Raw genomic sequence first — 115,343 nt, forward strand, 5'->3', positions numbered from 1 at the left:
GGGTTATTTGGAAGTTCTGTGATAGGTACTTCCATTTTACACTGAAAATGGTGGTTATTTTTCTTTATTTGAACCTATTTACTACACTAGGCACCCAAAAGGAGGGGGTTTTTCCCATGCGTTTTGATGAAGCGTATTCAGGGAAAGTTTTTATTATGTCTCGGCCTAGCCAGGAGGAAGCAAAGGTTGTGATTTATGGGATGCCGATGGATTGGACGGTAAGTTTTCGACCGGGTTCGAGGTTTGGGCCGAATCGGATCCGAGAAGCTTCGTTAGGATTAGAGGAATATAGTCCATATATGGATAAGCATCTGGAGGAAGTGAGTTATTTTGATGCGGGTGACATTCCGCTTCCATTCGGAAATCCGCAGCGCAGTTTGGATATGATTCAAGATTATGTTCAGGGTTTATTAAATCAAGGAAAATTTCCATTAGGGTTAGGTGGGGAACATTTAGTTTCCTGGCCAATTTTTCAAGCAATGTACGAAAAGTATAACGATATGGCAATTATTCATATTGATGCACATGCAGATCTCCGTGAAGAATACGAAGGGGAGCCGTTGTCTCATTCGACACCGATACGTAAAGCCTGTGGATTAATAGGACCAGAAAATGTGTATTCCTTTGGTATTCGTTCTGGCATGCGTGAAGAATTTCAATATGCAAAAGACAGCGGCATGCATATGTCCAAATATGAAGTTGTTCGTCCGCTGCGTGAAGTTTTACCAAAGCTAGCCGGCAGAAACGTCTATGTAACGATTGATATTGATGTGTTAGACCCAGCATTTGCTCCTGGTACGGGTACTGCTGAAGCGGGCGGTATCACATCCAAGGAGTTACTGGAAGCGATCCAGCTCATTGCGCAATCGGACATAAACGTTATCGGAGCAGATTTAGTAGAAGTAGCCCCGATTTATGATCCAACCGAACAAACAGTGATTGCCGCTAGTAAATTTATTCGTGAAATGCTATTAGGCTGGATCAAATAATAAGGGTATTTCGGGCGCAAATCAGCAAAGCGGTTCCTCTTTCCGTTAAAAGGATGAAAAGCAGTTCAAAATAGGATGAAGAGGATCCTGGTTCCGCTAATAGCACAATATCAGTAGTTTTTGAGGCTGAAAAAGGCAAATAACGGAACGAGGATCCAAAACTATGCCCAAATCAAGGATTATGTATGATATAACGGAATGAGGATCCGACAAACCAGCAAAGCTAGACTATCATAGTTGAGGGGTCTGACCCCCTATGGAAAGATTATCCACCATTCTGCTTTCTATGTTACAATTATATTCTGAGTTTATGTTTGTTTATTTCAAATTCGTGGAACAAATAGAATTACCAGTCGGTAAAAAAAAGAGAATGGTCGTGATTAAAATGGACAAGCAACAGGGCACGATGCCGCATGACAATCTAGATAATTTTTCTATCGATGGAAAAGAGCTACCACTTTATCAAGTCTTTCAAATCATCAATGCAACAACAACTAACACGCAACAAGCAATCCATCAAATAAAAGATTTTTGTTTATCGACAACGTCTGAGGAAAACTTGCGAACGTCATTAGAATTTCTATATTCATACGGCTTCTTAACGGAGTTGGATCAACAAATAGAAAGAAATTTACAAATCGAAAATCCAGTTAACCAACGATGGGCACGGCTGTATCAAATAATTCGTGATCGTAGACAGGAAAAAGCAAAACCTTATGACTATACTAGAACAGATAACTATTTAGAAAGATTGGAAGCACTCGACATTCAGGATAAGGAATCAGAGTGCCTAAGAGATTTTCTCTATGTTTACGCTTATTTTGAACGAAAGCAGTACAGTAAACTAGGAAAATATGCAGATCGAATTTTATTGACACTTCATGAGCTGAAGGATCCAATGATGAAAGAATTATTTTCGATACGCTTTGATGAAGTACAGGTCATTTATCATTGGAAAAGAAATGAAATGATTATCGCTCGCAAATTCGGCTATCGAATATTAAATACGACAAAAAGTCTTCGAAAAAAAATAGATATTCATAACATGATGGCACTTGGATTTTTATACGATAGCTATGAGTCAGCGATATACCACGTCAATGAAGCGTTGAAAATTGCCCGAAACATCGATTTTAAGCCAGCAATCGAAGGGATTAAAAATTACACCCTTCCGTTTATATCAGCCTACAATGGAGTAACGGATGGAGTATCTTCTGCTGACCAAGCAGAAAAGGCCCACCTTGCATTAGCTAAAGGGGATAAGAAAACGTGTATTCAACTGTTAAGTGAGTTAAAAACATTAACTCCATTTCAGCAATATTACCTTGGGAAAGCACGTGAGGATCAATCTTTATTGGAGGAATCCTATCAGCGGTTTATGAAGGAGCAGAGTGATTATTTCTTTGCAATGCTTCCACTTAAAGAGCTAAGGAAAGTGAGAGTCAAAAATTAGGCGCTTCCCATGTCGGGAAGCGCTTCCTGTTTCGTGGATGAAAAGGGTGTTGGGTGAATCGACAGTCACCGCCCGTCTCTAAGATTTAAGTATGCAGCTAAAAAGCTGGCGTTATCTGCATACAATAACTTGAGTTTTTTCCGATTCATTCTTATACTTAATTTCGTATCCCATTGATAAGGGGTGGAATAATGACAGTAAATCAGACTTCAGTTAACATAAAATTGACGACGGAAATAAGAGAGCTCGGACAAAAAGCAACGACAGTAGTGGAAGAAGAGGGGAAGTTTTATCAAAAAGGTCAAACCTCTGTCCTGCAGTTTGTTGAACATCAGGAAGAATCGGATGACATCCATGCGTTCATTACCATTCAACCAGAAAAAGTAAGTGTAAAGCGTTCGGGTGCAGTCGATATGTATCAAATTTTTCGTAAAAAACAAATAACGGAAAACGTTTATCGCCATGAATTTGGCTCGCTTCATATGGAGACGCACACAGACCAAATTACCTATCAGCAACCCGAAAATGGCAAACAAGGAAAACTGTTTATCAGTTATACAACAAAATTAAATGGTGAGGGAAACCGTAGGCATCGTTTAACGATAACGTTTAGGGAGGTTTTTTCATGAATATTATGCAGCAAATTCAAGACACGCTGAAGGAAGAAATTAAGCAAGCGGTATTAAAAGCAGAGCTGGCAAGTGAAGTAGAGCTACCACCTATCATTTTAGAACAGCCAAAGGACAAAGCACACGGGGATTATGCAACCAATATTGCGATGCAGCTAGCTCGAGTTGCTAAAAAAGCACCGCGAATGATTGCAGATGACATTGTCGCACAATTGGATCAGACAAAAGCATCGATAACAAAAGTAGAAATTGCTGGACCAGGCTTTATTAACTTTTTTATGGATAATCAATACTTAACAGAGCTTATCCCAACGATTTTATCAGAGGGAGAGGCATATGGAGCTTCCAACATTGGAAAAGGGCATAAAATCCAAGTTGAGTTTGTATCAGCTAATCCGACTGGGGATCTTCATTTAGGGCATGCACGTGGTGCGTCTGTTGGGGATGCGCTTTGTAACATCCTAGCGAAGGCTGGATTTGATGTGGAACGAGAATACTATATTAATGATGCTGGAAATCAAATTAACAATTTAGCTACATCCGTTGAAGCTCGGTACATGCAGGCCCTCGGGAAAGATTGGGAAATGCCGGAAGATGGTTACCACGGATCGGATATAATTGAACTTGGAAAAAAATTAGCGGATGAGCACGGGGAAAAATGGGTGCAGGAATCGGAACAAGACCGCTTAGCTTTTTTCCGTGACTATGGTCTAAAGTACGAATTGAAAAAAATAGAAAAGGATTTAGAGCAGTTTCGTGTTTCCTTTGATCATTGGTTCTCGGAAACATCACTCTATAAAGAGAACAAAATTGAGCCAGCCATCGATATGCTACGTAAAACAGGTTACATTTATGAGCAGGATGGTGCAACTTGGTTCCGCTCTACGGACTTTGGAGACGACAAGGATCGTGTGCTAATTAAACAGGATGAGAGCTATACGTACTTAACCCCAGACATTGCTTATCATAAAAATAAGCTTGACCGTGGATTTGGTACCTTGATTAATATTTGGGGCGCAGATCATCACGGATATATCCCGCGGATGCGTGCTGCCATTCAAGCACTAGGTTATACTGCAGATACGTTAGAGGTTGAAATCATTCAAATGGTGAACCTGTTCCAAAATGGGGAAAAGGTAAAAATGAGTAAACGTACCGGAAAAGCAGTTACGTTGAGAGAGTTGATGGAAGAGGTCGGCATCGATGCCATGCGATATTTCTTTGTGATGCGTTCGAGTGATTCTCATCTTGATTTTGATATGGACTTGGCTCGATCTAAATCGAATGAGAACCCAGTTTATTATGTGCAGTATGCGCATGCTCGAATTTCTACAATGCTTAAACAGGCAGAGGAAAAAGGCGTTGATTTAAACGGTGATTTTGATGCTTCTTTATTAACGGCAGAAAAAGAAGAAGAGCTCTTAAAGGTGCTAGGCGAGTTTACACAAGTTGTTGCCGATGCAGCAACGAACCGGACACCACACTGGATCACGCAGTATGTATTTGATTTAGCATCGAGGTTGCACAGCTTTTATAATGCGGAAAAGGTATTAGATTTAGAAAATCCAGAACGGACGAAAGCAAGATTAGCACTGATGAAAGCAACAAAAATAACAATCGCTAACGGACTTCGTTTAATTGGTGTTCATGCACCAGAAAGCATGTAATAGGAAGTGAAAAGGGGTCTGACCCCCATTTGGGGGTCAGACCCCTTTTTCCATAATATTACAATAGTGGTTTGATGAGTTGGGCGATGATTCCGGATAGTTTGGTGTGGAGTGGTTGTTTTTGTACCCAGCGGATGGTGAAGGGTTCGCCTTTGCTAAAGTCCTGCAAATACAGTGTGCGTAAGTTTTGGATAAATGCTTGATCACCAAGGATTAATGTGTTGATTTCTTTATTCAAAAATACACTTCGCATATCGAAGTTTGCTGTGCCGATATCACAAAATTGATCATCAATCATAATTACCTTAGGATGGTAAAACCCTTCGTCAAATAAACGAATATCTCCGCCTAACTGGTGCAGTTTTTTTAAAAACGGAAAAGCTGCTGGTTTAACTAATGGATGATCTGCTTTTTTTGGTACAATTAATCGAATATGAATCCCCCGATCTAAAGCATCGAGTATAGCCTGAAACATTCGATTACTTGGGATAAAATATGGTGTACCAATGTATATCTCATCTTGGGCGTACTCCATCCATTCGACTAGTCTATCTTCTAATTGGCCGCTTTCTGTAACGACAAATTGAATCGATTCCTCCCCTTCACTCGTAGAATCTTGGCCTATATTTTCCTTCACTTTAGGAGGTTTGTCCTGATTTTTTGTCGTTTCCTTCCAATCATATTGAAAAACAGCAGCGAGCTGTGCGACAGCTTTACCGGTTATTTTAAGGTGATAATCTCGCCAAGGTCCTAGCTTTGGATCTTTTCCTAAGTATTCCTTCCCGACGTTGAACCCGCCAACATAGCCAACCTCATCATCAATGACGGTAATCTTCCGATGGTTTCGGCGATTTAATTTATAAAAGAAATAAGGAAAGGATGGGCAGTGACTATAGGAAAATTGCACACCGCTTGCTTCCAGATCCTTGATTATCTCTTTTTTTAACGAATTGCTTCCGAGCCGATCCACTAAGAATCGAACCGTAACTCCGGATTCGGCTTTTTCCTTTAAAATCCGATACATTTGCTTAGATATATCATCGTTTCGAACAATAAAAAACATCACATCAATATGACTGGTTGCACGCTTCAGTGAATCAAAAAATGCCTCAAAAAAAGTATCTCCTATCGTGTACAAATCATATTCTCCCGATGTTGGCTTAAAGTGAAAGGCTGGAGCATTTGATTGATACTTTTTGCTTCCTAATGAAAAATCAACAATGAGCAGAACAATGAATAAAAGGACTAGAGATAATAGAAGTACCAATTAAATTCCCCTTTCAACTGATTGGTACCAATAGGTTTCCCCCTAATATAAAAAAACATGAATCTTGTTAGGAAAAAGATTGATTGAATATTCATTCACAAATAAAAGTATACATTATATAGAGCCATCTAAAAATTGAAAAATCCAGGGGGGAAGAGGATGGACGGATTATTATTTCTCAATTGGTTACTGTTTTTTGCAGTTACTGTTTATGGTGTTTACTTGTTTGTTCGTGTTGTCAAAACCCGGATTGCTTATATCAAGTTGGGAAAAAAATCAGCATTCGATGGGGAAATAAAACAGTCGGTGAAAAATATACTTGTGCATGTATTTGGTCAAAAGAAACTGTTAAAGGATAAAAAGTCAGGCATGATTCATGTCATGATGTTTTATGGTTTTCTTTTAGTACAATTCGGGGCGATTGATTTTATTTATAAAGGATTAATCCCAGGTGCTCACCTTCCGTTTGGTTTTTTGTATGGCGGCTTTACCTTTTTTCAAGAGCTTGTCACATTGATGATTCTCGTTGCGGTGGTATGGGCGTTTTACCGCCGGTATATCGAAAAGCTTTCTCGTTTAAAGAGGGGATTTAAGGCAGGAATCGTCTTACTATTCATCGCAACGTTAATGGTTTCTGTGCTTTTTGGAAATGGAATGGCGCGCATCTGGCATGGAGAAGGAACGATATGGACAGAACCAGTTGCATCGATAATTGCAAGCGTTTTCTCATTTGTTCCACCTTTAGTGGCAGCTGTGTTATTTTTTATTGCTTGGTGGGTTCATTTAATTGCACTACTAGCCTTCTTAGTTTATGTCCCGCAATCGAAGCATGCCCACTTGATTGCTGCTCCGGTCAATGTATTTTTAACTAGACAAAACCCGCCTGGCAAGCTTGAAAAAATTGATTTTGAGATCGAAGCCGATGAGGAAGAAGAAATATCGTTCGGTGTAGGAAAAATTGAAGAATTTAAGCAGCTGCAGATGATTGATTTTTATGCCTGTGTGGAATGTGGACGTTGTACAAACGTTTGTCCTGCCACGGCAACAGGGAAACTGCTGTCGCCGATGGATTTGATCGTTAAGTTGCGAGACCACTTAACGTTAACCGGTGCAGCCGTTACTGGAAAATCGCCATGGGTACCTGCTTATGTTTTTTCCGAAACAAAGGGAAATCAATTAGCGGAACAGGCGCGAGTGAACCGTAATGCAGAGAATGAGGCGGATGCCGGAACGGACGCTGGATACAGCTCTAGTTTAATTGGGGACGTCATCACCGAAGAAGAGCTTTGGGCGTGTACGACGTGTCGGAATTGTGAGGACCAATGTCCAGTCATGAATGAGCACGTGGATAAAATTATTGATCTTCGCAGATACCTAGTTTTAACAGAAGGGAAGATGGACCCAGATGCACAACGAGCCATGATGAACATAGAAAGGCAAGGGAATCCATGGGGGCTGTCCAAAAGGGAAAAGGAAAATTGGCGCGAGTTAGATGCTACCATTTCCATTCCTACGGTCAAAGAGTTGAAAAAAGAAGACAAATCGTTTGAATATTTGTTCTGGGTTAGCTCGATGGGATCGTTTGATAACCGAAGCCAAAAGATTGCATTGGCCTTTGCAAAGCTGATGAATGAGGCTGGAATTTCCTTCGCCATATTAGGAAATAAAGAAGGAAACTCTGGTGATACGGCTCGCCGAATTGGGAATGAATTTTTATTTCAAGAGCTGGCAGAGAAAAACATCAAGGAATTTCAAAAGCATGATGTTAAAAAAATTGTGACGATTGATCCACATGCATTTAATATTTTTAAAAATGAATATCCAGATTTCGGTTTTGAAGCAGAGGTATATCATCATACACAGCTGTTATATGACTGGGTTCAGAGTGGACGTTTAAAAGCCAATCATCCCATTTATCAAACATTGACCTACCATGATTCTTGTTATCTAGGAAGGTATAACGGGGTATATGATCCTCCTAGAGAAATTTTAAAACGGATTCCTGGTATCGATTTGGTAGAGATGGAACGAAATAGAGAAAACGGGCTGTGCTGTGGTGCTGGCGGCGGCTTAATGTGGATGGAAGAAAAAACAGGTGATCGAATGAATGTTGCAAGAACGGAGCAGGCAATCCAAGTCAAACCAACCATGATATCGAGTGCCTGTCCGTTTTGTTTAACGATGCTTAGTGATGGTACGAAAGCAAAAGAGGTAGATGAGGATATCGGTACAATGGATATCGCAGAAATATTAGCGTTATCCGTGTTCGGTAAGAAACAGGAGCAATCAGCATGAGAAAGCTGTCTCATAGGGGTCAGACCCCCTCGTAGTTAGGGGTCAGACCCCTTTTTTATGAAAGAAACATACCTACACATGGCTAAAATCTGAAAATAGTAAGTTAAATGGATGCGTTTCTGTCTAGAATAGGATAACATAGGATTCAGAATGATTAACGCTTCCATGTGATGGGAGCAAGTACATAAATAAAGCCGAGGTGTTTCTTTTGCAAAAATTAGTATTTTTCGTTGGAGTGGCAGGTACAGGAAAAACAACTGTAGCTAGAGAAATAGCGGTACAACGACCATGTGTGTTTATTGATCGTGATACGGTTGGCGGCCGCTTCGTTGAAAGTATTTTAGAAATGAATGATATGGACAAAAATGATCGTGATTCAGATTTTTACAAAAAGAATTTACGAGACCTGGAATATGATACTGCAAAGGACATTTGTATTGAAAATCTTTCTGTTGGGCAGGATGTCTTTATGATTTCTCCGTTTACTGCAGAGCTGAAAAGCAAAGAATGGATAAAAGAAGTTATCCAAGCAAGCGGTAAATCAGAGGAAGAAGTTGACGTGAAAGTGGTTGTGGTAACGTTGGATGATATAGACACCCAGCGAGAGCGTATTGAAGAGAGAGGAACAGTTCGTGACGCATGGAAGCTAAATAATTGGGATTCTTATGAAACGAGAGTCGATTTTGTTCCGACCATCAACTGGGAGATTCCGGAGTCAAACATCCTTAATTTTGATAACTCTGGTGACTTAACCACTGAAAAAGTAGACAAGCTCATCGCATTTATTAATCAGTAATGGAATAGATAGGGATATCCCTATCTATTTTCACTTTTGAGAGGATGTTCAAAAAGTCACTAAATGATAAGCGGTCCGGTCCAAAGAAGCTTCGTACCTGGACCTGCTTGCTTCTAAAATAGAAGAATATTGCATTTTGATTTCTATACCAATATAATGTATTGTAGGCTTTACATAACAGGCTTTACGCTTGAACAACCAATTTCTCAAAGGTAAGTATAAAATCAGATATATGTGCATGATAATGTCTTAGTATAGAAGCTTTTTCAAGTAAATAATATACATAAAAGGAGTGCTGGGTCGTGAGCGTGAAAAATTATAGCCGCGAAGAAATCGATGAGATGTCCATGATTGAACTGGCTAACTTAATACTAATAGAAAAAAATAAAGCAACAGATTTTAGAGAAGTTTTTGATCTGATTGCAGAGATGAAAGGATATACACAGAAGCAAAAGGACGATTATATCGTTCAGTTCTACACAGATTTAAATATTGATGGACGATTTTTGACAATCGGTTCAAATCTTTGGGGTTTAAAGCGTTGGTATCCTGCCGAGCAGATTGAAGAGGAAATTACTGCAGTTCCGAAGAAAAAGAAGAAAAAGAAGAAAGCTGCAGCGAAACGTAAGAAAAAAGAGATTGTATATGAAGAAGATGATGAGGATTTGGATGAAGAGGCAATTGATTTAGATATCGATGATTCAGATGATGAATTAGACGATGATTTCGATGATTTTGACGTGGACGATACAGATTTAGAAGAAGATGATGCAGACGACGATTCCGATGATTATGATGATAATTACGATGATATCGGTGATGACGTAGACGATGACAACGAAGATGATGAGCTTGACTTTTCCGATGAAGATGACGAGGAAGAAGAAAATTAAAACAGTCTTGACTTTATATAAACAAATAAGTAAAATTCTATTTGGGCTCTATCAATTATTTGCTATTAAAAGCGTTCCCCTACAGTAGGGGAGCGCTTTTTATACGTTAGGAAAGTATAAAATTTTAGCGCTGAAGCTAATCGACGTAGTAAAATTTTTAGGAACTAAGTATAAGCGCAACTTGGCGATCGCCTGCGCCTAAAGGCTTGGCGCTAGCCAAGTTTCCTTTATATGATTAGTCGGATATGTCTATTCGTTGTCATTATTTGAGTAGGAATGATGAAAAAATAAGTGGACATTCTGTATAATAAAGGGATGAAAATTCATAGGACGGTATTCGAAAATAACGACACCATATTGATTAACATAGAAAGAGGGATGAATCGTGACAAAATATATTTTTGTAACTGGTGGGGTTGTATCCTCCATTGGTAAGGGTATTACAGCTGCATCATTAGGACGTTTATTAAAAAATAGAGGGTTGAAAGTGACCATCCAAAAGTTTGACCCATACATTAATGTCGACCCAGGCACAATGAGCCCCTATCAGCACGGGGAAGTATTCGTAACAGAAGATGGCGCTGAAACAGATCTTGATTTAGGACATTACGAACGCTTTATTGACATTAATCTGAACAAATATAGCAACATTACAACAGGGAAAATCTATTCCACAGTCATTAGAAAAGAGCGTCGTGGTGACTATCTTGGCGGTACTGTCCAAGTTATCCCTCATATTACGAATGAAATCAAAGACAAAGTATTTCAAGCTGGTAAACAAACCAATGCAGACATTGTAATTACAGAAATTGGCGGTACGGTTGGTGACATCGAATCATTACCTTTCCTTGAAGCAATCCGTCAAATTAAAAGCGATATTGGACGCGATAATGTGATGTACATTCACTGTACACTTGTGCCATATATCAAAGCAGCTGGAGAAATGAAAACAAAGCCGACACAGCACAGTGTCAAAGAGCTGCGTTCGCTTGGTATTCAACCAGATGTGATTATTCTAAGAACAGAGATGGAAATTAGTGCAGAGATGAAAGAAAAAATTGCCTTATTCTGTGACATCAATAAAAATGCTGTCATTGAAGCAAGAGATGCGGATACACTTTACCATATCCCTCTTTCCTTGCAAGAGCAAAATTTAGATCAAATCACGTGTAATCACTTTAAGTTAGATTGTGAAACTGCCGATATGGAGGAATGGATTCAACTCACAGAGAGAGTGAACAATTTATCTAAAGTAATTACGATTGGTTTAGTTGGAAAGTATGTGGAGCTTCCTGATGCCTATTTATCTGTAGTGGAAGCCATGAAGCATGCCGGTTTCACCTTCGATACGGACGTTGATATTCGTTGGATTAATGCAGAAGAGGTAAATGAAGAAAATGTAGAATCTTCCTTAGCAGGAGTAGATGGTATTCTTGTTCCGGGCGGGTTTGGTGATCGAGGCATTGAAGGAAAAATAGAAGCGATTCGTTACGCAAGAGAAAGAAAAATTCCATTTTTAGGAATTTGCTTAGGAATGCAGCTTGCAACCGTAGAATTTGCTCGTAATGTAGTCGGCTTAAGTGGAGCTCATTCTGCAGAGATTGATCCAGATACCCCATATCCAATTATTGATTTATTACCAGAGCAAAAAGATGTATCAGATTTAGGAGGTACATTACGCCTTGGTGTTTACCCATGCCGTCTAAAAGAGGGTACAAAAACAAAAGAAGCGTACAGAAATGAAGATGTCATTTACGAACGACATCGACATCGTTTTGAATTTAATAATCAATTTAGAGATCAAATGGAAGAGAACGGGTTTATTTTCTCCGGGACAAGTCCAGATGGAAGACTAATTGAAACAATTGAATTATCAGACCATCCGTGGTTTGTGGCTTGTCAGTTCCACCCAGAGTTCAAATCGCGTCCAAATAGACCACAACGCCTGTTTTACGGGTTCATTGGTGCGTCTGTTGACAACCATAGCAATAAATAAAAAGTAGGAAAAAAAGGGGATGCCAAAACCATCCTCAGCTTGTAGAGAAACCCCTTGTTTTTCTACAAGCTTTTTTTATATTAGCCCCACGGGGGCGAAAACCACTCGCTTTCCGCGGACGAACGCCCAAGCCTCCTCGCGAAAACCCGCGCTGCGGGGTCTTGGCTCGCTCGTTTTTCCGCAGGAGTCTCGTGGTTTTCGCCCCCTCAGCTTGCTCTTTAACGAAAAAGATTCTCCTCCACCTAACTTCCCCGAGATAGGTGGAGGGCAATCTTCTTCATGTTCTGACACGATGCCGTCAGTAACGCTTGTTCACTAACGTTTTGTAATCCGCGCAAGCGACAAAACAAGAGTCCATGCAATTCTTTTGAATCTGCAAAAACTTTTATTTCCGTTTTGTTAACCTTCTTTGATTTTAGAAGCTTTTTTTCCATATTCTGTTCTGTACTTTTTCACTGCTTTATTCAATTCTTCTATATAGTCTGCTGTTTCCACATTTATCTCTTGTTTTGTCAGTTTTTCTTATTTGCATTTGCTTTTAAATGGGTGGAGTCTGTATATAATACACGTCTACCCACTATGCGGTGGCTCATAGCTTGAAGTGCAATTTCAACGAAAACTTCCTGAAATATATCAATGTCCTTGAATCGAGTACGTCGTTTTGCCTATCTTTTTGAGTTTGGAACATTAAATCACCGCCTAAATCAAATGTACCAATATTGTATCAAACCGCTGTCCCAGTTGAAATACACGGAGACTCCTGCGGGAAAAGCAAGCCAGGTGAGACCCCGCAGAACGGAACGATAGTGGAGTTCGAGGAGGCTCGCGGATTGCCCGCGGAAAGCGAAGTGTATTTCAACTGGGACAACTTTAGGAACACATAGTTTTTCCAATCGAAAAATAAGGCTGTCGAAATACTTTCTCGACAGCCTGGGGATGCCAAAACCATCCTCTTTTTTGCGTGTTAGGAAAGAAAAATTTTGGCAAAGAAGCATTTAAATTATCATGTTTTTACAAAATTTTGTTACAAAAGTTAAAAAATAGTTTTATACTAGAGGCAATAGGGAAAAAGTTTCATAATGAAAAGGAAATGGATTTTATTATAAAAAACAAACATGTCGGCATATTTTGTTTACGGAAGGGTTGAAAAAATTATGAATAAAACAGTCATGATCGTTGATGATCAACTTGGGATTCGTCTATTATTAGAAGAAATCATTAAAAATGAAGGGCATCAAGTAATCAGCGCAGAAAATGCAAAAGAGGCACTTGATTTATTAGAGGATTCTAATCCGGATTTATTGCTTGTTGATTATAAGCTACCAATCATGGACGGTCATGCATTGTTGAAACACCTGGAAGAGCAAGGTAAAATTATTCCAACCATTTTAATGAGTGGTTTAGCTGACGAAGCGGCAAAAAAGACGGAAGGCTGCCAATTAGTTAAAGAGGTGTTTGCTAAACCATTTAACATAGAAGACGCACGTAAACAAATTAATCAACTACTGGAAGAGTAGATCTTTTCACGTGAGGTAGGCTGCCCGGTGTTGTAATAATGAAGTGTAAAATATTGGTAGAATCCCATGCAGTGACAGTGATGAATAAGTAAAAATCCCGCTAATACATAATTTTTTGAGAAAGATAGTATGTTTCAGGAACAGTAGCAAATAAATAGGATAAATCCTAGTAAAAAAACACAAAGTAAGCGTTTTCCATCGACAAAGTTCTGTTGCACCATTACAAAGGACTTGGTATGCTATTATTGTGCAAAAAATGGTTCGTGTCGTCTATTGGCTACCCGAATAGTTCAAAGGAGGAAATAAGATGCCACTAGTATCAATGAAAGAAATGCTAGAACTAGCAAAAGAGAAGAGCTATGGAGTAGGGCAATTTAATTTAAATAACTTAGAATATGCCCAAGCTATTCTACAAGCCGCTGAAGAGGAAAAATCACCAGTAATTCTTGGAGTTTCTGAAGGTGCTGGTAGATATATGGGTGGATTTAAAGTGGTTGTTGCAATGGTTAAATCTTTAATGGAAGAGTATGGTACAACTGTGCCAGTTGCGATTCACTTGGATCACGGTTCAAGCTTTGAAGCTTGTGCAAAAGCGATTCATGCAGGGTTCACATCTGTCATGATTGATGCTTCTCACGGTCCTTTTGAAGAAAACGTAGCTATCACTTCTAAAGTTGTAGAGCTAGCTCACATCCACGGTGTTTCTGTTGAAGCTGAATTAGGAACAGTAGGTGGACAAGAAGATGATGTTGTAGCAGACGGTGTTATCTATGCTGATCCAAAAGAATGTCAAGAGCTAGTAGAACGCACTGGAATTGACTGCCTTGCACCTGCATTAGGTTCTGTTCACGGACCTTATAAAGGTGAACCAAACCTAGGATTTAAGGAAATGGAAGAAATCGGTTCTGCTGCTAGTGTTCCATTAGTATTACACGGTGGTACTGGAATTCCAACACATGACATCAAGCGTGCTATTTCTTATGGAACGTCTAAAATTAATGTAAATACAGAGAATCAAATTGCTCAAACAAAGGCAGTACGTGAAGTATTAGCTGAACAGCCAGAGCAATATGATCCACGTAAATACTTAGGACCAGGTCGTGACGCAATCAAAGCTACAGTTGTTGGTAAAATGCGTGAATTTGGTTCATCAGGACAAGCGTAAGTGAATTTATAGAATACAATTTTATGTGGTTTAAGAAAGAAAACTGCTTTAGAGAGTGGCTGCTCAAAATAGATTTGAGCAACGCTTGATAAGCAGTTTTCTTTTTGTTTTGTTGTGTTCGGTGAGATATACGTGGGAAAAGACCAGCGTGCAGTTTGCCAATTTTTTCTGAAAGGCAAAAGGACAGATAAATCCCTTGATTTTGATTGGCTCCTTCGTTAAAAAACGTTATAATAAAAACAATGTGAATCTTTACATAGTTTTTATGAATAAGGTTACTTGGTACGAATAGATGTAAATTGAAATTTTAAACAAGAAAATTTGTATTGTTTTGGAAAAATTGTACAAACTAAGGTTGTCCTAAATATATTTGGGTGAAGTAATGGACAAAACATGCTTTTGAACAACCTTTAAAGTGAGGAGTTCCATATGCAAAAAATACTCGTAGAAGGCGGCAATCCCCTTAAAGGGAAAGTGAGGGTCAGCGGAGCAAAAAATAGCGCAGTTGCGTTACTACCCGCTGCTATTTTAGCCGAATCAAAGGTAATTATTGAGGGGTTGCCTCAAATTTCAGATGTAGACATTTTGGCGCAGTTGTTAGAAGAAATCGGTGGTAGTGTGTCCATGCAAGGACGCACCGTTCATATTGACCCATCTAATATGGTGAGCATGCCTTTGCCGAATGGCAGAGTGAAAAAGCTCCGTGCTTCCTATTATTTCATGGGTGCAATGCTTGGCCGATTTAAAAAAGCGGTGATTGGTTTACCTGGTGGTTGCCATCTAGGTCCTCGTCCAATCGACCAGCACATTAAAGGGTTTGAAGCACTTGGAGCGAAGGTTACGAATGAACAAGGTGCTATTTATCTTCGAGCGGATGAATTAAGAGGTGCTAGGATTTATTTGGATGTCGTTAGTGTAGGTGCGACGATTAATATTATGCTGGCTGCTGTGAGGGCAAAAGGAAAAACAATCATTGAAAATGCAGCGAAAGAGCCAGAAATTATTGATGTGGCAACATTGTTAACGAGTATGGGAGCCAAAATAAAGGGTGCAGGTACCGATGTTATCCGAATAGAAGGGGTAGATTCGTTAACTGGTTGTATGCATACCATCATTCCTGATCGAATTGAAGCAGGCACTTATACGATTTTAGCTGCTGCTCAAGGAGAAAAAGTACTGATTGACAATGTCATTCCACAGCACTTGGAATCATTACTGGCCAAGCTTCGTGAAATGGGTGTAGTGATTGAAGAGGGAGATGAGCAATTGCTCGTCCAACCAGGAAAAGAACTAAAAAGTGTAGATATCAAAACACTTGTTTATCCTGGGTTTCCTACCGATCTTCAGCAACCATTCACATCCTTGCTAACGAAGGCGACTGGAACAGGTGTTGTCTCCGATACGATTTATCAAGCCCGGTTTAAGCATATCGATGAATTACGAAGAATGAACGCGCAAATTAAGGTTGAAGGTGGCTCTGCGATCGTATCCGGTCCTGTTCAATTGGAAGGGGCAAAAGTGAAAGCAAGTGACTTACGTGCAGGTGCTGCCCTGATTGTAGCTGGATTAATGGCTGATGGTGTGACTGAAATTACAGGTCTAGAGCATATCGATCGAGGCTACGAACAATTAACCGAAAAGTTAACAAACCTTGGTGCTAATATTTGGCGAGAAGAGATGACAGAGGAAGAAATTGAACAATTCCAAAATTCTTAAAATAGACAAGGGAGCCAACATGGGGAATGACGCGGCTTCCTTTTTCTTCCATTTTACTGATTTTTTTGAAAAGGCTATGAAAGGGCTATCATTTTCTAGTAGTTTAGAGATATCATTATGATTTTTAACATATTTTTGCCTATTTCCTTAAATTTACGCTTAAAAAAGTAATTTTAAGTGTAAAATAGTGTTGAATATTAAGTTTGAAAAAGGTACGATAGAAGAGACTTGATATTCTTAAAAGGTGCTCAGCGAATTTGGTCTATGAGAATTAAACTTCTATTCTAGCTCAATGTTTTCCTTCTACATTCTTCTTGGAGAGATTTACTGAACATAGGAGAACTGCTCCACCATTTTTTCTTCATTCAACCCAATTACAACGGTCTTTGATAGGAGCTATTCCAAAACTTCATTTTCAAGAAAATGCATGATCCCAAAATGTTTTACATTCCCTTATTTCGTGTACGTATGATTCTTTCCTGTTGGACAGGTAATGGATTGGAAAAGCCAAGATGAAATCAGTTAAAACTAGTGAATCTATTGGCTGTTTTAATTGTGTCATCTATCGTTTGATAGCTTTTTTAACAGGTTCATTTAATACAGTAAACATTTTATTATCCAAGTAGTAGAGTAACTAGGAAATCGCCAATGTCCAAAAAGGCTTGGCACTAAAAATATTATTCAGGTGTGGTGAAAGTAATGGCTGAGATAACAATTTCTCAATTAGAATCAATGACATTAAAGGATCTCTATGCAAAAGCAAGGAGTTTTAAAGTTTCCTATTATGCAAAGCTTACAAAAAGAGAACTTATATTTGCTATTTTAAAGGCGCAAGCGGAAAAAGATGGTTTCTTATTCATGGATGGAATTTTGGAAATTATCCCTTCTGAAGGATTTGGTTTTTTACGACCGATTAATTACTCGCCAAGTGCAGAGGACATTTATATTTCTGCATCACAAATCCGTCGTTTTGATTTAAGAAATGGGGATAAGGTTTCTGGAAAAGTAAGACCTCCAAAAGAAAATGAACGCTATTATGGTCTGTTGCATGTCGATGCAGTAAATGGAGAAGACCCTGAAATTGCCAAAGAGCGTGTACACTTTCCTGCATTAACACCACTTTATCCAGATCGCTTAATGCATTTAGAAACAGAACCAAAACGTTTATCTACACGAATTATTGATATGCTGACACCGGTTGGTTACGGTCAGCGTGGTCTAATTGTAGCACCTCCAAAAGCAGGGAAAACAATGCTATTAAAGCAAATCGCAAATAGTATATCGATTAACCATCCAGACACGAAGCTTATTATCTTACTAGTGGACGAGCGTCCAGAGGAAGTAACAGATATTGAGCGCTCTGTACATCCGGATGTCGATGTAGTCAGCTCCACATTTGACGAGGTGCCGGAAAATCATATTAAAGTCTCGGAACTAGTGCTAGAACGTGCGATGCGTCTTGTTGAGCATAAAAAAGATGTCGTTGTATTAATGGATAGTATTACCCGACTTGCTCGTGCATACAACCTCGTTATTCCACCAAGCGGAAGAACGTTATCTGGTGGTATCGATCCGGCTGCCTTTCACCGCCCGAAAAGGTTTTTCGGTGCAGCAAGAAACATTGAAGAGGGTGGAAGCTTTACCATTCTAGCAACAGCTTTAGTGGAAACTGGTTCACGTATGGATGAAGTGATTTATGAGGAATTTAAAGGTACCGGTAATATGGAGCTGCACTTAGATCGAAACCTTGCGCAACGACGCATTTTCCCTGCCATCGATATTTTACGTTCCAGCACAAGAAAAGAAGAGTTATTGCTTCCGAAAGCACATTTGGATAAAATGTGGGCGATTCGTAAAACGATGCAGGACTCTCCAGACTTTTTGGAACGTTTCTTAAAACGATTAAGAGCTTCGAAAAACAATGAAGAATTCTTCCAACATATGGAGGAAGAAATGAGGAGAAAAGGCACGGCGCGTAGAACGCAGACGTGATAGAGTCTTTGAGTTAGATTGAAATAAAAAAACCAGCTCTTGCAATTGAATTTTGACATTGTTATAATCTTTCTGTATGAGTTTTAATCGATGACCGATGTGTAGCTTGTACAAATGGCAAGTGAACACACAATGCAGCTAAATAACTCTGTTTCCAAAGGACTCAGGGCAAAAGGAGTGGAAAGACATGAAGGAAGGAATTCATCCGGAATACAAAAAAGTAGTATTTCTTGATACAAGCTCTGACTACAAATTCCTAAGCGGATCTACAAAGTCTTCTGACGAAACGATTGAATGGGAAGATGGCAACACATACCCATTAATCCGCGTGGAAATTAGCTCAGCTTCACATCCTTTCTACACAGGTAAGCAAAAAGCTGATAAAGCTGGTGGCCGTGTAGACCGATTCAAGAAAAAATACAATCTTGGCTAAAACGATCGAAAGCGTATTGGGCTTGCCCACGCGCAGCTAGACTGTGAAAGCCAGATAAATAAAGTTGGTTAATACCAATAAAAACAGGCAAATTGTCTATCCTTTTGCCTGTTTTTTTTACATCTTAAGGAAGAAAATTTTAGCTAAGAAGACCGTGATAGGATATAGAACGAAGGGAGAGTCCCGACCGTGTATGTAATGAAGCATAGTGGATGGGTAGAATTAATTTGTGGCAGCATGTTTTCAGGAAAATCAGAGGAATTAATTAGACGTGTTCGTCGTGCTACATATGGAAATTTAGCTGTTCGAGTTTTTAAGCCAGCAATGGACAGCAGATATGCGGAGGATGCGGTTGTTTCACATAATGGAACCTCTGTTTTAGCAAGACCGGTTGACTGTGCGGAAGATATTATTAAATACGTGGATAAAGATGTTGATGTAGTGGGTATTGATGAAGTGCAATTTTTTGACGAAAAAATTGTAGAGATCGTTGATGAACTTGCCAATCATGGTCATCGTGTCATTGTAGCAGGACTCGATACAGATTTCCGTGGCGAGCCATTTGGACCAATGCCATATTTAATGGCATTAAGTGAGTCTGTCACGAAATTAAATGCGATTTGCCCGGTTTGTGGATCACCAGCTAGTAGAACGCAACGATTAATCAATGATCAGCCTGCCTCCTATGATGACCCGATTATTTTAGTTGGCGCATCAGAATCGTATGAGCCAAGATGTCGACACCATCATGATGTTCCAAACAAACCAGAACTGAAATGGAAAGTGAATAGTTCATCTAACGCGTAATTTTAAAGCAAAGCACTTGAGAGGTGCTTTGCTTTTGTTTATTAGACCGGAAACAGCTGGTCTAATATCGAGCTCAGGTGGATTTACATATCGAAGCAATCGAGTTCTCCAATCATGATGGGGATAGAGAAAAAATATAGCATTAAATTTTCATGTTAAGAATCCTTCAAAAGATCAATCGGTCCAATTTACCTTTCCGTTTTAACAATTACTCAATTGTATTCATTTGTTTAACGGATGTTGTGTATTTCTGTAAATGTTTTTCTTTCTTTTTCTCCAAACGCTTATACGAAAAATGACTACTAGATAATATAGCCAGTGCTATTAATATAGCACTGAAAAAGAAGCTAATACCAGATATCATATTGGAGATGAAATAAACCGTTAATATCCCGAAAATGATGACTAAATTAGAAAAGGGACTATAAATAAATATTAGTAATCCGTTTTTAATGTGCTGTTTTGTCGATTGATCGTATTCAACGAAGGATGCTAATGTATGACAAGATATCAATAGTAAGGCGCTATTTAAAATATAGGATGTATAGATAAACGGCTTTGCAATTTCATCTACCAATGAACTAGATATAGCAAAATGTGTATAACACAATATACCAGCTAGAATTAGTATTAGACCTAGCTTATTACTAGTAATGAATTCCTTTTTATAGTAGTGCCAAAAAGTTTTAAAGATAGGTGGATCATTTTTGTTAATAAATTGTCTTGTTGTTGCGAGAAGTGCGACAGTTGCTGGAAAAAAACCAGCAATTACTAAACCTAGAACGGTAAAAATAAACCAAAGAATATTTAAAACTGCGAACCGAGTAAACCATACACAAAAATTGTATAAAACCCCTGAAATTCCTCCTAAATTCATTCTGATCCCCCATTTATGCCTGTCATTAATTAGTATCATAACTTAAATGTAAGCGTTTGAAAATGTCTAATGCTTGGTTAGTAAAGATATTGGTATGCATGTTAGAAATATTACCATTCTTATATGTTAATCAAAAGAGAAAAAGCTGAGATAGTGGGCTTCATATTGATTCAATAAAGAATTTTAGCCTGTTTGCAAAATGTAAGGATAATAATATCAAGTGACAAGAAAGTGTTATGTACTTGATTAATTACTGGTGTATAGTGAAAGACATAACAGAAAGCGCTTGCATATGAAAGGAGTTATAAGATGAGTAAATCGAATATTGAAGTTGCTCAGATACAACGCTCTTCAGTTAAAGAAAAAAAGTATTCTATGAATATAGCGAAAAAAGAAAAATGGGCAGGTATCTTTTTCATTGCTCCACAACTTATTGGGACGTCCATTTTAGTTATTTTGCCGATTTTTGCTACCTTTTTTATTAGCTTTACAGATTGGACGTTTATTCAAGGGCTAGGCAATATGAATTTTATCGGATTAGAAAATTATGAGAAATTACTCAAAGATGAAAGATTTATCCAATCCATTGTAAACAATATTTGGTTAATTGCATCAGTGCCGATAACAATGATTTTAGCTTTGTTTCTAGCTATCATAATCAATAAAAATGTTTATTTTAAATCATTTTTTAAAGTGGTTTACTTTATGCCATACATTTCAAGTATCGTAGCGGTGGCCATTGTATTCCAATTACTATTTCATCCATCATATGGGCCAATCAATGAATTTTTAATGATGTTGGGTATAGAAAATCCTCCTAGATGGTTAGCAGATTCTAATTGGGCACTAGTATCTGTAATAATTATCTCAGTTTGGACTTCAATAGGGTTTAGTTTAATTATATATTTAGCTGCATTACAAAATATTTCGATTGAATTATATGAAGCAGCTGAAATAGATGGTGCAACCGCATGGGATAAATTTATCCACATTACTGTACCGATGCTCGCTCCAACTAATTTCTTCTTATTAATTACAGGAGTAATTGGCAGCTTTAAAGCATTTGAACTAATTGTTGTTTTAACGGACGGTGGTCCAGGTTATTCTACATCCGTTATTGTTTACTACCTATATGAACAAGCATTTGAAAATTTACGTTCTGGATATGCTTCAGCTATATCGATTCTCTTGTTAATTTTATTACTAGCTATTACGTTAATACAATGGTTTGGTCAGAAGAAATGGGTTAATTACTAAGATGGGAGGAGTAGACTTGAAACTTAATATAAGAAAACTATTAACTACTATTCTTATGTTGGCTGTAGGTGTGGCCTTTATCCTGCCTTTTATATGGATGATCTCAGCATCATTAAAGCCTGAGTCAGAGGTCTTTGCCTATCCGATTCAATGGATTCCTGAGGAATTAAAATGGAGTAATTATAAAACTGCATGGTCAGATGGATTTCCTTTGTATTATTGGAATTCTATTAAAGTCACAGTAATTACAACTTTAATATCAGCGACAGTGTCAACAATGTCTGCTTACGGTTTTTCAAAAATTCATTTTAAAAGTCGTGACTTAATTTTTATACTAGTTTTGGCAACTTTTATGATTCCAGCACAAGCTATTCTAGTTCCACAGTTCTTGCTATTTAAGTATTTGAATTTATTTGATACACATGTAGGGTTAATTCTATTAAATAGTTTTAGTGTACTTGGTACGTTTATGTTAAGGCAGTTTTTCATGGGTATCCATGATGATTATATTGCATCTGCAAAAATTGATGGTGCGGGGCATTTGCGCATTTTTTCGCAAATTGCAGTTCCATTAGTCTTACCAGCCATTTCAACGTATTTTATTCTTAGATTTATTTGGACATGGAATGATTATCAAGGTCCATTAATCTTCATAAGATCAGATCATTTGTATACGATTCAAGTTGGGATTGATAAGTTCTCAAATGAAAGTGGAGAACTTTATAGTTTAATTATGGCTGGTGCAGTTTCGGCAATCCTTCCACTGCTAATTATCTTCATTATCGGTCAAAGATATGTACTTGAAGGTATAGCACTAGGTGGAGTTAAAGGATAAATAAAAGAATTTTTCAATAATTAGGAGGGTCAAAATGGAGAAAATCAAAGTGGTATTACTAGGGGTTTTGTTTAGTATCTTATTAGTTGGTTGTTCTAGTGGTTCTGATAAGGGGGCGAATGCAAACGAAAATTCTTCTAACTCAGATGAAACTGCTTCTAATGAAACAACGAATAATGAAGGAGAAGAAACTGTAACTATCAGATTACATCACTGGTATAATGAGGAAAGAGACAATTGGTTAGACATTATCGAAACATTTGAAGCAGAACATCCAAATATCAAGGTAGAATCTGTTACACCGGAAAATAACGATTCAGAAGAAACAATGAAACAAATTGATCTAGCTGCAGCATCTGGAGACCAATTAGATGTAATTATGTTGAGTGGTGCAGCACCATACTCACAACGTGTTAATCAGGGTATGTTTGAACCATTAAACAGCTACCTTGAAGAAGAAGGTGTTGAATTCGGTCAAGAGTATCAAGTAGATACAAATATAGAAGGAACTTATTATGGTTTGCCAGGTAAGTATAATATGTATTTTGTAATGCTGAATGAAAACGCTTTAAATGAAGCTGGCCTAGAAATCCCAACAGATTGGACTTGGGATGAATACATGGATTATGCAGCTCAATTAACAGAAGGTGAAGGCGCGAATAAACGTTATGGTACTTACTTCCATTCATGGGGGGATTATGCAAAGCTTACTTTAAACAATCAATCTGAAAACAGTAATTTAGTAAAAGACGATGGAGTAACATCTAATATTGATAATCCATTAATTAGAAAAACATTAGAGATTCGTCAAAGAGGCCAGGAAGAGGGAAGTGCTACACCTTATGGCGATACTATCTCAATGAACCTGCACTATTATGATCAATATTTTAACGAAAAAGCAGCTATGATTATGACAGGAAGCTGGATGATTCATGAGGGTGGGGGACGAGAAGGTGATCCTTCCAGCTTTAAAACAGCATTTGCTCCATATCCAAAAGCAAAAGAAGGTGACCCAGTTACAAGTCCTGCAAGTAGTGACATCTTGACTGTTTACTCAGGTTCAAAGCATAAGGAAGAAGCCTATGAGTTTATTAGATGGTACACAACGCAGGGTATCATTGAACAAGGTAAATTCCTTCCAAGTTATAAAGGGGAAGACTTAACAACTGTTGTTGATAATCTCTTAGCAGGTAACCACAACTTAGAAATGATTAATACGGAATCATTAGCCAATACAATTGAGACTACACAAGCAGCAGATGTTAATGTACCCGTACCATTCATTGGTGAAGTTGAGGATGCTTATTTAAGTGAAGTAGATAAATTCTTGCTAAATGAACAGGATTTAGATACTACCATCGACAATGCTCATCAAGCGGTACAAGAAGTGATAGATGCTAATGTGAATTAGGATAAGGCATAGATTAGGGATGTAAACAAAAGCTGCATCCCTAATCTTTTTCTGGTTATGTTTGACATAAAAGTGATAGTTATAAATCGATTTCTCTTTTGATATTGTTGAATCTCGTGACTTTGATATAATGATAGAAATCGGAGGAATGAGATGTGAAGACATGGAGGGACTGTATTTTAAATTTTTTTAATAATTTCACTTTTAGAAATAAATTATTAATCTTAATTTTCTTATGTGTGATAATACCTGCTTTCTTTAGTGTAACAAACATTATGTTAACTACATCTAACATTATTCAAAAACAAGCGGTCAAAAGCGAAGAGTATACCATTAACTTGGCTCATACGTATTTATCGCAAAAAATAGATGAACTTATTCATGTGATGAATTTTGTTCAGTTTGACGCAGATGTAATACGAACATTGAACCAAGGTATGCAAAAGGAAATTTCTCCTCGTAGTTATTTAGATATCAATAGCAGTTTAGATCAGTTAACAAGAAATAGTGACATAAGTGTTAGTATTGTCCCAGTAAATCAAAATCAAAGTTTTTCGAACCGAGGATTTACAAGTAAATTTAACCAGGAAAACTTGAAAATGAAAGGGCATACATTTCTTGATAACCTATCTTCTTTTAATGTGTACTGGTTCTCTAATCAAGATTTTAATTCAGATGAACAACGAATCATTTTAGGAAGAAGGATTGTGAACTATTCCGGTACCACTATTGCTTATTTATATGCTGGAATCGATGGAGTTGGGATTGATAACGTACTAAATAGAAATGAATTTCAAGCCACAAGGGAGTTCCTGTTACTTGATTCCAATCGAGACGTTCTGTACGGGACGCTAGATTCAGCCATAGAAAATAACAACTTGATAGAAAAGAAAAACAATTCTGAAGCGAATACTTTTTTTACGACAGTGAATGATATTAATTATTTAGTTGTACAAAAGCGCTTTCTAAATTCGGATTGGAGCCTTGTTAGTTATATGCCATACAGTGAAATTGTTCATGAATTAAGAGGAACGTATCGTTTCCATATTTATTTGCAATTGTTTCTGTTCACTTTCTTAATTATTATGCTTCTGTATGCAGTTAACAGGTACACAAGACCAATTAACCGTTTAGCTTCGGTAGCTAACGAAATTCAATCTGGTGATTTGCAAGTTCGTTCCAATATTGATAGGCAAGATGAGATTGGCAAACTATCACTAGCATTTGACACAATGCTAGATACCATTCAAGAGAACATCAAACAAATTACGATAGAACAACAATTGAAGAATAAAGCAGAAATCGCTCATCTTCATGCAAAAATAAAGCCGCATTTTATGTATAACGTTCTAAACACGATACGCTTACAGGTGATGAAAAATGGCGATAACGAATCATCAAATTCAATTTCTATGTTTTCACAGTTTCTAAGAAGTATTTATACGGTAGATGAATCAATTACATTAGAAAAAGAACTGGAACATACAGTTAATTATTTAAACTTAGTTAATACGATGAGAAAGTATCCAATCTCTATTAGAACGCGGGTAGAGAATGATGCATTATTTGAAAGTGTACCAAGCTTTTTTCTGCAACCCATTGTAGAAAATGCAGTCAAGCATGCGGACCTGCAAGAAGACGGTATGATTAATATAAACGTAGAGGTTACCAATGATTATATGACAATCTCTATTAAAGATAATGGCGTAGGGGTAGATGATGAACAATTAAAAGACATTAGATCAAACCTTTCCTTGGAAAAGAGTGCAGTCATTCATCAATATGAAAAGGAGCAATACGGTATAGGGTTAGAAAATATATACCAACGCATGAAAATTTTATATGGTTCCAAGTTTATGATGAAAGTTGAAAATGGGGCTTATAACGGTTTTGTAGTAAAATTCAAGTTTCCGTTAGAAGAGGGGTGCAGGAATGAGAATAATGCTGGTTGATGATAACTACCAAATGTTAGAATACTTAGATCAAAGTATTTCATGGAGTAAAGAAGGCATGACTTTAGTAGCAAAATGCGAGAATGGCGAAAGGGCACTTGCTATAGCAAAATCTAGTCCAATTGATATATTAGTCACGGATATTGATATGCCTAAAATGAATGGAATAGATTTAATTAAGCAATTACAGCAAATTTATCCTAAGATGAAATCAATTATTATATCGAGTTACGATGAGTTTAAATATGCACAACAAGCGGTTAAACTGTTAGTGAGTGATTATATCTTGAAGGATAAGTTAGACTCTAGTTCATTATTGAAAACACTACATCAAATAATGTTAGAGTTAAAGAAAGAACAAGATAATCAATTAAGACTAGTAGAGTGGGAATCATTAATTAAGGAAAATCAACTAAGTATTAAAAGGCAATGGCTCAGGAATCTTGTTGATACTCCAATTAAAAAGCAATCAGAGTTGAAAAATCAATTATTAGGCTATGGAATTAACTTTGATGAGAGTCGATATATATCAATAATTGGGAAGGTTACAAATGAGAAAAAGGCAATCAAACGATTTGAATCAGCAGATTTATTAATGAATGCAATCGAACAATTATCTACTGAATTTTTTTCACATGAAGTAGAAGGATTTGTTTATAATCAATTAGAGATGATATGGTTTCAACCAGTTAAACGAAATGTATCAGAAATGATGGATAAAATCCAAGAATTTCAAAAAGCGCTAAAAGAATATTTTAATATTGAATTTGCTTTTGTTCATTATCCATCATGTGATAATGAGGGGGCTTTTTTGGAATCTATCAAAAAGTTATTGAAAATGGAAAATGAATGGTTTTTCATAACTGGTCAAGAAATTGTGGATTATCATTCCATTAATTCTACCTTTATCATTGAAAATGCTTACGATCTATATGAATCTACCATTAATGATTTAAAAGGTTTTATTATGAAAGAAGAAAAAGATTTAGCTGATAAATATATGGATGAGTGGTTTGAGCGTTTAATGGACCGTAATTTTCATCCAAATGTTATCAAAGGGATGAGCCATAAAATAATTATTGATCTTTATATTAATTTTCATTTTATGAATAACCAAACAAATAACCATGCTGAATCGATTCACTTTGACATTTCATCTGCACAGTCTTTACAACAATTGAAGAAATACTACAAGCATTATATCGACAAAATTATCAAGAGTGTTTTATATTATCGAAAATCGTATCGTTCTGAAATTTGGGAAGCATTAATCTATGTTGATGAGAATATTGATAAGAAAATAACACTAAATGATATTTCTCAAACCTTATATATTAATCCAACCTATTTTAGTCGGATTTTTAAAAAAGATACAGGGCAATCTTTTGTAGATTATGTAAAAAATAGAAAAATGGAAAAAGCGCAAAAGTTATTGGAAGAAACAGACTATACAATTGAAAGCATCTCATTCCAATTAGGATTTAGTAATTCTAGTTACTTTATTAAACAATTTAGACAATGTGTTGGCAAAACTCCTATGGAATATCGAAAAGTAAATGAATAGGTTAATTAGAAGACCCTCTATTAGGTAAATGAACAACTATCATTTATCTAATTTAGAGGGTCTTCTTTATTATCTTACTCTCTAATAAATGTATTTACCCCAGACCCTACGTCATCTATTACAACGAAATCACCATTTTCATCGCCTGCAACGTTCTGCTCATTAGCTTTGACACGGTTATGATTGATATTTAATTTAGGAAGATATACTTTCGCTGTTGTATTTGCCGGAATATTAATCTTTAGTATAAAACGGTTTTCTTTATTCTCAAATTCGGCTTCTATCGGCCCTTTGATAGATGGAACTTTTAATTTTGCCCATTCTAGATGTGCAGGCTGTGGCTTAATTTGTATTTTATTAAAACCAGGTTCGATTGGTTGGACTCCGAATAACTGCCTTGGAATAATGTTAGCAGGTGCTGAAGCCCAAGCGTGAGAATAGCTCATATTTGGCTTTTGTTCTGGATCCCATGCCTCAGTCACAATCGTAGCCCCTAAATCATACATTAAATGCCCCCAGCTATTCATATCCTTTGATGTCATTAACGACAGAGCAGCATGACTTTTACCACTATTGTATAGGCCGTCTAATAAGAATTGAGAGCCATACACACTTACGGCCATTCCTTTACTCGCTGCATAATTCGCTGCTGATTCTTGGTTTTTTTCAGAAACTAAACCTACTGCAAGCGGGAAAGCAGATGCATGTAACGCATAATGATCGATATTTTTTCCATCTTTAAATTTCCCTGCTTCTTCACTGTATAAGTATTTATTTACTGCATCGAACATTTTTTCTGCTTGATTTGCAAACAGTTGTGCATCTTCCTTAAGTCCTAAAATATTTGCAATATTAGCTAAATGCTTGATGGCGATATATTGAAATGTATTAATGACCGTATTAATGGTTGAAAATTGGTAACCATCTCGTTGGGTTAGTGGCCAATCTACTAAATCATTTTCTTCCGACTTTTCGACCAACCCCTCATCATTTAAATAGTCTGATAATGTTTTCGTTTTTAAGATGTTATAGTATTTTTCTAGAGATTCCGTATTACCTGTATACATGTAGTCTTCCCAAGCCATCATCACCGTTTGCTGCTTATACTCTGTCGGCCATGTTGGTCTGTAGTATAAGTATTCCATTGAATATCTAGCAAATGCATATTCACGGTCCATCGAATACTGTGAAAGTTGATTAATATAGGCATCTCCCTCGTAATTTCGCCTTTCGCGTGTATGGGTGTCGACGTAAACATCTAGAGCAGTCGCTTTAATACTATATTTAACAAAATCCCAAACGTCATTTAGAGTTTGGTCTGATGACTCAAATAATGCCGCCTGATCATCAAATGGGTGGTGTAAAGCTATGACACTAAAGTGTTCTTCTTTTAACTCTACCGGAAAGTTTTTAACCTCAGCATATCTTATTACTCGGTATCCCCATTGTTCAATTACTTGCTTTTGTTCTTTTAATGTCCAAACTTCTTCATAGGTATTATCTGTTCGCATACTGCGGACACTCTCTTGCTCTTGTAATTCTTCGCCATACTTTATGTCTATTTGATGCCCTGAATTTCCCTTATTATCTAATTCCAATCGTAAACTACCTACAACTGCTTTTCCGAAATCAATAAAGTAATTGTTATTTCCTTTATGAACAATTTTTACTGGCTTAACGATACGTCTTTCCGTATTGCGAGTAGGTGAAGATTGTAAATTTTGTATAATTTCTTTTTTCGTTACCTGTTCCCAGTTGGAATCATCAAACCCGGCTTCATCCCAACCGAATGGATACTTCGTTGCATCAATATTTTCTCGAGGAACATAATAATATAAATCATTACCTGCATTACCGCCATCCACATATATATTTTTAGCATTTAACCCATTCCAAGATTGGTCAGATATTACTTTTTCTACGGTTCCATCTGTATAAAAAACATTCATTTGAAATAAAAATCGTTTGTCAGATTCGGTGTAATTTAATGCACCGATGACATTTTCCTGTCCTGAAATTAAGAAGTTGGTGACATCGAATGTTGTATAACGGTTAATTCCGTTGAAACCTCTTTCAGGGCCAGTACCGACAACCTTTCCATTAATCGATAATTTATATACATATTGAGCTGCTTCATCAGGTGATAAGGCAGTTACATGTGCGATCGCTTTGTTTATTTGTTTATGTTTTAATGGAAAGGATTTACGAAAAAAGGCGAAATTGTTAGTAGTAGAATCTTGTAACCAAATCGGTGTGGCATCCCAATTATCTTTGACAGCTGTTGTAAACATTTGAATGTTAGAGTAAGGGCTTTCCTTCCCCGTACTATTCCATGTTTTAACTTTCCAATAGTAGATCGTTTGACTTTGCAACGCTTTTCCTAAATACCTTACATTACTAGATTTAGAAGATACTACTTTCCCTGAATCCCATTGATCGCCTTCATTATCTAGTAATTTTTTATAATCTGTTGCAACAAGTATTTTGTAAGCGGATTGCCTTTCTCCATTAGAGCGATCATTTACAATCCAACTAAAATTGGGTTTTTCAGTTTCTATACCAAGTGGCACAGATAAAAATTCTACAAGCAGCCCAGTTGGCTTTCCAGCACTTGTTTTAATCATATAAAAATACCTCCAAGCAGTTTTTAAATTTATTTTTGAATTCGTTTTCATTTGCGAGTTACATACATTTGTTAAGGAAAAGAATACCATTATCAATAGTGATGTCAACTTTGGATTTTGAATAAAAAATTTAGGTTAAATGCTTAATTGATGCTACTTTCATAAGCTATCATATAAAATTTGAAACAATATTTATCAATATATTGTTATCGGTAATCAATTTTGTTTCATATCAGTCTATAGGGACATCATGATTAAGTTCAGGTGGAAAAAGCGAGCTGAATTAAACCAAAAAGGGAATATGGTTAAGTTCAGGTGGAAAAAGCGCTCTGAATTAAATCAAAAAGAGGATATGATTAAGTTCAGATAGAAAAAGTGAGCTGAATTAAATCAAAAAGGGAATATGATTAAGTTCATGGAGCAAAATTGCTCTGAATTAAACCAAAAAGGGAATATGCTTAAGTTCAGGCAGAAAAAGCGCTCTGAATTAAATCAAAAAGGGAATATGGTTAAGTTCAGATAGAAAAAGCGAGCTGAATTAATTAGCCTCATATTTCTATTGAAGTTAATCACTGATCGGAGAATCTGGATTCTCTTAGACATTTATAATCCTCCCTTAATGTGGAAAAGCTAGGAATAGAATAGCTTAAGGGAGGAACAACATGAAATATATCACTGCAATGGTTGTCGTAATGATTTGTTTTTTATTATTAAATGCGTGTACGAATGAGCTTTCTGAACTGTTTAGTAATCAGCATTCACCGCTAGGCATTGATGAAACAGAAATGACGGATGAGAATTATTTGCAAATTGATCAACCCGGTCCGCGAACATTTGACCAGACTGGTGAAACCGGGGATGTAGAAGCTGATAAGGAAGTTATCCGGGATGCAGCGAATCGGATGCCGAGTGTAACGGTCGAATCTATTACGATTGATCACTCTGTTGCTACAGTGTATGTAAATGTAGATGAACCATTGAACGAAAATGAGAAGAAGGCTTGGCGTGATAATATTCTAACTGCTATAAAGGCCGCAATGCCTCGATATGAATTGAACGTTATCATCAATGAACGTCTATAATGAAAGTAGAAAAGAAAAAACAGATAAGCTAAAGAGCCCCCACCAACAGTGCGCATATCCGCACCCAATGATGAGCATGAATCCGTGATTCGCACTTATAAAACAACGGACATTTGCATCAGTATTTTGACGGGGGTATGCTACTATACTATAATTGTAATGGTGAGGAGAAGGATTTCCTTCTGAAGGAGAAAGAGGTGGAAGACGTGTTAGACCGTTTACAATCATTAGAAGCTCGTTATGATAAATTAAATGAATTATTAAGTGATCCGGAAGTTATAAATGATACAAAAAAATTAAGAGAATATTCCAAGGAACAGTCTGATTTAGAGGGTGTTGTCCAATCTTATCGTCAGTATAAAGATGTGACAGAACAGTTAGATGATGCGAAGGAAATGCTTGAAGATAACTTGGATGATGACATGTATGACATGGTTAAATCAGAGATCAGTGAGCTGACCAATCAAAAGCAGGAACTGGAAGAGCGCCTAAAAGTACTCTTGCTGCCGAAAGATCCAAATGATGATAAAGACGTTATTATGGAAATAAGAGGTGCTGCAGGTGGAGACGAGGCGGCTTTATTTGCCGGAGATTTATTCCGTATGTACTCGCGCTTTGCAGAGTCACAAGGCTGGAAAATTGATGTGATGGATTCCAATTCCACGGGAGTTGGCGGCTACAAAGAAATTATTTTTATGATTAATGGCCAAGGTGCATATTCCAAACTAAAATATGAAAATGGGGCACACCGTGTTCAGCGTGTTCCGGAAACAGAATCCGGTGGGCGAATCCATACTTCTACTGCAACAGTAGTAGTTATGCCAGAAGCAGAAGAAGTCGAAGTCGATATCCATGAAAAAGATATTCGTGTAGATACATTCGCATCAAGTGGTCCTGGCGGGCAAAGTGTAAATACGACCATGTCCGCAGTACGTCTAACCCACGAACCAACTGGTATTGTTGTTTCGATGCAGGACGAAAAATCACAAATTAAAAACAAAGAAAAAGCGATGAAAATTTTACGTGCTCGTATTTATGATAAGTTCCAGCAAGAAGCACAAGCGGAGCACGATGAAGCTAGAAAAAGCGCCGTAGGTACCGGTGATCGTTCAGAAAGAATTCGTACCTACAATTTTCCGCAAAATCGCGTAACAGATCACCGAATTGGTTTAACGATTCAAAAGCTTGATCAAATTTTACAAGGTAAATTCGATGAAATTGTCGATGCCTTGTTAATCGAAGAACAAACGAAAAAAATGGAGCAAATTGGTGAGTAAAATGAAAACGATGCAGATACATGAAGCCCTCAGTTGGGCTTCTCTTTTTTTACAAGAGCATAACCGTGAGCCTAAGGTGGCAGAGATTCTATTGCTACATCATCTCAGCATGACGAAGGTACAATTGTTAAGTAGCTTAAGAGAGCCAATTCCTGCTGAGAAACAGGAAGCATTTATTCAAGCGATCCACATCCATGCAGAAACAGGTGTACCAGTTCAACATCTCACTGGAACAGAAACGTTTTATGGAAGGTCTTTTCGTGTGAATCAACATGTATTAATTCCTAGGCCGGAAACAGAAGAGCTTGTGGAGGGGGTACTTGCCTACGTAGACAGTATTCATTTTCCGAAACCGACGCGTGTGCTCGATATTGGTACAGGGAGTGGAATCATTGCCATTACACTTAAGCTGGAACGTCCCGACTTACAAGTTTATGCGTCTGATATTTCAGAGCAAGCGCTCGCTGTTGCAGCTGACAATGCGCAGCAGCTTGGTGCAGACATTTCCTTTGAGCAAGGTGACTTTTTAGAGCCATTTTTAAATAAACAGACCGAAGCACAGATTATTGTTTCCAATCCACCCTATATCCCATATGAAGAGGAGCCGACGCTTAGTGATACGGTGAAAAATTTTGACCCGGAGCTTGCGTTGTTTGCTGAGGATGATGGCCTTGCTGCTTACAAAAAGATGGTTCAGCAGTCTGAAAAAATACTTCAATCTCCGGGATTACTTGCCTTTGAAATAGGTTATCAACAGGGGGAGGCAGTACGTGCACTTATCCACAATACTTATCCAGAAAGTAAGGCGCACGTGCGAAAAGATATCAACAAGAAGGATCGAATGGTATTTGCTACTCTATGATTTTTTGCATAATCACGGCAAAAATCACCATTTTATAATAAAAGCGAATAATATGCAGATATATCAGAAAATTGGTAGTATTTTCTCGGATTAACGTATCTTTTCTCCCTCCAACAAATAAATTAAAAAAAATAATAGATTATAAGTTTAAAAGATAGAATGATGCCCATACTGTGGATAACAGTGATTAAGGGGGCAGGAATCATGAAGAAATATCTAGTTGCATTTATTATCTTTTTAATATTATTCGGTTCTTTTCCAGCAAAAGGCATAAGTAATGGGGCTATCAATCAACAACGGACAACAGATGAGTTTCGAGTTATCCCTGATGAGGCGATTCGCTTACGCATTCTAGCAAACAGTGATAGTGATAGTGATCAAGCATTAAAGCGTAAAATTCGCGATGAAATAAATGAGGAAATTACACAATGGGTAGAGGATATTACCGACATTGAGCATGCAAGACAGTTAATTCAAGACCGTTTGCCTGAGATTGAGCAAGTTGTGGATAATGTGTTAACAGAAGAAAACATCGAGCAAAGCTTTGAAGTGGATTATGGAGAAAATATTCAGTTCCCGGCCAAAGTGTATGATAACCTGGTTTATCCGGCAGGTGAGTATGAAGCGATTCTCGTAACTTTAGGAAAAGGAAAAGGTGCTAACTGGTGGTGTGTACTATTTCCTCCGTTATGCTTTTTAGATTTTTCCAATGGAACAAGTGTAGCAGAGCAGGATCAAGAGGATGAAGCGTCAGAGGATGATGAAGAAGAGGATAAAAAAGGAAAAAAAATCAGCTTTAAATTCTTCTTTTTAGAATGGTTCAGTTAAATCTAGCATATTTCTCTCTAACAAACATAGAAATGTATTAGAAAACTAGAATAGGGAGAGATTGCTGATGGATATAATCAAAGCGGACACGGTGGATAAGGCGGTATTAGCCGAATTTTTTGAAGACAAGTGGGATGCGCTGGAGGAAAAAGAAGCACTACATCGTCACGGGTATTTCATCGAGGTAGAAAAAGAATATCAAGCATTTTTTGCATTAACTCCTGTTAGTAACTCAGGTTGTTGGTTACGAAGCTTGTACATGAAAGAAGGGGTACCAGCATCGTTGCCGTTAACCATTATTGAATCATCGATTGCATTAGCAAGAGAAAACGGGGCGACAGATTTATATGTGTATAGTCATCAACCGGCATTGAACAGTTTGTTATCCCTGTTAAAATTCAAGCAAGAACAGTCACCTTCCTTTGCGAATAAACAAATAGAACAAGGAACTTGGTGGAGACAGGATGTTACATCCGTAGTACGAGCACAATCCTGAACTTCTTGTGAATAAGTGAGGATTTTATTAACAGGTGTGGATAAACCATGTGGATAACCTGTGTACCAGCTGTGAACAATTCGCTTGCCAGATAAATACTTTGCTTATCAAAGTATTCGAAAGCAATTGACATTTTATGGCCGTTATTTCGAAAAAAATGCGTATTTAGTGAAACTCTTTGTTATTTAAACGTTAGCAAAGAGTTTTTTTGATGGAAAAGCAGCATGTGTGTAACTTTACTTGTCTGTGGATAAAATGTGGATAATAGTAATGAATAACGAACAAGGTATCAAATATGATATGATCAACAAGAATGAAAAAGTACGAGGAGAAACAGACATGCAAACGACAAGGCTTTGGAAAATAGAAGACAATACACAGGAAAATCAAATAGCCATTCAAGAAGCCGCAGAGCTGATCAGACAACAGGAAGTGATTGCATTTCCTACCGAAACAGTATATGGGTTAGGTGCGAATGCAACGAATCATCAAGCAGTAGCGAAAATTTTTGAAGCAAAAGGAAGACCATCCGATAATCCGTTAATTGTTCATGTTGCCAATCGGGAACAAATGAAACCGTATGTGGCAGCCGTTCCTCCGCTGGCAGACAAGCTTATCCATGCATTCATGCCAGGACCATTAACCGTCATTTTACCGAGCAACGGTACGATTGCTAATAATGTGACAGCTGGTTTATCCACAGTGGCCTTTCGAATTCCAGACCATCCAGTCGCAAAGCAATTGTTGGAAAGCTGTCAGCTGCCATTAGCTGCACCAAGTGCGAATCGGTCAGGAAAACCGAGTCCAACGAAAGCGTCGCACGTGTATGACGATCTGTACGGAAAAATTGCCGGTATTCTCGATGGAGGAACAACTGGGGTTGGACTTGAATCTACAGTTGTCGATTGCACAGGTGAGATTCCAATCGTGTTGAGACCAGGAGGAATCACGAAGGAGCAACTAGAGCAAGTGGTCGGAAATGTTATGCTAGACCCTGCGTTGGCCGAGCAGCATGATAAACCAAAAGCGCCGGGAATGAAATATACCCATTATGAACCGGAAGCGCCACTCTGGTTAATCAGAGGAACAGCGGACTTTTTCCAATCCACGGTTGATCGAATCGAAAGGGAAGGGAAAAAAGTAGCGGTCATGTGTAGTGAACAATTAGCAGCTTCACTTCAAGCCGATCAGATAAAAGTTATCGGCTCTCAACATGATTTAACACAAATTGCTGTCCATTTATATGATGCACTAAGATCCTTCAAAAAGACCGATGTAGATATTATTTTGTGTGAATCATTTCCACAGACTGGTGTTGGTGAGGCAATTATGAATCGCCTAACAAAAGCCGCTTCCGTTGTAGTTGATGAAGAAAAGTAATGATAAGGATTTGTTGGATTTTTTATAAGACGACCGACTAACAGTGAAGACATCCATAAAATTCCATAAATGATTTACATAAAAGCCTGATCTGGAGCATAGGATTGAATAGCATGTCCAGAGAGGGGTTGTGAGGATGCCTTTAGTAAACCTTGGGGAAATAATTTCCCTATTGTTTATGGCAACAGCCTTAGGGATGGATGCATTTTCAGTTGGTTTAGGGATGGGAATGCAAGCATTAAGGCTTAAGCGGATATTTATGGTTGGGATAAGCGTCGGCATTTTCCACAGTATTATGCCATTTATCGGAATAGTGTTGGGACGATTTATTTCAACGAAACTAGAAGGTTTTGCTGTGCTTGGGGGAGGTCTGCTTCTATTTGTACTGGGAGTGCAAATGGTATTAAACTCCTTTAATCGGGAAGATAAGGTGGTTGTGAGTCCAGTTGGGATTGGCCTTATTTTATTTTCATTAAGTGTTAGTTTAGATAGCTTTTCAGTAGGGTTAAGCTTAGGGATGTCAGGGGTAAAGACATTTTTAGCACTGATATTATTTGGACTAGCTAGTATGACTTTAACGTGGACCGGCTTATTAGTGGGGCGAAAGGCTAAAGGCTTTCTCGGCGTCTACAGCGAATTATTTGGAGGAAGTATCCTTTGTGCGTTTGGATTAAAAATTATCTTTGGTTAGCATTTTTGCTATATATGCGAAATAGTTTAAAGGAAAAGGACTGTCTCCTATCTATAGGCAGTCCTTTTTTATTATAGGAAGTGAAAAATTTTAGAATGAAGAAAGAGCGAGCGAAGGGTAGGGCTTTGTCGGGAATAGTACGATATGGTATAGTTTTGGACATAGAAAAATATTGAAATGTTAAGAAAATCATATACAAGGCGTTCCGTAATACCGTTTTCGGGAATAATAATAGAACCAACAAAGGAAGATGTATGTGTAGGCATCTTCACGCAGATGGAGGTTGCAATCATGAAAGTATTATTTGTTTGTACCGGAAATACGTGCCGAAGTCCGATGGCAGCTGCTTTACTTAAACATATTTCCTCAGCTGAAGTAAAATCAGCGGGAATTTATGCAGGGCCAGGACAGCCAGCTTCGCAAGGAACAGTGGATGTACTTCGTGAACAAGGAATTTTATTTGATCATGCGTCACAGCCGGTTACGGTTGATTTGCTAAATTGGGCGGATTTGATTTTGACGATGACAACGCAACACAAGCAAGCATTAGCCCTCCAATACCCGACGATTACAGACAAGCTGTTTACGCTAAAAGAATATGTGCATCAAGATGATAATGAAACATGGGAAAAGCTTAAAAAAGCCTATACCGAGCTAGAGGAAAAGCGGGCAGCATTTATCCGTGAACGGGGAAAAGAATTAGATCCAAACGAGATGGATCAAGCGTTATATGATTATTTACGAAAAGAGATAAGTGAAATTCAAGTATTAGAAGCCAACCTACCGAACTATGACATTTCAGATCCGTTTGGTGGAGATTTATCTGTGTATAAAAAAACTTTCAATGAAATGGAAAAGTATATTGAACTACTTGCAAAAAAGTTAGACAATAAAGAATAGAGAATGTAATAAATGGCTAACACCGCCAAGAAGACTTGGCGAGGAAGAGCCAGGTCTTTAAGGGGGAGAGGCTATGGAAAGAAAAACGCGATTTAATTTGCGTTGGAAGCTAGTCGTATTTACCACTTTGCTTGCTACGATTACCTATTCGACGAGTGCTTTATTTATTTATTTTGTCTATGATCAAATGCAGCCGTATTGGAATATTTCCGAAATTGCTTTTGTTATTCTGACATTAGGACTAGGCATTATTTGGTCAGGAATTCTGACCTTTTTCACCGCCCGATTCGTCACCAAGCCATTAATCAAGCTTGAAACGATAGCTGCCGAAGTGGCAGCCGGTAATTTAGAGCAAGAGGTGGAGCTTCCAAAGTCTAGAGATGAAATCTATTCCCTATCACTAGCCTTTCAAAAAATGCTCTTCAATTTAAGAGAAATAATGGAGAAGATAGAGGATAATTTTGATCGAACCAACCAATCGGTTCAAGAGATAAAGGCTGCTTCATCAAAAGCCGCTTCACAAACGAATCTGATTGAACAAACCGTCTATCAAATTTCTTCAGGTGCAGAAGATTCATCAAATGCCATCCAACAAACCGCGGAATCGATTGAAGTAGCGACAAGACTTGCAGGTCAAGTCCAAGATAAAGCAATGATCTCACGTGAAAAATCTTCAGCAATGGTTCACCAGCTTTCAACCAGCAAAGAAGTCATCCATCATTTAATTTCGGGAATTCAGTCATTAGCGAAAGAGCAAGAAAGCTCCCTCCAAGACGTGGATCGTTTAGAAAAGAATGCAGTAGAGGTTAATCATATTATTTCCATGGTTGGAGAGTTAGCAGAGCAAACCAACTTACTCGCATTAAATGCTTCCATTGAAGCGGCACGTGCCGGTGATCATGGAAGAGGCTTTGCCGTCGTTGCCGAGGAAGTTCGGAAATTAGCAGATCAAAGCACAAAGGCGGTTCAAGGAATTTCTGAGCATGTCTCGAACATTCAATCCGATGTACGTCAAGTGGTCGCAAAAATGACCGAGCAAGTAGACTTTGCACGATCGGAAGCAACAAAAGGGGAGGATGTCAATCATGCCATTCTTCAGATGTCGACATCGATTGAAGGAGTAGCTGCAGCTATTGAAGATATTTCTTCTCTCGTGGACAAGCAGTTGAGGGAAATAAAGGAAACCTCGAAGCAATCACAGGAAGTATCAGCAATTGCGGAAGAAACATCTGCTAGTGCACAGCAAATGAGTGCTTCGATTCAGCAACAAACCGCAGTAACGGAAAACCTGGATGACTTAGCGACCGTTTTAGAGGAACACGCACAAATTTTGAAAAAACAAATTCGACGCTTTCAACTTAAACATTAAACTAGGAACATAACGATAAATTTTTTATACTATAATTGGATGTAATTAGTACAGAATAAAAAAGTAAATGAAATGACAACTATTTAGCCATACAAGGGGTGGGAATCAATGAAAGTAATTATTGCATCAGATCATGGAGGAATAGAGCTTCGCAAGGAAATTGGTGAACTATTAAATGAAATGAATATCGAGTTTGAGGATATCGGTTGTGACTGTGAAGGCTCTGTCGATTACCCGGATTACGGAATTCCTGCAGCAGAGCGCGTAGCAAGTGGTGAATTTGACAAAGGGATTTTGATTTGTGGAACAGGGATTGGTATGTCTATCGCTGCCAATAAAGTAAAAGGCATTCGTGCTGCACTTGTCCACGACATTTTTAGTGCAAAGGCAACGAGAGAGCATAATGATTCCAATATGATTACGATGGGTGCGCGTGTCATTGGGCCTGGTTTAGCTAGAGAAATTGCCAAAACATGGTTAGAAACAGACTTCCAAGGTGGTCGACATGCAAATCGTATTGGCAAGGTCAGTGAGTACGAGAGTAAATAAACCGTCAAAGAAAGAAGGGTTTGGCAATGGAACAGCTACAACAACAGATGAAAGCAATCGTTGATGAGTGGATTCGTTCAGCCTATTTGAATCAAGGCGATTTATTTGTCATTGGTTGTTCAACAAGTGAAGTTGCCGGAGAGCGCATTGGTACATCTGGAAGTGAGGCTATTGCTGCTATTATTTATAAAGAGCTAAACCGACTCCGTCAAGAAACAGGTGTACAGCTTGCGTTTCAATGCTGTGAACATTTGAATCGCGCTTTAGTTGTCGAAGCAGATACGATGAAACAGCTTCAGCTGGAACAAGTATCGGTTGTCCCGGTTCCAAAAGCAGGAGGTTCGATGTCATCCTATGCGTATAAGCAGCTGCAACAGCCAGTCGTAGTGGAGCAAATTCAGGCGAATGCAGGCATGGATATTGGCGAGACAATGATTGGCATGCATATGAAACGGGTAGCGGTCCCATTGCGCCTAAAGCAAAGGTATGCCGGAAGTGCTCGAGTGAATGCAGCGAGAACGCGGCCGAAGTTAATTGGCGGTCATCGTGCGGTGTATTTGAATGAAGTGGAACCGAGCAATCATTGTGACTAATCGTTGATAAATAGCGGTTAGCTAGGAAAAAGGTGGTCCAGGATTTATATATATTAGTACATCTATTAAAAAAATTAATATCAAGGGGGCAATTCAAAATGGAACACGTAAAGCAAAATGATGTCGAGTTATATGAAGCAATTGAAAAGGAAAGAAAGCGTCAAAATGACAAAATTGAATTAATTGCATCAGAGAATTTTGTATCACAGGCTGTCATGGAAGCACAAGGATCTGTATTAACGAACAAATATGCAGAGGGATATCCTGGACGCCGCTATTATGGTGGTTGTGAATATGTTGACGTTGCTGAAAATCTAGCGCGTGACCGTGCCAAGGAACTGTTCGGCGCAGAGCATGTGAATGTACAGCCACATTCCGGTGCACAAGCAAACATGGCTGTTTACTTTACGGTGCTAGAGCCAGGAGATACAGTGCTTGGCATGAATCTTAGTCATGGTGGACACCTGACACATGGTAGCCCGGTAAACTTCAGTGGTACACTGTACAATTTTGAAGAATATGGTGTGGATAAAGAATCCGAGCAAATCGATTACGATGCATTACTCGAGAAGGCGAAAGAAGTAAAACCAAAATTAATTGTTGCTGGTGCAAGTGCCTATCCACGCCAAATTGATTTCAAAAAGTTCCGTGAAATTGCTGATGCAGTTGATGCTTACTTAATGGTCGATATGGCACACATTGCTGGACTTGTTGCAACAGGACACCACCCAGATCCAGTCCCGCACGCTCATTTTGTGACAACGACAACACATAAAACATTGCGCGGCCCACGTGGTGGAATGATTATGTGCAAAGAGGAATTTGCGAAAAAAATTGATAAAGCTGTATTCCCGGGAATGCAAGGTGGTCCGTTAATGCATGTAATTGCAGCAAAGGCAGTGGCATTCAAAGAAGCATTACAAGATGATTTTAAAACATATTCTAAAAATATTATTGATAATGCCAAGCGTTTTGGTGAAGCGTTACAAAGTGAAGGCATCCGCATCGTTTCTGGCGGTACGGACAATCACTTATTGTTGCTCGATGTTCGCGGTCTTGGCTTAACAGGAAAAGACGCAGAAAAACCACTCGATGATATCGGTATTACTACGAACAAAAACACGATTCCATTTGATCCAGAAAGCCCGTTTGTGACTAGCGGTATCCGTGTTGGGACTGCTGCTGTTACTTCTCGTGGATTTGGTCCTGAAGAAATGGAAGAGGTAGCTTCGATCATCGCATTCACCTTGAAAAATCATGAAGATGAAGCAAAACTAAAAGAAGCAGCTAAAAGAGTAGAAGCATTAACAAGCAAATTCCCACTATATCAGCAGTAATTTTTACAAGCCCTTGTCAGCAAAGTACTGGCAAGGGCTTGTTTAATTTAGTTAAGGGGTCAGACCCCTTTGCTTCACTTTTACAGTTCGACAACAATTTTGTTTCTTTGCTTGAAAGAGAATCGTTTTTTCAGTACACTTTTAAAGATGCATCACTGGGAACAAATAAGGAAATACTATTTTTTATCACATATAAAAAAAGTTTAAGGAGTGATCGGAACGTGGGAAATGTATTTGTACTGGACCATCCACTCATTCAACACAAATTAACCTACATAAGAAAAAAAGAAACAGGAACAAAAGAATTTCGCGAGCTGGTTGATGAAGTGGCAGCGTTAATGGCATTTGAAATTACGCGCGATTTACCATTAGAGGAAATTACCATCGAAACCCCGGTAACGACTGCAACGACAAAAACATTGAGCGGGAAAAAGATTGGTCTCGTACCAATTTTACGTGCAGGACTTGGTATGGTTGACGGCATTTTACAGTTAATTCCAGCTGCTAGAGTTGGACATGTTGGTCTGTATCGAGACCCGGAAACGTTAAAGCCAGTGGAATATTATATTAAACTTCCTTCTGATATCGAAGAGCGCGATCTTATCGTGATCGATCCGATGCTAGCAACAGGTGGGTCTGCAAACGATGCGATTCACTCCTTGAAGAAGCGTGGAGCTACAAGCATTAAATTAATGTGTTTAGTCGGTGCACCTGAAGGAGTGGAGGTAATCAAAAAGGAACACCCTGATGTTGATATTTATTTGGCTGCATTGGATGAAAAATTAAACGAAAAAGGCTACATTGAACCAGGGTTAGGAGACGCTGGAGATCGTTTATATGGAACGAAATAATTTTTGATAAAGATGCCGGAGTGAGAAATAATGGGTAAACGAATAAAAGTTATGACGATTTTTGGTACGAGACCGGAAGCGATAAAAATGGCTCCGCTCGTACTCGAACTGAAAAAACGCTCAGATCAATTTGAACCAATCGTGACAGTAACAGCTCAGCATCGAGAAATGCTAGATCAAGTGTTAACCATTTTTGGAATTACTCCAGACTTTGACTTAAATATAATGAAAGCACGCCAAACCCTTGCGCAAGTGACAACAAGGGCATTGGAAGGGTTGGACGAGGTGATGAAGGAAACGAAGCCAGACATCGTTCTCGTTCATGGTGATACAACAACGACGTTTGCTGCATCGTTAGCAGCTTACTATAATCAAGTTGCTGTAGGTCATGTGGAAGCGGGGCTTCGCACATGGAATAAGTATTCCCCATATCCAGAAGAGATGAATCGCCAGCTTACCGGTGTAATGGCTGATTTACATTTTGCACCGACAGAACAGTCCAAGCAAAATTTGCTCAAAGAAAATAAACCGGAAGAAAGCATTTATGTCACTGGAAATACAGCGATTGATGCATTAAAAACTACCGTATCTGATTCCTATTCCAGTCCAATTTTAGATGGATTAGATGGGAAGCGTTTGGTGCTAATGACAGCCCATCGCAGGGAGAACTTAGGAAAAAATATGGAGCAAATGTTCCGTGCAATCAAGCGACTAGTGGAGGAGCATGACGATATTCATGTCGTTTATCCAGTTCATTTGAATCCGGTTGTCCAAGAAACAGCAAATGAAATTTTAGGGAACGATGATCGTATCCAACTGATTGAACCGCTTGGTGTTGTCGATTTCCATAACTTCGCATCACGCGCCCATTTAATATTAACGGACTCTGGTGGTGTGCAGGAAGAGGCGCCATCGCTTGGTGTACCAGTACTCGTTCTTCGTGATACGACCGAGCGCCCGGAAGGCATTGCAGCAGGTACGCTTAAGCTAGCTGGGACAGAGGAAGATGACATTTTTAACCTGGCGAATGAATTATTATCCAATCCCGATGCACATGAAAACATGGCAAAAGCGTCCAACCCATACGGTGATGGGCAGGCATCCGCTAGAATATCTGAAGCCATTCATACATTTTTTAACAAGAGTGCTACCTAAGGGTGGTGCTCTTTTTTATTTGTTCGGATTATGCACACCGACTTTCCAATCCATATGAAAAATCATGCATGTTTTCCCATCCTCTCACAAATACTAACAGATAAAAAAATGAGGAGAATATTATGAAGTTTCGTACCCATCTATTATTGATCATCAGCATCCTGCTAACGAATCCTTTCTTCGTCACAGCAGAAGAAGAGGAGCAGGCAATCATTATCGAAGTAGAAGGAAATCCACATACGCGAAAAGCACATATTGAGGATTATTACCCTTTTATAGAAGTAGTACAGGTATATGATCAACTGTTTAATGGACTGGCTTTGAAGGGAACATCACGAAAATTAGAGCGAATGGATTCACTTGATTTTGTAAAACAAACGTATCCTGTTCGTACATACAAAACGAACACACCTGGCACCGCACCTGAAAATTCCCAACATGCAACAACACAGCAACCATCGGACATTACAGTAGAAGACATAGACATATCCGTTACATTGGAGTCCGAGCAGCCGAATGTAAACAAAAGCATTCCTTTTTTAAAACAACAGTCATCTACACTAAAGTCTTACACAGGAAAAGGCATAAAAATTGGCGTAGTTGATACGGGGATTGACCATCATCATCCAGATTTGAAGAACAATTTTAAAGGTGGGTATGACCTGGTTGATTTAGATGATGATCCAATGGAGACCATTCCTGAGCAAGGAATCCCAACATTACATGGGACACATGTGTCAGGAATCATTGCTGCCAATGGAAGCATGCAAGGGGTTGCTCCCGAGGCATCTCTTTACAGTTATCGTGCACTTGGACCGGGTGGAATGGGCACGTCCATTCAGGTGATTGCAGCAATTGAAAGGGCAGTTAAAGACGGGATGGATATTATTAATCTGTCCCTAGGAAATAGTGTGAACGGTCCTGACTGGCCTACAAGTGTCGCGGTCAACAGGGCGGTTGAGCTAGGCGTTACAGTCGTGATTGCTAATGGAAATTCGGGGCCATCGAATTGGACAGTTGGTTCACCAGCTACCGCTTCCAATGTCATTTCCGTTGGCGCCTCAACACCACCGTTAGAGGTTCCTTATTTATTCGATTCGTTCCATGAAAAAAGGATTGCGCTTACTCCGTTAATGGGTTCACAGCCTTGGCAGCTTGAGCGTGAATATCCTATGGTACAAGGTGGTATTGGTAATCAGGAGCTGCCCGATGCGGATGGAAAAATTGTCCTCATGGAACGAGGGGAAATCCCGTTTGCAGAAAAAGCACGCTTAGCCGAACAATCGGGAGCAAAAGCATTAATTATTTATAACAATGAGGATAAAGCCTTTCAAGGATCGATTGAAGATGGCAAAGAGCCAATTGACATCCCTGTCGCTTCCGTATCCATGGACGATGGACAATGGCTGAAAGAACAGGCAACAGAAGATACTTATTATATAGAAACAAAATATAAAAAATCAAAAGATATGATTGCCGCTTTTAGCTCGAGAGGTCCGGTTACTGCTAACTGGTGGATAAAGCCGGAAATCGTTGCTCCTGGCGCTGCGATCAATAGTACCGTTCCAGGTGGTTATCGAGAGCTGCAAGGAACTAGCATGGCTGCCCCGCATGTTGCTGGTGGTTTAGCCTTAGTTAAACAGGCGCATCCAGATTGGAGTCCTGCTAAATTAAAGGGTGCATTATTGACATCTGCATTACCATTGAAAAATGAACAATTGCTTTACGATCCAATCGAACAAGGTATGGGGCGGATGCAAATAGATAAAGCCATCCATACACCACTTGTCATTTACAATCCACTTCTTTCTTTTGGAAAAGTAACCGATCTAAGTGAAACCCATATGGTTGAACTGGAGCTAGAGAATGTGACAACCAAGGAACAAGACTATTATTTTGACATTCCAAAACAGCAAAGTGGATTACGCTGGCAGTTACCGAAGCAATTCACGTTGGATCCAGGTGAGAAAAAAACAGTACCGATTCAATTGAAGGTTTCCGCTTCTTTTTTAGATAAGGGGATTCATCAAGGATGGCTGACGCTAAAGCAGGGGAAGCAATCCTATCATTTACCGTATTTGTTTATTAATCAAGAGGCGGATTATCCGAGAGTGATGGGCATGGAGTTTGCCTTAAAAGTGTTTTCGGATGATGAGTATCAATATCGTTTGTATTTACCAGAGGATGCGCAAAGTGTAACGATTGATCTTTACGATTCGCACAGCATGGCATTTGAGCGAACGTTGTTAGAATTGGAAAACCAGAAGCAAGGTGTGATTGAAGGAACGATGGAAATGAGAGATGTAGGAGATAAAGGAGAATATTTAGCCAATGTTTCCGTTAAAACAACATCCGGTGAAACATATGATTACCAAACTGATTTATATATTGAGTAGGGATGGAATTTTGAGTTCAAGGGGAAAAAGCAAACGAAAGTGAATCAAAAAGGGCATACGATTGAGTATCGAGGGGAAAAATCAAGCTAAAGTGAATCAAAACCGTAATCTAAACGGATTTTGCCCATTTTTTTCAAGCTAAATAAAAAAGTTTGTCAAAGAAGTTCACAAAATTGTTGATTTCATTATCGACACAATTTCGATATAATATGGGAGAAGTCTTGTCATTTCCGCACGCAACAAGCAGACAAAAATTTTCAATTTTTAACAACCAGATGTTTCCTTACCAAACCGATTGACATTGGACAACCCCTATTGTATGCTAATCTAGTGTGGATTGGTAAGGGTTTCAGAGTTGTGGTCATGCAAACACAAATGGTCATCTTGTAAGTGAAGATCACAACAAAGTGTGACATTTGTCACTGCAAGAAAGGTTTACATGTGATAGGGGCGTTTAGCTTGAAAAATAAAGACAGTCCTTTTTACGGAATGGCACTGACAGGAGGAATCACATCGAATCTTGTCGGAGGACCACTCACGGGGTTTTTTTTAGGTAAATGGCTTGATGACCTTTTTTCTACAAAACCACTTTTTTTAGTGCTTGCTCTCCTTCTGGGAATCGTAGCAGGTACATATGGAACGATCCATCTAGTCAGAAAATATACGGGAGATAACTAACATGAAGCAATATGAAAAAATGATAGCCCGTCAGCGTAAATGGATGTTCTATCTTCTAGCAATTATAGTACTAGGAGCCGGGTTCACACCGTATCCTCGTATTTTCCTCGGACTCCTCCTTGGAGCAGTATTAAGCTTTTACAACTTATGGCTGATGCAAAGGAAAATCAAGCAATTTGGACAGGTGATTGTTGAAAATAGTCCTTTGAAAGGGATCGGGACTTTTTCAAGAATGGCAACTGCTGCCCTGGCTGTATTAATCGCCCTTCGATTTGAAGATTATTTCCATATGATTGCTGTAGTAATTGGATTAATGACAGCTTACATTGTCATTATGATAGATTTTGCAATTTTTAACACAAGAGACTAGCTTACGGAAGAGAGGTGAAGCAATTGGATCACAAAGCACCATTACTTGAAGATCTATTTGGTATCTCTTGGCTTGACTTTAACCTTTCCACAGTAATTATGACGGTTATCTCGTCAATCATTGTTTTTATCATTTGTGTATTGGCAAGTAGAAACCTGCAAATGAAGCCTACTGGATTCCAAAACTTTATGGAATGGTTAATCGATTTTGTGAAAGGCATTATCGGAGATACGATGGATTGGAAGACAGGTAAATTATTTTTACCACTAGGGTTAACCTTGTTGGTTTACATCTTTATCAGCAATATCCTTGGTGTTATCACAATGGGGGTATGGGGACACACACTATGGTGGAAATCACCAACCTCTGATGCTACCGTAACGTTATCGATGTCTGCATTAGTAATCATTCTTACCCATTTTTATGGAATTAAGCTAAAAGGTTTTAAGGAATATGGTAAAGATTATTTCAGACCCGTACCTTTCTTATTTCCATTAAAGATTATTGAAGAATTTGCAAATACGTTAACGCTTGGTTTACGTCTCTTTGGTAATATTTTTGCTGGTGAGATTTTATTAGGACTTATTACGAAGCTAGCATTTACATTTGGTGCCGTTACATTCGTTGGGGCATTAATCCCGATGCTGGCATGGCAAGGATTTAGTTTATTCATTGGAGCAATTCAAGCATTTATTTTCGTCATGTTAACAATGGTTTACATGTCTCATAAAGTGAGCACTGACCATTAAAATATTAAAAAAATTTCAAAGGTATATATTCTAAAGGAGGATTTTTAAATTATGGAAGCTTTAGCAGCTGCAATAGCAATTGGATTGGCCGCACTTGGTGCTGGTTTAGGTAACGGTATGATCGTAAGTCGTACAGTAGAAGGTATCGCACGTCAACCAGAATTACGTGGTGCCTTGCAAACAACGATGTTCATCGGGGTTGCGTTAGTAGAGGCGATTCCTATTTTCGCCGTTGTAATTGCATTTATGGTTATGTAATCTGATTCGTAATAGGATTCCAAATGGCGAAGTTCGTCTAAGACATTCTTCGCCATTCCTTTATGCCTCGCAATCAGATTGATTTATGGAGTGAACTGAAACGGAAGACCGCTGAAAGGAGTGAGTACTGTGCATGCATATGGTAGTTGGCTAGTGATTGGAGCCGAGGTTGGTGGGCTTCGTGTAGGAGATATGCTTTTCGCACTAGTAAGTTTTGCTATTCTATTGTTCCTATTGAGAAAATATGCATGGGGACCATTGCTTAATAAAATGGAAGAACGTGAAAATCATATTGCCAGTGAAATAGATATTGCAGAAAAAAATCGTACAGAAGCAGAGAAAGCTTCACGTGAGGCTGCAGAGCAATTAAAGCAGACTCGTCAAGAAGCACAATCGATTATAGAAGAAGCGAAAAAAGCTGGGCAGAATCAAGAGCGTGATATCCTTGAATCCGCACGTCAGGCAGCAGAGCGTATTAAAAAATCTGCACAAGAAGAAATCGAGCAAGAAAAAGAAAAAGCAATCAAAGCATTGCAAGATCAAGTTGCTTCCTTATCTGTACAAATTGCATCAAAAGTAATTGAAAAAGAAATTAATGCACAAGATCAAGAGAAGCTGATCAATGAGTACATTAAAGAGGTAGGAGAAGAGCGATGAGTAAAGCAAACGTATCAAAACGCTATGCGGAGGCTCTTTTTCAAATTGGACAAGAAAAATCTACGTCTGAACAACTAGAAGCTCAGCTTCAAATTGTGAAAGAAGTATTTGAATCAAATAAACAATTTGTGGAATTTTTAGCACATCCACGAATTAGCAGTGATAAAAAGAAAGAAATGATTGACCAAGTATTTCAACAATTTTCGTCAGACGTACGAAATACAGTGAAAATACTTGTCAATCGACACAATCAACAAGCTTTACCGGCCATTGTTAATCACTTTTCTGCATTAGTCAATGCATCTAACGGAATTGCAGATGCAACCGTATATTCCGTTCGTGCGTTAGCAGATGAAGAAAAACAGCAGATTTCCAACGTATTTTCACAGAAACTAAACCTAAAAAGGCTGAACATCGAAAATATTGTAGATACAGCAATTCTAGGTGGGGTAAAAATAAAGATAGGAAATACCATTTACGATGGCACGATACAAGGAAAATTAGAGCGAATCGAACGTAATATCGTTTCCGCCAAATAATGGATGATAGGGGTGAAATGGCATGAGCATAAAAGCTGAAGAAATCAGTGCGCTGATTAAACAGCAAATTGAAAATTATGAATCTGACATTGAAGTAAATGATGTCGGTACAGTTATTGAAATTGGTGACGGTATCGCACGTGCTCATGGTCTGGACAACGTAATGTCTGGAGAGCTATTGGAATTCTCCAATGGTGTCATGGGGATGGCGCAGAACCTCGAAGAAAGCAATGTAGGTATCGTTATTCTTGGACCTTACACAGGTATTCGTGAAGGTGATGAAGTACGCCGCACAGGACGTATTATGGAAGTGCCAGTTGGTGAGGAATTACTAGGACGTGTTGTTAATCCACTAGGTCAACCAATCGATGGAAAAGGACCAATTGAAACAACAAAGTCGCGTGCAATCGAATCTCCTGCACCAGGTGTAATGGATCGTAAATCGGTTGATGAGCCACTTCAAACAGGTATTAAAGCGATTGATGCGCTAGTGCCAATTGGACGTGGACAACGTGAGCTTATTATCGGTGACCGTCAAACGGGTAAAACTACCGTTGCCATTGACACGATTTTGAACCAAGCGGATCAAGACATGATCTGTATTTATGTAGCAATTGGACAAAAAGAATCTACTGTACGTGGTACGGTTGAAACACTACGTAAGCATGGTGCCTTAGATTACACAATCGTTGTATCTGCAGGTGCATCTGATCCAGCTCCATTACTTTACCTAGCTCCATATACTGGGGTATCCATGGGTGAAGAATTTATGTATAACGGCAAGCACGTGCTTGTAGTATATGATGACTTATCCAAGCAAGCATCTGCTTATCGTGAACTTTCCCTATTGTTACGCCGTCCTCCAGGTCGTGAGGCATTCCCAGGGGATGTATTCTACTTGCACTCTCGTCTATTGGAGCGTGCTGCTAAACTTAGTGATGCAAAAGGTGGAGGTTCGTTAACAGCACTTCCATTCGTTGAAACACAAGCTGGTGACATTTCAGCTTATATTCCAACAAACGTCATTTCGATTACCGATGGACAGATTTTCTTACAATCAGACCTATTCTTCTCAGGTGTACGTCCTGCGATTAACGCTGGTCTTTCAGTATCTCGTGTAGGTGGATCTGCTCAAATCAAAGCGATGAAGAAGGTTGCCGGTACGTTACGTCTAGACTTGGCTTCTTACCGTGAACTAGAATCATTCGCGCAATTCGGTTCTGACCTTGATAAGGCAACACAAGCAAAATTAAACCGTGGTGCTCGTACAGTTGAGGTCTTAAAACAAGGACTACACAAACCATTAGTTGTAGAAAAACAGGTAGCAATTATCTATGCACTTGTAAATGGTTTCCTAGATGACATTCCAGTAGAAGATGTTACTCGTTTTGAGGCTGAACTACATGATTGGATGTCTAGCAATAAAAAGGATCTTTTAGCGTCAATTAGAGAAACAGGAAAGTTACCAGAAGCAGATGATTTCAACGCTGCGATGGAAGAGTTCAAGAAAACTTTTGTCGTTTCAGAATAAATGGAACAGCATGTTTTCCTCTAAGTTAGGAACATGTCTGAATGAACGAATTTTTGACGGTAGTTAACCTTTGAAGAAAGGGCGGTGAACACACTTGGCTTCTCTTAGAGATATTAAGACACGGATTACTTCCACGCAAAAAACGAAGCAAATAACAAAAGCGATGCAGATGGTGTCAGCTTCTAAATTAAATAAAGCTGAGCTAAATGCAAAGTCGTTTGTGCCATATAGTGAAAAGTTACAAGAGGTGGTAGCTAGCATTGCCAACAGTGGTGAAGAAGCGGAACACCCAATGCTAAAGGCTAGAGAAGTGAAGAAGACAGCATATTTTGTCATCACTTCTGATCGAGGACTTGCTGGAGCTTATAATAGTAGTATTTTGCGTGCTGTCTATCGTACGATTCAGGAAAAGCACCAATCGGAGGATGAATATACGGTAATCGTTGCAGGTAGAGTAGGACGTGACTTTTTCAAGAAGCGCGGAATTCCAGTAACAAAAGAAATTACCGGATTACCGGATCAACCAAATTTTGCAGATATTAAAGATTTAACTGCAGAAACAGTACAATTATATATTGATGAAGAAATTGATGAATTAATCGTTTATTTCAATCATTATATTAGTGCGATTTCTCAAGAAGTAACTGCAAAGCAATTGCTGCCTCTAACAAATTTGGATGAGGGAGCAAATAAAAGCTCAAGCATGTATGAGTATGAGCCAAACCAAGAAGAAATCTTAAATGTGTTGTTGCCGCAGTATGCGGAAAGTTTAATCTATGGTGCACTTCTGGATAGTAAAGCAAGTGAGCATGCATCACGGATGACAGCAATGCAAAGTGCAACGGATAATGCGAGCGATCTTATTGATGATCTATCATTACAATATAACCGAGCACGTCAAGCAGCGATCACACAAGAAATTACCGAAATTGTCGGTGGAGTAGCTGCACTAGAATAGTGAGTTAGGAGGGAAATCGATGAGCAAAGGACAAATTACTCAAGTAATGGGACCTGTTGTAGATGTAAAGTTCGAGGGCGGACAACTTCCTGAAATTTACAATGCATTAGAGGTTCAAACAGAAGATGGAAAAGGCAGCGGCCTTACACTAGAAGTTGCCCTACATCTTGGTGATGATGCTGTTCGTACGATTGCGATGTCATCAACAGATGGTGTGCAGCGTGGTACGGCAGTAGTAGATAAAGGTGCACCGATTTCTGTGCCTGTAGGTGATGTTACATTAGGACGTGTATTTAACGTTCTAGGTGATAACATTGATCTTGATGAAGAAATTTCTGGAGATGTACGTCGTGATCCAATTCACCGTCAAGCTCCTGAATTTGAAAACCTAGCGACAGAAACAGAAATTTTAGAAACTGGAATTAAAGTTGTTGACTTACTTGCTCCATATATCAAAGGTGGTAAAATCGGTTTATTCGGTGGTGCCGGTGTAGGTAAGACAGTTCTTATCCAGGAACTTATTAACAACATCGCGCAAGAACACGGTGGTATTTCCGTATTCGCTGGTGTTGGTGAGCGTACCCGTGAAGGTAATGACCTTTACTTTGAAATGAAGGACTCTGGTGTTATTTCAAAAACAGCGATGGTATTCGGACAAATGAACGAGCCTCCTGGTGCGCGTATGCGTGTAGCACTAACTGGTCTGACAATGGCGGAATATTTCCGTGATGAAAAAGGTGCAGACGTACTATTGTTCATTGATAACATTTTCCGTTTTACACAAGCAGGTTCAGAGGTATCCGCACTACTTGGTCGTATGCCATCTGCCGTTGGTTACCAACCAACACTTGCAACGGAAATGGGTCAGTTACAGGAGCGTATTACGTCAACAACAAAAGGTTCTGTTACATCAATCCAGGCGATTTATGTACCTGCCGATGACTATACAGACCCAGCACCTGCAACTACTTTCGCACACTTAGATGCGACAACAAACTTGGATCGTAAGCTTTCTGAGCAAGGTATTTACCCTGCCGTGGATCCACTTGCATCTACATCTCGTGCGTTAGACCCTGAAATTGTAGGGGAAGAGCATTACAATGTAGCGCGTGAAGTGCAGCGTACATTGCAGCGTTATAAAGAATTACAAGATATCATTGCAATTCTAGGTATGGACGAGCTTTCTGATGAAGATAAATTGACGGTGTCACGTGCACGTCGTATTCAATTCTTCCTATCTCAGAATTTCCACGTAGCTGAACAGTTTACTGGTCAAAAGGGTTCTTATGTACCAGTTCAAGAAACTGTAAAAGGCTTCCAGGAAATTTTAGATGGAAAATATGACGACCTTCCAGAGGATGCATTCCGCCTAGTAGGCCGCATCGAAGAAGTAGTCGAAAAAGCAGAACAAATGGCATAAGGAAGCGGAGGAGCCTTGCCCAGCCCCGACAAGCACAAGACAGCTTACGTAGTAGCTTGCTCTATAGCTACGCAGTAAGATGACTTGTGACCTCGAGGGGCTAGGCTCCGCAGCTAGACTGAACAGCTAGACTGGGACAGGTCCCTTGTCCCAAATAAGAAAACAACGAGTGGGATAGGCTACCTGTCCCCTCGACCCAATTCCAGCCCAAGGAGGGGTTCCATTGAAAACACTAATCGTGAGTGTTGTCACTCCTGATGGCCCTGTACTGGAAGATAATTTTGAAATGGTTAGTTGTAAGGCAGAAAATGGAGAGCTTGGTATTTTACCAGGACACATTCCGCTCGTTGCACCATTAACAATTAGCGCTGTACGTTTGAAGGGGAACAATGATACAAAACCAATTGCGGTAAACGGTGGTTTCTTAGAGGTTCGTCCTGATAAAGTAACCATACTTGCACAGTCCGCAGAATCACCTTCAGATATTGATGTGGAGCGTGCTAGAAGAGCAAAAGAACGTGCGGAAAAACGCCTGAAAGCTAAACAAGATGATGTAGATTTCAGAAGGGCAGAGTACGCACTTAAACGTGCGATTAACCGTTTAGATGTTGCAGAAAATAGATAGAAAAAAAGACTTTAATCCCAATGGGGCTTAAAGTCTTTTTTTGTCTATATTGCCCGGGAAATAGCGAATATTGCTTGTAACAGTTGTTCGAATTGACAAGCGGTGAATGGAATGAGAACCTTAATAATGGAATAAGCAAATGTTATTCTTGAATAAACCACGTATGTGAGTTTGCTTTTGTATGGATAATGAATAGAAAAAATAAAGGATGTGATGACACATGATGCAAACAATGGGTCAACAGGCGTTGTTCGGGATGATTTCCCATATAATCTTTATAATCATTACTTGGCAGGTGGTGCAGGCTGTCAATATTGATCCATTATTAAGAAAAGGTCGCGTATTTGAAGCAAGAGTATTTATGATATTTCTTACCATTGCCATAGGGACTACAGTCAGCAATTTCTTCCTAGACTTCCTCAACTGGTCACAGCAATTAATATTTTTATTTTAAATGTGCGTTCAAAAAGTTGGGAAAGCCAATACAAACTCTATCATGTTTCCTACAAAAAACTTCGACAAGTGTCGAAGTTTTTCTAATTTAGGGGTCTGACCCCTAAGCAGAATTTGTCGAATGTTAAATGACTCGTGGAAGTATGAAGTTTCGTTCCCCTGTCTATAATAGTTTACTAGATTAAGCGATAGAACAGGAGAGGATTAAATTGAAACCAAGGTTCATTCTCGTCTTTACACTTTTTGTATATCTCATCGGTTATCATTTACCAATAGCAAATGCTTCTGCAAATAGCGTTCAAGAAATTAGTGATATGGCTTCTATTGTTGAGGAAGAAGGGCTATCTATTCAGCAATGGGAAGTGCTTGCAAAAGAAAACATTAATCCAGAAAAAGCCAATGAAATAGCAGCGTTCATGGAAGATCATTATCCGGATGCGTCCCTTTCCACAGAAGAACGTGACCATGGAACAAAGTTAATATGGAACCGACATAAAAATAATGATGTTAGCGAAACATATATTATAGTCATCCCTGATGACAGTAACTATGATTATGAGTTCATATTCAAACTAAATGGATCAGCTTGGAATCCATCAATTGTGGAGTATTCACAAGAAATAATTACCACAATGAAAAATCATTTTTTTACAGAAAATGTGACAAAATTCTCTTGTTTGAAAACGCAACCGAATGATAAAATAGATAATGTTATTTTTTTGGAAAATGTACTTAAAAATTGGAATGTTCAAACACTAGATGAGATGAAGGAAAATGATTTTGTTGTTCTATCTGGCTATACGTCACGTTGGGAAACTGTCATACCCACAGCGGACAAACCAATGAATATACAATTGGCTGCTCGAAAAGGATTGGGCGGTAAAACAACCTTTACGATTGGAACACCTATCATAGTTACTGAATATTAATAATAGTGAAATTGGACGCAGAGGAGAATGAACCTTGGAAAAAATCATCGTCCGTGGTGGGAGGCAGTTAAAGGGCACAGTCAAAGTGGAAGGTGCAAAGAATGCCGTACTGCCTGTCATCGCAGCAAGTATAATTGCAAGTGAAGGAAAAAGTAAGATCCATGAAGTTCCAGCTCTTGCTGATGTATTTACGATTAAAGAAGTACTACGAAACATGAATGCTGACGTCAATTTTAAAAATAATACAGTAACCGTTGATGCAACAAAAAAACTTACCACAGAAGCTCCTTTTGAATATGTGCGAAAAATGCGTGCGTCTGTATTAGTGTTAGGTCCTTTGCTAGCACGATACGGCCATGCAAAGGTTGCTATGCCTGGAGGATGTGCAATAGGTTCTCGTCCGATTGACCTTCATTTAAAAGGTTTTGAAGCAATGGGTGCTAAGGTACACGTCGGCAATGGTTATGTGGAAGTATATGCCGATGGAAGGTTACAAGGTGCGAAAATTTATCTAGATGTTCCTAGTGTAGGTGCAACAGAAAATATTATGATGGCTGCTGCATTAGCGGAAGGAAGAACGATAATAGAAAATTGTGCAAAGGAACCTGAAATCGTCGATCTAGCCAACTTCTTAAACAAAATGGGTGCAAAAGTAGTAGGTGCTGGTACAGATACGATAAAAATTGATGGTGTAGATAAACTTCATGGTGCGGAACACGCAATCATCCCGGATCGAATTGAAGCAGGTACATTTATGGTCGCTGCTGCAATCACGAAGGGAAATGTTCTAATTAAAGGCGCAGAAATCGATCATATGCGTTCCTTAGTATCAAAGATGGAAGAAATGGGAGTAATCATTAAGGAAGAAAAAGACGGATTACGGGTAATCGGTCCAAAGAAACTAAAAGCAACGGATATCAAAACGTTGCCTCATCCTGGATTTCCGACGGATATGCAATCACAAATGATGTCTTTGATGCTAAATGCGCAAGGCACTAGTGTCATTACAGAAACAGTTTTTGAAAACAGGTTTATGCACGTAGAAGAGTTCCGTCGCATGAATGCTAAATTGAAAATTGAAGGCAGAAGTGTGATTGTAGAAGGTCCTGTTGTCCTACAGGGAGCTGAAGTTGCAGCAACAGACTTACGAGCTGGAGCAGCGTTAATTTTGGCAGGATTGAATGCAGAGGGTTATACACGTGTTACAGAGCTGAAACATCTAGACAGAGGCTATGTGAACCTAACTGAAAAATTAGCACAGTTAGGAGCAGATATTGAACGTGTGGATGATGATAGGATAGTGGTTAATATTTCTAAGCGCACGTCAATATCTTGATCGATTTGAGGAGGTTGGGCTACCAAGTATTTTGGTAGCCCATTTTCGATTTTTATGCTGGATTGTTAAGTAATGCAAAGAGGTCAGATCCCCCAAAAGGGCTCTGACCTCCGTGTAAATCGTTATTCTTGCTCGTGGATTAGAAGGACACCTAGTGAGATTGCGTTTGGTTAGCCTTCTATCAATAGCATCTTTTAGGATAACTTCCGAGTTTTAAGAAAGAGAAAGATACCAGCGATTACTAGTAGTAGGCCGAACAACATCACGTTTGGATAGTTTGTTGCTGTATCTGGAAGTTTTTCGCCATCCTCTGTTTTATCACCTAATCCGCTCTCGCCTTTTTCCACTTCTGGCTCAGGCGCTGCATTGTCTTCTTCTACACGATCTGTTTCCTCGTTAGGTTCTGTAGTGTCACTTGCTTGCTCCTCTGTCTGCTCAGGAGCAGTTTCTTGATCTGCTGCTTCGTCTCCAACGAAACGTACATTATCCACATACATTTTTCCGGCAAAATCACTGTTTACATCTGTAAAAATGAGAATCATGTTACGCAGGATTGTATCATCTTTTAAATTTTCAATATTACGGAAATCCATTTCCACTGGATAGTGATATAAACCGTCTTCTGTTACTGTCGCTTCACCTAATGCTTCCAGGTCAATCTCATAGGTGGCAGGAGCCTGCGCCCAATAACCAAGATCCTCTGGTTGGAAAACCAAATGGATGGAGATGGAGCCTTCACTAGCGCGAACAGGTTCGACATATAAATCAAATGCCACAGAATCGTTAGTTCCGCGAACAAAGTTGTCCATCCAAAAATCTAATCGTGGTGCAGAAGCCCAATCATCGGTAGGTTTTACTTCTGGATAAGCGAATTCCCAAGCTAATGCATTTGATCCATTCGCTTCTTCAATCGATAGAGCTGTTTTTACACCTGAGTCTGCACTCCAAGCCCAACCTTGGCGTGTCTCGTCTTCAAAATCAGAAGGGAAAGTTGCTTCTCCTTTTTCCGCATGAATGACAGGTACTTCTACTCGTTTTCCAGTCGCACGAATATTGTCTAACGAAACAACATCTGCATTTTCAGTTCCAACAAAAAGAATAAGATTGCTAATGGTGTTGTCTTCGGAACTCGTTGCGATCGTTTCTAATGATGGGGAATCCTCTTGTGAGATCGATAGCTCTGCTTTAAACGTACCATCCTCTTGCTCTACAAAATCATCAGCAGTCACTTGAATCGCTCTTGTTGGATTTGCCCAACCAGCAGCAGGACCTTGTGGGATGGCTGCTATTGAAACCGTTGTCGGTTGATCAACAAGGACATCCAATGTTAGTTCTGTTGCACCAAGTAAATCTTCTGAGCTCCCCCAGCTGTCCGCTGACAGTCGAACATTTGCCCAATAATTTTCCTCAGACACATCATTACTAGCGTCTAGTCCTGATATTTCAAGCGCCCCATCTACATTTGTTACGGTAATGTCTTGCAGTGGGCTATCAGCGTTAACACCGAATCCTTGAACAGTTTCATCGTTGAAATCCCAAATTGTTTTTGTATACGCGCTACGATCAATCGGTTCGTAGGAAGTCCCTTTAATACGAGCACGTACGTATTCACCAGAAACACTTAATTCTTGCGCGGACCAAACTTGGTCACTTCCAGGATCTAAATTCGTCGCTTCGGATTTGCCAAGCTCGAAAGGAGTGAAGGCTGCCGATGTTTCGTTTTTATTTGTTAGCGACCAGTTCGCCCAACTAATGTTATGTTCATTTAAAAAATTAAGCCATACATCTGCTTCATCTAAGTACGGTCCATTGTTTCCACTTGCTTCACTTGTACCCCACTCAGAAGCAAATAGAGCTACCCCGTTTTCAAGTGCGTACCGAGCATTACTCATCACATTCGATCGGTCAGAACTATCCTCAGCGGGCATGTGTGTGCCTGAGTAGAAGTGTACCGTGTAAATCGTATTGTCATCATCGATTGGATTGTCTGCTGCTAAGTCCGGGCGTTGACTCCAGTTCGGACTTCCAACAATGACAAGGTTTTCATTTCCGTTTTCACGTAGCATCTCAATGATTGGTTCAGCATAAGATTTTACAGCTTCCCAACCTGCTTCATCGTTTGTCAATCCCGGTCCACCATTATTATTGCCACTCGGCTCATTTGCTAACTCGTAGATAATGGAAGGATCATTTGGATATAGGGAAGAGATCTCTTCAAAGAAATCCATTGCACCGCTATACACATCAGCGTTTGGATCACCAGGAGCATGGACGTGCCAGTCAACAATCACGTACATGTCATTTGCTTTTGCTAATTCAATCCCGTCAATGACGCGTTGTTTAATCTCTTCTGGATTTGTGGCATACCCGTTTTCACCTACGTACATGGCTAAACGAATCAAGTTTGAATCCCAATCATTCGAAAGGGCTTTAAATGCATTGTCATTGATGATTTCAGGGAACCATTGCAGTCCGTGTGTACTCATTCCACGTAATTGAATCGGTTCTCCATTTTGATCACCAAGCGTTTTTTGCCCGTCCACTTCAATAATTTGAAGGGCGCCACCCTCAGAAGGTTTTTTTCCAGGGTCGACTAGTAAGTTAGCATAATCAGATTCTGCCGCTTGTGTGGATAGTGGTAGTAATGAAACGACTAATGCTAGAATGGCAATAAAAGAAAAAATATGTCTCATTTTTTTCACGTTAAATCCTCCTTGATTTATGAATGGTATCGATTAAGTATTGTCTATGTGCCCCTTTCCTTCTCTGATTGTTACGAAACGTTTCGTAAATAAACCGCTTACATAATAAGCGTTTAATACTAGTACGAAATAAATATATCAAGCTATGAGGTAAGTGTCAATAAATAAATTGGCATATTTTGGATTGAATTACGTCGAAAAATGTAGCAATAAAAGGATGGAGGAGATTGGAAATGAAAAACTTTTCCCCGTATAATAGAAAATAGATTTACGAAACGTTTCGTAAAAATTCATAGGTGGTGAAAAGTATGAAGTTAACGATAAAAGAAATTGCCAAAAAAGCCGGTGTTTCTCCTGGTACGGTTTCAAAGGTAATCCATCAGTACGCAGATGTTGGAGAAGCTACACGGAAGAAAATAGAAGAGGTGCTGCATCAAACGGGATATTGGTCTGCTCAACGAAGCAAATCAAAAAAACGAAAAAATCGAATCGGAATCATTTATGGTGTAAGGGTTCATTTTAACCATCCTTTTTTTGTGAATGTAATGAACGCTTTTAGCAAAGAAGTTGGTTCCCTCGGATATGACTTGGTTTTCTTTTCGAGTGAAACGGATAAACGGAATTATGTAAAGAAGTGCGAAGAAGCAGAAGTGGACGGTTGCATGATCATCGGTGGAGATGAAATACAACAATCGATTGAGGATTTGGATAAAAGCGATATACCGTGCATTGGAATCGACATAAAGCTTAGCGGAAACAAGTCTGGCTACATTATGACCGGTAATAAAAATCTAGGGAAAAAGGTAGTCGAGCACTTTTATTTAGTAGGTCATCGCAAAATGGCTTATATTGGTGGAATTCCAACTACTATTGTTGGCAGTGAAAGAACAGCTGGCTTTGTACAAGCATTATCTGAATTTGGTTTACCTGTTCATGACGATTGGATAGAATACGGTGATTTTACGGAGCGAAGCGGCTACGATGCCATGCACGCTATTTTATCGAAGAAAAACCAACGACCAACGGCTATTTTTTCAGCTTCAGACGTTATGGCTCTCGGTGCAATGAAAGCAATTCGTGAACATAACCTACGAATTCCGGAAGACATTGCGATTGTCGGCTGTGATGATATAGAGATTAGCAGCTATATCCCCCAACCACTCTCGACAATGAAACAAGATACTGACAAAATAGGAAAACTAGCTGCACACATGATTTCTGATTTAATCAATGGTGTCCTAGCATCAAGCTCAATTATGGTGGACTCGGAATTAATTGTACGAGAAACGTGTGGGGGAAAGCGGTAGCATAAACGGTCTACAGCAGGAAGATGTTTTCGTTTTTGTCTTCAATTTTTGGTTCTATTGTTTATCTATTGTGTATAAATTTATTAGTAGATACAGTAGAAAAGGAGGCCACCTATGAGCAAATGGAGAAAACGTCAAACTATGTATTCCTGGAAAGCGCCAAGCATCATCCTTGTCGGTAGTCTTATCACATTTATTTTGGTTGTACCTACATTAATTGTTTTACCATTTATCCAATCGGCTGAAGTTGAAAAAGAAACCGTTTCTGAGCAGAAGGAAATAGAAGAAGTAATCATTGAAGCAAGTGATTCTCCTTTTTCCGTACATGTATTTCGTTCGAATAAAGAAACAACAGAATCGGTTCCATTGGAAGACTATGTAACACGAGTGGTGGCATCAGAAATGCCTGCAGATTTTGAACTAGAAGCACTAAAGGCACAGGCATTAACAGCTAGAACATACATTGTTAATTACTTAATGCATAAAGAAGAAAACTCTCTCCCTGGTAATGCAGATGTAACAGATACCGTTCAACATCAAGTTTATAAAAGTGACCAAGAGCTCCGTGAGCAATGGGGAACGGATTATAACTGGAAGATAAATAAAATTCGTCAAGCGGTTGCTGCGACAATGGGGGAAATTGTTACCTATGAGGGTGAACCAATTACACCAGCCTTTTTCTCGACGAGTAATGGTTATACAGAGGATTCCGAAAAATATTGGCAAAATGAATTACCTTATTTAAGAAGTGTCGAAAGTCCATGGGATGAGGAATCACCGAAATATCTAGACCAAAAGATCTTTACGATTGAGCAAGTTGAAAATGCACTTGGTATTAACCTTGCACAATCCAATGGTAGCTTTCAGATGGAACGCACTAAAAGTAATCGTGTTGCAAGCATTGCTTTAGGCGGTAAAACTTTTACCGGAAGAGACGTCCGTGAAAAGCTAGACTTAAATTCAAGTGATTTTGAAATTAAACAAAAAGGCGACCACCTCGTTTTTACAACAAAAGGGTATGGACATGGGGTCGGCATGAGCCAATATGGTGCCAATGGAATGGCCAAGGAAGGCGAGACGTATAAGGACATTATTTCCTACTATTATCAAGGAGCAGAAGTCGATCAGGTTGATTATAACGCACCGAAGCTAGCTGCTAAAAAATAAAGATGGGCTGGATGCAACAACTGCCCTACGTTCATTTGTATGTAAAAAAGTATAAAAGGCAATGCTTTCAATAGGGCGTATCGTATCGTGAGAAGCGCTCTATTTTTTTATTAAGACAAGCTAGAGAACGGAGAAAATGAAAGTTTTTTCGCGTTTATGTATAAAATGAGAATTTTGTCGAAAAATAAGTATAAAAATTTTTTCGTTTTTATGTATATATCTTCCTCTTTCTGATCAGAATGATTGCTGAGGTGATGATCAATGAAAGAGGAAAACAACGTTTCAAAAAAAGGTTGGAAACGTATTGTCGGTAAGAAGTGGTTTTTCCCTGCAGTTTACTTAACGATGGCTGCATTGTTGTTAACAGGTGTTTTATGGTATCAAAACTTAGATAACCAAGTCCCAGAGGCGAATGAACAGCCTGACACGGATTTAAGTAACGATGAACTTACTAGCTTTGATGAGGACTTCAATGAAGAGTCACAGCCTGTCATCGATCAACAGGAAGTGGTAAAAATGCCAGTTCCAAATCAAGATGAGGCAGAGATTGTGACGAAGTTTTATGACTATGAAGCAGACGAAGAAGACCAAGTTAATGCACTTGTTTTATACAACAATAAATACTATCAAAGTAAAGGTGTAGATATCACCTATTCTGATGGTGAAGCCTTTGATGTAACTGCAGCGTTAAGTGGAACTGTTACAGAAGTAAAAGAACATCCATTATTAGGTAATGTGATTCAATTATCACACGAAAATGATGTAACAACGTATTATGCAAGCTTAGAAAATGTACTTGTGGAGACTGGAGCAGAAGTGAAACAAGGCGACACAATCGGTACTGCAGGTCGTAACCTGTATGGACAAGCAAGTGGTACACACGTTCATTTCGAATTACGTAAAAATGGAGAACCTGTTAACCCGGAAGATTATTTCAATCAGCAAATCGGTGATATTGAATCACCACAACATCGTGAAGATAATGAACCATCTGATGGATCAGAGTCTGATGGGTCTGAGGTAGATTCGGATATGTCAAGAAATGATGTGGACATCGATGGTTCAACAGGTGAAGATGATGAAACAGACGAAGATTCTGGTGATAATGAATCCAATCAAGACCAAATCACAGAAGATGCTGAGTCATCAGCTGCTTTAGCAAATACGTAAGATATCTAGGAAACTCAATTGGGTGGGTCAAACCGCCTGAGTGAGTTTCTTTTTTTTCTTAAAAGGATCCCCCTCCACCACGATTGTCGAATAAAGCAATAAAGCGTCGAACGATTGTTTGGTGTAATCTGTTGAAATAGGCTTCATTAACTGGGATAATTTTAAAATATGGGATAAACTAGCAAAACCTGTCATCGTTAAATCCCAAGAGGGGGTGGAACATGAGTAAGCAACGATCCATAAAACGAACGTTTAACAAGGATTACGACGAATCGTTACATTTACATCATTATCTAGCCATTGTAAGTAAAAATAATGATGAAAAGACAGTGATCCGATTAAGTAAGAAATTTTGTCTCGAATCAAAGAGAGAAAGCGACTGGAGAGTTGGGATGGAATTTCTATATATGAATGGTTGTCTTCAGGAAGTAAGACAGCTGATCACACGCAATAAACAAAGTCATAATTGTGTGAATAAAACCTGGGGTATCGTTTACGACATTATGCTTCAATGGAAAAATCGAGCGAAGGCAGCACACCTGCTTTTGCATGAATTAAACGAAATCAAAACAAATACTCCTGAACTAGCTTGTATTGTAAGCTTTTTAAAGGTGTCCATTCATTACTCAACCTACCAATTTGATTGCATTGGTTCCTACTTGGATAACATAGCCAAGCAATTAAGCAAAATAGAAAATCCACTTCTGGCATCTTCCTTTACAATAAGATATCATGAGCTTTTATTCATATATTATTGGAAACGTAATGAATTAATTCTCGCTCGGAAATATGGTTTTCGAGCCATCAATCAAACCTACCATCTTGAAAAAAAAGCCCACTTGCATATTAGACTTGCACTCAGCTACATCTATGAAGATTTTACCTCTAGTATATACCATTTAAATGAAGCGATAAAACTCGCCAAAGTTTTTGATAATCAGCCATTACTATCCATCATCACTGAACACAATTATCCTTTTGTTTGTGCGCATTTTGGACAAGCAGATGGAGTTCAGACAACAGATTTAAGTGAACAAGCCCATTTGGAAATAGCCAAAGGAAACCTGAAAAAGGCAAAATCGATTTTATCGAAAATACCAATTAATTCTCCTTTTCGAAAATACTATCTAGGACTGGCAACAGGAGACAGAGAATTATTAATACACGCTTACTATGACTTTGTGGAAAGAAGAAGTGATCACTTTTTTGCACGAATGCCGTTACAAGCCTTTAAACAACCGTAAAGGAGGAATAAAAGATGCGAAAATCCATTCTTTTACTTTTAGTACTTTTGTTCTCGGTGCAGGCAGATGACGTGGACCCTGTACCAAAATCGGAACAACAGGTAATGAACGATCCAGAATATGGGGATGTAGGGTAACTTGAAAAAGGGGTCTGTACTCTTTGCTTAAAAAAGGGGTCTGACCCCTTTTGCTTAATAAGGACAACCATAAGAAGAAAAAAATAAGCATATTCGCTCGCATTTGTTAATAAAATGTTATAAACCAAACCAAGAAAGGTCTAAGGTGAGAGTGTGTAAGGCATATAAACCAAACGATTTAACAACGATACCACTCTTTATCCGATTACATATCGCTTGTATGGATGACCACGATTTTCATCACCTTGTCTCATTTCACCTTGGACATACAACTTAGGGAGGCGAGTGATGTGCACGACTACATCAAAGAAAGAACGATCAAGATTGGTAAGTATATCGTGGAAACAAAAAAAACGGTAAGAGTCATTGCAAAAGAGTTTGGAGTTTCGAAAAGTACTGTTCATAAGGATTTAACCGAAAGACTACCCGATATTAATCCTGAGTTAGCAAATGAAGTGAAACTAGTCCTCGATCACCATAAGGCGATACGCCATCTGCGTGGTGGAGAAGCAACAAAGTTAAAGTATAGGCTCAATACTTCCACTGAGACTAGCACAGACCAACCAGCCAAACCCGTTAGTTAAACCCTATGATCCTCCCGTTTACCAACAATAGTTCAAAAAGTGCCAAATATGAGTAGTTCTCCGTTCTAGGTGCAGACGAGTTACTTCTTACATTTGGTTTCTTTTTGAACATCTTCTCCGATTTCTGAAAATAATTTCCTTTTCCAATTAACTAAATTCCTAAATTTGTGATATTATATAAACTAGAAGCATTATGTTCAAGGACGGATAGACCGCAACTAAATAGGCAGGGAGGATCAAAAGAATATGTTTTCAAGAGATATAGGAATAGACCTCGGAACAGCTAATGTACTCATCCATGTAAAAGGTAAAGGAATTGTCTTAAATGAACCTTCAGTTGTTGCAATGGACCGCACGACAGGTCGAGTGCTTGAAGTCGGAGATGACGCCCGTCGTATGGTTGGACGAACACCAGGAAATATTGAAGCGATTCGCCCTTTAAAGGATGGTGTCATTGCTGATTTTGATGTAACAGAAGCAATGTTAAAATATTTTATTAATAAAATAAATGTTCGTGGATTTTTATCCAAACCTCGCATGCTAATTTGTTGCCCAACCAATATCACCAAAGTAGAGCAAAAGGCGATCAAGGAAGCGGCAGAAAAATCTGGTGGGAAAAGGGTTTACTTAGAGGAAGAACCAAAGGTCGCGGCGATCGGTGCTGGGATGGATATTTTTCAGCCGAGCGGAAACATGGTCGTCGATATTGGCGGTGGAACAACGGATGTTGCCGTTTTATCGATGGGTGATATTGTTACAGCCCAATCGATAAAAATGGCTGGTGATAAATTCGATGCTGAAATTCTTAATTATGTGAAAAGAAAGTACAAGCTGTTGATCGGTGAACGAACATCTGAGGATATTAAAATTCAAATTGCAACCGTATTTCAGGGAGCAAGAAATGAGGAAATTGATATTCGCGGGCGTGATATGGTTACGGGATTACCTCGAACGATTACGATTCGCTCAGGAGAAATAGAGGAAGCGTTACGTGAGTCCGTTTCTCTCATTACACAAGCTGCCAAAACAGTACTTGAACAAACACCGCCGGAATTGTCAGCAGATATTATTGACCGAGGTGTAATTTTAACTGGGGGAGGCGCACTCCTGCATGGCTTAGATCAATTGCTTTCCGAAGAGTTAAAAGTTCCAGTTTTGATGGCCGAAGAACCAATGAATTGTGTCGCTAAAGGGACAGGAATCATGCTTGAAAATATAGATAAAATTGAAAGAAAGAAGATTGTTTAATTTTTCACAGCGAAACGGCGAATTTTGTAGGATTTCATCATTTTTTTGAACAACGTATGTGTTTACATGAGGATTTGCACGACGAGCTTTTTTCTAAGGAGAGGGGGAATCATTCATGTTAAGAGGTTATTATACAGCTGCATCTGGAATGATTGCGCAGCAGCGACGTCAAGAAGCGTTATCCAATAATATCTCCAATGCTTTAACCCCAGGCTATAAGCAAGATCAAGCAACACTGAGAGCTTTCCCTGAATTACTGATAGACCGCATGGAAAATAAGCAAATTCCATCTTCCAATAACGTACATATTCCAATGCGTACGCGAATTGGTTCCTTAAACACAGGCGTGTATGTACAAGAAACGATTCCTGATTTTTCCCAAGGAGCATTAAAGGAAACAGGTTTGTCCACGGATCTGGCTATAGTCAATGGTGTCATGCCAGATGAAAACGGCAGTATCTTTTTCGCTGTTCAAAATAATGACGGAGATACTAGCTATACGAGAAATGGTAATTTTACCGTTGATGGGCAAGGATTTCTCGTGACGAATGCAGGGTATTACGTCCTTGATGAAGACGGAAACCAAATCAACACAGATGGTCAAGCATTCACGGTGACTGCAGATGGGAATGTTCAGCTGCCTGATCAAACGTTTGCTTTAAATGTTGCATATAGTCCGAATGCGAATGATTTAGTAAAAGCTGGCCAAAGTCTTTTTCAATTAGGAGAAGACGGCCAACCGTTAGCGAATGCTAGAGCGAATCCTGATGTAACATTTACTGTTCAGCAACATTACTTAGAAGGCTCAAACGTCGACCCAAACCAGGCGATGACGGAAATGATGCAGTCTTATCGATCGTTCGAAACGAATCAAACAGTGCTAAAGGCTTATGATCAAAGCTTAGATAAAGCGGTCAATGAAATAGCAAGAATTCGATAAGGGGAGATTGTGATGAGTCGAGTAGCGTTACAGGCTGCAGTCACGATGGGGCAGCTACAAAATAAGATGGACGTTATTGGGAATAATATGGCCAACGTCAATACGACTGGCTACAAAACACGCCAATCAGAGTTTTCGTCTTTGTTATTTCAACAGCTCAATAATTTGACCGATCCTGCCAATGCAGAAGGACGATTAACCCCGGATGGGATCAGAATTGGCAATGGTGCAAGACTTTCAAACACCACGATTGATTTAAAGCAAGGCGCATTAAAGGAAACAGGACGACTTCTTGATGCTGCTTTGTTAAAGGATAATCACCTGTTTCAGGTTAGTGTAACCGAAAATGGCGAGACAGAGACGCAGTTCACGAGAGCAGGTAATTTTTATTTAAACCCATTGGAAAATGATCAGGTCATGCTTACCAATGAAAATGGCCATCCAATGATGGGGGACGCCGGACCGATTGTATTAGCGGATGATTTTGACGGCATTTCCATCACTTCATCTGGCGCAATTGAAGTCACACGAAATGGCAATACAGAGGTCGAGGATCAGCTGTCTTTAGTGGAAGCGGTCCGCCCACAGTTACTGGAAGCTGTCGGTACGAACAATTTCCGTTTATCCGAACAGACCGAAGCAAATTTTAACGTGGATGAGATCATTCCGTTCGTGAACCCGGCTGATGTTGAGATAAAAACAGGAGCATTGGAAAACTCCAATGTTGATATGGCCAAGCAAATGACGGACTTGGTTTCCTCGCAAAGGGTCTATCAATTAAATGCCAGATCGATTTCGATGAGTGACCAAATGCAAGGGTTAATTAACCAATTGAGATAAGTTAAATATTTATGTAAGGAGTATCAAGTATGTCTACAATCCAACCTCAAACGAATGAAGTGAATCAAAGTCCAACGAAACGCAGGGACCTAAAGAAACTTCAAAGACACAATAGAAGAATGGAGCGCAGAGCATCACATAGTGAAGAGGCGAATCAACGAAGGCGGCGCAGGGAAGCGAAAAAAGAAGCTAGACAACCCGTCCGCCGTATTTTCCCAATCTGGCTTCGTATCATTGTTGTGTTAGTCCTATCCTATTTAGCTTTACTAGGTGGTTTAATGGTTGGATTTGGTGTATTAGGTAATGGCAGTCCAACTGATGCGCTGGAATTTGATACATGGCGACATATTATTGAGCTAGTAACGTATCCGAGTTAACCGTGGTAATATGCGGTTAGCTTTTTTGGTTATTGTGTTTATTCTTTTGGTATAATGAAAAAGATGATATACATAGCTTTGGAAGGAGACTTGAAATGTTCGATATACAGCAAATTAAAGAAACGATTCCACACCGATACCCATTTTTACTTGTTGACGAGATTACAGAAATGGAAGATGACAAACGTGTCGTAGGAAAAAAGAACGTCACCATTAATGAACCATTTTTCCAGGGACATTTTCCGGATTATCCAGTAATGCCGGGTGTTTTAATTGTAGAAGCGTTGGCACAGGTTGGAGCAGTGGTCATTTTAAACAAAGAAGAGAACAAAGGGAAAATCGGCTTCTTAGCAGGAATTGATAAATGCCGATTTAAGCGCCAGGTGAAGCCAGGGGACCAATTAAAGCTGGAGGTTGAAATCATCCGTTTAAAAGGTCCAATCGGTAAAGGGAAGGCCGTTGCCTCCGTTGACGGTGAAATTGCTTGTGAAGCGGAAATTATGTTCGCAATAAAATAAAAATACTTCAAACGTTTGATCAATCAGCATCTCCCCCCTTATCCATCTTGGAGTGGGGGTTTTATTGTTTAATGATAAGGTTGGATACTCCACCCAAATAGGACAAGTCACTGATCGGGGCTTTTTTCAACATGAATGAAAATCCTTTTTATCACCCATCCCACAAAAACGCCTGGTATGAGACATAGCATCGGAAAAAAAACAGGACCAATTCTGATCATGACCGTATTGGAATACATTAAACCAATGGTCAATGCAAATGCTCCGAAAACAAAAGGAAGGTAAGAATAAGGACCGAGTTTTGCATCTTCGGCATCTCGATAACCATCCCAAATTGCAAACATATACAAGCAAGGATAAAACATAAGCCATTGATAGTTAATGACATCGTATGCTTGTTCGATATTATTCGTAAAGGAATGTTTGATCGCTAAATTAAAATTGCTTTGCACATTAACGATAAACTCCATGAAAACAAAAGTAATCCCCTTTATAAACTTTTTATTAAGTATTTGCCCAAATCCTGGTAAAGCGATGTTCCATAGAAGTATTTCATGTTTTTTTGGTTTATTCATCTTAACTTTTCCTATCTCCTTTTTAAACTCCTCCAGTACTTACTCTTCATAAATAAGTGGAAAGTAGTAAGTATTATGGCTCAACTCATCCAAAATTATTAAAAAAACAATCTCTTTTTGAATAATTTTAACAAAACTGAAGAAACATAATTTTGACTGTTGATAGGAATAACAGTTTCAACTCGGGGGTATTGGGTAATTTTCACAACTATTTTTCATGAGTTTTGGGAAAGCTAATAGAGAAATGATAAAATTGAAGGAGGATACCAATGGATAAAAAATGGTTAATCAAGCTTGGTGCGCCTGCGTTAGCTGTTTCCATCATGACAGCTTGTGCAGCAAATGATGAAGAAGAGCCACCACCAGCAGAAGACGAAGATGCTCCAGTAGAAGAAATGGAAGAGGAAATGGATGATGCTGGAGAAGAAATCCAAGAAGAACTAGGTGATGATGGCGCGAATGGAAATGGCGACGGCGCTGTCACCGATGATCCAGAAGAAGGCGTAATCGAAAATGGCGATGACGCTGGAAACGGCGGAAATGGCGGAAATGGTAATAATGAAAACGGTAATGGAGTAACAGATGAACAAACGGATGCAACAGATGAAGATATCATTGATCAAGAAGAAAAAGACGAATAAATTTGCGTCCCCAAGGAACCCATAATCTCGTGGGTTCCTTTTAAATGAACGTTTTAAAATAGCTGGAAAGGACGACGAATCATGTGTAGAAGAGCGCATAACTCGAGAGTGAGAGTAAATCTCGAACCGTTGCGCATAATGGCCCGAGAGTGAAAGTAAATTCATGGAAGTTGCGCATAATGGCCTTGAAAGTGAGAGAAAACCGAGGATTGTTGCGCATAAATGCCCCGAGAGTGAGAGTAAATCCCGAAACACCCCAAGAATAAAAAATATCCCCTAATTAACAACAATTACTAGCTCAGAAAATTTACATATTATTTACATTCCTTTTACATTTCCTTATGATAGAAAGATAAGAAAAGAGGATGTGAAGCAGTGCATATGATAAAAAGTTATTTTATCTTCTATACGATCGTAATCGTACTAAAGTTTATTGGATTACGAGCAGTACTTTTTGAAGATTATAATATATGGAATACGTTATGGTATGAACTAAGTTTTGTACTATTTTTATTTGCGATCATTGAGCTTGTTCAGAAGAAAAGCAAAATCGTATCTTACCTGTTCATCGACTTGCTATTATCGGCCTTGTTTTTTGGAATGACCATTTATGAGCGGTATTTCGAAACGATGCCAACCTTTTATGACTTAGGGCAACTGGATCAGGTTGGATCGGTTAGTGAAAGTATCTTTTTATTAATTGGCCCAAATGATTTTCTTTTTTTCGCGGATTTCCTTTTGATAGCAGTACTTTTCTGCTTGCGTATGATTTGGAAATATCCCGTCAATCACCAATTCGCTAGCAAAACAATTTTTGCTGTATTACTTGTCAGTATTGGTATTTCCGCGAGTAATTTTTTCTTCAGTAAGCATGAGAGAATCCTAGATCAGTCTTTATATTCCTATGAAAATGGGGTTATAAATGCGCAATTAATCAAGGCTTATGAAGAGTCGAAAGCGCCTAAAGAGATCGATTTTGGACCGGAAAAGGAAGACGAGATTTTCCATGAAATCATGGAGCTAAAAGGAAACGAACCTATTCCTTACGATCAACACGAATTTTTTGGAGTAGCAGAAAACCGAAACCTGATCCTTATTCAAATTGAATCACTACAGGATTTTGTCATAAATATGGAGCTTAACGGCCAAGAAATCACACCAAACATCAATGAATGGGTAAAGGAAAGCTTTTATTTTACAGATGTATTCCAGCAAATTGGTGCTGGCAATACGGCAGATGCAGAGTTTATTGTGAACACTTCCCTATATCCAAAAGGGGAGACGCCTGTGCCAAATGTTCTGAGTCGCACAGACAAGCTACCTGGATTGCCAAGAATGTTAAGGGACAAAGGCTACCACACGGCCACCTTCCACGCCGATGAAGTGGAATATTGGAATCGAACGGAACTGTATCCTGCTCTTGGATTTGATGAATATTATGAAACGGCTTATTACGGTGATGATGACACGATTGGGTTTGGTCCATCAGATGGTGTTTTTTATGAAAAAACGATGCGGAAACTACGAGACTTCCAAGCAAGCAACGAACCATTTTATGCCCATGTCCTTTCGTTAACAAGCCATACACCGTTTGAAATGCCAGCGGATAAGGAGTATCTAGATTTACCCGAAAGATATGAAGGTACACTGATTGGCAATTACTTGCAGTCTGTTCGTTATGCGGACGAAGCGCTTGGAGAATTTTTTGACGACTTGAAAGAATCGGGATTATGGGATGAATCGATCATCGCTTTATACGGTGATCATTCCGGTGTACATGGACGCTTGGTGAACAGTGAAGATGTAAAATTATTGAATGAGCTGTTAGGAGGCAGACCATATTCCTTGGTTGATCGCTTCAACCTTCCATTTATCGTTGGTGTACCTGGAGTGACAGAAATAGAAGGAAAAGCAATTGATCACATTGGCGGGCAATTAGATATGATGCCGACAATTACCAACCTTATGGGGGTAGAACCAAACTACCTGTACTTTGGCCATAACCTGCTACAATACGAACACAACTTGCTTGGCATGAGATACTATTTGCCAACTGGTGGATTGTTTAACGATGAAGCTTTATTTATACCAAAGACGGCTAAAAGAGATGTCCGCGTGTATGGATTAAGGGAAGAGCCACTCCAACTAGAAGATCCAAAGGAATACTTTGAGGAAGATGTAAACAATTTGTTGAAAATTTATGACTGGGCAGACCCTTATTTGGATTATTTAATAAATTGAAAAAGAGCATGAGGCAGGTCCTCATGCTCTTTTACTGTTAAATTCCGGAGATAAAATGCGTACGGGCGGGGATTTACTCTCAGCTTTGGGCTGTTTATGCGCACGATCGTGGGATTTATTCTCAGCTTTGGGCTGTTTATGCGCACGGGCGTGGATTTACTCTCAGGTTTGGGCTGTTTATGCGCACGGGCGTGGGATTTATTCTCACATTAGGAATATTTATGCGCGCAGTCGGAGGGAATACTCTCACCATTGAGACGTTTATGCGCACAGTCGGAGGGAATACTCTCACCATTGAGACGTTTATGCGCACAGTCGGAGGGAATACTCTCACCATTGTGGCGATTATGCGCACAGTCGGAGGGAATACTCTCACCATTGTGGCGTTTATGCGCACATCGGCGAATTTACTCTCACTTCTCGTGCCGTTATGCGCGCATGCCCACCTCTTACTTTTCATAGACATTTCACTCCATATTATTATTCTTTCGATTGTGTTTAGCTTCCTTCAATAAAGGAGACTTTTCAACATTTTTAAGATTTCTTTCATCCGTTCGTGTATCCCATATACTGTATTTTATTTTCTTTCCTTCTTCTCTAGACAAAAAATCACCTCCAAAATCAATGAATCCCTGCACTCCAATCGTCACTTCGTCATAGAATAAAGTTTTTCATCTACCTCCTGTAAGGCGTCATGGTCGGCAACAATGGTAACATTTGCGTGTTTGTTAAGAATAGATGCAGGGAATGTGGTATCCATTTCTCCATTAACCAAACGTGCTAATGCTGAGCTTTTCTTTTTACCGGATACTAGAAGTAAGATTTCCTTACTTTTCATAATCGTTTGAATTCCCATTGTAATGGCTTGGGTTGGTACTTCATCGAAACTGTTAAAGAACCGGGCATTTGCTTCACGCGTTGCCTTTGTTAGGCTAACGACATGCGTTGTTGTTTCAAAAGAAGTTCCAGGCTCGTTAAATCCTATATGGCCGTTATGCCCGAGTCCGAGCAATTGTAAGTCTATCCCATCACATTCCATAATTTTTTGATCATAATCATTACATTCTTGTTGAACATTTTCCGCTATCCCATTTGGAATGTGGGTTTGTTGTTCTGGAATATCGATATGGTTAAATAAATGTTCATTCATATAATAATGATAACTGTTACGATCGGACGGATCCAAGCCGACGTATTCATCTAGATTAAATGATGTTACGTGCTGATAAGATGTTTTATTCTCTTTGTGATCCTTAATTAAATGTTCATAGGTTCCTACTGGTGTACCCCCAGTTGCTAATCCAAGTGTTAATTTTTTTGAATAATGAACACGCTCTAAAATCATGTTTGCTGCTTTCTTGCTCATGTCTGCATAATCATTAACCGTTATCACTTTCATTCCTTCTCATCTCCTTTTTGAAAAGCAAGATATCCCTTACAAAATGTCATCGCTACTTTATTTTCTTCATCTAAAACAACGACATCGGCATCCTTTCCTATTGCTATACTGCCTTTTTTGTTACATAAACCTAGCTCTTTTGCCGGATTGGTTGATGACATAGCGATGGCCTCAGGGATGGAACAACCACTAAATTCGATCATATTTTTAAATGCTTGATCCATCGTCAACACACTTCCGGCTAACGTACCATCTTCTAAAAAAGCCCTATCATCTTCTACGGTTACTTTTTGTCCACCTAAGTCGTAGGTGCCGCTTTTTAAGCATTTCGCACGCATCGCATCGGTAATTAATACTAACCTGTCCGCTTTTTTTGCTTGAAAAGCTAACTGAACTGCTTCAGGTCTTGAATGAATGCCGTCTGATATTATCTCTACCATTAATTCCTCTTTAAGCAGGGCAGCCCCAACCACTCCTGGTTCACGGTGGTGTAGTCCCCTCATTTGGTTATATAAGTGAGTAACGTGAGAAAGCCCTTCTTGAATAGCAAGCTCCACTTGTTCGAATGTAGCATCCGAGTGGCCGATGGATGCAATCACGTTGTGTGTTTTAAGATGTTGGATTAGTTCGGTTGCACCAGGCTGTTCGGGAGCTAGTGTTACTAATTTAATTGTGTGCTGGGCTATCGTTTGCCATTTTTTGAAAAGTTCCAAGTTTGGGTCGGTAATATGTTCAATTGGTTGAGCTCCTGCTCTTTCTTTATTAATAAAAGGGCCTTCCAGGTGAATGCCAATGATTTCGGCATACCCTGGCTCTTGTTCATCCGTGATGAATTTACCTGCATTGAGTAGTGCCTTTTCTATCGCATCTCTGTTTTGTGTCATAGTTGTTGCTAAAAAACTCGTCGTCCCTTCCCTTGGCAGCGTTTTGGCCATTGTCTTTAACGCTTCGGGAGTTGCATCCATCGTATCCGCACCATTCACTCCATGAATGTGTACATCAATCATTCCAGGAATAATTTTGTAATCATCGGGAAGGTTGAACGTATTGAAATCATCTTCAGCAGTTAGATTTTCCATCGAACCTACATCGGAAATGTGATGATCGACTAATTTTATATACCCATTTTCAATGACACCGCTCTCTGTATAAAGGGTTGCATTTTTGAGTAGTGTATTTTTTTCGGTCATTTGTAACGTCACCTCTAATGAGTTATTATCTCGCTTTTATGAGAAAAAATCCACATGGAATAGGAAAAGAATAATTAAACAAGTAAATGTAACATTGCTCTGCAAACGGTACACTTTACATGATAAAAAATTTGTTGGGAATAATACCAATGAAATTATGTAAAAAGGAGTTGAAGGTATTATGATGAGTTTTTTGCAAAGAATCGGTAAATCGTTGATGTTACCCATTGCCGTACTGCCAGCAGCGGCTTTATTATTGCGATTAGGTCAACCAGATATGTTTGACATACCGTTTGTGGCAACAGCTGGGGATGCCATATTTGCAAATTTGGCACTACTATTTGCTATTGGTGTGGCCATTGGATTTTCAAAAGATGGAAACGGTGCAGCTGGTCTAGCCGGTGCAATTGGATATTTTGTTTTAACGAACGGAACACAGGCAATTAACGAAGAAATTAATATGGGTGTATTAGGCGGTATTATTACTGGTATTATAGCTGGACAATTGTATAATCGCTTTCATGATGTTAGTTTGCCAGATTGGTTAGCCTTCTTTGGAGGTCGCCGGTTTGTTCCGATTATCACCGCAACGGTAATGGTTATACTAGCTGGTGTTTTTGGCTACGTATGGCCTCCAATTCAGGAAGGAATCAATGCTGTTGGCCAGTGGATGATTAATGCTGGGGCCGTTGGAGTAGGTGCATTCGGTTTCTTGAATCGTTTGTTAATTCCAATCGGTCTTCATCACGTATTAAATACACTGGTATGGTTTGAGTTTGGTGAATTTACGAATGCTGCAGGTGAAGTGGTAAGAGGTGATCTTTCTCGTTTCTTTGCACAGGATCCTACTGCTGGAATATTTATGACTGGTTTCTTTCCAATTATGATGTTTGGACTTCCTGCAGCTGGTCTAGCTATGATTGTGACAGCAAAACCAGAACGTCGGAAGGAAGTTGCAGGGGTAATAAGTGGTGTTGCCTTTACTGCTTTCTTAACAGGTATCACAGAACCGATAGAATTCCTGTTCATGTTTTTATCACCACTGCTTTATTTGATTCACGCCGCATTAGCTGGAAGTTCATTTATTGTCACATACTTATTAGATATTCACCATGGATTTGGATTTTCAGCAGGTGCGATTGACTTTTTCTTGAACCTTGGTATTGCACAGCGTCCATGGCTTTTGTTTGGCCTTGGAATTGTTTACGGTATCATTTACTTCCTCGTATTCACTGCTTTAATTAAAGCGCTTGATCTTAAAACACCAGGTCGTGAAGAGGAAGATCCAATTACAGAAGAAGTAGAGGAAGGAAAAACTGGTGGCGATAAATACGAAGATATGGCTGAGAACTTTATTTGCGCATTAGGTGGAGAAGAAAATATCACTGAAATTGATAACTGTGCTACACGTCTCCGTTTAACAGTGAACGATGCTGAAAAAATCGATGAAAAATCATTAAAAGCACATGGCGCAAAAGGAACAATGAAGATTAGCAACACGAACTATCAAGTAATCGTCGGAACAACCGTAGAATTCGTCGCCGACGCCATGAAACGAAAGCTCAAATAAAAATTAAACAAAAAGGGTCAGACCCCTTTTGTCGAATTATGTCGAAAGGGGGGTCTGACCCCTTTTCTAATGCTTTTTTCAAAATAATGGATAACTCATCTAACTTCGAGAATAATAAAACCATGAGTAGTTGATAGAAAAGAGGCTTAACATGAGTCAAATTCCTCCTCCTTATCGAAGACAAATAGCATTTGTATCCCAATTTAATACTGGACAGCTACATTTAAAAAATCCCTTTGTTGTAGCCTTTTTTTCCTTTTCTTATCCAGGGTTCGGGCATCTGTTGCTACATCGATATTTAGCAGCTTTTATTCTGATTATGTGGGAAGCCTTTATCAACCAAATGGCAAATGTTAACCTTGGCATTATGTATTCTTTATTAGGGGATTTTGAAAAAGCAAAGGATGTTTTGGATGAAAGGTGGTTAATTCTTTATCTCGGTATTTATATGTTTGGAATCTGGGACGGTTACCGAACGGCAGTCGATTTTAACAAACAATATATATTAGCAGATCGGGAGGATGCTCCATTTTTAAATGGAAAAATGGGAACGCTAGATATGAACTTTTTAGATAAACGAAAGCCATGGGTTGCTTTATTATGGTCTGCAGTTATTCCTGGTCTTGGGCACTTATATCTTCATAAAGTCATTACTGGTTTTTTTATGTTTGGCTATACAATAGCAATCATGTATTTTGGAAATGTACCTGAAGCAATCCACCATACAATGCTTGGAAACTTTGAACACGCTAAAAATCTTTTAAATATGCAATGGACTATCTATACCCCGTCTATTTATTTATTCATATTGTATGATGCCTATGTTTCAGCCATTGAATATAATAAGCTTTTTGAAAAAGAGCTGTCTAAATACTTACGTCAACGTTATCAGAAATGCGAGTTTAAATTTCCTGTATAAGAGCGGGTGATTCATATCTTAGTTATAGCCACGTTTGAAAATTCAACATTCATTGAATTAGCTATTTCTGCACTTGAACAAAAGGGCATCCCGAAAGAAAAAATATTTGCTGCCCCTCTGGACAAAAGAACGGAACCAAGGCAGTTATTTGACACGATTCACAAAGCGGATGGATTTAGTCTATTTGATGCTGGAGCCATACTTGGCACATGCGGAATGCTGTTGGGTGCCGTTTACGGGTATGTGTTAACATGGGGACCGATTTTATGGGGTATTATCGGTGCTGTTGGCGGAATACTGATAGGCTTTGTGATCAAATTATTAATGATTAAAAAGAGTCGATTAGGAAGCAAAAAAATAACTTCTGAAATTGTGCTGATGATTCGATGTGAAGAGCATCAATGGGAGACAGTGGAGAAAATATTGTGGGATAACATAGCTTTAGGCATGACTAGGATTGATAAATAATAGTTCGACTGGTGCTAGGATGACGTGGGTGCAGCTTGGAAAAGGTGAGAGAAAACGCTGGTGTAGTGCGCATAACGCGAGGAAAGATGAGAATAAATCCCCGACCCGTGCGCAAAACCCGAGGAAAGATGAGAATAAACCCCGGAACGGTGCGCATAAATCAAGGAAAGCTGAGAATAAACCCCGGAACGGTGCGCATAAATCAAGGAAAGATGAGAATAAACCCCGGAACGGTGCGCATAAATCGAGAAAAGCTGAGAATAAATCCCCGACACCGTGCGCATAACCCGAGAAAGATGAGAGCAAATCCCCAACCCGTGCGCATAACCCGAGACAAAATGAGAATAATCCCCAATAAGGCAAGAGAAAATCCCCCCACAACTAAAACAGGACAGCTAATTTTTATCGGAAAGGATGAAGCATCATGAACAAACTTTTTTTAATATTCGTCATCACATCCCTCCTTATTTTTTCAGCATGTGGGACAGAAGAGATGTTAGATAAATCAACAGTTCTAGAAAACGCCACGGAAGCGGTTGAAACGTTAGACAGTTATTCATTAGATATGATTATAAACGTTGATGTAATGGATATGGAAACATCCATTGAAGGTACTGGAGATGTCACGCATGATCCAGATGCGATGCATTTAACGATGAGCATGGGTATGCCAGGGATGACGATGGATATGGAAACATATATACAGGAAAATGAAGCGTACATGAGTATGTTCGGTGAGTGGTTTAACATGGGTACAGAAGAGATGGAGCTAGATAGCTTTGACCAACTAAACAAAGAAGAAATGGAGAAATTGGCTCGGTTTAGCGAGGATTTTGAAATGACCGAAGAGGACAGCCAATACGTGTTAACGTTATCTGGTGAAGGCGATGAATATAGCGAATTGGTGGATGAACTTGTCCAATCATCGATGGGCGATTTTCCAGCCGATCCTACCATGGGCGAACAAATGCAAAATATTACCGTCAACAGTATCGATCTGGAAGTGCGGATTGATAAAGAATCATTTTTGATGATGTCTCAAAAGATTAGTGCTGATATCGAAATGGAAGGCGAACCGATGCAATTGGATGGAGATTTTAACATTTCCAACATAAACGGAGTAGAACCGATTGTAGTACCTGAGGAAATCAAAGAAAATGCGACCGAAGATTTTATGGGAGATTCATTCGGCTATGAGGAGACAATGAGTATAGAAGAAATCCAGGAGCTCGTTGATTTTCCTGTTCCGCAAGTGACCGGACTACCTGAAGGGTATAGCCTGATCGACAGCTGGTACGATGAAACAATGGGGATGGTGATGTTGAATTATGAAAAGGATTTTGAAAATGGTGTTTCGTTAAGTGTCTATCCATCTGAAGAAGAGTATGGGGCACCATTTGAAGAAGCAACCGAAACCGTAACGATTAACGGGAATGAAGCAACACTTCACGACATGCACGAGTTTCTCGTCCTGACTTGGGAACAAAATGGATTGTTTCTAGAGCTGTCCAGTTGGGGGCAGGAGATATCAAAAGAGGAATTTGTCGAATTAGCAGAAAATGTAGAATAAAGAAAAGCCGCCTACATAGGGCGGCTTTTCTAATGCGGAGAGAAAATTAATCCTTTTTCTTCTTCTCTTTCATTTTCCAAGTTTGGTACTCATCTGTCTCAATAATCCCAATCGTTGCGTCATCAATATCGGGATCCTTTAACACGTTATCCTGCACCCTAAACTTTATATCGTCGGCTTCGGCGAGGCTAAGGTCTTTTATTAATTCAATGTAGGCTTCGACATGGTATTGTCTGCCCTCTTGTAAAACTCGCATGTCTTTAATATCCACAACGTCAGGATCATCCAATATAATTTTCCCGATTCGGTCTATAATCCGCTTTGGAGCAGCAACACCGATCAACCCGATTGTATTTTCATAGCCAATTTTCAAAGCAATTCCGATCAGTAGTAGGCCAATTAAAATGGTGCCAATTCCATCTAAATAAAACAGTCCCGTTAAATGAGACAAAAGAACAAAGATTAGCGCGAGTAAAGCCCCGAATGTAGCAATGATATCTTCATAAAAAACTAACCTTGTCGGTGGCGCGGCATAACTGACATTTTTAAACGATGCCGTTATTATTTTCATACCAGAAGCATCCACGCGAGCCTCTTTTACTACCTCTTTCATTGCTTTTATAAGAATAAATCCATCAATAAGTATAGCGGCAATTAAAATTAATACGTTCAGCCAAAGGCTTGTTGATTCTTTCGGGTGCTGAATAATTTCCCAGCCTTTATGGATTGTCTCATAAGCCATAATGGAAACAACAATAACTGCTACTAAAACGAAAAGATTAACAACACGGCCGAACCCCGTTGGAAATCGCTTGGTCGGTTCTTTTTCTGCTAGGGCACTCCCGAAAAAAACAAACCCCTGATTCGTAGCATCTGCAACAGAGTGAATGGTCGTCGCAAACATTGCACCACTGCCACTGACGGCCGCCGCAATTCCTTTTATAATGGCTAATATTGTATTCCCAAGTGCCGCAATCCCAGAAGACTTGTTTCCTTTTTTTAGTAACTGAAAATATCCCATTTTTATCATCCTTTAACCAATTCGTTCTCTAACTAGTATGGGCAAAAGGGGGAGGATAAATGTACAAATAAAATCAGCTTCGATGTGCATGATAAAATTGAGGTGATGAGTGTGAGAGGAAAAATAATGATTGTTCTTATTCTAGGCTTACTATTCCCTTATACAGCACAAGCGGATGAATTTAATATTGATCTGACAGGATATGAGCTGCATTCGTTTGGTTCTTTTAATCAATTAGGCTACGAAATAACTCCACTATCCCAATTATATTTTCGCATTATACAGAAGGAGGAAGAATGGATAGATGAACCACGTCTATATACGAAAGGAAACAACGGCTATTTTCACCTTTGGAAAAAAGACGGCACAAATGTTCTTTATCAAGTTGAAAAACAATCCAATGGCATGTGGGAAATAATCGGTGAGAAAAGAAAGAATATTGATAGGATACCTGTCCCGAAAACACTCTTAAAAGAAGTATTAATCGAACGCTTAGTTGAACCAATAAGCGAAGCGATACATGACTATTACGGCGAATCAAAACTGTGGTATCGAAGCTTTGAAAAGGTACTTGACATAAAAAAAGATGAAAGAAGTTTTATCTATTATATAACGGTTCAAGTGGTTACCTTTCAAGGTCCTCACAACCCGCCTTATGGGGAAGAAACCATTAGATTTCAAATAAAAGGACGCGATGTTGAGGTTATTGATTATAATCATCGGGACATTTCTAGTGAGGAGAGTGCCAGGTTGGAATTGCGATGATTGAACGGGTGCTATAGGAGAGTATGAGCTGCACCTGTATCACTTTCAACTTATTGCTCATTATAGATGTCATCCTCCTCATTATCCCACCAATCAAAGCTTTTACTTAGTAAAATGACATCTTTAGCCATATATTTTTCCTTAATCTTATCGAGTACCTTTTGTCTTTCCTTTTCACTCAACATGTCAATTCCTCAATGATTTTTTCTGAGTTAGACATTTGTTGAATACCTCCTCGTTATTATCTTACTCTTATTATACCTTATATTCAGTGTTCCATAAATCATTGCCTTGTTGTGGTAATGCCCCCGTTAGCACAAATACTTATTAGTAATCCTTTTTATTTCTATTATCTATTTTTCTAATAATAACAATTGCTTCAAGTAATACAAGAACAATAATAATAATTCTTGCTTCACGACTAATTGGTTGGTATTCAAACATATTTGTAAATAAAACAATTGCCAATGCTATAAATAATAATGCCTTTATTAAAGAATGAAATATTTCCATTCGTCCCATCATGTAACCCCCTCTTTATTACACTATCCTCCCCTTTAACACAGTAAGAGCTGCCGGATCGATAACTCCCTATTCCAGTCTCGCGTCCCTTTAGTTGAAGTGAAAAATTTCACAAAGTATTCCATTAAGGAAGCTTGGAAAAAATCCAAGTTTAATAACTTCTTATTTCCAAGCGGACATATATTTCTTTTGATATTTACTATCTTCTTCGTACTCAATCAAATCCATTGCTATTTCCTTAATTAGCTCATCTTTTACTTCATCATATAATTTTTTTAAACCCACAATCATATCATATCGAATCAAGGTGTAATTTTTTTCGTCCATTCCATTTTTAAACCTATCTATAATATGATCGAGAAGCATTACTCTTTGTTCCTGTCCTGCTAATCCTACTTTCCAAATTGATTGTATAGTATGACGAGCAGTTACAAATTTTGAATCTTTTGTTACTTCCCATAACGCTGGGAAATCATGAAGCATCCGTTTTTCAGGGTCACTGATTGCTAAAGCAGAAAGAAACTGTCCTGCTCTGGCTCTACGGTGATTATCGCGATCAGTAAGCCAACCTATCAATTGATCCCATACTTCATAAGACCAGTCTACTTTTTCTTTGGTTGCATGAGTTATATTTTGAAATGCTTCATATTGTAAATTTTTGTCTTTCCCTTCAAGATTTGCAAAATAAGACTTAATTGTATCGTCCATTGTAACACCTCTAACATGATTTAATATATCAATTTTATCCCATTTATGGTTTATTTCAAACTTTATTAACCTGCTTCAATAGTGAAATAAGCGTTTCTGCTTGTTCCAGAAACGCTCCCGTTTGTTCAAGTGAATATTTTCACAATAACATTCAAAATATTGAATCTACCATAACAAAAGATTAGAAAAAATCTAATCTTAATTACAAAGTTGAAGGAGATGAAGGATATAACTCTAACTTATCTATATCTATAATAAATCTATATTGCTTTAATACATCTAAGCCAAGTAAGCCATTGTGTCCTTTAGGCAACATACCAACATCTAACTCAAAGTCTTGTATAGAAAATGTATCAATTTTGATTTCATCCATTACTTTTGTATAAAATGGAACGCTGCCACCAATTCCATATGCTTCGTAGATTTCATCACCGTTCTCGTAAGTAACTCCGATTGTTTCTAATATATCAGGACAAATAACTGTATGTGATGAGCCAGTATCAACGATGACATCATCAATTCTAATAGATTCCCCTCGATAAGTGATAATTAAAGAAGTTGTAAGAAGTTGTCCATCATATGAAAGTTGCATTACATTCGTCTCACTTTCATTAGGGGATCTCTGCGAATATGAATAACAAACTCTTTATTTGAAGTATGGTACACAACTGTACCTTCTTTGGCTTTAAAAAATTCTTTATTAGCATCTTCGTCTGCTATCGGACGTATTGGTGCTACTTCATCAATAATTTTCTTATCTCCTTCTTCATGATAATCCAAAATTGATACTAGAAGAAATTGATTTGGGAATAACTCTCTGACTTCTTGCCACTTCATCTTCGCATTCCTCCTTTTTCTTTAATTATACCGGATATCCCTGCATATCTTTCACGAGCCACTAAATTTTCTCGGGAAGTATGGAAAAAACAATATTCACGTTGAGGTTGATCTTTTCGTAATTCCTCATATCGATTCATTGCTTCTAAAGAATTTCTGAATCTGTCTATAATTACTACGTCGTCAATATATCTATATCCATTGTCTGAGTGCGCTTTTATTACTTCTAAAACAACCCATTCATTTGAAAATCGTTCTTGTATTTCTTGCCAACGCATATTACCCCTCCGTTCAAATATTTGTCTCTATTTTATCACATAGATAACGGAATTCTTCGAACGGAAAGTCTTGATTATTTTATTCATAGAATGCCACCCGTTAGTCATTCATGTAGCGCAAGACCAGCGCTGCACCACAAAGCTGAAGTAGAATATAAATCTGTAATTCTTCGCGGACATTTAATCCGTTATTTACACAAAAACCCTTCATTTTGAGGGTTTAATGGACAAACCCATAGGTGGTTCGCTATACCTTGGGCCTCCTATACTGCTTATTTGCTTTTGTATTACAGACATTTCATGCTTAGCTAATTCATAATAAATATCGGACTGTTGTTTACTAATAGGGTAAATATCATCTTCGTGAAGTATTTGGATGACGAATTGATTAAAATTCCTCCATTTTTCAGCTCTATCACTAAATTCGTTCATAAGTAATGACTTCTCAATCATAATTCTTTCGTTCTGTTCTTTCGAATAAAGATAAAATTGAAAACCATTGAAAATACTTTAAGTGTAACACTTTACAAAAAAATTGTTTCCTTTAAATTATAGTAAAACAAAAACAAAAAATGCCACCCTTTGCATAGTAAAGGATAGCTTAATAATGTTGACTAGAGTGCTTAAAATATTCTATAAAACAAGTTTGTTTGTCATCGGAAAACGAGTAGTAGATAATAAATTTATCTACTAGAGCTTTATGAGTGCCTTTCCATTCAGGTTTATCTGCTCTTGTACTTGTACCTAGTGTAATAATTTTATCTTCAATACGCTCTAACAAGTTTAATTTGTATTCAATTGTTTCACTATAAGAAAAATGCTTACTTTTAATATTTTCAAATGATTCCTTTGTGTTCTCCAACCAAATAAACTTCATATTATACTTGACCGCTCCGTATCATTTCTCGCATTTCTTCCGAAGTATAATAATTCCTTTCTTCTATGTCCTTTTTAGCCTGTAACAATTTTTGCTTTAACTCTGGGTCTCTTTCAACATCTTCAGCTACAGTTGTTTCAGAGTCATCTTTATTATCAATAGCTACAATCTTATACTTTCGCCCGTTTAATTCAAAGGATTGATCTTTATCTTTAAAAATATCTTCCAATACTTTTGCTGCCTGTGCATCCACTTTTTTCATTCAATCGCCTCCATACTTTCATTTTATCACTTTTTCAATGATTTCATAAAACTTTTATACTAGAGTAGAAAACCTTAAATTTAAAATAACTGTCTTTTTAACACACGCAAGGTTCTTCCAGATCGACAACTATTTGTTCAACTCTTGCACTCGATAGTGAAATAATCAATCATCTAAACTTGCGACCATGATTGCACTGACAAACCAAATTATTACTGCTGGAGTATAATATAAAATGGCTACACTAGTCTCACTAATTAAAGGGCTTAACTTGTTAAAATATAAATAGTTATATAAAACGAAAAGAACAAATGAAATAAGAGCTTTTAAATAGGAACTGCCATATAAGACAAAGCCAATTCCAGGAACAAGTAAGTTTGCAATAGTGCTGACACGTCGCTTGAATAATTTTTGTTCGCTTTTCAAGATAGTAATTTCATTGTTTAATTCCCTTTTTAAAATTTTCAGTTCTTCATTTTCCATTCATAAACCTCCCTTGTATAAAACATTTTCTCTTTTCTTATTTAACAAACCTGCTTCTTTACTCCAACAAAGAAAAGCGAATACCCTTTGTTTAACTCTCGCACTCCGTTAATGCAATAAGAATAATTCTGTAACGGATAATATTATTCTTTAATAAATCCCCTAAACTCTTTAGGTATTTCTGGATTAGAAACAAACAATTTTTTTCTATAATAATCAAAGTTCTTAAACCATATTTCGTGAATAACATTTGAAATTGACCAATCAATCTCGTTTAGCTCATTACCCTCTACTACCATACAGTTTTCATTGTCTTCGTCATTTTTAATTACTTTTAAAATATCCATTTTCACACCATAGTCCACTATATTCTTTAAAACATTTACTTCATAGCCTAACTGATTAGTGAAAAAATCGACAATGGTGCTGATTTGAGCATCTTCCTCAGCAATAAATATTAGGAACTCAAACAAATCTTTTTCCCTCATAGAACACCTATAAACTACTTCAAGAAATTCCCCAGATACTTCACCTGAAAATATTGTTATTCCATTCTCGTCACTTATTTCTATTTCAAAATGATTGTCCCCGAAGTCCTCTAATATTGTCCCTATTTGTCCCTCAGTAATCCCAACTTTATTGTCATTTTTAATTATTCTTACTACGTCATATTGCTTCATTGAGTAGTCACTTCCTTATTAAACTCTTCTGCCCTTTACTTTAAGTACAATAGTTCACATACTTCTCATTGTTATTCTAAATTTTTCAATTCTTCTTCAGAAATCCCTTTGTGTTCTTCATCTAGAATTTCATAGTCAAATTGCAATACCTCATTGTGAGCAAAATAAGTGTATTCAACATAAGGTTCATTTTCGAACGTTACTGTCGTGTAAAACTTTGGCATTTTAAATCCAAATACACCTTCTACTGACGCTATTTCTTCTTCGTCATAGATTCGTACTTCAAGGAGGTAATTAGTTACCCTATTTTCATAAATATTTTTGTTAACTTCCAAGTAAATAAAAGGGGATAGAATAACTACTAAAACTAAAATAGAAACAATCAAAGCAATTTTATGAAACTTGGGCACACTATCTCCTCCTATGGGTTTACTTTTTCTTTTTGAACTCTATATGAAGTTGCTCCTATCACCCAGTTATTCCATGAATGGTAGAAAGCGGTGTACAATGAATATATAGTTATAAGTAAGCAAACAAGTATTAAAAAAAGACCATATCTAATTTTAAAGTATGGTCATATGATTTCATGTATAAGTTTTATTTAGTTTTCACCTGGAAAAAGGATAGCTATGATAACAACATCATTCTCAATTATAATAAACTCTAAACCTATCATTAAACAAAGTCCTTCTTGGACAAGGATTTTAATAATTCAGAGGTAGTCATGCCACGTTTATTTTCATACTGCTCCTGACTTTCTTTCAACATACGTTTAAGTTCAGGGTTTTCTTCAGCTTCAAATTGTATGGTTTTTTCATCATCTTCTTCTTGTAAAACAAGTGTAAATTTTCCTTTGCCAGGAATAGAAAACTGTAATACAGAGTTATCACTATTCATATTCGAAATATATTTCATAAGCTCTTCTGAAGATTGAATTTTTCCCATACTAATAAATCACCACCATTGATTTCCTTGTTTTTATAATATCATATCAAATCGTTCATGTAACGAATCAAAAATACTTGTTGAGCGTCCCATTGTAGTTTTTGTGAGGGCTCTTTATTATTTTTATCTACTTTTAACTTCATCTTCGCCCACGAACTCCAATGAAGAATTTCTATCCTGCCTATTTCATTTAAGTTAATCCCTTCACAATCTTTAAGTTAAACATCAAGCTAAAACCTCACATAAAATTCGTTTATCTGTAAAAAATAATGCAGGAACAAATTCAGCTTGTAAAAGGGGGATAATCATGGAACCTGAACGAAACATAAATTTAACCTCAGCAGAACTATCGGGGCTTTGGACTACATATATAAATGATAGCATGGCAATTCCTGTTATAGAATATTATTTGAAACATACAACGGATGAAAAAATAAAGGATGTATTAACATTTGCAAAAAGTTTATCAAAACAACACCTTGAAGAAATTACTGTTATTTTTAATGAAGAAAAATTCCCGATCCCATATGGATTTACAAATGATGATGTGAATGTAGAAGCTCCGCAACTATTTTCAGAAAATTTTCACTTAGCGTACATCTATTACATGGGAAAGTCAGGAATGGAAGCTTATTCAATGGCTTTGTCCTTTTCCGCTCGCAATGACTTATGCGAGTTATTTAATAAATACTGGAATCAATCGGCAGAACTGATGAAAAAGTCAATGGATATATTGTTAGAAAAGGGGATTTTTACAAGACCTCCATTTATGCCAGTGCCTGAGCAGGTTGAATTTGTACAGAATAAAAGTTATTTAAATGGTTGGTTTGGAGGAAAAAGACCACTTAACGCCATCGAAGCAACACATGTTTTTGGTAATATGAAAACGAATGAAATGGGAAAGACGTTAATCACTGGTTTTGCTCAAGTAGCAAAATCTCAACAAGTTCGTGACTTTTTTATTAGAGGGAAAAAAATAGCAACAAAACATACTGGAGTTTTCAGCTCACTTCTTCAAAAAAGTGATTTACCAGCCACTATGACAGCAGATGCAACGGTATTTCCATCGAATACACCACCGTTTTCTGACAAGCTAATGATGTTTCATATTAGTGCTATGACTTCCATTGGAATAGGAAAATATGGCATAGCGATGTCGGTTTGTACGAGACATGATTTAGCCTTTCAATATGGCAAGCTACTTGCTGAAATTGGTACTTATGCTGAAGATGGGGCAGATATAATGATTGAAAATAAGTGGATGGAACAACCACCACAAGTTCCAAATTATGAAGCAAGAGCTAATAGGTAACAAAGTAAAAAGAGTTCATTTTAGAACTTTTTTTATGCGCACGGCCCGCGGGTTTACTCTCACGAATCCCGGTTTATGCGCACTGACCCGGGATTTACTCTCACGCATCCCGGTTTATGCGCACTGACCCGGGCTTTACTCTCACGAATCCCGGTATATGCGCAGGTGCCGCGGCTATACTCTCACGCATCCCGGTTTATGCGCACCATCCGCGGATTTACTCTCACGCATCCCGGTTTATGCGCACGGCCGCAGGGATTACTCTCACGCATCGCAGGTTTATGCGCACGGCCGCAGGGATTACTCTCACGCATCGCAGGTTTATGCGCACCGCCGCAGGGATTACTCTCACTTACCGCAGGTTTATGAGCACGTGCCGCGGCTTTACTCTCACAAATCCCAGGTTTATGCGCACGGCCCGCGGCTTTACTCTCACAAATCCCAGGTTTATGCGCACGGCCCGCGGCTTTACTCTCACAAATCCCAGGATTATGCGCACGGCCCGCGGTTTTACTCTCACGCACCCCGGTTTATGCGCAACCCTCCACGATTTACTCTCACGCACCCCCGATATATGCGCACTCCCAGCTCTCGCCAATCCCGACAAACATCCTCTCAAAATAATAATATATTCAGAATTCCGCCAAATTATGATAAAATCAAGTTATTAGTCAACGAAAGAGGTATGTTTGCTTGAAGTCTAAATTAGGATTAGCGAGTGTATTATTTATCTTCGCTTCTTTATTATTAAAAGTGTCCGGTTTGATCCGTGACATGGTTATTGCTTATTATTTTGGGGATAGCTATGTGGCTGATGCGTATTTGGCTGCATTTATTATTCCGAATATGTTTATTTTATTTATGACGACGGGTATGAAAAATGCGTTTGTACCGAGTTATATTGAAGCAATCGAGCAAAATAGAGGTAGGTATCACTTTGGACAAGTGTTCCGAGGGACGATGGTGATCAGCCTCATTGTTACTGTGTTAGGTATGGCGTTAGCGCCTTTGTATATACCGATGTTTTATCCGGCATTTAGTGATGCCGTGACCGAAATTGCGATATGGGTTACGATTATCTTTTTCTCGATTATTCTGTTTGTTGGCATGAATGCCGTTTTGGAGGCATATTTTGATGCGGAAAATCGATTTTCGCTGTCGATGGTGTCGCAAATGATCGTTATTCTCACCTCGATTCTGTCAGCATTTTTATTTGCCAACAAAATTGGTGCGTATTCTCTGGCAATCGGGTATGCGGTAGGGACCGTTATTTCACTTCTATTTAAGTGGGTATTGCTGAGACCAGCTTCCAAAGTAATTCAGCTAAAAGGGAAGATGGACCTCCCGGAGATCAAGCACTTTTACATGATTTTTATTCCGGTTGGGCTTACCGTTGCTGTTGGTCAAATCAACTTGATGGTCGGGACCGTTTTTGCCAGTCATTTTGAAGAAGGTGCCGTCACATACATCAACTATGCGAAAAATTTAGTACATATGCCACAAGGGATTTTTGGTGTGACGATTGCGACAATTATTTTTCCGTTATTGTCAAAAGCAATCGCGACCGATGATAACAAGCTATTCAAAAAAGGCATCGAGCAAGGGCTGACGACGATGTTCTTCATCCTGTTGCCATCGATTGTTGGGATGCTGATTCTGATGCCAAATATCATCGCCCTCCTTTACCAGCGTGGGGCTTTCACGGAATCCGCGACAATGGCGACGACGCAGGTAGCTTATCTCTACTTTGGGTCGGTTCTATTTTTTAGTTTAAATAATGTGATAAACAAAGGTTTTTATTCCTTGAAAAAAGGAAAGCTCATTTTAATGATTAGTCTCGTTTCAATTGGGCTAAACTTTGTGTTGAATTATATTTTTACCGCTTGGATCGGTTACCGAGGAATTCCGCTGGCAGCATCGGTTAACGCTGCTTTTTATGTTGGAGCCTCGTTACTTATTTTTCTAAAATTAGTCGGCGGCTTGAACCTGAAGCAGGTCGGATGGGAATTTATAAAAATTATCATTTCCGTACTTATGATGGCCGCAGCTGTTTTGCCGATTTTACCTATGATCGAAGGCTGGCCGAATCTCATTCAAATTATTATCGTAGGAATCATTGGTGCGGTCGTTTATACAGCCAGTGCGTTTTTAACAAAAATTCAAGCGTTCCGACTCGTGCTCAATAAATTTACGAGGAAAAAAGCCTTGAAAAAGGAGTCATCTTCATGAACCTGAAAGAATTGATCATCAATCTTTTTAAACCGATAAATATTCCGATGACAAAGCTTATTTTGAACAACCATTACAAGGGCGACAAAGCTTTATCGGGAACGAATCATGCGAAGCGTGTGCTCATTTTGGCTCCACACATGGATGATGAAACGATTGGACCAGGCGGAACGATCAAACGTCATGCGGATGAAGGGGCAGAGGTGCACTGTGTGTTTATTACGGATGGCTCCAACAGTGTTTCTGACCTGCCAAAAGAGGAATTAATCAAGGCGCGGCAACGAGAAGTCGAGAATGTAAAGGATATTTTAGGACTTACCGACATTCATTATATGGGCTTGCCGGACGGGGAAGTGGCGAGTGACGAAGCGTCCCAGCAGCAATTGCTCGCGATTATTAAAAAAGTGAATCCGGATATGATTTACAGCACATTGCTTGTCGATGCCCATCCGGACCATACTGCAACAGCAAGGATTTTAGCAGATACCATCGAGCAAATCCCAGATCTGGACTGTACGATTCGACAGTACGAAATCAATTGTGCAATCCCGCCAGCATACATCAATTGTAATGTAGATATTAGTCAAACGTTTGATACAAAAAAAGCGGCGATTGATAAGTTTGAGTCACAAGCGATTGCTTTTGATGGCTTTCTTGCACTCAACAAAATAAAGGCGAACATCGTCAACGGACAAGTACGGGCAGTCGAAGGATTTTTAGAGCTGTCTCCAGATGAACTTGTCGCCCATGCGAAAAAAATCCCGACGAAAGATTTTTCGCGAATGTTTAAGCAGATTAACCGAACGGATACGCTATTATGGGCAATTTTTAAAAATCTCAAAGCAAAGCAGGACATGTACCGGAACAGTTTGTAACTTTTTAACGAGGTGGAACAATGGGAATTCGTTTGTACAAGCAAGGGGACGAGCAGCAAATCCAACAGCTTTTTGAAAAAGTATTTAAAAAACAGCGCTCGATTGCGCATTGGAAATGGAAATTTGAAGGAACTCCCAGCCTAATTCTCGTTTTTGAAGAAAAAAATGAAATTTTGGGACACATTTCCCTTTGGCTTTTCGAAGGGTATATTGGCGGCGAAGAAAAGAAGCTTGGCGTGCGGGTTGACACGATGGTGGACCCTGATGCACGTGGCAAAGGAATCTACAAGCAGCTAAACGAGGCAATGATTGAGCATGCGAACGAAGCGGGAATTTCCATTTTACACGGATTTCCTGCTGAAAAAGCGAAGGCTCTCTTGCAAAAATACACGGACGGCAAGCATATTGCTGATATTTCACGATTTTATATCGTCCTAAAGCCGTGGAAAATTGCAGCTTCGATCCATAAAATTGCAAAGCCGTTGCAATTTTTTGATGGCCTTTACCAAGCGAAAAAGCTGCGAAAGGTACGTCCGAATTTTCCAGAGGGAATCAAGGTTGAAGCGGTTCAGCATTGCGATGAACGCTTTGATGAGCTAGCGGAAAAAACGAAAAACCTTAAAAAAGTCATGGTCAAACGGGATGCAGCTTACTTAAATTGGCGTTACTTCAACCATCCAGATAATGAGTATTCGATGTTTGCAATAAATAAAAATGGAATGTTACAGGGTTATGTTGTCATAAAAAAGGAAACAATGCAGAAGAAAAACGGAGAGCTGACACTCGGATTTATTGTCGACTGGTTAGCAATCGATGACAGAACAAATTGGGAATATTTAATGCAAACCGCGCTTACGTATTTAGAGGACACAGACCTGATCCAAACGTGGAGCTTTACCGATAACCAATTTGTTCCAGCTATGCTAAGCTTTGGCCTCAAGGAAAGAGACAGACCAATGCCCTTTGTTGTCCATGATTTAGCGGATAACCCTGGTACGTTGGACGTCGATAACTGGTGGCTGACACAAGGGGACATCGACTCCTTTTAAAAAATAAGTGAGAACGAGACAAAATTCTTATTGATATTTGGATATTGATTCATTTATAATAAGGCAGACATTGTTTACGAAATTGGAAAAATATTTCATCTCCAAATAATGAAACTTTTTATGATAAATTATCGTCTATAAAACTAGTACACGAACCGATATATTTTGCTAGGAGGTCGCAAATGGTTTACTTAGCTTTACTCGTATGCTTTATGGCATCGATTCTATTAACACCGTATGTAAAAAAATTAGCCATTCGAATTGGCGCAGTGGATCAACCAAATGAAAGAAAAGTTCATATAAGAGTTATGCCAAGGCTAGGTGGGCTAGCAATAATTGCGAGCTTCCTAATCGGCTTCATTCTATTTACACCAGGCAGTGTCGTAGAATTTTGGCCAATCTTATTAGGGGCACTAATCATTACCATCGTTGGGGTATTAGATGACCTCACTGAACTATCTGCAAAAGTAAAATTAGGTGGCCAATTATTAGCAGCAATCATAACCGTCATGGGCGGCGTACAAATCGAATTCATTACCTTACCATTTGGAGAAAGAATCGAATTCGGATACTTTGCCATCCCAATCACGATTCTATGGATTGTCGGAATCACAAACGCCATCAACCTGATTGACGGACTAGACGGATTAGCAGCCGGCGTATCAGCCATCGCACTGCTTACTATCTCTGGAATGGCGATTTCGATGGGAAGCATCCCAGTCGCATTCATGGGCTTAATCCTACTAGGAAGCACAGTCGGCTTCTTAGTTTATAACTTCCACCCAGCAAAAATATTCATGGGTGACACAGGAGCCCTATTCCTTGGATTCATGATCAGTTCCCTATCCGTCATGGGACTATTCAAAAACGTAACTCTATTTTCATTGATTGTGCCAATTATCATTCTAGGTGTACCAATTCTGGACACAGTGTTTGCCATCGTTCGCCGAATCATCCAGCGCAAACCACTGTCATCACCAGATAAACTACACCTGCACCATTGCTTAATACGACTAGGCTACAGCCACCGCCAAACCGTAATTGCTATTTACGCACTAAGCGCACTGTTCAGCCTAGCAGCAATTATCTTTACACGCTCAACCATGTACGGCTCCGTCATCACGATGGTCCTACTACTCGTCATGGTCGAACTAATCGTCGAAATTACCGGATTGATCAGCGAAAACTACCGACCAATCCTAAACCTAGTAAAAAGCACAAAAGTAAGAAGCAAATAACACTTCCCATTAGGGGGAGTGTTTTTATTTTTTGCAGGAATTTGGAAATTATGCACGGGAATTTGAAATTTTTTTGGGGGATGCGGTGCCTGGGGGATGTGCGGTGCCTGGGGGGATGTGTGCGGTGCGCATAATCGGAGTGGAGATGAGAGTAAACGGTGGTTTGATGCTCATAAATGGGGGAAGATGAGAGAAAATCCAGGTGTGGTGCGCAAAACCGGTGTGGAGGTGAGAGAAAATCCGGAAATGTTGCGCAAAACCGGTGTGAAGTTGAGAGAAAATTCGGAAATGTGCGCAAAACCCGTGTGCAGCTGAGAGAAAATCCGGGATAGTTGCGCAAAACCGGAGTGAAGCTGATAGAAAATGCGGGAATGTTGCAACATAACCGGGGGGAGCTGAGAGAAAATCCAGGAATGTTGCGCATAACCGGGGTGGAGCTGAGAGAAAGTCCGGAAATGTTGCGCAAAACCGGTGTGCAGCTGAGAGAAAATCCGGAAATGTTGCGCATAACTGGTGTGAAGTTGAGAGAAAATCCGAAAGTGTGCGCATAACCCGTGTGAAGGTGAGAGAAAATCCAGAATTGTTGCACATAACCAGTTGCAATCTTTCAAGAAGAGCAGCTGCTTTTTCACTAAACCCGCTTATTTTAATCGATCAAAAAAGGGCAGCCATTAACGGCTAACCCTGAATAGAAAAGGTATTCGCTATTTTTTTATTCATCTATTTTATTCATAAACTGTTGGATACAGTCTTGTAAAGCTTTTGGTTGCTCACTAACGACGTAATGTCCAGCATCTGGAATGATCGTCAACATGGAATCTGGAATCCCTTTATGTAATGCTTCGGAGTAAGTTACAGGAGTTAGTACATCATCTTTTCCAACAACAATTAATGTAGGAACGTTAATTTTACTGATTGAGTCGCTTAAATCATGTTGATTTATCGTTTCAAAATCTTGAATTGTGGATTCCATAGGAGTCAGACTAAGCCAACTTCCTACTTTTTGATGCACAGTTGCTGATGTTTTGGGAGAAAATGCTGCAAGAAATGATTCCTCGCTAATTTCTCCTTTTCTTACTTGATCTAAAAACTCAGGAGGAATTTTCAGGTTGGCTCCAGTAGAAACCATCACAGCCCCACTAATTTGATCAAATCCATCTACTGCAATTTGTTGGACAATCGCACCACCCATGGAATGTCCTGCAATAACAACTTTCTGTTCCTTAAAATAGGTTGAAATAAATTCGCTAACTAAATCTGCATAATCGCGGATGGATGAACAAGCGGGTCCTTCAGATTGATCGTGTCCTGGAAGGCTCAGTGCAACAACATGTCTATCTTTGCTTAACCTCTCTACTTGCTCCATCCATATGTTGTGGTTTCCTCCACCACCATGAATAAAAACAATAGGATTGCCAGATTGTTGTTGACCTAGCTCTTCATAAAAAATTTTTTTACCTTTAATGTTAATAAACGGCATTTCATCACCTCTATAGGAATTTTTAAAATGCAACAAGATTACTTGGAATACATCTAAGTAACATAGTAAATCTCGTTAATTCATTATATCATTAAACAAGCAAATTTGATGAAAAAAATTAGAAAAATCAAAAAAGTGATTCCGTTTACAATGATAAGGGGTCTGACCCCTCTTGTGGACAGTTGTCCACTGTGGGAGGACAGGTGTAACGAGGAGATTGATGTATGAAATAATTAATCCAATTTATGATTCCATTTGTGTAATGAAGTATAGAATGTACTATAATTATTTTAAGGAATACTCTTTATAATAAAGGGTGAGAATATTGCGGTTACCAGGCGAACCAAAATGTAGTCGGTATTGTTTATTGGCATCAAGGGTGTACACTTGGACTGTATTTAGTATAGGATTTAATCATGACTTGGTTTTTAAACTCAACCTGTACATGCAATATGGCGTAAAAGAGTATTGGATTAAATTTTAACGATTATCTTTTTGATTCCATTATATGGGCTGTTGATTTGGACTTATTTTTACCCGAAGGAAAGTTTGCTGTTTGGGCAAATATGGAGATTTAAAGGTGAACCTGAGTTTTCTGAATTGGCTATTCGTTTTACTAAATTTGGATCGATTATTGCTATCTTTGTATTAACAATCATTTTGGTCAGTTCCATATCTGATCATTCGTTCGTTACACTTTTACTAGTTCTGGGATTGTTCTTTTACATAATAATAGGGGGATATAAATTGATCTCCAAATAACAGGATGCGCATAACTTAATCAAAGTTGAAAGAAAGTCCGGTTTTAGTGCGCATAACCTTACCAAAGTTAAGATAAAATCCCCCATATTTGCGCATAATTGTACTACATTTAATAGTAACCCACTAATCTGTGCTCATAACTCCCCAAAAGTTGAGAGAAAATTTTAAAAAATGAAAGGAAATCCCACCATTAAATCGAATATATAATAAAAATTAAATACGAGGAGTGAATGTATGATCATTAAACCATCAACAATTCCAAGTACAAATCTAAAACTTCATGCACTAATTCGATGCTTGCCCTTGAATCATAAAATGAGGCCACAAGTGCTTGAAGATTTCAACAAAAGAAATGCAGGTTATCGGGGTGAAGAATCAATTGATTATTATTTGGATCCGCTACCGCATAAGGACTTCCACATCTTTCACGGCCTGCGATTAAAAAATGAAAAGTACCACTTCCAAATAGACACTCTCCTTGCATCCTCCTGTTTTAAACTCATCATTGAATTGAAAAATTTCACTGGCGATATATACTTCGATAATGAATCCAAACAATTTTTTCAAATCTTTAACGGTCAAAAAGAAGGGTATCAAAATCCAATTGTCCAAGCAGAAAGGCAAAAATTAGAGCTAGCGAGATGGTTAAACAAAAATAATATAAAGCAAACGCCGATTGAATATTTAGTTGCAATTAAAAATCCCTCAACTAAAATTGAAGTTTCCGCTGGCGGTGAACATATATTGGACAAGGTAATGCACTTCGACCATCTTCTTACTAACATTTTATTACTTCAAAAGAAATATCGAAAACCTCTGTTAGACTCCAATGCACTGAAAACCTTAGACAACAAATTATTACGATCCCATACTCCAAAATCGATTGACGTCCTTGACCATTATAATATAGATAAAGCCGATATCATCACTGGTGTACAATGTCCCAAATGCCGCGCCACGCCAATGAAGAGAATAATTGGTAAATGGCAATGTCAAAAATGCTTCACCGAATCAAAAAATGCCCATGAAACCACCATCCATGACTATCTTCTTTTGATAAGTCCAACTATCACCAACAAACAATGCAGGGAGTTCCTACACATATCAGACCGAAGCCTTGCATCTAGACTGTTAAATTCCATGGATCTACTGAAGACAGGAACATTAAAGGGGACTGAATATGAGAGGATAGAATAGAAGCTGGTGCGTAGGGCTGTTGTTCAGTCTTTGTTTTCTTATCAAGCTGAGAGTAAATACGTGAAAGTTGCTCATAACGGTGCTGAAGTTGAGAGAAACTCCATGAAAGCTGCTCGTAACGGTGACCAAGTTGAGAGAAACTCCATGAAAGCTGCTCATAAAGTCGCCGAAGCTGAGAGTAAATCCGTGGAAGTTGCTCATAAAGTAGCCGAAGCTGAGAGTAAATCCATGGAAGTTGCTCATAAAGTCGCCGAAGCTGAGAGAAAACCCATGAAACCTGCGCATAACCCGCACCAAGTTCCATCAAATCCTCACAGATCCTCATGAAAATCAGCAAAATTTTCCTATAAATATCCCTTGGAATAAATTAATCATCATATATTTGTGTGACTTTTGGCATATTAAAAATAAAACGTTTTTAAAGTAGGGATATATGTGGTTAACATTTTTAACCTACTGGTTGCGTTCATGGTTTCCCTCGTAACGACTTTATTATTGACTTACCCTGTCAAACGGCTCGCAGTCAAAATCGGAGCAATGGACGTACCAGATCACCGAAAAATTCATAAAGAGGTTACGCCCAGGCTTGGTGGACTTGCGATATTTCTAGGGGTAATTGCAGGACTTATCTATTTACAGCCGACATTTGATTATTTCTGGCCAATCCTCATTGGCGCGCTAATCATTGTCATCACAGGAATTATGGATGATGTGTTTCAGCTGCGACCATTGTATAAACTAATCGGCCAACTAATGGCAACTGGAATACTCATATATTCTGGGTTGTTTATCGAAAAAATAACCATTCCAATCTTTGGCATCGTACCGTTGGAATCATTCAGTATTGTCATCACGATCCTGTGGGTCATCGGCATGACCAATGCGATAAATTTAATTGATGGGTTGGACGGTCTGGCATCAGGGGTGACAACGATTGCCCTGACGAGTATTATTGTCATGGCCTTCATCGACATGCAACTGGCGGTCATCTTCTTGTGCATCACACTAATTGGCAGTAATATTGGGTTCTTATACCACAACTTTCATCCAGCAAAAATTTACATGGGCGACACAGGCTCGATGTTTCTCGGCTATTCCGTAGCTGTTATCTCAATACTAGGATTATTTAAAAATGTCACGCTATTCAGCTTCATCATTCCAATTATCGTCCTAGCCGTACCAATTTTTGATACGATTTTCGCCATCGTACGCCGCGCCTACAAAGGTGAGCCAATCATGATGCCGGACAAGCAGCACATTCACTACCAGCTAATCGCTGCCGGCTACAGTCATCGAACTACCGTTTTAATTATTTATGGAATGAGCGCGATGTTTGGCATTTTAGCGATACTATTTTCCAACGCCACATTAAGTGCATCACTTATTATTACATTTGTCTTCTTAATTCTGTTACATTTATTCGCAGAAATGGTCGGCGCAGTCAAAGGCAAACGACCAGTATTACGGATGCTAAGAAAAACCATTCGAAAAGTAAAAGAATAAACCCATGTCAGACGCAGGAATTGCAAATGACATGGGTTTTAATCTTTAATGGAACGATTTATGCGCAAGTTCCGCGGAATTACTCTCACGTATGGCCAAAATATGAGCAGAAATCCTGGTTTTATTCTCATCGATTAAGATATATGCGCAAGTTCCCCGGAATTACTCTCACGAATGGCCAAAATATGAGCAGCAATCCAAGTTTTATTCTCACCGATTAAGATATATGCGCAAGTTCGCCGGAATTACTCTCACGAATGGCCAAAATATGAGCAGGAATCCAAGTTTTATTCTCACCGATTAAGATATATGCGCAAGTTCGCCGGAATTACTCTCACCAATGCCCAAAATATGAGCAGCAATCCAAGTTTTATTCTCACTGATTCTGATATATGCGCAAGTTCTCCGGGATTACTCTCACGAATGGCCAAAATATGAGCAGTAATTCAAGTTTTATTCTCACCGATTCTGATATATGCGCAAGTTCCGAGGAATTACTCTCACGAATGGCCAAAATATGAGCAGCAATCCAAGGTTTACTCTCACCGATTCTGATATATGCGCAAGTTCGCCGGAATTACTCTCACGTATGGCGAAATTATGAGCAGGAATCCAAGTTTTACTCTCACCGATTCTGATATATGCGCAAGTTCGCCGGGATTACTCTCACCAATTCCAAAAATATGATCAGAAATCCAAGTTTTATTCTCACCGATTCTGATATATGCGCAAGTTCGTCGGGATTACTCTCACCAATGCCCAAAATATAAGCAACAAACCTAGTTTTACTCTCACTAACTCTGAAGCCTCAAGCCAATCCATCCATTTATAAACGCATCCTCCTCTTGAAATTTACCGATTCTATTAAAGAAAATGACCGATTCGCTCCGTAATTAGTCGGAATCGCGCAAAACGGTCATTTTTTATTACGGATAATTAATGAACAGTTAATATGCCTTTAACAATAACTTGTTAACTTAAAGATAGAAAATAAATAAAGGAGTTATTGTAATGGCACAATCATTGAATGAATTAACGACCATTTTGTTTGACTTAGATGGAACGTTACTTGACAGCAGAGAAAATATCGTCGATGCGGCGTATGAAACGGTTCAAAAGTATAATCCCGATTCACTCACATATCAAGAAGTTCTGGATCATTTTGGGTTAGATTTAGCTCATCATCTTTCAAAAATAATTCCGGACAAGGAGGTTGTTCAGCGATATTTTATTACGAAAAAAAGGGAGAGCTATCATAGGAATCCATTATTTCCGTATGTGAGCGAGGGGCTGAAGCAGCTGTCAAACAAAGGGTTCCGTTTAGGCATTGTTACAAATCAGCAAAGGGATTTGGTAATAAAAGTATTACGAGAGAAGGGGATGGAAGACATGTTTGATGTGATTGTAACGAAAGATGATGTACCGTACATAAAACCATCACCTGAACCGATTAAGCTGACAATGGAAAAGCTAGGCGTCGATACAGCGAATGTTTGGATGGTTGGTGATACATTGTTTGACTTATTGGCGGCTAAGCGCGCTGGTGTACCGTGTGTTCGACTTAACTTTTACGAAGATGCCGAATTGGACGCATCATCTTCGGCAGCGGTTAACGAACCAACAATCGCTGAACAGGCGATTTCACCTGACTATACGTTTACTACGTTTAAAGAATTTATCGATTTCACACTAGCTTACCGAAGATCAAAACAACCTGTTCATGACCAAAATCCGGATAAGGAAGGTGTAAACCTTGGCTAAAGATCAAAAAGTGATGCAGTCAATTCCTGTGCTTTCATCATCTAAAACCAAAATGAAACATAAACCGAAGCATTTGCGTATTGATCAGATTGCCGGCTATGGATTTATTATGCCAACTGTCATCCTTTTAAGCATGTTTGTTTTTTACCCATTTTTCCAAAGCATCTACTTAAGCTTTTTTATGACGGATCCCCTAGGAAACGTTGTTAAATTTGTCGGTTTTCAAAATTATGTCGAACTTTTTACCGACAAAGAGTTCCTGAACAGCCTGAAAATTACGTTCCTATTTACTGTTTTTACCGTGCCAACTGGCATATTTATTGCACTTATTTTAGCAGTGCTTACGAATAACAAATCGAAAGGGATGCGCGGGTTTCAATTCATTTTTGCACTTCCGATTGCGATGTCTGTCGGAACATCATCGATTATCTGGTTATTACTGTTTAATCCAACAGCCGGCGTCCTTAATTACTTATTAAATGTTGTTGGGGTGGAATCCATTCAGTGGCTAACCAATCCAGACTGGGCACTCCTATCCATCTCCATAATGACCATTTGGATGGGGCTGGGCCTAGATTTCATTATTCTGCTCGCAGGACTGCAGGCAATACCAGATGACTTATACGAAAGCGCGAAAATAGACGGTGCCGGCAGCCTTACTATTTTTACGAAAATAACGATTCCGCTGCTATCGCCAACCATTTTTTTCGTTCTGATCATATCGGTGATCAATGCCCTGCAAGCATTTGGTCAATTTAACGTCCTAACTGGCGGTGGACCAATGAAAAGCACGAACGTATTCGTTTTTTCACTTTATCAAGAAGCTTTTGTTAACTTTCAATTTGGACTAGGAAGTACACGGGCATTCGTCTTATTCGTCATCATTGTTCTTTTAACTTGGATTCAATTTAAAGTCGGAGAAAAGAAGGTGCATTATCAATGAGTACACAGTCACAAGCTGCGATCAACGGTCACAAGCAAATGAAAAAAACATTCAATTTAAAGAAATTTGTTCAAACGACTGTCCATTATCTGGCGCTTATCCTTTTAGCAATGATTATCATTTATCCAATCTATTTCGCACTTTCCTATACATTCATGACACCACAAGAAGTGAACACTGCAACACCGCAATTTTTGCCGGAAAGCTTTTACCTTGAAAATATAAAAGAAGTACTAGCAACAACACCCATTCTGCGATTTATTTTAAACAGTTTTATCATCTCCATCGCGGTCATGATCGGTGAAATTATTACAGGGTCACTTGCTGCATATGCATTCGCCTTTGTGCAATTCAAAGGGAGAAATGTCATCTTTGCCTTATTCCTGACAACATTAATGGTGCCATCTGAAGTAACACTTATCCCAAGGTATCTTATGATGGGAGCATTCGGATGGATGGACACATACCAAGGGCTTATTGTCCCACACCTAGCTACGGTATTCGGCATCTTCCTGCTTAGACAATTTTTCATGCAGCTGCCAAAAGAGTTGATGGAGGCAGCCAGGATGGATGGGGCGGGGCACGGAAGGATTTTCTTAACGATTGTCTTGCCATTATCTCGACCAGCAATTGGTACGCTTGGTGTTTACTCGTTCCTAAACACATGGAATCAGTATCTATGGCCATTACTCATGACGAATTCAGAGGAAATGCGACCTGTCCAAATTGGAATAACGATGCTGCAGGACGAAGAATTCATGTCCTGGAACCTCGTCCTAGCAGGCGTCAGCATTGCTCTATTACCATCACTTCTGTTACTTATTTTCGGACTCAAACAACTCGTTGCAGGCATCACTGCAGGAGCCGTCAAACAATAACTGTCGTCCCAACCGACAGACAACATAAATAACACATATATATAAATACGAAAGGGTGGAACACATGCAATACAAGTTAAATCTGATTACATTCCTGTTTGTTAGCTTTTTACTCATTCTCACAGTGGGATGCTCGAGCGGTACAGCAGAAGCGACCGAGCCATCCGGCAACGACAACAACACAGAAGAAACAAGTGCACCAGAGGTAACAACCGAAGTCGTTTTCTGGCACTCCATGGGCGGAGTGAACGGAGAAACTTTAGAAGGCATGATTGAAGATTTTAATGATTCTCAGGATGACATTTTCGTCAAGCCTATTTTCCAAGGTGGCTATGCAGATAGTTTAACGAAATTAAAGACAAGCTTAAATTCTAATAGTGGACCAGCAATTATGCAGTCAAACTTCATCAGCAGCGGACCAATGATTGATACGAAAAAAATAGCACCAATCCAAGATTTCGTTGATTTAGAAAACTATGATTTATCACAATTAGATGGCAATGTATTAGGAGCTTACGAGATGGATGGCCAGCTTAACGCGATGCCATTCAACGCATCCACTTTACTTATGTATTACAACAAAGACATGTTTGAAGCAGCAGGTCTAGATCCAAACGACCCACCAGAAACGTATGAAGAAGTGAAAGCAGCTTCAGCCCAACTTTCAGGTGATGGAAAATACGGAGCATCCTTCGGGGTATCCTCCTACTATATTGAACAGTTCATTACTGTCCAAGGTGCAGAGCTCGTGGATAATGGAAATGGACGCGAAGGCCTTGCAACAAAATCTCTATTAAACACACAAGAAGCGGTCGACACCTATACGTGGTGGAAGGACATGGTCGATAGTGGCTATATGCTTAATCTGGGAACGAACGTAGCGGACACGCATCAAGCCTTTTTATCCGAGCAAGTAGGCATGACGCTTGGTTCAACCGCAGCATTAAAGAAGATGTTAAATGGAGCGGAAGGTAAATTTGAGGTAGGTACCGCATTTATCCCGCACCCAGAAGCAAAAACAGGTGAAGGCGGTGTATCAGTTGGTGGTGGAAGTTTATACATTATGAACAATAAACCAACGGAAGTACAGCAAGCAGCTTGGGAAGTGATCAAATATCTGATGGAACCAGAACAACAAGCACACTGGTACATCAATACCGGTTACTTCTCCATAAATAAGCTAGCGTACGACCTGCCTGAAGTTGTCGAAGCATTAGAACAGTTCCCGCAATTTACAACTGCACTGGAACAACTGGAAGTAGCACTGGAAAACAATGCAGGAAGTAACGCAGGAAAAGGACCGGTACTTGGTGTTTATCCAGATGCAAGAACCGTTACAACAGAAGCAATGGAGAAAGTATTGAATGATGCCCAAACACCAAAAGAAGCATTGGATGAAGCAGCCGAAGAAATAACGAAAAAAATTACCCGCTACAACGAGACAGTTCAATAGGAAAAGGGGTCTGACCCCTTTTCCCATTATTTAGGAGGTTATCGAATGGAAAATAATTTATCATTTTTTGGTGGCTTAGATACGGTTGGCGGTGTCCATCTTTTATTTGGTAGGGGAGAGACCGGTCTCTTATTTGATGCAGGTATCCAGCATGGTGGATTGTTTACCGCGCCATTCATTCATCTAAATGATCCTATGGCAAAGCCAATCCCAAGACGAGATATAAGACAATATCTATTAAATAGAATGGCGCCACCCATACTAAATCTCTATGACCCTAGCCTGCTTGGTTCCCTGACGAAAGCTGACCTTCAGCGCGTTTGGCCAGAGAAGCAACTTCCTAATTACAAAAATCACTATGTTTTTGTAAGCCACGTCCATCAAGACCATATCGCCTTAGTCCCGTTTTTAGATGAAAGCATCACCGTTTTTATGCACCAAGACGTTTATGCTAGCTACCAAGCGTTAGTTGCAGCGGGCTATTATTTCGGTACAAGAGCCAACATTGAAACGTTTGTTGATGGCCAAGTCATCGATCTGGGTGATTTCCAAATCCAACCGATTGAAACAGACCATAACGCTACTGGAACGTCTGGTTTTATTCTGAAAACAGAAGAACATAAGACGGCATTCACAGCTGATTGGCGCATCCAAGATAGATATCCAGGGCGAATGGAAAAATTTATTCAGACGTGCCAATCCGAAAAAATAGATGTCTTAATCACGGAAACGACACGCGTCAATAAGGAATCTCTGATTAATGAGGAAGCGGATCGTCTAGAATCCACTGTCATGTACGATTATAGCAGAATCATAGAAGAGGCTCCTGGACTCACTTATCTATACGCCTTACCGATGGACTTAGAACGTACAGCCGAAATCATTGCAAGAACGAAAGCAACCGGAAAAACATTAGTCATGGAAAAGAACATTGCTACCTTTTGGCATGAAGCAATCAAAAATGGCATAAGCGCGTTAGAGGGACATCCGTCCATAACAGACATGAGCACCATTAAAGTATTGGATACGATTCACAGCCTGCCTTACGAAACAGTTACCATCGACGATATCGTTACAGACAAAAGTAACTATGTGGTTCATTTGAGCTATCAATCGATTGCTTATATAACTGAATTCGAACGACTTGGTCAGCAGTCAAAATCTGTTTACATTCATGCCAACGCACCAGCGAAGCAACAGGTGATGCAAAAATGGCTGAAAGCATTTCGTATCAGCTATCACGACATTAGTAACAAAGGACATGCCACGCATCAGGAGATAACCAACTTAGTCGAGCGCATTCAACCAGGTGTTGTCATTCCGGTTCATGGCAGAACTCCATTCCTATTACAAACAAGAGGAGTCGCTAAGTATTTTCCAGAATACGGAGAAACAACAACATTAGCATCCATTTTAAGCAACCAACAATTAAAAGCTAGTTTTTAAAGGAGTAACTTTTCATGAAAGCAACGAGGAGAAGGTCAGAAATATTAAGGTTGATCGATCAGCATGGCACCGTCGCTGTTGATGATTTAATCCAACGCTATCAAGTATCAGAGGAAACAATACGAAGGGATTTACGAATACTAGATGAAAGCGGCTATGTGAAGCGCGTATATGGTGGAGCCGTCAAACTAGAAAAAACAACCCGCTATTTGCCATACGAAGATCGACTAACGATTCAATACAAGGAAAAAGAAGCGATTGGAAAAGAGAGTGCCCAATTATTAGAGGATGGGGACAGTGTGTTCGTTGATGGCCGAACAACCTGTCTCGTCTTCGCCAATCATATCCCAGCAGAACTAAATATTACGATTGTCACCAATTCTATTTTCATTGCCCACAATCTAATGGGCAAAAAAGGCAATCTAAACATCCACTTAGTCGGTGGAGCTCTCCATCCAGATGGAATATTAACCGGGCCAAAACTAATCCAAGAGCTACAGGGATACCGTTTCGATAAAGCATTCTTTTCATGTATCGGTGTAAACAGTAAAGGATCTTACTTTGCAAAAGCGGATGCCCAGCAGCTGGCACTTACCTTAAAAGAATTAAGCACAGAACTTATATTGTTAGCTGACTCATCGAAAATTGACCGCCTAGCATTCCTATCCGGATTAAAAATAGAACAATTCAGCTATATCATCACCGACGAATTCGCTCCAGTACACTTTGTGGATCAAGTACGCCGAACAACATGCAAGATTCAACTAGCAACAGTAGATCAGCAACATGCCATGGAGACACAGCATTTAATCAGATTAGTCAATAATGTAGATTAGTAAAAGGTGCCGCACTGATGCTGGCACCTTTTTGCTAACGTGGGTTCCGAACAGGGACTTGGAATTTATTTTGACTTATGCGAAGAAATCCCAGCTTTACTCTCACAAAATCAAATATATGCGCAAGCTTTTCAGAAATACTCACACGGATTTGGATATATGCGCTCCTTCAATCAGTCGCTAAAAGACATGATAGTTGTATAAAACGGTGATATAATAATCGTAAAGAGTAAAGGGTGGTGTATATTATGAAATGGTCAGAAGTTAGAAAAATGTACCCAAATCAATATGTTAAACTTAACATCATTGACTTTTACCTAGAAGATGATAAAAAGATTGTAACAGATGTTGCGTTAATTAATGTTATTGAAGATCCAAAATTAGCTACTAAAGAGTTGCTTAAATCTAAGGATGATACAATTGTTTATCATACAGGGGCAGAAAAAATTGTAATTGAGATGAGAAAAGCAATAGGTTTAAGAGGCATCAGGTTATGAAGTTAGACTTTGTGAATCATTTACTAGAAGTAGAAATGACTATTTCTTACAAAGGCAAAAAGAAAACAATAGATAAGCTTGTTATTGATACAGGTGCAGCTCATACTCTTATTTCATCTGATATTGTTGATGAGATAGGCATATACTTTGAAAATGGAGATCCTCTTGTAAGCTCTTATGGAATTGGCGGTGATGAGTATTCTTTCCGTAAACCAGTTGATTTTATCAAGCTTGGCAATTATGAAATTCCAGATATGAAATTAGACTTTGGCAATTTAGATGATTGGGGAATCAATGGACTAATAGGACTAGATATATTAATGAATGGACAGTTTATCATTGATTTAGGGAAATTAGAATTAATCCAAAATTAGTAGAGCAGATAAAACTATTAATACTGCGACTGCCATTTCTAGAAATTTTAAGATTAACATTATGGCTTGGGATAAATGCTATGATGTTATTTTTTATATTAATGTTTATGGTAATATTAGGATGTGGAGGGGAGTAACGAAAACAGAGTTCTTTTCTCGTTGGCCAGTAGGGTATCCAACATAGGCAACCTTTTAATTATTACTGTTTATTTAATCTTTCAATCTCTGCTTCAACATTAAAGACACGTTTATTTAGGACTTCCATTTTATGTTCAAGATTCTTATTCATCCGATCTAATAAAGCGGTTATATCTTGTGGCTGGCTTAGTTCGATACGATGAACAGCAGTTTTTATTTCTGTTATATCACTTTTCATTTGTTCTATATCATTTGTTATATCACTTTTCATTTGTTTAATATCATTTTTTAGATCATTTTGCCCACTTAAAAGCTGTCTCAACAGTTCTTCCATCTATCCAACCTCCATTTTAATATATTATAGCACAAATTTATAATTGAGGAATTAATATACTGGTCTCTCTATTTTAGCGTCATATTTTTAAGCTCGCCTATGAATAAAAATATAATTGCTAAAAAATTTAGCAATATCATCTTATACCTCTTAAACCTATTGCTTTTCTCATTTCAATTACGATTTCTTTCCTCTCTGCCATTTTGCTCATAAGTTGCTACATCGAGGAGAAACGGAGTACAGGATAAAACCTTTTTGCGGGTAATCGTTCTATGTCCTTTATACTCGGGACTGATGCCTTTTAAGGTTCAGCAGTCCCGAGCTTTTGTTATCATTTGTTTGTATTATAATCGTCATAACCATAATGACCGCCATGTCCGTGATGTCGGTCGTGATGATGGTCATGATCTTTATGAGGTCCATGATCTTTATGATCTTTATGGTGGTCATGATTGTCGTGACCATCAGAATCTGGAGGTCCAATGACTACTGATTCATCAATTGGCGCCACGATCTCCCCTAATTTTTTGCCATTGATATTATAAGCTTCTGTATAGACTTGTGGAGGTGTAAAGCGAAAGACATCGGATAATTCCGCGTTTTCCACTTGATCATTATCGAAGAAGAGATGCAGATGTACTTCTTTTGTGATAGGTGTTATCCAATGAAACCACCCCATTGGGATAAAAACTACTTTGCCGGGCGTCACTTCGTAGTGATGTAATTGTAGTGTGTCCGGATCAAGGATAGAGGTAATTGCTTTACCAGAAACACCAACATCCAGCTCCCAGGCGTTTGGATGCCAATGAGGTTCTCTAATATGTCCTTTTGTCATAAAGAGATCTACTAAAGATCCTCCTAACATTGCGGGTAACTGTGTGGAGGAGACCTCATACGCAATATTTTTATTATTTCTTTTAAAAAGAATGTTTTTCTCAATTTCAAATGAGAGATTTGGAGTTCCTGAACTTTTTTTAATATTTTTGTTACCAGTAACAAATCCGCCATTGTTAGACATTATTGTAACCCTGCCTTTCATAAGTTTTAAATGTAATATATAAAACAGAACACAAGACATTATATTGAAAGGACATTATATTCGTGCATTGTGGAACAAGCATAAAGGCTCTGTTAAAAAGGATCTATTCTAATCCAACCGAATTTTACGACAAACACAAGTGGATTTCCCCAGATTTCTCCGGTTATTCTTTGAAGCCATCACAAAAATAGAAACAAAATCCTATTCCAACCGCACAAACCGCTCCCCCTCATGTTCCCCCCAAAATATGAGCAGAAATCCTGGTTTTATTCTCACCGATTAAGATATATGTGCAAGTTCGCCGGGATTACTCTCACGAATGGCCAAAATATGAGTAGCAAATCTGGATTTATTCTCACTGATTAAGATTTATGTGCAACCTAATCGGATTTACTCTCACAAATCCACCATTTATGCGCACACCACCCGGGCACTTACGCTTTTGTTCCTGAAGGGCAGTTATTTTAACCTCGTATAGAAGTTATTTATGAAATGATTAAAAAAGTGATAAAATTGAAAATGTTTAAAAACTAAGCTCAGAACTAAATTGTTAGCTGATCGTGGATTTATTCTTACGGAATAGGGTTTATGCGCAGGGATCAAGGATTTATTCTTACGGAATAAGGTTTATGCGCAGAAATCAAGGAATTACTCTCACGGAATCCGGATTTATGTGCAGGAATCCTAGAAATACTTTCACTAATCCATACATATGCGCACCTCAACCAGCTTTACTCTCACAAATCCTCCATTTATGCGCACGCCTTGGCACACTTATTAACCCAACCATACTTTTCGACACTCGTTATAGGAAGAGACGAATGTCGAGTTTTTCTAATTAACACCTCGTTCTTTAAGAAACTCTAGGTGAAGCTTGGCTGTAATGATTTAAAGAGGTAATATATGTGCTAGTATAGAAAAAACAAGGCACTTCTAATATTAAGAGGTACCTTGTTTTTTATGAGGATCATGAATATATTTTTTAATAATTTTAATTATTACAAATTACCATTCTCCATATCTTCTTTAATGCTCTTCAACATATCTCTTGCTGATTTTCTAGGTAGTTTTCCTTTTTTTTAGCATTCATTTCTTCAACAGCATCTTTCAGGGACTCTGCAATATACTCTTTTTCTGATTTCACATCTACATTCAAATCTATTCCCATTTCTTTATCCCCTTTTTCACACATACATTTCACCAACCTTTTAGTAGTGGTAACAGTGTATGCCTATACTTTTCTTTATTATACTTTTTTTATGAAACAAAATCTATTCCAACCGCACAAACCGCTCCCCCTTATGTTCCTCCATCAACCGAACAAAACTTTCATGAAACCGCACATCACTCAGCGGCTTCACTTCCACATATACACCTGCCGCATGATTCGGGGTCACGCGCTCCAGAAATTCATCCACCGTTTCTTTCTCTTTAAAATAAGGCTGAAAATGTACTTTTACATATTGTAGATCTGTCCGTAAATAACGGGCATGCACCGTTTCAAATGCAACAATACTTCCTTCAGGGATTTCCTCATATGTCTCAAGCACCTGTTCGCGGGTCTCCTTATAATTCTGAGACGGGCTCAACATCAGATTGTAGCTGTCATAAATAACTGTCACATAAAAGGTAACCCCAAACAGCAGAACCAATGCATTCCTCCAGCGTACCCATCCAGATCCATCCAATTGCGCGATCCAGCTTGCAATGCCGAGCCAAAACATCATCGTTGCAGGCCCTAATAGACGAAAATTAAATGGATCAAACTGTGAGCTCCAGCGCATATATACAACAGCAACAAAATAAATACCGCCGACAAAGAAAAATAAAAATGGGATCAGCATCTCTTCACGATCAACGGAAAACAGCGCTCGTACATGACGCCAACGCACAAACAGCAGCACCGAAGCGACTAGCAGCACAATACTATAACTTAAAAACACGACACTGCTCGTCGTTAATACATTAAACTCCGCGACAAACCCGCGCCAGAACATCTCCCAAAATTCCTGAACCGTTTCAGGGCGGGGGATTCGTTCCATCCCGGTTGGCTGGCCTGTCTCACGGTAATTTTTCCATAAATAAACGCCAGCAAACACAATCGGAATTGAGCCGGCAATCCAGCACAGCAGCATTTGCTTCCACTGCCGCTCCGATAAAAAATAAAAGCCGACAAGTCCGACGATTCCAGCACCAATTAAGCCGATGTATCTTGCCAAAAATAAAAACAACCCTGCAAGCAGCAAATGCCACACGAATACAAGTCGATCTGTCGTCACATAACGTTCAATCGCATAGACGAGCCAAATCAGGCCAAAAATGAATGGAACCTCTGACCACGAATAGGCGAAAACCTCTGTTGATGTACTAATGAAAAACACGAGCGCCACAAGTGGTGCACGCTTACCGAACAGTCGATCGAGCAACACGAGGCACAACGCAAACATCAAACAGTTCACAATTTTCGATGCCCAAAACACATCAATACCTGGAATCCAAGCAACAGCAGCAATCATGAGCGGATATCCCGCGGGCCATGTCGCAAAATAGCCACTTAACCCAGGAATCAAATCCGTTGTCGTCATACCGTCACCAGCCAAGAAGTTCTCTGCTAGCTGCAGGTAATGAGCAGAATCAGAAGTCAAATAACCTTCAGGATCAAAATAGCTTTGCACAAAAAGATAACTACTATAAATAAAAAATAATAACACTAACATTGACGTACTAAGCCATGTTGATTCCCGGTCACGATCCAAGCTAAAACTACTTCTTCGCACAAACAAATTATCCACCGGCGATCAACTCCCAACCGTAAAACAGGACCAAACTACAAAGGAATCCCAACGCCAATCCACCAGCAATTTCAACCTTGCTATGGCCCATTCGTTCGCGAAGCACAACACGATCGGCACTGCCGTTTGTCAGCTGGTTGATGACACCTGCCTGCTTACCTACTGCAATCCGCAATCCGGTCGCATCAATCATCGTAATCACTAAAAAGGCAACGCCCAATCCAAACACGGCGGAAAACCAGCCCTCGCCAAATCCAATCAAAAATACCGTCGTTGAGACAGTCGATGTATGTGTACTTGGAAAACCGCCATTCCCCATATGATGGCGCGCATCCTTGCCATACTTAAAAAAATGAATCAAAAACTTTAAACAACCAGAAGCAACCCAACCAACAACCGGCGCCATAAAATAAGGCATTACCTATTCACCCTTTCTTCCCACAATGTCCACGCTGAGAGGACAACTGTCCACAAGAGGGGTCTGACCCCCTTACGCCACAGTGTCCGCGATACGCGCACAAATGTCCATGAAGGGGGTCAGACCCCTCTTCTCATTAGTGCGTTGCGTCTAAATAAAAAGACGAAGATTCCGATGATTACGCCGAACCAGAGGGTTACGAAGCGGATCAGTAGGGAGATTGTTACGGCGGCACTACCTGGTACGCCAAAATAGACGAGCAATCCTATAATACTCCCTTCCGCAGCGCCCAATCCACCTGGAATCATCGACAACGCACCGGCAATCGTCCCGAGGCTAAACGTTAAAATACTCGCCACCAACGATATATCAAACTGGAACGCCAGCAAAATCACATACAAGCTGATACATTCCAACAACCACGCCACAAAGCTAATCAAAAACGCAAAGCTCAATTTCCCTACCTGTAACAGCTGGAGCGTATGCTCGTAAAAGTAACGAATCGAATCCCGAAATCGTCTCAGCTTTTTCGGCCTCGTAAACCAATCAATCAACCGAAACAACATTGTCCTTCGCTGTAGCACGATAAAAAATAATACAATTAGGATAATCAATACAATAAAAGAAGTAAACCCCAACGGATACACCAACATCCCAATACCGACGAGCGCCATCATCGCAAGCACATCTGTTAACCGGTCATAAAAAATAACTGGAATCGAAGCAGCGTAGGGGACACGCGCTCTTTTCTCTAAATAATACGCCTTCAACAACTCCCCAGCTTTGCCTGGTGTAATTGACATCATCAAGCCAATGAAAAAAATCGCCATATTATCCTTCCATGAAATTGCGAAGTTCGACCACCGCGAAAAGGCATGCCACTTCCAAAACCGAAACAAATAACTAATAAAGGTCAAAACAAACGCCAGGAGCAATGCTTCCCCTGGCATCCGCCGAATCGTATCAAAAACCTCCTGCAAATCTGCAAAAAATAAAAAGACAGCGACGACGAGCACACCAAATACCAAGCCAGTTAACAGCTTTGGCAGCAATTGCTTCCCCGATTGCTCCATCATATATCCGTCCGTTTAAAAATTTTCTCTGGCAACAGCTTAATTATCGTCATAATAATCAACCAGAACCACGGCGTATACACAACTTCCCGACGCTTCACAATCCCGGCCTCAATATCCTGCGCCACCTTATCAGGATCAGCCAATAGTGGAGTAGGCTCGACCACACCATACGTCATCTTCGTATCGACCATTCCCGGCTTGATTGTCAGCACATGCACACCAGACTCATGCAGCCGATTCCGCAGCCCCTGCAAATAAACCGACAACCCAGCCTTCGTCGAACCATATATGTAATTACTCTTCCGACCGCGATCTCCAGCCACCGATGAAACCGCACAAATAAATCCAGACCGCTGCGCCTCGAAATAATTCGCAGCAATATTCAAAATCGACACCGCAGACGTATAATTGACATCAATCATCGTCCGCGCCAACGCAAAGGAATGCTCCGCCTGCTTCTGATCCTCCATCGCCCCATACATGAGCAACACCCCATCCAACGTACCGGCTTCCTGAACTACCTCATCAAAAAACACCTGATGTGACTCAAAATCCAGCGCATCAAACTGCTTTAACGATACATCTACCTGATGCCGAATCTCTATATCACTCTTCAACACCTCTAACTGAGACGTATCCCTACTCGTTAAAATAAACTGATTGTGCTTTCCATTAGCGGCAAGCTTCCTCACTGTAGCCTGCGCGATCGTAGCATTAGCCCCTAAAACAAGGATCGAACCCATAAACGAATCACTCCTTTATAAAATAAATGCGGTCGTGCTGCGCATTAATCAAGGATTCATGCGCATAACATGATTGAACTTGATAGTAAATCCCGGGAAGGTGCGCAAAACCATGCCGAAGTTGAGAGTAAACTCCGGAATAGTGCGCATAAACCTCCCAAAGTTGATAGTAAATCCCCGATCAGTGCGCATAACTCAGCCGAAGCTGAGAGTAAATCCCGAATCGGTGCGCATAACCGGCCGAAGTTGAGAATAAACCCCCGACCAGTGCGCATAACCTGGTCAAAGCTGAGAGTAAATCCTGGACCAGTGCGCATAACCTGGCCGAAGCTGAGAGTAAATCCCGAATCAGTGCGCAAAACCCAGTCGAAACTGAGAGTAAATCCCGGAACGGTGCGCATAACTCAGCAAAAGCTGAGAATAAATCCCGGAACGGTGCGCATAACCCCTCCAAAGCTGAGAATAAATCCCCGACCAGTGTGCAAAACCCAACCAAAGATGAGAGTAAACCCCGAATCGGTGCGCATAACTCGACCGAAGTTGAGAATAAATCCCCGATCAGTGCGCATAACCCGCTCAAAGCCGCGAGTAAATCCCGACCCAGCACTCACTCAATCGCAGCGCCGCACCCAAATCCACGCACTCACCTAGTCAATCCCAACCGCCGCGACATCGACGAGCTAAACAAATGCTCGGGATCGACGTTATCCTTAATCTCCTTAAACTGCTCCCACGTCGGGTACATCTCCTGGAACGTTGCGCGCTCCAAGGTAGAGTCCTTCGCTAAGTAAACGCGCCCGCCATACTCTAGCACCAGCTGATCCAGCTCGCGCAAAAACGGGAACAACCCGTCATCCTTAATCGGAATATCCAGTGCGAGCGTGTATCCCTCAACTGGGAATGACAGCAAACCACCGTTCCACGGGCCGGAGCTCTTCAGCACTGCCAGGAACGAGGACCGCCGAGCATCACTGAGCATCGTCAGCATTCGGCGCAGGCCTTCCTTCGGGTTATTATCCTTTGGAAAGACCGCCTGATACTGGACGAAGCCTTTCTTCCCATATAATTTATTCCAATCCTTTATCGCGTCCAATGGGTGAAAGAACGACGATTGCTCAACTAATTTCGTTTCATTTTTATACGATGCGTAATAAAATTTATTAAATGCAGAGATACTCCAATAATTTAGCGCGATACCCGGCGCGTGCACAGGCATTTTCACTTTAAATTTATTCGCTGGCTGTAGTGGCTCTTTGACCGTCGCAGGAAGATCTCCCAACCGAGCGTGATCTCCGCGCATCAGCACCGACCTGCCGAGTGAATCGCCCGACGCTAGACAGTCAATCCATGCGACCGAGTACTTGTAATCGGCATCCGCAGCAAATTTATCAAACGCTTGATCTAAATTTTCCGCCTTTTCATAGCTGACATTCATATAAGCGGTTTCCACTCGAATCAATCGAAAAGTCGCACGCAAAATGAACCCGGTTAATCCAATCCCGCCAATCGTTGCCCAAAACACATCGGCATTCATTTCGCGGCTGCACGGGATTACTTCACCGGAAGCAGTCAGTAAATCAAACGTTTGAACAAATTCTGAAAACGTCCCATCGACATGATGATTTTTGCCGTGGATGTCATTGGCGATCGCACCCCCAACGGTCACGAGCTTCGTACCGGGAGTCACCGGCAAGTAATAACCACGTGGCAAAAACACATCAATAATTTCTTTAAACGTTACCCCGGCTTCACACGTCAATAGCCCAGTCGCTTCATCGAATCCGAGCATATGATTGAAACGGTCGGTTCGAATCACACCTGCATCTTTATTTAATGGCGTATCACCGTAGCTGCGCCCCAATCCATAGGCAATATAGTTCGGCGCATCGTGTGAACGTAAAATTTCGGACAGCTCAGACATCTGCTCTGGCCGATAGACATAACCAGGCTCGACCGGAAAATTGCCCCAGCCGGCGATCTTTTTCCATATTGATTTCGCCATGACAACATCGCTTCCTTTCCTTATAAAACAAAAATCTATTCAAAAATCGTAAAAATCACAACAACAGCTAGTGCATATAGGAGAACGGTGAACAAAATATGCTTGTCTTCAAACAGGACCTTCTCCGGTGCACCGCCTTTTTTCTCGACATGGATCAGATAGAGGTAGCGGAACATGCCGTAAATCACAAATGGAATCGTCCACATCAAATGAATTGTATGCCCTGATGTGAACGTAAATACCGCATAGCTGACAATTGTAGCTGCCGTAACGACACTCGTCATTTGATCAAGCAAAGCCATCGAGTAATCATCCAATACCTTGCGCTGCGAGTTCGAGCTTGTGTTGTCTAACACCAACGACAGCTCATGCCTGCGTT

Annotated in this window: 115 protein-coding genes and 1 pseudogene (1 of these 116 running past the window's edge); 82 read left to right on the plus strand and 34 right to left on the minus strand. The window is 39.2% G+C overall.

Features of this window, described 5'->3' with window-relative positions; genetic code table 11:
• Positions 1-116: 116 nt before the first annotated feature.
• The 4 genes from speB to argS all read left to right on the plus strand — a co-directional run bounded on the left by speB (position 117) and on the right by argS (position 4,738).
• Positions 117-989: an agmatinase gene (gene speB, locus JOC48_RS08485; protein ID WP_204498740.1), complete on the plus strand. Its 873-nt coding sequence runs from the start codon at positions 117-119 to the stop codon at positions 987-989.
• A gap of 256 nt (positions 990-1,245) precedes the next feature.
• Positions 1,246-2,442, plus strand: a complete 1,197-nt coding sequence (locus tag JOC48_RS08490; protein ID WP_204498741.1) for an AimR family lysis-lysogeny pheromone receptor — start codon at positions 1,246-1,248, stop codon at positions 2,440-2,442.
• Positions 2,443-2,633: 191 nt separating this feature from the next.
• On the plus strand, positions 2,634-3,071 hold the full coding sequence (locus JOC48_RS08495; protein ID WP_204498742.1) for a YwiB family protein: 438 nt from the start codon (positions 2,634-2,636) through the stop codon (positions 3,069-3,071).
• Positions 3,068-4,738 (plus strand): arginine--tRNA ligase, encoded by a 1,671-nt coding sequence (argS, locus tag JOC48_RS08500; protein ID WP_204498743.1) that lies wholly within the window; start codon positions 3,068-3,070, stop codon positions 4,736-4,738. The genes JOC48_RS08495 and argS overlap by 4 nt, the downstream gene beginning before the upstream one ends.
• 58 nt (positions 4,739-4,796) lie before the next feature.
• Here argS and cls read toward each other — a convergent pair whose 3' ends face one another.
• The gene (gene cls, locus JOC48_RS08505) at positions 4,797-6,005 is read right to left on the minus strand and encodes a cardiolipin synthase (RefSeq protein WP_204498745.1); all 1,209 of its coding nucleotides are present in this window, start codon (positions 6,003-6,005) and stop codon (positions 4,797-4,799) included.
• A gap of 159 nt (positions 6,006-6,164) precedes the next feature.
• On the opposite strand from cls, the gene JOC48_RS08510 reads away from it, so the two are divergent.
• The 4 genes from JOC48_RS08510 (at position 6,165) to JOC48_RS08525 (ending at position 11,985) form a co-directional block, all read left to right on the plus strand.
• Entirely contained in the window at positions 6,165-8,300 is a 2,136-nt protein-coding gene (locus JOC48_RS08510) for a (Fe-S)-binding protein (RefSeq protein ID WP_204498746.1), read from the plus strand.
• A 208-nt stretch (positions 8,301-8,508) separates the two neighbouring features.
• The gene (locus JOC48_RS08515; RefSeq protein WP_204498747.1) at positions 8,509-9,096 is read left to right on the plus strand and encodes a P-loop nucleotide/nucleoside kinase family protein; all 588 of its coding nucleotides are present in this window, start codon (positions 8,509-8,511) and stop codon (positions 9,094-9,096) included.
• A 302-nt stretch (positions 9,097-9,398) separates the two neighbouring features.
• The gene (gene rpoE / locus JOC48_RS08520) at positions 9,399-9,989 is read left to right on the plus strand and encodes a DNA-directed RNA polymerase subunit delta (RefSeq protein ID WP_204498748.1); all 591 of its coding nucleotides are present in this window, start codon (positions 9,399-9,401) and stop codon (positions 9,987-9,989) included.
• A gap of 385 nt (positions 9,990-10,374) precedes the next feature.
• Positions 10,375-11,985 carry a CTP synthase gene (locus JOC48_RS08525; protein WP_204498749.1) on the plus strand — a complete coding sequence of 537 codons (1,611 nt, stop codon included), beginning with the start codon at positions 10,375-10,377 and terminating at the stop codon, positions 11,983-11,985.
• 405 nt (positions 11,986-12,390) lie between these two features.
• Here the strand turns inward: JOC48_RS08525 and JOC48_RS21760 are convergent.
• Positions 12,391-12,644, minus strand: a pseudogene (locus tag JOC48_RS21760) (IS5/IS1182 family transposase); the annotation flags it as partial.
• 495 nt (positions 12,645-13,139) lie between these two features.
• Between JOC48_RS21760 and JOC48_RS08530 the strand changes: the two are divergent.
• The 6 genes from JOC48_RS08530 (at position 13,140) to JOC48_RS08555 (ending at position 19,615) form a co-directional block, all read left to right on the plus strand.
• On the plus strand, positions 13,140-13,502 hold the full coding sequence (locus JOC48_RS08530; protein WP_204498750.1) for a response regulator: 363 nt from the start codon (positions 13,140-13,142) through the stop codon (positions 13,500-13,502).
• Positions 13,503-13,809: 307 nt separating this feature from the next.
• Entirely contained in the window at positions 13,810-14,667 is an 858-nt protein-coding gene (locus tag JOC48_RS08535; RefSeq protein ID WP_204498751.1) for a class II fructose-bisphosphate aldolase, read from the plus strand.
• A gap of 429 nt (positions 14,668-15,096) precedes the next feature.
• Positions 15,097-16,383: a UDP-N-acetylglucosamine 1-carboxyvinyltransferase gene (locus JOC48_RS08540; protein WP_204498753.1), complete on the plus strand. Its 1,287-nt coding sequence runs from the start codon at positions 15,097-15,099 to the stop codon at positions 16,381-16,383.
• A 699-nt stretch (positions 16,384-17,082) separates the two neighbouring features.
• Complete coding sequence (gene rho, locus JOC48_RS08545) at positions 17,083-18,375, plus strand: transcription termination factor Rho (RefSeq protein WP_204498755.1); 1,293 nt, start codon at positions 17,083-17,085, stop codon at positions 18,373-18,375.
• 187 nt (positions 18,376-18,562) lie between these two features.
• Positions 18,563-18,808: a type B 50S ribosomal protein L31 gene (locus JOC48_RS08550; RefSeq protein WP_204498757.1), complete on the plus strand. Its 246-nt coding sequence runs from the start codon at positions 18,563-18,565 to the stop codon at positions 18,806-18,808.
• A gap of 189 nt (positions 18,809-18,997) precedes the next feature.
• On the plus strand, positions 18,998-19,615 hold the full coding sequence (locus JOC48_RS08555; RefSeq protein WP_204498759.1) for a thymidine kinase: 618 nt from the start codon (positions 18,998-19,000) through the stop codon (positions 19,613-19,615).
• Between the two features lie 208 nt (positions 19,616-19,823).
• Here JOC48_RS08555 and JOC48_RS08560 read toward each other — a convergent pair whose 3' ends face one another.
• Positions 19,824-20,492, minus strand: coding sequence for a YesL family protein (locus JOC48_RS08560; protein ID WP_204498762.1), 669 nt, complete (start codon positions 20,490-20,492; stop codon positions 19,824-19,826).
• A 309-nt stretch (positions 20,493-20,801) separates the two neighbouring features.
• Here JOC48_RS08560 and JOC48_RS08565 point away from each other — a divergent pair, with 309 nt between their 5' ends.
• From JOC48_RS08565 to JOC48_RS08585, 5 genes are all read left to right on the plus strand, one after another.
• A complete protein-coding gene (locus tag JOC48_RS08565; protein WP_204498763.1) occupies positions 20,802-21,749 on the plus strand; it encodes a carbohydrate ABC transporter permease in 948 nt (315 codons plus the stop codon).
• A 1-nt stretch (position 21,750) separates the two neighbouring features.
• The gene (locus JOC48_RS08570; RefSeq protein ID WP_204498764.1) at positions 21,751-22,584 is read left to right on the plus strand and encodes a carbohydrate ABC transporter permease; all 834 of its coding nucleotides are present in this window, start codon (positions 21,751-21,753) and stop codon (positions 22,582-22,584) included.
• Between the two features lie 34 nt (positions 22,585-22,618).
• On the plus strand, positions 22,619-23,995 hold the full coding sequence (locus tag JOC48_RS08575; RefSeq protein WP_204498765.1) for an ABC transporter substrate-binding protein: 1,377 nt from the start codon (positions 22,619-22,621) through the stop codon (positions 23,993-23,995).
• Positions 23,996-24,270: 275 nt separating this feature from the next.
• Complete coding sequence (locus JOC48_RS08580; protein ID WP_204498766.1) at positions 24,271-25,947, plus strand: sensor histidine kinase; 1,677 nt, start codon at positions 24,271-24,273, stop codon at positions 25,945-25,947.
• Positions 25,928-27,511, plus strand: a complete 1,584-nt coding sequence (locus JOC48_RS08585; RefSeq protein ID WP_204498767.1) for a response regulator transcription factor — start codon at positions 25,928-25,930, stop codon at positions 27,509-27,511. Before JOC48_RS08580 ends, JOC48_RS08585 begins: the two co-directional genes overlap by 20 nt.
• 74 nt (positions 27,512-27,585) lie before the next feature.
• Here the strand turns inward: JOC48_RS08585 and JOC48_RS08590 are convergent, their stop codons facing one another.
• Positions 27,586-30,135, minus strand: coding sequence for a family 78 glycoside hydrolase catalytic domain (locus JOC48_RS08590; protein ID WP_204498768.1), 2,550 nt, complete (start codon positions 30,133-30,135; stop codon positions 27,586-27,588).
• A gap of 662 nt (positions 30,136-30,797) precedes the next feature.
• Between JOC48_RS08590 and JOC48_RS08595 the strand changes: the two genes are divergently transcribed.
• The 28 genes from JOC48_RS08595 (at position 30,798) to murA (ending at position 56,404) form a co-directional block, all read left to right on the plus strand.
• On the plus strand, positions 30,798-31,217 hold the full coding sequence (locus tag JOC48_RS08595) for a hypothetical protein (RefSeq protein ID WP_204498770.1): 420 nt from the start codon (positions 30,798-30,800) through the stop codon (positions 31,215-31,217).
• Between the two features lie 206 nt (positions 31,218-31,423).
• Entirely contained in the window at positions 31,424-32,494 is a 1,071-nt protein-coding gene (gene prfA, locus JOC48_RS08600) for a peptide chain release factor 1 (protein WP_204498975.1), read from the plus strand.
• Position 32,495: 1 nt separating this feature from the next.
• Positions 32,496-33,356, plus strand: coding sequence for a peptide chain release factor N(5)-glutamine methyltransferase (prmC, locus tag JOC48_RS08605; protein WP_204498974.1), 861 nt, complete (start codon positions 32,496-32,498; stop codon positions 33,354-33,356).
• A gap of 204 nt (positions 33,357-33,560) precedes the next feature.
• Entirely contained in the window at positions 33,561-34,184 is a 624-nt protein-coding gene (gene spoIIR, locus JOC48_RS08610; protein WP_204498771.1) for a stage II sporulation protein R, read from the plus strand.
• A gap of 67 nt (positions 34,185-34,251) precedes the next feature.
• A complete protein-coding gene (locus JOC48_RS08615; RefSeq protein WP_204498772.1) occupies positions 34,252-34,680 on the plus strand; it encodes a GNAT family N-acetyltransferase in 429 nt (142 codons plus the stop codon).
• 339 nt (positions 34,681-35,019) lie between these two features.
• Complete coding sequence (locus JOC48_RS08620; RefSeq protein WP_204498976.1) at positions 35,020-36,060, plus strand: L-threonylcarbamoyladenylate synthase; 1,041 nt, start codon at positions 35,020-35,022, stop codon at positions 36,058-36,060.
• 136 nt (positions 36,061-36,196) lie between these two features.
• Entirely contained in the window at positions 36,197-36,751 is a 555-nt protein-coding gene (locus JOC48_RS08625) for a manganese efflux pump MntP (RefSeq protein WP_204498773.1), read from the plus strand.
• Between the two features lie 291 nt (positions 36,752-37,042).
• Complete coding sequence (locus JOC48_RS08630; protein WP_204498774.1) at positions 37,043-37,651, plus strand: low molecular weight protein arginine phosphatase; 609 nt, start codon at positions 37,043-37,045, stop codon at positions 37,649-37,651.
• 73 nt (positions 37,652-37,724) lie between these two features.
• Complete coding sequence (locus tag JOC48_RS08635) at positions 37,725-39,020, plus strand: methyl-accepting chemotaxis protein (protein ID WP_204498775.1); 1,296 nt, start codon at positions 37,725-37,727, stop codon at positions 39,018-39,020.
• 108 nt (positions 39,021-39,128) lie between these two features.
• Positions 39,129-39,569 (plus strand): ribose 5-phosphate isomerase B, encoded by a 441-nt coding sequence (rpiB, locus tag JOC48_RS08640; protein WP_204498777.1) that lies wholly within the window; start codon positions 39,129-39,131, stop codon positions 39,567-39,569.
• Positions 39,570-39,595: 26 nt separating this feature from the next.
• Positions 39,596-40,162: a TIGR01440 family protein gene (locus tag JOC48_RS08645; RefSeq protein ID WP_204498781.1), complete on the plus strand. Its 567-nt coding sequence runs from the start codon at positions 39,596-39,598 to the stop codon at positions 40,160-40,162.
• 98 nt (positions 40,163-40,260) lie between these two features.
• Positions 40,261-41,499, plus strand: a complete 1,239-nt coding sequence (locus JOC48_RS08650; RefSeq protein WP_204498784.1) for a serine hydroxymethyltransferase — start codon at positions 40,261-40,263, stop codon at positions 41,497-41,499.
• 221 nt (positions 41,500-41,720) lie between these two features.
• Positions 41,721-42,350: a uracil phosphoribosyltransferase gene (upp, locus tag JOC48_RS08655; protein ID WP_204498786.1), complete on the plus strand. Its 630-nt coding sequence runs from the start codon at positions 41,721-41,723 to the stop codon at positions 42,348-42,350.
• A 30-nt stretch (positions 42,351-42,380) separates the two neighbouring features.
• Positions 42,381-43,505, plus strand: coding sequence for a non-hydrolyzing UDP-N-acetylglucosamine 2-epimerase (gene wecB / locus JOC48_RS08660; RefSeq protein WP_204498787.1), 1,125 nt, complete (start codon positions 42,381-42,383; stop codon positions 43,503-43,505).
• A 122-nt stretch (positions 43,506-43,627) separates the two neighbouring features.
• Positions 43,628-45,901: a S8 family serine peptidase gene (locus JOC48_RS08665; RefSeq protein ID WP_204498788.1), complete on the plus strand. Its 2,274-nt coding sequence runs from the start codon at positions 43,628-43,630 to the stop codon at positions 45,899-45,901.
• A 459-nt stretch (positions 45,902-46,360) separates the two neighbouring features.
• The gene (locus tag JOC48_RS08670; protein ID WP_239584270.1) at positions 46,361-46,579 is read left to right on the plus strand and encodes an AtpZ/AtpI family protein; all 219 of its coding nucleotides are present in this window, start codon (positions 46,361-46,363) and stop codon (positions 46,577-46,579) included.
• Position 46,580: 1 nt separating this feature from the next.
• Entirely contained in the window at positions 46,581-46,949 is a 369-nt protein-coding gene (locus JOC48_RS08675; protein ID WP_204498789.1) for an ATP synthase subunit I, read from the plus strand.
• Between the two features lie 23 nt (positions 46,950-46,972).
• Entirely contained in the window at positions 46,973-47,698 is a 726-nt protein-coding gene (atpB, locus tag JOC48_RS08680; protein WP_204498790.1) for a F0F1 ATP synthase subunit A, read from the plus strand.
• 51 nt (positions 47,699-47,749) lie between these two features.
• Positions 47,750-47,956, plus strand: coding sequence for a F0F1 ATP synthase subunit C (gene atpE / locus JOC48_RS08685; protein ID WP_204498792.1), 207 nt, complete (start codon positions 47,750-47,752; stop codon positions 47,954-47,956).
• A 192-nt stretch (positions 47,957-48,148) separates the two neighbouring features.
• Entirely contained in the window at positions 48,149-48,613 is a 465-nt protein-coding gene (gene atpF / locus JOC48_RS08690) for a F0F1 ATP synthase subunit B (protein WP_204498978.1), read from the plus strand.
• Complete coding sequence (locus JOC48_RS08695) at positions 48,610-49,152, plus strand: F0F1 ATP synthase subunit delta (RefSeq protein WP_204498794.1); 543 nt, start codon at positions 48,610-48,612, stop codon at positions 49,150-49,152. Before atpF ends, JOC48_RS08695 begins: the two co-directional genes overlap by 4 nt.
• Before the next feature lie 22 nt (positions 49,153-49,174).
• Positions 49,175-50,683 (plus strand): F0F1 ATP synthase subunit alpha, encoded by a 1,509-nt coding sequence (gene atpA / locus JOC48_RS08700; protein ID WP_204498796.1) that lies wholly within the window; start codon positions 49,175-49,177, stop codon positions 50,681-50,683.
• 94 nt (positions 50,684-50,777) lie between these two features.
• Positions 50,778-51,641, plus strand: coding sequence for an ATP synthase F1 subunit gamma (atpG, locus tag JOC48_RS08705; RefSeq protein WP_204498798.1), 864 nt, complete (start codon positions 50,778-50,780; stop codon positions 51,639-51,641).
• 19 nt (positions 51,642-51,660) lie between these two features.
• Positions 51,661-53,061: a F0F1 ATP synthase subunit beta gene (atpD, locus tag JOC48_RS08710; protein ID WP_204498801.1), complete on the plus strand. Its 1,401-nt coding sequence runs from the start codon at positions 51,661-51,663 to the stop codon at positions 53,059-53,061.
• A 223-nt stretch (positions 53,062-53,284) separates the two neighbouring features.
• Positions 53,285-53,686 (plus strand): F0F1 ATP synthase subunit epsilon, encoded by a 402-nt coding sequence (locus JOC48_RS08715; RefSeq protein WP_204498802.1) that lies wholly within the window; start codon positions 53,285-53,287, stop codon positions 53,684-53,686.
• A gap of 223 nt (positions 53,687-53,909) precedes the next feature.
• Positions 53,910-54,140: a DUF1146 family protein gene (locus JOC48_RS08720; RefSeq protein ID WP_239584282.1), complete on the plus strand. Its 231-nt coding sequence runs from the start codon at positions 53,910-53,912 to the stop codon at positions 54,138-54,140.
• Positions 54,141-54,348: 208 nt separating this feature from the next.
• Entirely contained in the window at positions 54,349-55,068 is a 720-nt protein-coding gene (locus JOC48_RS08725) for a YwmB family TATA-box binding protein (RefSeq protein WP_204498804.1), read from the plus strand.
• 34 nt (positions 55,069-55,102) lie between these two features.
• Positions 55,103-56,404 (plus strand): UDP-N-acetylglucosamine 1-carboxyvinyltransferase, encoded by a 1,302-nt coding sequence (murA, locus tag JOC48_RS08730; RefSeq protein ID WP_204498805.1) that lies wholly within the window; start codon positions 55,103-55,105, stop codon positions 56,402-56,404.
• Between the two features lie 194 nt (positions 56,405-56,598).
• Here murA and JOC48_RS08735 read toward each other — a convergent pair whose 3' ends face one another.
• Positions 56,599-59,097 carry a carbohydrate-binding domain-containing protein gene (locus JOC48_RS08735; RefSeq protein WP_204498979.1) on the minus strand — a complete coding sequence of 833 codons (2,499 nt, stop codon included), beginning with the start codon at positions 59,095-59,097 and terminating at the stop codon, positions 56,599-56,601.
• A 317-nt stretch (positions 59,098-59,414) separates the two neighbouring features.
• Here JOC48_RS08735 and JOC48_RS08740 point away from each other — a divergent pair, with 317 nt between their 5' ends.
• From JOC48_RS08740 to fabZ, 11 genes are all read left to right on the plus strand, one after another.
• Positions 59,415-60,413 carry a LacI family DNA-binding transcriptional regulator gene (locus JOC48_RS08740; RefSeq protein WP_204498806.1) on the plus strand — a complete coding sequence of 333 codons (999 nt, stop codon included), beginning with the start codon at positions 59,415-59,417 and terminating at the stop codon, positions 60,411-60,413.
• A gap of 114 nt (positions 60,414-60,527) precedes the next feature.
• Positions 60,528-61,580, plus strand: a complete 1,053-nt coding sequence (gene spoIID, locus JOC48_RS08745) for a stage II sporulation protein D (protein WP_204498808.1) — start codon at positions 60,528-60,530, stop codon at positions 61,578-61,580.
• Between the two features lie 261 nt (positions 61,581-61,841).
• Positions 61,842-62,750 (plus strand): stage II sporulation protein SpoIIQ, encoded by a 909-nt coding sequence (locus JOC48_RS08750; protein WP_204498810.1) that lies wholly within the window; start codon positions 61,842-61,844, stop codon positions 62,748-62,750.
• A 221-nt stretch (positions 62,751-62,971) separates the two neighbouring features.
• Complete coding sequence (locus JOC48_RS08755) at positions 62,972-63,994, plus strand: AimR family lysis-lysogeny pheromone receptor (RefSeq protein WP_204498812.1); 1,023 nt, start codon at positions 62,972-62,974, stop codon at positions 63,992-63,994.
• A 14-nt stretch (positions 63,995-64,008) separates the two neighbouring features.
• Positions 64,009-64,131, plus strand: coding sequence for a hypothetical protein (locus JOC48_RS21505; protein WP_275580730.1), 123 nt, complete (start codon positions 64,009-64,011; stop codon positions 64,129-64,131).
• A gap of 290 nt (positions 64,132-64,421) precedes the next feature.
• Complete coding sequence (gene spoIIID / locus JOC48_RS08760; protein WP_204498814.1) at positions 64,422-64,715, plus strand: sporulation transcriptional regulator SpoIIID; 294 nt, start codon at positions 64,422-64,424, stop codon at positions 64,713-64,715.
• 246 nt (positions 64,716-64,961) lie between these two features.
• Complete coding sequence (gene mreB, locus JOC48_RS08765; RefSeq protein WP_204498816.1) at positions 64,962-65,963, plus strand: rod shape-determining protein; 1,002 nt, start codon at positions 64,962-64,964, stop codon at positions 65,961-65,963.
• A gap of 115 nt (positions 65,964-66,078) precedes the next feature.
• A complete protein-coding gene (locus JOC48_RS08770) occupies positions 66,079-66,903 on the plus strand; it encodes a flagellar hook-basal body protein (RefSeq protein WP_204498819.1) in 825 nt (274 codons plus the stop codon).
• Between the two features lie 12 nt (positions 66,904-66,915).
• Positions 66,916-67,743: a flagellar hook-basal body protein gene (locus JOC48_RS08775; protein ID WP_204498820.1), complete on the plus strand. Its 828-nt coding sequence runs from the start codon at positions 66,916-66,918 to the stop codon at positions 67,741-67,743.
• Positions 67,744-67,772: 29 nt separating this feature from the next.
• Positions 67,773-68,120, plus strand: a complete 348-nt coding sequence (locus JOC48_RS08780) for a DNA-directed RNA polymerase subunit beta (RefSeq protein ID WP_239584271.1) — start codon at positions 67,773-67,775, stop codon at positions 68,118-68,120.
• Positions 68,121-68,215: 95 nt separating this feature from the next.
• On the plus strand, positions 68,216-68,638 hold the full coding sequence (fabZ, locus tag JOC48_RS08785; RefSeq protein ID WP_204498821.1) for a 3-hydroxyacyl-ACP dehydratase FabZ: 423 nt from the start codon (positions 68,216-68,218) through the stop codon (positions 68,636-68,638).
• Between the two features lie 107 nt (positions 68,639-68,745).
• On the opposite strand, the gene JOC48_RS08790 is transcribed toward fabZ, so the two are convergent.
• A complete protein-coding gene (locus JOC48_RS08790; RefSeq protein WP_204498822.1) occupies positions 68,746-69,213 on the minus strand; it encodes a hypothetical protein in 468 nt (155 codons plus the stop codon).
• 269 nt (positions 69,214-69,482) lie between these two features.
• On the opposite strand from JOC48_RS08790, the gene JOC48_RS08795 reads away from it, so the two are divergent.
• Together JOC48_RS08795 and JOC48_RS08800 are read left to right on the plus strand one after the other, a co-directional pair.
• Entirely contained in the window at positions 69,483-69,854 is a 372-nt protein-coding gene (locus JOC48_RS08795; protein WP_204498823.1) for a hypothetical protein, read from the plus strand.
• A 381-nt stretch (positions 69,855-70,235) separates the two neighbouring features.
• The gene (locus JOC48_RS08800) at positions 70,236-72,095 is read left to right on the plus strand and encodes an LTA synthase family protein (RefSeq protein WP_204498825.1); all 1,860 of its coding nucleotides are present in this window, start codon (positions 70,236-70,238) and stop codon (positions 72,093-72,095) included.
• Between the two features lie 467 nt (positions 72,096-72,562).
• On the opposite strand, the gene JOC48_RS08805 is transcribed toward JOC48_RS08800, so the two are convergent.
• The 3 genes from JOC48_RS08805 to nagA are packed head-to-tail and all read right to left on the minus strand — an operon-like array spanning position 72,563 to position 74,684.
• The gene (locus JOC48_RS08805) at positions 72,563-72,700 is read right to left on the minus strand and encodes a hypothetical protein (RefSeq protein WP_204498827.1); all 138 of its coding nucleotides are present in this window, start codon (positions 72,698-72,700) and stop codon (positions 72,563-72,565) included.
• A 41-nt stretch (positions 72,701-72,741) separates the two neighbouring features.
• Positions 72,742-73,494 (minus strand): glucosamine-6-phosphate deaminase, encoded by a 753-nt coding sequence (gene nagB, locus JOC48_RS08810; RefSeq protein WP_204498829.1) that lies wholly within the window; start codon positions 73,492-73,494, stop codon positions 72,742-72,744.
• Positions 73,491-74,684 (minus strand): N-acetylglucosamine-6-phosphate deacetylase, encoded by a 1,194-nt coding sequence (gene nagA / locus JOC48_RS08815; RefSeq protein WP_204498832.1) that lies wholly within the window; start codon positions 74,682-74,684, stop codon positions 73,491-73,493. Before nagA ends, nagB begins: the two co-directional genes overlap by 4 nt.
• Positions 74,685-74,865: 181 nt before the next feature.
• Between nagA and nagE the strand changes: the two genes are divergently transcribed.
• The 4 genes from nagE (at position 74,866) to JOC48_RS08835 (ending at position 79,211) form a co-directional block, all read left to right on the plus strand.
• On the plus strand, positions 74,866-76,254 hold the full coding sequence (nagE, locus tag JOC48_RS08820; RefSeq protein ID WP_204498834.1) for an N-acetylglucosamine-specific PTS transporter subunit IIBC: 1,389 nt from the start codon (positions 74,866-74,868) through the stop codon (positions 76,252-76,254).
• Positions 76,255-76,405: 151 nt separating this feature from the next.
• A complete protein-coding gene (locus JOC48_RS08825) occupies positions 76,406-77,173 on the plus strand; it encodes a hypothetical protein (RefSeq protein WP_204498837.1) in 768 nt (255 codons plus the stop codon).
• 6 nt (positions 77,174-77,179) lie between these two features.
• The gene (locus tag JOC48_RS08830; RefSeq protein ID WP_239584272.1) at positions 77,180-77,641 is read left to right on the plus strand and encodes a hypothetical protein; all 462 of its coding nucleotides are present in this window, start codon (positions 77,180-77,182) and stop codon (positions 77,639-77,641) included.
• A 424-nt stretch (positions 77,642-78,065) separates the two neighbouring features.
• The gene (locus tag JOC48_RS08835; RefSeq protein WP_204498839.1) at positions 78,066-79,211 is read left to right on the plus strand and encodes a DUF4367 domain-containing protein; all 1,146 of its coding nucleotides are present in this window, start codon (positions 78,066-78,068) and stop codon (positions 79,209-79,211) included.
• 46 nt (positions 79,212-79,257) lie between these two features.
• Here the strand turns inward: JOC48_RS08835 and JOC48_RS08840 are convergent, their stop codons facing one another.
• The gene (locus tag JOC48_RS08840) at positions 79,258-80,232 is read right to left on the minus strand and encodes a cation diffusion facilitator family transporter (protein WP_204498842.1); all 975 of its coding nucleotides are present in this window, start codon (positions 80,230-80,232) and stop codon (positions 79,258-79,260) included.
• A 126-nt stretch (positions 80,233-80,358) separates the two neighbouring features.
• Between JOC48_RS08840 and JOC48_RS08845 the strand changes: the two genes are divergently transcribed.
• The gene (locus JOC48_RS08845) at positions 80,359-80,997 is read left to right on the plus strand and encodes a DUF3888 domain-containing protein (RefSeq protein ID WP_239584273.1); all 639 of its coding nucleotides are present in this window, start codon (positions 80,359-80,361) and stop codon (positions 80,995-80,997) included.
• A 50-nt stretch (positions 80,998-81,047) separates the two neighbouring features.
• Here the strand turns inward: JOC48_RS08845 and JOC48_RS21510 are convergent, their stop codons facing one another.
• From JOC48_RS21510 to JOC48_RS08905, 13 genes are all read right to left on the minus strand, one after another.
• Entirely contained in the window at positions 81,048-81,179 is a 132-nt protein-coding gene (locus JOC48_RS21510; protein ID WP_275580731.1) for a hypothetical protein, read from the minus strand.
• A 145-nt stretch (positions 81,180-81,324) separates the two neighbouring features.
• Positions 81,325-81,519, minus strand: coding sequence for a hypothetical protein (locus JOC48_RS08850; RefSeq protein WP_204498844.1), 195 nt, complete (start codon positions 81,517-81,519; stop codon positions 81,325-81,327).
• 162 nt (positions 81,520-81,681) lie between these two features.
• Positions 81,682-82,227: a hypothetical protein gene (locus JOC48_RS08855; RefSeq protein WP_204498846.1), complete on the minus strand. Its 546-nt coding sequence runs from the start codon at positions 82,225-82,227 to the stop codon at positions 81,682-81,684.
• Positions 82,228-82,429: 202 nt separating this feature from the next.
• Positions 82,430-82,819 (minus strand): retropepsin-like aspartic protease, encoded by a 390-nt coding sequence (locus tag JOC48_RS08860; protein WP_204498847.1) that lies wholly within the window; start codon positions 82,817-82,819, stop codon positions 82,430-82,432.
• Complete coding sequence (locus JOC48_RS08865; protein WP_204498848.1) at positions 82,819-83,064, minus strand: hypothetical protein; 246 nt, start codon at positions 83,062-83,064, stop codon at positions 82,819-82,821. The genes JOC48_RS08860 and JOC48_RS08865 overlap by 1 nt, the downstream gene beginning before the upstream one ends.
• Positions 83,061-83,342: a hypothetical protein gene (locus JOC48_RS08870; protein ID WP_204498849.1), complete on the minus strand. Its 282-nt coding sequence runs from the start codon at positions 83,340-83,342 to the stop codon at positions 83,061-83,063. The genes JOC48_RS08865 and JOC48_RS08870 overlap by 4 nt, the downstream gene beginning before the upstream one ends.
• A 207-nt stretch (positions 83,343-83,549) precedes the next feature.
• A complete protein-coding gene (locus tag JOC48_RS08875; protein WP_204498850.1) occupies positions 83,550-83,774 on the minus strand; it encodes a hypothetical protein in 225 nt (74 codons plus the stop codon).
• A gap of 169 nt (positions 83,775-83,943) precedes the next feature.
• On the minus strand, positions 83,944-84,204 hold the full coding sequence (locus JOC48_RS08880; RefSeq protein ID WP_204498852.1) for a hypothetical protein: 261 nt from the start codon (positions 84,202-84,204) through the stop codon (positions 83,944-83,946).
• A 16-nt stretch (positions 84,205-84,220) separates the two neighbouring features.
• Positions 84,221-84,481 carry a hypothetical protein gene (locus JOC48_RS08885; protein ID WP_204498854.1) on the minus strand — a complete coding sequence of 87 codons (261 nt, stop codon included), beginning with the start codon at positions 84,479-84,481 and terminating at the stop codon, positions 84,221-84,223.
• A 165-nt stretch (positions 84,482-84,646) separates the two neighbouring features.
• Positions 84,647-84,964 (minus strand): hypothetical protein, encoded by a 318-nt coding sequence (locus tag JOC48_RS08890; protein ID WP_204498855.1) that lies wholly within the window; start codon positions 84,962-84,964, stop codon positions 84,647-84,649.
• Between the two features lie 143 nt (positions 84,965-85,107).
• Positions 85,108-85,644 (minus strand): DUF4926 domain-containing protein, encoded by a 537-nt coding sequence (locus tag JOC48_RS08895; protein WP_204498856.1) that lies wholly within the window; start codon positions 85,642-85,644, stop codon positions 85,108-85,110.
• Positions 85,645-85,715: 71 nt separating this feature from the next.
• On the minus strand, positions 85,716-86,054 hold the full coding sequence (locus tag JOC48_RS08900; protein WP_338024256.1) for a DUF3139 domain-containing protein: 339 nt from the start codon (positions 86,052-86,054) through the stop codon (positions 85,716-85,718).
• A 265-nt stretch (positions 86,055-86,319) separates the two neighbouring features.
• Positions 86,320-86,589: a hypothetical protein gene (locus JOC48_RS08905; protein ID WP_204498857.1), complete on the minus strand. Its 270-nt coding sequence runs from the start codon at positions 86,587-86,589 to the stop codon at positions 86,320-86,322.
• Positions 86,590-86,896: 307 nt separating this feature from the next.
• On the opposite strand from JOC48_RS08905, the gene JOC48_RS08910 reads away from it, so the two are divergent.
• The 5 genes from JOC48_RS08910 (at position 86,897) to JOC48_RS08930 (ending at position 93,292) form a co-directional block, all read left to right on the plus strand.
• The gene (locus JOC48_RS08910) at positions 86,897-87,901 is read left to right on the plus strand and encodes a DUF3231 family protein (protein WP_204498858.1); all 1,005 of its coding nucleotides are present in this window, start codon (positions 86,897-86,899) and stop codon (positions 87,899-87,901) included.
• A gap of 693 nt (positions 87,902-88,594) precedes the next feature.
• The gene (gene murJ / locus JOC48_RS08915; RefSeq protein WP_204498860.1) at positions 88,595-90,130 is read left to right on the plus strand and encodes a murein biosynthesis integral membrane protein MurJ; all 1,536 of its coding nucleotides are present in this window, start codon (positions 88,595-88,597) and stop codon (positions 90,128-90,130) included.
• A complete protein-coding gene (locus JOC48_RS08920) occupies positions 90,127-91,005 on the plus strand; it encodes a PIG-L deacetylase family protein (RefSeq protein WP_204498862.1) in 879 nt (292 codons plus the stop codon). Before murJ ends, JOC48_RS08920 begins: the two co-directional genes overlap by 4 nt.
• A gap of 20 nt (positions 91,006-91,025) precedes the next feature.
• Positions 91,026-92,054, plus strand: a complete 1,029-nt coding sequence (locus tag JOC48_RS08925; protein WP_204498864.1) for a GNAT family N-acetyltransferase — start codon at positions 91,026-91,028, stop codon at positions 92,052-92,054.
• 182 nt (positions 92,055-92,236) lie between these two features.
• Complete coding sequence (locus JOC48_RS08930) at positions 92,237-93,292, plus strand: glycosyltransferase family 4 protein (RefSeq protein ID WP_204498865.1); 1,056 nt, start codon at positions 92,237-92,239, stop codon at positions 93,290-93,292.
• A gap of 170 nt (positions 93,293-93,462) precedes the next feature.
• On the opposite strand, the gene JOC48_RS08935 is transcribed toward JOC48_RS08930, so the two are convergent.
• The gene (locus tag JOC48_RS08935; protein WP_204498866.1) at positions 93,463-93,903 is read right to left on the minus strand and encodes a hypothetical protein; all 441 of its coding nucleotides are present in this window, start codon (positions 93,901-93,903) and stop codon (positions 93,463-93,465) included.
• A 101-nt stretch (positions 93,904-94,004) separates the two neighbouring features.
• Positions 94,005-94,772: an alpha/beta fold hydrolase gene (locus tag JOC48_RS08940; RefSeq protein WP_204498867.1), complete on the minus strand. Its 768-nt coding sequence runs from the start codon at positions 94,770-94,772 to the stop codon at positions 94,005-94,007.
• Between the two features lie 495 nt (positions 94,773-95,267).
• Here JOC48_RS08940 and JOC48_RS21835 point away from each other — a divergent pair, with 495 nt between their 5' ends.
• The 12 genes from JOC48_RS21835 (at position 95,268) to JOC48_RS08995 (ending at position 106,422) form a co-directional block, all read left to right on the plus strand.
• Positions 95,268-95,534, plus strand: coding sequence for a DUF6199 family natural product biosynthesis protein (locus JOC48_RS21835; protein WP_476693106.1), 267 nt, complete (start codon positions 95,268-95,270; stop codon positions 95,532-95,534).
• Positions 95,535-95,768: 234 nt separating this feature from the next.
• A complete protein-coding gene (locus tag JOC48_RS08945; protein WP_204498868.1) occupies positions 95,769-96,731 on the plus strand; it encodes a nuclease-related domain-containing protein in 963 nt (320 codons plus the stop codon).
• A gap of 30 nt (positions 96,732-96,761) precedes the next feature.
• Positions 96,762-97,058 (plus strand): hypothetical protein, encoded by a 297-nt coding sequence (locus JOC48_RS08950; protein WP_204498869.1) that lies wholly within the window; start codon positions 96,762-96,764, stop codon positions 97,056-97,058.
• A gap of 108 nt (positions 97,059-97,166) precedes the next feature.
• Positions 97,167-98,234 (plus strand): MraY family glycosyltransferase, encoded by a 1,068-nt coding sequence (locus JOC48_RS08955; RefSeq protein ID WP_204498870.1) that lies wholly within the window; start codon positions 97,167-97,169, stop codon positions 98,232-98,234.
• A 1,011-nt stretch (positions 98,235-99,245) separates the two neighbouring features.
• Complete coding sequence (locus JOC48_RS08960) at positions 99,246-99,995, plus strand: HAD family hydrolase (RefSeq protein WP_204498873.1); 750 nt, start codon at positions 99,246-99,248, stop codon at positions 99,993-99,995.
• A 13-nt stretch (positions 99,996-100,008) separates the two neighbouring features.
• Positions 100,009-100,938, plus strand: coding sequence for a carbohydrate ABC transporter permease (locus JOC48_RS08965; protein ID WP_204498990.1), 930 nt, complete (start codon positions 100,009-100,011; stop codon positions 100,936-100,938).
• A 38-nt stretch (positions 100,939-100,976) separates the two neighbouring features.
• A complete protein-coding gene (locus JOC48_RS08970; RefSeq protein WP_204498992.1) occupies positions 100,977-101,816 on the plus strand; it encodes a carbohydrate ABC transporter permease in 840 nt (279 codons plus the stop codon).
• 64 nt (positions 101,817-101,880) lie between these two features.
• Positions 101,881-103,269 (plus strand): ABC transporter substrate-binding protein, encoded by a 1,389-nt coding sequence (locus tag JOC48_RS08975; protein WP_204498875.1) that lies wholly within the window; start codon positions 101,881-101,883, stop codon positions 103,267-103,269.
• Positions 103,270-103,314: 45 nt separating this feature from the next.
• Positions 103,315-104,715, plus strand: a complete 1,401-nt coding sequence (locus tag JOC48_RS08980) for an MBL fold metallo-hydrolase (RefSeq protein ID WP_204498878.1) — start codon at positions 103,315-103,317, stop codon at positions 104,713-104,715.
• 14 nt (positions 104,716-104,729) lie between these two features.
• A complete protein-coding gene (locus JOC48_RS08985; protein ID WP_204498879.1) occupies positions 104,730-105,551 on the plus strand; it encodes a DeoR/GlpR family DNA-binding transcription regulator in 822 nt (273 codons plus the stop codon).
• Between the two features lie 248 nt (positions 105,552-105,799).
• The gene (locus JOC48_RS08990; RefSeq protein WP_204498880.1) at positions 105,800-106,048 is read left to right on the plus strand and encodes a hypothetical protein; all 249 of its coding nucleotides are present in this window, start codon (positions 105,800-105,802) and stop codon (positions 106,046-106,048) included.
• Complete coding sequence (locus JOC48_RS08995; RefSeq protein ID WP_204498881.1) at positions 106,045-106,422, plus strand: retropepsin-like aspartic protease; 378 nt, start codon at positions 106,045-106,047, stop codon at positions 106,420-106,422. Before JOC48_RS08990 ends, JOC48_RS08995 begins: the two co-directional genes overlap by 4 nt.
• Before the next feature lie 199 nt (positions 106,423-106,621).
• On the opposite strand, the gene JOC48_RS09000 is transcribed toward JOC48_RS08995, so the two are convergent.
• From JOC48_RS09000 to JOC48_RS09035, 9 genes are all read right to left on the minus strand, one after another.
• Positions 106,622-106,894 carry a hypothetical protein gene (locus tag JOC48_RS09000; RefSeq protein ID WP_204498882.1) on the minus strand — a complete coding sequence of 91 codons (273 nt, stop codon included), beginning with the start codon at positions 106,892-106,894 and terminating at the stop codon, positions 106,622-106,624.
• Positions 106,895-107,225: 331 nt separating this feature from the next.
• Entirely contained in the window at positions 107,226-107,912 is a 687-nt protein-coding gene (locus JOC48_RS09005; protein WP_204498885.1) for a cupin domain-containing protein, read from the minus strand.
• 1,057 nt (positions 107,913-108,969) lie between these two features.
• Entirely contained in the window at positions 108,970-109,101 is a 132-nt protein-coding gene (locus tag JOC48_RS21515) for a hypothetical protein (RefSeq protein WP_275580732.1), read from the minus strand.
• 103 nt (positions 109,102-109,204) lie between these two features.
• Positions 109,205-110,725 carry a hypothetical protein gene (locus JOC48_RS09010; protein WP_204498887.1) on the minus strand — a complete coding sequence of 507 codons (1,521 nt, stop codon included), beginning with the start codon at positions 110,723-110,725 and terminating at the stop codon, positions 109,205-109,207.
• Positions 110,718-111,143, minus strand: a complete 426-nt coding sequence (locus JOC48_RS09015; RefSeq protein ID WP_204498889.1) for a divergent PAP2 family protein — start codon at positions 111,141-111,143, stop codon at positions 110,718-110,720. Before JOC48_RS09015 ends, JOC48_RS09010 begins: the two co-directional genes overlap by 8 nt.
• A gap of 119 nt (positions 111,144-111,262) precedes the next feature.
• On the minus strand, positions 111,263-112,216 hold the full coding sequence (locus tag JOC48_RS09020; RefSeq protein WP_204498892.1) for a lysylphosphatidylglycerol synthase transmembrane domain-containing protein: 954 nt from the start codon (positions 112,214-112,216) through the stop codon (positions 111,263-111,265).
• Entirely contained in the window at positions 112,216-112,962 is a 747-nt protein-coding gene (locus JOC48_RS09025; RefSeq protein ID WP_204498894.1) for an SDR family oxidoreductase, read from the minus strand. Before JOC48_RS09025 ends, JOC48_RS09020 begins: the two co-directional genes overlap by 1 nt.
• A gap of 643 nt (positions 112,963-113,605) precedes the next feature.
• Positions 113,606-114,964, minus strand: coding sequence for an FAD-binding oxidoreductase (locus JOC48_RS09030; protein ID WP_239584275.1), 1,359 nt, complete (start codon positions 114,962-114,964; stop codon positions 113,606-113,608).
• A 35-nt stretch (positions 114,965-114,999) separates the two neighbouring features.
• Positions 115,000-115,343: the 3' portion of a decaprenyl-phosphate phosphoribosyltransferase gene (locus tag JOC48_RS09035; RefSeq protein WP_239584276.1), read on the minus strand. Its footprint extends 538 nt past the window's final position; the window shows 344 of its 882 coding nt (coding positions 539-882); its start codon lies off the right edge, out of view — the gene reads right to left on this strand; it ends in the stop codon at positions 115,000-115,002.

This window comes from Aquibacillus albus (assembly GCF_016908325.1).
Taxonomy (GTDB): domain Bacteria; phylum Bacillota; class Bacilli; order Bacillales; family Amphibacillaceae; genus Aquibacillus_A; species Aquibacillus_A albus.

Coding starts and splice junctions, on each gene's coding strand:
- argS (WP_204498743.1), top strand. CDS start 3,068: ATGAATATTATGCAGCAAATTCAAGACACGCTGAAGGAAGAAATTAAG.
- JOC48_RS08875 (WP_204498850.1), bottom strand. CDS start 83,774: ATGAACGAATTTAGTGATAGAGCTGAAAAATGGAGGAATTTTAATCAA.
- JOC48_RS08970 (WP_204498992.1), top strand. CDS start 100,977: ATGAAAAAAACATTCAATTTAAAGAAATTTGTTCAAACGACTGTCCAT.
- JOC48_RS09015 (WP_204498889.1), bottom strand. CDS start 111,143: ATGCCTTATTTTATGGCGCCGGTTGTTGGTTGGGTTGCTTCTGGTTGT.
- JOC48_RS08510 (WP_204498746.1), top strand. CDS start 6,165: ATGGACGGATTATTATTTCTCAATTGGTTACTGTTTTTTGCAGTTACT.
- JOC48_RS08980 (WP_204498878.1), top strand. CDS start 103,315: ATGGAAAATAATTTATCATTTTTTGGTGGCTTAGATACGGTTGGCGGT.
- JOC48_RS08870 (WP_204498849.1), bottom strand. CDS start 83,342: ATGCGTTGGCAAGAAATACAAGAACGATTTTCAAATGAATGGGTTGTT.
- JOC48_RS08770 (WP_204498819.1), top strand. CDS start 66,079: ATGTTAAGAGGTTATTATACAGCTGCATCTGGAATGATTGCGCAGCAG.
- JOC48_RS08630 (WP_204498774.1), top strand. CDS start 37,043: ATGAAAGTATTATTTGTTTGTACCGGAAATACGTGCCGAAGTCCGATG.
- atpA (WP_204498796.1), top strand. CDS start 49,175: ATGAGCATAAAAGCTGAAGAAATCAGTGCGCTGATTAAACAGCAAATT.
- JOC48_RS08620 (WP_204498976.1), top strand. CDS start 35,020: ATGCAAACGACAAGGCTTTGGAAAATAGAAGACAATACACAGGAAAAT.
- JOC48_RS08735 (WP_204498979.1), bottom strand. CDS start 59,097: ATGAGACATATTTTTTCTTTTATTGCCATTCTAGCATTAGTCGTTTCA.
- JOC48_RS09005 (WP_204498885.1), bottom strand. CDS start 107,912: ATGTCTAACAATGGCGGATTTGTTACTGGTAACAAAAATATTAAAAAA.
- JOC48_RS08635 (WP_204498775.1), top strand. CDS start 37,725: ATGGAAAGAAAAACGCGATTTAATTTGCGTTGGAAGCTAGTCGTATTT.
- JOC48_RS08850 (WP_204498844.1), bottom strand. CDS start 81,519: ATGGGACGAATGGAAATATTTCATTCTTTAATAAAGGCATTATTATTT.
- JOC48_RS08540 (WP_204498753.1), top strand. CDS start 15,097: ATGCAAAAAATACTCGTAGAAGGCGGCAATCCCCTTAAAGGGAAAGTG.
- mreB (WP_204498816.1), top strand. CDS start 64,962: ATGTTTTCAAGAGATATAGGAATAGACCTCGGAACAGCTAATGTACTC.
- JOC48_RS08615 (WP_204498772.1), top strand. CDS start 34,252: ATGGATATAATCAAAGCGGACACGGTGGATAAGGCGGTATTAGCCGAA.
- JOC48_RS08575 (WP_204498765.1), top strand. CDS start 22,619: ATGGAGAAAATCAAAGTGGTATTACTAGGGGTTTTGTTTAGTATCTTA.
- JOC48_RS09000 (WP_204498882.1), bottom strand. CDS start 106,894: ATGGAAGAACTGTTGAGACAGCTTTTAAGTGGGCAAAATGATCTAAAA.
- rho (WP_204498755.1), top strand. CDS start 17,083: ATGGCTGAGATAACAATTTCTCAATTAGAATCAATGACATTAAAGGAT.
- JOC48_RS08625 (WP_204498773.1), top strand. CDS start 36,197: ATGCCTTTAGTAAACCTTGGGGAAATAATTTCCCTATTGTTTATGGCA.
- JOC48_RS08580 (WP_204498766.1), top strand. CDS start 24,271: ATGTTAACTACATCTAACATTATTCAAAAACAAGCGGTCAAAAGCGAA.
- JOC48_RS08755 (WP_204498812.1), top strand. CDS start 62,972: ATGAGTAAGCAACGATCCATAAAACGAACGTTTAACAAGGATTACGAC.
- JOC48_RS08800 (WP_204498825.1), top strand. CDS start 70,236: ATGATAAAAAGTTATTTTATCTTCTATACGATCGTAATCGTACTAAAG.
- nagE (WP_204498834.1), top strand. CDS start 74,866: ATGATGAGTTTTTTGCAAAGAATCGGTAAATCGTTGATGTTACCCATT.
- JOC48_RS08695 (WP_204498794.1), top strand. CDS start 48,610: ATGAGTAAAGCAAACGTATCAAAACGCTATGCGGAGGCTCTTTTTCAA.
- JOC48_RS08490 (WP_204498741.1), top strand. CDS start 1,246: ATGGAAAGATTATCCACCATTCTGCTTTCTATGTTACAATTATATTCT.
- JOC48_RS08590 (WP_204498768.1), bottom strand. CDS start 30,135: ATGATTAAAACAAGTGCTGGAAAGCCAACTGGGCTGCTTGTAGAATTT.
- prmC (WP_204498974.1), top strand. CDS start 32,496: ATGAAAACGATGCAGATACATGAAGCCCTCAGTTGGGCTTCTCTTTTT.
- JOC48_RS08720 (WP_239584282.1), top strand. CDS start 53,910: ATGCAAACAATGGGTCAACAGGCGTTGTTCGGGATGATTTCCCATATA.
- rpiB (WP_204498777.1), top strand. CDS start 39,129: ATGAAAGTAATTATTGCATCAGATCATGGAGGAATAGAGCTTCGCAAG.
- JOC48_RS08835 (WP_204498839.1), top strand. CDS start 78,066: ATGAACAAACTTTTTTTAATATTCGTCATCACATCCCTCCTTATTTTT.
- JOC48_RS08840 (WP_204498842.1), bottom strand. CDS start 80,232: ATGGGATATTTTCAGTTACTAAAAAAAGGAAACAAGTCTTCTGGGATT.
- atpF (WP_204498978.1), top strand. CDS start 48,149: ATGCTTTTCGCACTAGTAAGTTTTGCTATTCTATTGTTCCTATTGAGA.
- JOC48_RS08645 (WP_204498781.1), top strand. CDS start 39,596: ATGGAACAGCTACAACAACAGATGAAAGCAATCGTTGATGAGTGGATT.
- JOC48_RS08990 (WP_204498880.1), top strand. CDS start 105,800: ATGAAATGGTCAGAAGTTAGAAAAATGTACCCAAATCAATATGTTAAA.
- JOC48_RS08925 (WP_204498864.1), top strand. CDS start 91,026: ATGGGAATTCGTTTGTACAAGCAAGGGGACGAGCAGCAAATCCAACAG.
- JOC48_RS08975 (WP_204498875.1), top strand. CDS start 101,881: ATGCAATACAAGTTAAATCTGATTACATTCCTGTTTGTTAGCTTTTTA.
- JOC48_RS08905 (WP_204498857.1), bottom strand. CDS start 86,589: ATGGGAAAAATTCAATCTTCAGAAGAGCTTATGAAATATATTTCGAAT.
- JOC48_RS08825 (WP_204498837.1), top strand. CDS start 76,406: ATGAGTCAAATTCCTCCTCCTTATCGAAGACAAATAGCATTTGTATCC.
- nagB (WP_204498829.1), bottom strand. CDS start 73,494: ATGAAAGTGATAACGGTTAATGATTATGCAGACATGAGCAAGAAAGCA.
- JOC48_RS09020 (WP_204498892.1), bottom strand. CDS start 112,216: ATGGAGCAATCGGGGAAGCAATTGCTGCCAAAGCTGTTAACTGGCTTG.
- nagA (WP_204498832.1), bottom strand. CDS start 74,684: ATGACCGAAAAAAATACACTACTCAAAAATGCAACCCTTTATACAGAG.
- JOC48_RS21515 (WP_275580732.1), bottom strand. CDS start 109,101: ATGGGAATAGATTTGAATGTAGATGTGAAATCAGAAAAAGAGTATATT.
- spoIID (WP_204498808.1), top strand. CDS start 60,528: ATGAGCAAATGGAGAAAACGTCAAACTATGTATTCCTGGAAAGCGCCA.
- JOC48_RS08795 (WP_204498823.1), top strand. CDS start 69,483: ATGGATAAAAAATGGTTAATCAAGCTTGGTGCGCCTGCGTTAGCTGTT.
- JOC48_RS08650 (WP_204498784.1), top strand. CDS start 40,261: ATGGAACACGTAAAGCAAAATGATGTCGAGTTATATGAAGCAATTGAA.
- JOC48_RS08865 (WP_204498848.1), bottom strand. CDS start 83,064: ATGAAGTGGCAAGAAGTCAGAGAGTTATTCCCAAATCAATTTCTTCTA.
- JOC48_RS08860 (WP_204498847.1), bottom strand. CDS start 82,819: ATGCAACTTTCATATGATGGACAACTTCTTACAACTTCTTTAATTATC.
- JOC48_RS08740 (WP_204498806.1), top strand. CDS start 59,415: ATGAAGTTAACGATAAAAGAAATTGCCAAAAAAGCCGGTGTTTCTCCT.
- atpE (WP_204498792.1), top strand. CDS start 47,750: ATGGAAGCTTTAGCAGCTGCAATAGCAATTGGATTGGCCGCACTTGGT.
- JOC48_RS08570 (WP_204498764.1), top strand. CDS start 21,751: ATGGGAGGAGTAGACTTGAAACTTAATATAAGAAAACTATTAACTACT.
- JOC48_RS08855 (WP_204498846.1), bottom strand. CDS start 82,227: ATGGACGATACAATTAAGTCTTATTTTGCAAATCTTGAAGGGAAAGAC.
- speB (WP_204498740.1), top strand. CDS start 117: ATGCGTTTTGATGAAGCGTATTCAGGGAAAGTTTTTATTATGTCTCGG.
- JOC48_RS08530 (WP_204498750.1), top strand. CDS start 13,140: ATGAATAAAACAGTCATGATCGTTGATGATCAACTTGGGATTCGTCTA.
- JOC48_RS08940 (WP_204498867.1), bottom strand. CDS start 94,772: ATGCCGTTTATTAACATTAAAGGTAAAAAAATTTTTTATGAAGAGCTA.
- JOC48_RS08750 (WP_204498810.1), top strand. CDS start 61,842: ATGAAAGAGGAAAACAACGTTTCAAAAAAAGGTTGGAAACGTATTGTC.
- JOC48_RS08595 (WP_204498770.1), top strand. CDS start 30,798: ATGAAATATATCACTGCAATGGTTGTCGTAATGATTTGTTTTTTATTA.
- JOC48_RS08920 (WP_204498862.1), top strand. CDS start 90,127: ATGAACCTGAAAGAATTGATCATCAATCTTTTTAAACCGATAAATATT.
- JOC48_RS08775 (WP_204498820.1), top strand. CDS start 66,916: ATGAGTCGAGTAGCGTTACAGGCTGCAGTCACGATGGGGCAGCTACAA.
- JOC48_RS08675 (WP_204498789.1), top strand. CDS start 46,581: ATGAAGCAATATGAAAAAATGATAGCCCGTCAGCGTAAATGGATGTTC.
- wecB (WP_204498787.1), top strand. CDS start 42,381: ATGGGTAAACGAATAAAAGTTATGACGATTTTTGGTACGAGACCGGAA.
- JOC48_RS09030 (WP_239584275.1), bottom strand. CDS start 114,964: ATGGCGAAATCAATATGGAAAAAGATCGCCGGCTGGGGCAATTTTCCG.
- JOC48_RS08895 (WP_204498856.1), bottom strand. CDS start 85,644: ATGAAGCAATATGACGTAGTAAGAATAATTAAAAATGACAATAAAGTT.
- JOC48_RS08585 (WP_204498767.1), top strand. CDS start 25,928: ATGAGAATAATGCTGGTTGATGATAACTACCAAATGTTAGAATACTTA.
- JOC48_RS08965 (WP_204498990.1), top strand. CDS start 100,009: ATGCAGTCAATTCCTGTGCTTTCATCATCTAAAACCAAAATGAAACAT.
- JOC48_RS08885 (WP_204498854.1), bottom strand. CDS start 84,481: ATGAAAAAAGTGGATGCACAGGCAGCAAAAGTATTGGAAGATATTTTT.
- JOC48_RS21505 (WP_275580730.1), top strand. CDS start 64,009: ATGCGAAAATCCATTCTTTTACTTTTAGTACTTTTGTTCTCGGTGCAG.
- JOC48_RS08780 (WP_239584271.1), top strand. CDS start 67,773: ATGTCTACAATCCAACCTCAAACGAATGAAGTGAATCAAAGTCCAACG.
- fabZ (WP_204498821.1), top strand. CDS start 68,216: ATGTTCGATATACAGCAAATTAAAGAAACGATTCCACACCGATACCCA.
- JOC48_RS08560 (WP_204498762.1), bottom strand. CDS start 20,492: ATGAATTTAGGAGGAATTTCAGGGGTTTTATACAATTTTTGTGTATGG.
- JOC48_RS08910 (WP_204498858.1), top strand. CDS start 86,897: ATGGAACCTGAACGAAACATAAATTTAACCTCAGCAGAACTATCGGGG.
- JOC48_RS08550 (WP_204498757.1), top strand. CDS start 18,563: ATGAAGGAAGGAATTCATCCGGAATACAAAAAAGTAGTATTTCTTGAT.
- spoIIR (WP_204498771.1), top strand. CDS start 33,561: ATGAAGAAATATCTAGTTGCATTTATTATCTTTTTAATATTATTCGGT.
- atpD (WP_204498801.1), top strand. CDS start 51,661: ATGAGCAAAGGACAAATTACTCAAGTAATGGGACCTGTTGTAGATGTA.
- JOC48_RS08960 (WP_204498873.1), top strand. CDS start 99,246: ATGGCACAATCATTGAATGAATTAACGACCATTTTGTTTGACTTAGAT.
- JOC48_RS08495 (WP_204498742.1), top strand. CDS start 2,634: ATGACAGTAAATCAGACTTCAGTTAACATAAAATTGACGACGGAAATA.
- JOC48_RS08845 (WP_239584273.1), top strand. CDS start 80,359: ATGATTGTTCTTATTCTAGGCTTACTATTCCCTTATACAGCACAAGCG.
- JOC48_RS08995 (WP_204498881.1), top strand. CDS start 106,045: ATGAAGTTAGACTTTGTGAATCATTTACTAGAAGTAGAAATGACTATT.
- JOC48_RS08535 (WP_204498751.1), top strand. CDS start 13,810: ATGCCACTAGTATCAATGAAAGAAATGCTAGAACTAGCAAAAGAGAAG.
- JOC48_RS08985 (WP_204498879.1), top strand. CDS start 104,730: ATGAAAGCAACGAGGAGAAGGTCAGAAATATTAAGGTTGATCGATCAG.
- JOC48_RS08565 (WP_204498763.1), top strand. CDS start 20,802: ATGAGTAAATCGAATATTGAAGTTGCTCAGATACAACGCTCTTCAGTT.
- JOC48_RS08945 (WP_204498868.1), top strand. CDS start 95,769: ATGATCATTAAACCATCAACAATTCCAAGTACAAATCTAAAACTTCAT.
- JOC48_RS09025 (WP_204498894.1), bottom strand. CDS start 112,962: ATGGGTTCGATCCTTGTTTTAGGGGCTAATGCTACGATCGCGCAGGCT.
- JOC48_RS08665 (WP_204498788.1), top strand. CDS start 43,628: ATGAAGTTTCGTACCCATCTATTATTGATCATCAGCATCCTGCTAACG.
- JOC48_RS08890 (WP_204498855.1), bottom strand. CDS start 84,964: ATGGAAAATGAAGAACTGAAAATTTTAAAAAGGGAATTAAACAATGAA.
- JOC48_RS08790 (WP_204498822.1), bottom strand. CDS start 69,213: ATGAATAAACCAAAAAAACATGAAATACTTCTATGGAACATCGCTTTA.
- JOC48_RS08930 (WP_204498865.1), top strand. CDS start 92,237: ATGGTTTACTTAGCTTTACTCGTATGCTTTATGGCATCGATTCTATTA.